84 protein-coding genes, 1 other RNA gene and 1 riboswitch (1 of these 86 running past the window's edge) are annotated in these 115,343 nt (G+C 48.3%); of the genes, 54 read left to right on the top strand and 31 right to left on the bottom strand.

Going from position 1 to position 115,343, the window contains the following annotated elements; translation table 11 throughout:
* The 4 genes in view from FW767_RS04080 to FW767_RS04065 are tightly spaced (at most 25 nt apart) and all read left to right on the top strand, a layout consistent with a single transcriptional unit that may run on beyond the window.
* A protein-coding gene (locus tag FW767_RS04080) for a 1-acyl-sn-glycerol-3-phosphate acyltransferase (protein ID WP_121698855.1) crosses the window boundary here: on the top strand, positions 1 to 1,109 show its 3' portion. 79 nt of this gene lie to the left of the window's left edge; only the last 1,109 of its 1,188 coding nucleotides appear in the window; its start codon lies beyond the left edge, outside the window; the stop codon is at positions 1,107 to 1,109.
* A 25-nt stretch (positions 1,110 to 1,134) separates the two neighbouring features.
* Positions 1,135 to 2,337 (top strand): metallophosphoesterase, encoded by a 1,203-nt coding sequence (locus FW767_RS04075; RefSeq protein ID WP_121698856.1) that lies wholly within the window; start codon positions 1,135 to 1,137, stop codon positions 2,335 to 2,337.
* A gap of 6 nt (positions 2,338 to 2,343) precedes the next feature.
* Positions 2,344 to 4,485, top strand: a complete 2,142-nt coding sequence (locus FW767_RS04070; protein ID WP_121698857.1) for a Tex family protein — start codon at positions 2,344 to 2,346, stop codon at positions 4,483 to 4,485.
* Positions 4,482 to 4,862: a 2-amino-4-hydroxy-6-hydroxymethyldihydropteridine diphosphokinase gene (locus FW767_RS04065; protein WP_121698858.1), complete on the top strand. Its 381-nt coding sequence runs from the start codon at positions 4,482 to 4,484 to the stop codon at positions 4,860 to 4,862. Before FW767_RS04070 ends, FW767_RS04065 begins: the two co-directional genes overlap by 4 nt.
* Here the strand turns inward: FW767_RS04065 and bioB are convergent.
* Complete coding sequence (gene bioB / locus FW767_RS04060) at positions 4,838 to 5,806, bottom strand: biotin synthase BioB (protein WP_121698859.1); 969 nt, start codon at positions 5,804 to 5,806, stop codon at positions 4,838 to 4,840. The genes FW767_RS04065 and bioB overlap by 25 nt on opposite strands.
* Before the next feature lie 92 nt (positions 5,807 to 5,898).
* Here bioB and FW767_RS04055 point away from each other — a divergent pair, with 92 nt between their 5' ends.
* Positions 5,899 to 6,312 (top strand): hypothetical protein, encoded by a 414-nt coding sequence (locus FW767_RS04055; RefSeq protein ID WP_121698860.1) that lies wholly within the window; start codon positions 5,899 to 5,901, stop codon positions 6,310 to 6,312.
* A gap of 4 nt (positions 6,313 to 6,316) precedes the next feature.
* On the opposite strand, the gene FW767_RS04050 is transcribed toward FW767_RS04055, so the two are convergent.
* From FW767_RS04050 to FW767_RS04040, 3 genes are read right to left on the bottom strand one after another with little or no spacing between them, the layout of a single operon-like run.
* Positions 6,317 to 8,623 carry an ABC transporter permease gene (locus FW767_RS04050; protein WP_148463889.1) on the bottom strand — a complete coding sequence of 769 codons (2,307 nt, stop codon included), beginning with the start codon at positions 8,621 to 8,623 and terminating at the stop codon, positions 6,317 to 6,319.
* A 12-nt stretch (positions 8,624 to 8,635) separates the two neighbouring features.
* Positions 8,636 to 9,310: an ABC transporter ATP-binding protein gene (locus FW767_RS04045; protein ID WP_121698863.1), complete on the bottom strand. Its 675-nt coding sequence runs from the start codon at positions 9,308 to 9,310 to the stop codon at positions 8,636 to 8,638.
* 36 nt (positions 9,311 to 9,346) lie between these two features.
* Complete coding sequence (locus FW767_RS04040) at positions 9,347 to 11,674, bottom strand: ABC transporter permease (RefSeq protein ID WP_148463890.1); 2,328 nt, start codon at positions 11,672 to 11,674, stop codon at positions 9,347 to 9,349.
* Between the two features lie 201 nt (positions 11,675 to 11,875).
* Here FW767_RS04040 and FW767_RS04035 point away from each other — a divergent pair, with 201 nt between their 5' ends.
* Both FW767_RS04035 and FW767_RS04030 read left to right on the top strand, forming a co-directional pair.
* The gene (locus FW767_RS04035) at positions 11,876 to 13,198 is read left to right on the top strand and encodes a sigma-54-dependent transcriptional regulator (protein WP_121698865.1); all 1,323 of its coding nucleotides are present in this window, start codon (positions 11,876 to 11,878) and stop codon (positions 13,196 to 13,198) included.
* Entirely contained in the window at positions 13,195 to 14,424 is a 1,230-nt protein-coding gene (locus FW767_RS04030; RefSeq protein ID WP_121698866.1) for a sensor histidine kinase, read from the top strand. Before FW767_RS04035 ends, FW767_RS04030 begins: the two co-directional genes overlap by 4 nt.
* A 43-nt stretch (positions 14,425 to 14,467) precedes the next feature.
* Here the strand turns inward: FW767_RS04030 and FW767_RS04025 are convergent, their stop codons facing one another.
* Entirely contained in the window at positions 14,468 to 15,751 is a 1,284-nt protein-coding gene (locus FW767_RS04025; protein ID WP_121698867.1) for an NAD(P)/FAD-dependent oxidoreductase, read from the bottom strand.
* A gap of 84 nt (positions 15,752 to 15,835) precedes the next feature.
* Between FW767_RS04025 and FW767_RS04020 the strand changes: the two genes are divergently transcribed.
* The 4 genes from FW767_RS04020 (at position 15,836) to FW767_RS04005 (ending at position 20,998) form a co-directional block, all read left to right on the top strand.
* Positions 15,836 to 17,863, top strand: coding sequence for a tetratricopeptide repeat protein (locus tag FW767_RS04020; RefSeq protein WP_121698868.1), 2,028 nt, complete (start codon positions 15,836 to 15,838; stop codon positions 17,861 to 17,863).
* Positions 17,864 to 17,936: 73 nt separating this feature from the next.
* A complete protein-coding gene (locus FW767_RS04015; RefSeq protein WP_121698869.1) occupies positions 17,937 to 19,457 on the top strand; it encodes a DUF4301 family protein in 1,521 nt (506 codons plus the stop codon).
* 36 nt (positions 19,458 to 19,493) lie between these two features.
* Entirely contained in the window at positions 19,494 to 20,555 is a 1,062-nt protein-coding gene (locus FW767_RS04010; RefSeq protein ID WP_121698870.1) for a GNAT family N-acetyltransferase, read from the top strand.
* 11 nt (positions 20,556 to 20,566) lie between these two features.
* Positions 20,567 to 20,998 carry a thioredoxin family protein gene (locus FW767_RS04005; RefSeq protein WP_205523803.1) on the top strand — a complete coding sequence of 144 codons (432 nt, stop codon included), beginning with the start codon at positions 20,567 to 20,569 and terminating at the stop codon, positions 20,996 to 20,998.
* Positions 20,999 to 21,016: 18 nt separating this feature from the next.
* Here FW767_RS04005 and FW767_RS04000 read toward each other — a convergent pair whose 3' ends face one another.
* A complete protein-coding gene (locus FW767_RS04000) occupies positions 21,017 to 21,607 on the bottom strand; it encodes a sigma-70 family RNA polymerase sigma factor (RefSeq protein ID WP_121698871.1) in 591 nt (196 codons plus the stop codon).
* A 296-nt stretch (positions 21,608 to 21,903) separates the two neighbouring features.
* Between FW767_RS04000 and FW767_RS13110 the strand changes: the two genes are divergently transcribed.
* Positions 21,904 to 22,077 (top strand): hypothetical protein, encoded by a 174-nt coding sequence (locus FW767_RS13110; protein ID WP_205523802.1) that lies wholly within the window; start codon positions 21,904 to 21,906, stop codon positions 22,075 to 22,077.
* Positions 22,078 to 22,138: 61 nt separating this feature from the next.
* Here FW767_RS13110 and FW767_RS03995 read toward each other — a convergent pair whose 3' ends face one another.
* On the bottom strand, positions 22,139 to 23,131 hold the full coding sequence (locus FW767_RS03995) for a gliding motility protein GldB-related protein (protein ID WP_121698872.1): 993 nt from the start codon (positions 23,129 to 23,131) through the stop codon (positions 22,139 to 22,141).
* 145 nt (positions 23,132 to 23,276) lie between these two features.
* Between FW767_RS03995 and FW767_RS03990 the strand changes: the two genes are divergently transcribed.
* From FW767_RS03990 to FW767_RS03970, 5 genes are all read left to right on the top strand, one after another.
* Positions 23,277 to 24,392: an N-acetylmuramoyl-L-alanine amidase gene (locus FW767_RS03990; RefSeq protein ID WP_121698873.1), complete on the top strand. Its 1,116-nt coding sequence runs from the start codon at positions 23,277 to 23,279 to the stop codon at positions 24,390 to 24,392.
* Between the two features lie 30 nt (positions 24,393 to 24,422).
* Positions 24,423 to 25,322, top strand: coding sequence for an MlaD family protein (locus tag FW767_RS03985; RefSeq protein ID WP_121698874.1), 900 nt, complete (start codon positions 24,423 to 24,425; stop codon positions 25,320 to 25,322).
* 341 nt (positions 25,323 to 25,663) lie between these two features.
* Entirely contained in the window at positions 25,664 to 27,046 is a 1,383-nt protein-coding gene (dnaA, locus tag FW767_RS03980; RefSeq protein ID WP_121698875.1) for a chromosomal replication initiator protein DnaA, read from the top strand.
* Between the two features lie 189 nt (positions 27,047 to 27,235).
* Positions 27,236 to 27,484: a hypothetical protein gene (locus FW767_RS03975; protein WP_121698876.1), complete on the top strand. Its 249-nt coding sequence runs from the start codon at positions 27,236 to 27,238 to the stop codon at positions 27,482 to 27,484.
* Between the two features lie 122 nt (positions 27,485 to 27,606).
* Positions 27,607 to 30,429 (top strand): M16 family metallopeptidase, encoded by a 2,823-nt coding sequence (locus tag FW767_RS03970; protein ID WP_150980358.1) that lies wholly within the window; start codon positions 27,607 to 27,609, stop codon positions 30,427 to 30,429.
* A gap of 70 nt (positions 30,430 to 30,499) precedes the next feature.
* Here the strand turns inward: FW767_RS03970 and FW767_RS03965 are convergent, their stop codons facing one another.
* Positions 30,500 to 31,246, bottom strand: coding sequence for a nitroreductase family protein (locus FW767_RS03965; protein ID WP_121698878.1), 747 nt, complete (start codon positions 31,244 to 31,246; stop codon positions 30,500 to 30,502).
* A 302-nt stretch (positions 31,247 to 31,548) separates the two neighbouring features.
* Here FW767_RS03965 and FW767_RS03960 point away from each other — a divergent pair, with 302 nt between their 5' ends.
* On the top strand, positions 31,549 to 34,086 hold the full coding sequence (locus tag FW767_RS03960; protein WP_121698879.1) for an adenosylcobalamin-dependent ribonucleoside-diphosphate reductase: 2,538 nt from the start codon (positions 31,549 to 31,551) through the stop codon (positions 34,084 to 34,086).
* Positions 34,087 to 34,227: 141 nt separating this feature from the next.
* Positions 34,228 to 36,906: a 4-alpha-glucanotransferase gene (locus FW767_RS03955; RefSeq protein ID WP_121698880.1), complete on the top strand. Its 2,679-nt coding sequence runs from the start codon at positions 34,228 to 34,230 to the stop codon at positions 36,904 to 36,906.
* A 196-nt stretch (positions 36,907 to 37,102) separates the two neighbouring features.
* Positions 37,103 to 37,303: riboswitch (cobalamin riboswitch) on the bottom strand.
* A gap of 76 nt (positions 37,304 to 37,379) precedes the next feature.
* Here FW767_RS03955 and FW767_RS03950 read toward each other — a convergent pair.
* The 11 genes from FW767_RS03950 to FW767_RS03900 all read right to left on the bottom strand — a co-directional run bounded on the left by FW767_RS03950 (position 37,380) and on the right by FW767_RS03900 (position 53,729).
* On the bottom strand, positions 37,380 to 39,473 hold the full coding sequence (locus tag FW767_RS03950; RefSeq protein ID WP_121698881.1) for a porin family protein: 2,094 nt from the start codon (positions 39,471 to 39,473) through the stop codon (positions 37,380 to 37,382).
* A 158-nt stretch (positions 39,474 to 39,631) separates the two neighbouring features.
* A complete protein-coding gene (locus tag FW767_RS03945; protein ID WP_205523801.1) occupies positions 39,632 to 41,206 on the bottom strand; it encodes a LuxR C-terminal-related transcriptional regulator in 1,575 nt (524 codons plus the stop codon).
* 178 nt (positions 41,207 to 41,384) lie between these two features.
* On the bottom strand, positions 41,385 to 42,107 hold the full coding sequence (locus tag FW767_RS03940) for a GIN domain-containing protein (protein WP_121698883.1): 723 nt from the start codon (positions 42,105 to 42,107) through the stop codon (positions 41,385 to 41,387).
* A gap of 29 nt (positions 42,108 to 42,136) precedes the next feature.
* Positions 42,137 to 43,066, bottom strand: a complete 930-nt coding sequence (locus FW767_RS03935) for a GIN domain-containing protein (RefSeq protein WP_121698884.1) — start codon at positions 43,064 to 43,066, stop codon at positions 42,137 to 42,139.
* On the bottom strand, positions 43,066 to 44,088 hold the full coding sequence (gene dusB / locus FW767_RS03930; protein ID WP_121698885.1) for a tRNA dihydrouridine synthase DusB: 1,023 nt from the start codon (positions 44,086 to 44,088) through the stop codon (positions 43,066 to 43,068). Before dusB ends, FW767_RS03935 begins: the two co-directional genes overlap by 1 nt.
* Positions 44,089 to 44,203: 115 nt before the next feature.
* The gene (locus FW767_RS03925; RefSeq protein ID WP_205523800.1) at positions 44,204 to 45,439 is read right to left on the bottom strand and encodes a M16 family metallopeptidase; all 1,236 of its coding nucleotides are present in this window, start codon (positions 45,437 to 45,439) and stop codon (positions 44,204 to 44,206) included.
* Between the two features lie 246 nt (positions 45,440 to 45,685).
* The gene (locus tag FW767_RS03920; RefSeq protein ID WP_121698887.1) at positions 45,686 to 46,447 is read right to left on the bottom strand and encodes an SGNH/GDSL hydrolase family protein; all 762 of its coding nucleotides are present in this window, start codon (positions 46,445 to 46,447) and stop codon (positions 45,686 to 45,688) included.
* Positions 46,444 to 52,116 (bottom strand): alpha-2-macroglobulin family protein, encoded by a 5,673-nt coding sequence (locus tag FW767_RS03915; protein WP_150980355.1) that lies wholly within the window; start codon positions 52,114 to 52,116, stop codon positions 46,444 to 46,446. The genes FW767_RS03920 and FW767_RS03915 overlap by 4 nt, the downstream gene beginning before the upstream one ends.
* A 120-nt stretch (positions 52,117 to 52,236) precedes the next feature.
* Entirely contained in the window at positions 52,237 to 52,683 is a 447-nt protein-coding gene (locus FW767_RS03910) for a Spy/CpxP family protein refolding chaperone (RefSeq protein WP_121698889.1), read from the bottom strand.
* 38 nt (positions 52,684 to 52,721) lie between these two features.
* Positions 52,722 to 53,120 carry a hypothetical protein gene (locus FW767_RS03905; RefSeq protein WP_121698890.1) on the bottom strand — a complete coding sequence of 133 codons (399 nt, stop codon included), beginning with the start codon at positions 53,118 to 53,120 and terminating at the stop codon, positions 52,722 to 52,724.
* 48 nt (positions 53,121 to 53,168) lie between these two features.
* The gene (locus tag FW767_RS03900) at positions 53,169 to 53,729 is read right to left on the bottom strand and encodes an RNA polymerase sigma factor (RefSeq protein WP_121698891.1); all 561 of its coding nucleotides are present in this window, start codon (positions 53,727 to 53,729) and stop codon (positions 53,169 to 53,171) included.
* Positions 53,730 to 53,824: 95 nt separating this feature from the next.
* Between FW767_RS03900 and zupT the strand changes: the two genes are divergently transcribed.
* On the top strand, positions 53,825 to 54,622 hold the full coding sequence (gene zupT, locus FW767_RS03895) for a zinc transporter ZupT (protein WP_121698892.1): 798 nt from the start codon (positions 53,825 to 53,827) through the stop codon (positions 54,620 to 54,622).
* Here zupT and FW767_RS03890 read toward each other — a convergent pair.
* The 4 genes from FW767_RS03890 to FW767_RS03875 all read right to left on the bottom strand — a co-directional run bounded on the left by FW767_RS03890 (position 54,614) and on the right by FW767_RS03875 (position 61,599).
* Positions 54,614 to 57,232, bottom strand: coding sequence for a glycosyl hydrolase 115 family protein (locus FW767_RS03890; RefSeq protein WP_205523799.1), 2,619 nt, complete (start codon positions 57,230 to 57,232; stop codon positions 54,614 to 54,616). The two genes, zupT and FW767_RS03890, sit on opposite strands and share 9 nt — an antisense overlap.
* A gap of 123 nt (positions 57,233 to 57,355) precedes the next feature.
* Entirely contained in the window at positions 57,356 to 58,282 is a 927-nt protein-coding gene (locus FW767_RS03885; RefSeq protein WP_147438740.1) for a hypothetical protein, read from the bottom strand.
* Positions 58,283 to 58,286: 4 nt separating this feature from the next.
* Positions 58,287 to 59,768 carry an MBOAT family O-acyltransferase gene (locus FW767_RS03880; RefSeq protein WP_262714003.1) on the bottom strand — a complete coding sequence of 494 codons (1,482 nt, stop codon included), beginning with the start codon at positions 59,766 to 59,768 and terminating at the stop codon, positions 58,287 to 58,289.
* Between the two features lie 349 nt (positions 59,769 to 60,117).
* Positions 60,118 to 61,599 carry a mechanosensitive ion channel family protein gene (locus tag FW767_RS03875; RefSeq protein WP_121698896.1) on the bottom strand — a complete coding sequence of 494 codons (1,482 nt, stop codon included), beginning with the start codon at positions 61,597 to 61,599 and terminating at the stop codon, positions 60,118 to 60,120.
* 127 nt (positions 61,600 to 61,726) lie between these two features.
* On the opposite strand from FW767_RS03875, the gene FW767_RS03870 reads away from it, so the two are divergent.
* The 26 genes from FW767_RS03870 to rnpB all read left to right on the top strand — a co-directional run bounded on the left by FW767_RS03870 (position 61,727) and on the right by rnpB (position 94,884).
* A complete protein-coding gene (locus tag FW767_RS03870) occupies positions 61,727 to 63,982 on the top strand; it encodes a TonB-dependent receptor (protein WP_235898024.1) in 2,256 nt (751 codons plus the stop codon).
* A gap of 35 nt (positions 63,983 to 64,017) precedes the next feature.
* Entirely contained in the window at positions 64,018 to 64,878 is an 861-nt protein-coding gene (locus FW767_RS03865) for a hypothetical protein (RefSeq protein WP_147438741.1), read from the top strand.
* Positions 64,879 to 65,085: 207 nt separating this feature from the next.
* A complete protein-coding gene (locus tag FW767_RS03860; protein WP_121698898.1) occupies positions 65,086 to 65,460 on the top strand; it encodes an NADH-quinone oxidoreductase subunit A in 375 nt (124 codons plus the stop codon).
* Positions 65,451 to 66,059 (top strand): NADH-quinone oxidoreductase subunit B, encoded by a 609-nt coding sequence (locus tag FW767_RS03855; protein WP_121698899.1) that lies wholly within the window; start codon positions 65,451 to 65,453, stop codon positions 66,057 to 66,059. Before FW767_RS03860 ends, FW767_RS03855 begins: the two co-directional genes overlap by 10 nt.
* Before the next feature lie 37 nt (positions 66,060 to 66,096).
* On the top strand, positions 66,097 to 67,725 hold the full coding sequence (locus FW767_RS03850; RefSeq protein WP_121698900.1) for an NADH-quinone oxidoreductase subunit D-related protein: 1,629 nt from the start codon (positions 66,097 to 66,099) through the stop codon (positions 67,723 to 67,725).
* A gap of 25 nt (positions 67,726 to 67,750) precedes the next feature.
* Positions 67,751 to 68,827 (top strand): NADH-quinone oxidoreductase subunit NuoH, encoded by a 1,077-nt coding sequence (gene nuoH / locus FW767_RS03845; RefSeq protein WP_121698901.1) that lies wholly within the window; start codon positions 67,751 to 67,753, stop codon positions 68,825 to 68,827.
* 50 nt (positions 68,828 to 68,877) lie between these two features.
* Entirely contained in the window at positions 68,878 to 70,380 is a 1,503-nt protein-coding gene (atpD, locus tag FW767_RS03840) for a F0F1 ATP synthase subunit beta (protein WP_121698902.1), read from the top strand.
* A 15-nt stretch (positions 70,381 to 70,395) separates the two neighbouring features.
* Positions 70,396 to 70,629, top strand: coding sequence for a F0F1 ATP synthase subunit epsilon (locus FW767_RS03835; protein WP_121698903.1), 234 nt, complete (start codon positions 70,396 to 70,398; stop codon positions 70,627 to 70,629).
* 1 nt (position 70,630) lies between these two features.
* Positions 70,631 to 71,758 (top strand): F0F1 ATP synthase subunit A, encoded by a 1,128-nt coding sequence (gene atpB, locus FW767_RS03830; RefSeq protein ID WP_121698904.1) that lies wholly within the window; start codon positions 70,631 to 70,633, stop codon positions 71,756 to 71,758.
* 37 nt (positions 71,759 to 71,795) lie between these two features.
* Positions 71,796 to 72,041 carry an ATP synthase F0 subunit C gene (gene atpE / locus FW767_RS03825; protein ID WP_121698905.1) on the top strand — a complete coding sequence of 82 codons (246 nt, stop codon included), beginning with the start codon at positions 71,796 to 71,798 and terminating at the stop codon, positions 72,039 to 72,041.
* A 12-nt stretch (positions 72,042 to 72,053) separates the two neighbouring features.
* The gene (gene atpF, locus FW767_RS03820; RefSeq protein ID WP_121698906.1) at positions 72,054 to 72,551 is read left to right on the top strand and encodes a F0F1 ATP synthase subunit B; all 498 of its coding nucleotides are present in this window, start codon (positions 72,054 to 72,056) and stop codon (positions 72,549 to 72,551) included.
* Positions 72,552 to 72,554: 3 nt separating this feature from the next.
* Positions 72,555 to 73,106 carry an ATP synthase F1 subunit delta gene (gene atpH / locus FW767_RS03815; RefSeq protein WP_121698907.1) on the top strand — a complete coding sequence of 184 codons (552 nt, stop codon included), beginning with the start codon at positions 72,555 to 72,557 and terminating at the stop codon, positions 73,104 to 73,106.
* 9 nt (positions 73,107 to 73,115) lie between these two features.
* Positions 73,116 to 74,690 carry a F0F1 ATP synthase subunit alpha gene (atpA, locus tag FW767_RS03810; protein ID WP_121698908.1) on the top strand — a complete coding sequence of 525 codons (1,575 nt, stop codon included), beginning with the start codon at positions 73,116 to 73,118 and terminating at the stop codon, positions 74,688 to 74,690.
* Positions 74,691 to 74,703: 13 nt separating this feature from the next.
* The gene (gene atpG / locus FW767_RS03805) at positions 74,704 to 75,585 is read left to right on the top strand and encodes an ATP synthase F1 subunit gamma (protein WP_121698909.1); all 882 of its coding nucleotides are present in this window, start codon (positions 74,704 to 74,706) and stop codon (positions 75,583 to 75,585) included.
* Positions 75,586 to 75,640: 55 nt separating this feature from the next.
* Positions 75,641 to 76,183: a 4Fe-4S binding protein gene (locus FW767_RS03800; protein WP_121698910.1), complete on the top strand. Its 543-nt coding sequence runs from the start codon at positions 75,641 to 75,643 to the stop codon at positions 76,181 to 76,183.
* Between the two features lie 11 nt (positions 76,184 to 76,194).
* Positions 76,195 to 76,713: an NADH-quinone oxidoreductase subunit J family protein gene (locus FW767_RS03795; RefSeq protein WP_121698911.1), complete on the top strand. Its 519-nt coding sequence runs from the start codon at positions 76,195 to 76,197 to the stop codon at positions 76,711 to 76,713.
* Positions 76,714 to 76,720: 7 nt separating this feature from the next.
* Entirely contained in the window at positions 76,721 to 77,035 is a 315-nt protein-coding gene (nuoK, locus tag FW767_RS03790) for an NADH-quinone oxidoreductase subunit NuoK (RefSeq protein ID WP_121698912.1), read from the top strand.
* A gap of 5 nt (positions 77,036 to 77,040) precedes the next feature.
* A complete protein-coding gene (gene nuoL, locus FW767_RS03785) occupies positions 77,041 to 79,083 on the top strand; it encodes an NADH-quinone oxidoreductase subunit L (RefSeq protein ID WP_121698913.1) in 2,043 nt (680 codons plus the stop codon).
* A 30-nt stretch (positions 79,084 to 79,113) separates the two neighbouring features.
* On the top strand, positions 79,114 to 80,619 hold the full coding sequence (locus tag FW767_RS03780; RefSeq protein ID WP_121698927.1) for a complex I subunit 4 family protein: 1,506 nt from the start codon (positions 79,114 to 79,116) through the stop codon (positions 80,617 to 80,619).
* A gap of 14 nt (positions 80,620 to 80,633) precedes the next feature.
* A complete protein-coding gene (locus tag FW767_RS03775) occupies positions 80,634 to 82,112 on the top strand; it encodes an NADH-quinone oxidoreductase subunit N (protein WP_121698914.1) in 1,479 nt (492 codons plus the stop codon).
* A gap of 352 nt (positions 82,113 to 82,464) precedes the next feature.
* Entirely contained in the window at positions 82,465 to 84,966 is a 2,502-nt protein-coding gene (locus FW767_RS03770; protein WP_235898022.1) for a glycosyl hydrolase 115 family protein, read from the top strand.
* A 46-nt stretch (positions 84,967 to 85,012) separates the two neighbouring features.
* Positions 85,013 to 86,998 carry a hypothetical protein gene (locus FW767_RS03765; protein WP_394349335.1) on the top strand — a complete coding sequence of 662 codons (1,986 nt, stop codon included), beginning with the start codon at positions 85,013 to 85,015 and terminating at the stop codon, positions 86,996 to 86,998.
* 554 nt (positions 86,999 to 87,552) lie between these two features.
* Positions 87,553 to 88,110 carry a hypothetical protein gene (locus FW767_RS03755; protein ID WP_147438742.1) on the top strand — a complete coding sequence of 186 codons (558 nt, stop codon included), beginning with the start codon at positions 87,553 to 87,555 and terminating at the stop codon, positions 88,108 to 88,110.
* A gap of 398 nt (positions 88,111 to 88,508) precedes the next feature.
* Entirely contained in the window at positions 88,509 to 89,828 is a 1,320-nt protein-coding gene (locus FW767_RS03750) for a DEAD/DEAH box helicase (protein WP_121698918.1), read from the top strand.
* Between the two features lie 40 nt (positions 89,829 to 89,868).
* Entirely contained in the window at positions 89,869 to 94,440 is a 4,572-nt protein-coding gene (locus FW767_RS03745; RefSeq protein WP_121698919.1) for a DUF4062 domain-containing protein, read from the top strand.
* 62 nt (positions 94,441 to 94,502) lie between these two features.
* An RNA gene (gene rnpB / locus FW767_RS03740) (RNase P RNA component class A) lies at positions 94,503 to 94,884 on the top strand.
* Between the two features lie 57 nt (positions 94,885 to 94,941).
* Here the strand turns inward: rnpB and FW767_RS03735 are convergent.
* The 3 genes from FW767_RS03735 to FW767_RS03725 form a co-directional block, all read right to left on the bottom strand.
* Positions 94,942 to 95,112, bottom strand: a complete 171-nt coding sequence (locus tag FW767_RS03735; protein WP_068961275.1) for a DUF362 domain-containing protein — start codon at positions 95,110 to 95,112, stop codon at positions 94,942 to 94,944.
* Positions 95,113 to 95,321: 209 nt separating this feature from the next.
* Positions 95,322 to 95,747: a PH domain-containing protein gene (locus FW767_RS03730; protein WP_121700265.1), complete on the bottom strand. Its 426-nt coding sequence runs from the start codon at positions 95,745 to 95,747 to the stop codon at positions 95,322 to 95,324.
* Between the two features lie 36 nt (positions 95,748 to 95,783).
* Entirely contained in the window at positions 95,784 to 96,926 is a 1,143-nt protein-coding gene (locus FW767_RS03725; RefSeq protein WP_121700266.1) for a hypothetical protein, read from the bottom strand.
* A 278-nt stretch (positions 96,927 to 97,204) separates the two neighbouring features.
* Between FW767_RS03725 and FW767_RS03720 the strand changes: the two genes are divergently transcribed.
* The 3 genes from FW767_RS03720 to radA are packed head-to-tail and all read left to right on the top strand — an operon-like array spanning position 97,205 to position 101,334.
* Positions 97,205 to 99,196 (top strand): protein-disulfide reductase DsbD family protein, encoded by a 1,992-nt coding sequence (locus FW767_RS03720; RefSeq protein ID WP_121700267.1) that lies wholly within the window; start codon positions 97,205 to 97,207, stop codon positions 99,194 to 99,196.
* Entirely contained in the window at positions 99,197 to 99,961 is a 765-nt protein-coding gene (locus tag FW767_RS03715) for an RNA methyltransferase (RefSeq protein ID WP_121700268.1), read from the top strand. It abuts the gene before it with no gap.
* 5 nt (positions 99,962 to 99,966) lie between these two features.
* The gene (radA, locus tag FW767_RS03710) at positions 99,967 to 101,334 is read left to right on the top strand and encodes a DNA repair protein RadA (RefSeq protein WP_121700279.1); all 1,368 of its coding nucleotides are present in this window, start codon (positions 99,967 to 99,969) and stop codon (positions 101,332 to 101,334) included.
* Positions 101,335 to 101,460: 126 nt separating this feature from the next.
* On the opposite strand, the gene FW767_RS03705 is transcribed toward radA, so the two are convergent.
* The 4 genes from FW767_RS03705 to FW767_RS03690 all read right to left on the bottom strand — a co-directional run bounded on the left by FW767_RS03705 (position 101,461) and on the right by FW767_RS03690 (position 104,966).
* A complete protein-coding gene (locus tag FW767_RS03705) occupies positions 101,461 to 101,685 on the bottom strand; it encodes a YtxH domain-containing protein (RefSeq protein ID WP_147438822.1) in 225 nt (74 codons plus the stop codon).
* A 116-nt stretch (positions 101,686 to 101,801) separates the two neighbouring features.
* The gene (gene glmM / locus FW767_RS03700) at positions 101,802 to 103,184 is read right to left on the bottom strand and encodes a phosphoglucosamine mutase (RefSeq protein ID WP_121700270.1); all 1,383 of its coding nucleotides are present in this window, start codon (positions 103,182 to 103,184) and stop codon (positions 101,802 to 101,804) included.
* Between the two features lie 30 nt (positions 103,185 to 103,214).
* Positions 103,215 to 103,898, bottom strand: a complete 684-nt coding sequence (locus FW767_RS03695) for a DUF4827 family protein (protein WP_121700271.1) — start codon at positions 103,896 to 103,898, stop codon at positions 103,215 to 103,217.
* Between the two features lie 30 nt (positions 103,899 to 103,928).
* The gene (locus FW767_RS03690; RefSeq protein ID WP_121700272.1) at positions 103,929 to 104,966 is read right to left on the bottom strand and encodes a DHH family phosphoesterase; all 1,038 of its coding nucleotides are present in this window, start codon (positions 104,964 to 104,966) and stop codon (positions 103,929 to 103,931) included.
* A 283-nt stretch (positions 104,967 to 105,249) separates the two neighbouring features.
* Here FW767_RS03690 and FW767_RS03685 point away from each other — a divergent pair, with 283 nt between their 5' ends.
* Both FW767_RS03685 and FW767_RS03680 read left to right on the top strand, forming a co-directional pair.
* Entirely contained in the window at positions 105,250 to 106,461 is a 1,212-nt protein-coding gene (locus FW767_RS03685; protein ID WP_121700273.1) for a dicarboxylate/amino acid:cation symporter, read from the top strand.
* 522 nt (positions 106,462 to 106,983) lie between these two features.
* Positions 106,984 to 108,633 (top strand): diphosphate--fructose-6-phosphate 1-phosphotransferase, encoded by a 1,650-nt coding sequence (locus tag FW767_RS03680; RefSeq protein WP_121700274.1) that lies wholly within the window; start codon positions 106,984 to 106,986, stop codon positions 108,631 to 108,633.
* A 155-nt stretch (positions 108,634 to 108,788) separates the two neighbouring features.
* Here FW767_RS03680 and FW767_RS03675 read toward each other — a convergent pair whose 3' ends face one another.
* The gene (locus FW767_RS03675; protein WP_121700275.1) at positions 108,789 to 110,825 is read right to left on the bottom strand and encodes an outer membrane beta-barrel family protein; all 2,037 of its coding nucleotides are present in this window, start codon (positions 110,823 to 110,825) and stop codon (positions 108,789 to 108,791) included.
* Positions 110,826 to 110,977: 152 nt separating this feature from the next.
* Here FW767_RS03675 and FW767_RS03670 point away from each other — a divergent pair, with 152 nt between their 5' ends.
* From FW767_RS03670 to FW767_RS03660, 3 genes are all read left to right on the top strand, one after another.
* Positions 110,978 to 112,402, top strand: a complete 1,425-nt coding sequence (locus FW767_RS03670) for a sensor histidine kinase (RefSeq protein ID WP_150980353.1) — start codon at positions 110,978 to 110,980, stop codon at positions 112,400 to 112,402.
* Positions 112,392 to 113,075 carry a response regulator transcription factor gene (locus FW767_RS03665; protein ID WP_121700277.1) on the top strand — a complete coding sequence of 228 codons (684 nt, stop codon included), beginning with the start codon at positions 112,392 to 112,394 and terminating at the stop codon, positions 113,073 to 113,075. The genes FW767_RS03670 and FW767_RS03665 overlap by 11 nt, the downstream gene beginning before the upstream one ends.
* Before the next feature lie 514 nt (positions 113,076 to 113,589).
* On the top strand, positions 113,590 to 114,837 hold the full coding sequence (locus tag FW767_RS03660; RefSeq protein ID WP_123612484.1) for a tyrosine-type recombinase/integrase: 1,248 nt from the start codon (positions 113,590 to 113,592) through the stop codon (positions 114,835 to 114,837).
* The last annotated feature ends 506 nt before the right edge of the window (positions 114,838 to 115,343 follow it).

The following is a 115,343-nucleotide window of genomic DNA, read 5'->3' as shown; positions in this document are numbered from 1 at the left end:
TAAAAGAGCCGGGATTTGAGCATGCGGTAAGATGGGTGTTGCCTAATGTTGATTATGACGAAATGTGCCATGACCTGCTTCAGGTGCATGACAAGGATACTTTCCAGCGTAAGATCATGTGGCCGTTTCTTGAAATGCTGGCATCAAAAACCACTTCAGGTATTACTGTCGACGGTCTTGAGCGTGTAGACAAGACAAAAGCATATACATTTATAACCAATCACCGCGACATCGTGCTCGACACGTCGTTTCTGAATCTGTGCTTCCTTCGGGCGGGCTATCCTACGACCGAAGTGGCCATAGGCAACAATCTGCTTGTCTATGAGTGGATCAACGACTTGGTAAGGCTTAACAAAAGCTTTATCGTGAAGCGTGACTTGCCGAGGGTGAAGGCCCTTGAAGCGGCGCAGGAACTGTCGGCTTACATACATGATACGGTATCGCGCCGCAACCAGTCGGTATGGATTGCGGAGCGTCAGGGACGCAGCAAGGATTCTGACGATAAGGCGCAGGATTCTTTGGTCAAAATGCTCGGACTTGCCGGAGGCAAGGAATTTACAGATAACCTGATGGATATCAACCTGCTGCCGGTGTCGATATCATATGAGTATGACCCTAACGACTATCTGAAAGCACGTGAGTTTTTGCTACGCCGCAATGACCCGGAGTTCAAGAAGACTCAGCGCGACGACTTGTTTGCCATGGAGACCGGCCTTTTGCAGCCTAAAGGACGCGTGCACTTTGCCGTAGGCCATCCGATCAATCCTGAACTTGCCGCTCTTGACGAGTCGCATGACAAGGCCGCAGTGGCCCGTGACGTATGCCGCATGATAGACTGTCAGATACACTCCGGCTACAAGATATACCCTATAAACTACATAGCGTATGACCTGCTTTATGCCACGAAGGAGTTTGCCGACCGCTACAATGCGGAGGAGGTAGCTGATTTTGAGACATATATCAGGGAGCAGCTTAAGAAAGTGGATGTACCCGAACTTACATCTGATGATAAGGATTATCTGTATGCTATGATGCTTACCATGTATGCCAACCCGTTGAAAAACAATATACATGCCGATGAATCCTGTCACGACGAGTGTCACGGCTGATAAACTTTAAAGCTGTTATTGTACGATGAGGCTTGGGATAATACTTATTATCGTTATAGCCGCGCTCAACGTGGCGGTGGATATATATATATGGCGGCGTCTTACCGCTTTCTGTCACCGTCGTTGGCCCGGAGTCGTATATGCGTGGAGCTCCCTGCTCCTGCTTGTGTATATGATAACGGTGGTGTGTCTGCCGCGCAACAGCGGCTCCGACGGTATGCTGGTAGCCATAATGTGGATGTTGTACGCGTATGTCACGGTGTACCTGCCCAAGTATGTGTACTGCATATTCAGTTTCTTTGATTATCTGCCCCGGTTGTGGCGCCGCCGCAAGTGTTATGCCGGCTCCGTGGCAGGTATAGCGGCGGCCGTGTTTGTGTTTGCCGTCATGTGGTGGGCGGCTCTTGCCAACCGTACCGATTATCATGTAAACTACATGGAGCTTGAGTTTGACAATCTCCCTGCCGGCTTCGATGACTACGTCATAGTCCAGTTCTCCGACTTTCATGTGGGTACTTACGGCAATGACACTACTTTCGTGAGCCGCATTGTGGATGAAATAAACTCACGCAATGCCGATATAGTGCTCTTTACGGGCGATATAGTGAACCGCCGTTCTGACGAGTTGGTGCCGTTTGTGCCGGTACTGTCCCGGATTGACGCCCGCCACGGAGTATACTCCGTGCTCGGCAATCATGACTACGGCGATTACAGCTCGTGGAAAGACGAGGCGGCCAAGGCCGGAAATATGAAACTCATGCGCTCGCTCCAGCGACAGATGGGCTGGAAAGAACTTGACAATACTACGGCATGGCTTCGCAATGAAGCCGACTCCATAGCCTTGATCGGTGTGGAGAACTGGGGCGATCCTCCGTTTACCGTATACGGAGATCTGCAAAAGGCTTATCCGCAGTTGTCCGACAGCGTATTTAAAGTGCTGATGTCGCATAATCCCGCTCATTGGGACAGTAAAATAGCCGACAATGACACAGTAAACATAGATCTTACACTTTCAGGCCACACCCATGCCATGCAGATGCAGATAGGCGGCTGGTCGCCTGCCGCATGGCGTTATTCAAAATGGGGCGGTCTGTATAGCGACAAATCAGACAGGCATAAACTATATGTCAACATCGGAGTCGGAACCGTAGCCCTGCCGGCACGTATCGGGGCTACTCCTGAAATAACGGTTCTTAAACTGAAAAAGAAGGCACCAAACACAAAGTAAACCCTTATGAATCCTGAATTATCTACTATTATCGCGGATGAGCTGAGTATTTCTAAAAAATCGGTGGCGGCAACGCTGAAACTCCTTGACGAGGGTTGCACGATACCGTTTATAAGCCGTTACCGCAAGGAAGCCACAGGTGCTCTTGACGAAGTGGCTGTCCATAATATACAGTTGCGCTATGATGCTCTGCTCGCTTTGGAAAAAAGGAAAGATACCATTCTTGAGACTATCAGGGAGCAGGATAAACTGACTCCGGAACTGAAGAAGAAGATCATCGATACTTATGACGCGACTCTGCTCGAAGACCTGTATATGCCTTACAAACCGCGTAGGCGTACAAGAGCGCAGATGGCTGTCGAGAAAGGACTTGAACCTCTTGCCCGTATGCTCATGGCGCAGACTTCGGCCGATGTAGAGTCGCCGGCATGTCGCTTTACGGGTGGTGAAGTAGCCGATGTGTCCGATGCTGTGGCCGGAGCCGCTGACATAATGGCCGAGTGGATGAGCGAGAGCGAGAAGGCACGCTCTATAGTACGTGCCCGTTACAACCGCAATGCCGTCATATCGGCCAAAGTGGTGAAAGGTAAGGAGAAGGAGGGTGCCAATTACGAAAATTACTTTGAATTCAGCAGTCCGTTGCGTACGGTCACATCTCATCGTCTGCTCGCCATACTTCGGGGTGAGGCCGAAGGCTTTCTGAAGGTATCGGTGTCAATTGATGACAACGAGATGATAGAGCGGTTGTCGCGTATGTTTGTAAGAACTACCGCTTCCGAGCCTGTGGCCGCTTTGATCAGGTCGACGGTAAAGGACAGTTATCGTCGTCTTATAAAACCCTCGATAGAGACCGAAGTGCTTGCTGTGGCAAAAAGCAAGGCTGATGATGCCGCCATAAGCATGTTTGCCGAAAATGTCAGGCAGCTGCTTCTCGCTCCTCCCTTGGGACGGAAAAGAGTGCTGGCTATTGACCCGGGATTTCGTACCGGGTGCAAGGTCGTGTGTCTTGACGAGCAGGGCAATCTCATGCACACCGAGGTCATCTATCCCAATCCGCCGCAGAACGACTTTCATGGTGCCGCCTTTAAGGTAAGCCGGCTTGTGGAGTCGTACCGTATAGACGCTATTGCTGTGGGCAACGGTACCGCCAGCCGCGAGACGGAGAAGTTTCTCGGATCGTTGCGCTATCCGCGTCCGGTGCAGGTATTTGTGGTAAATGAGAACGGGGCTTCCATTTACTCCGCGTCCAAGATAGCGCGTGAGGAGTTTCCCGATTATGACGTGACAGTGCGCGGGGCCGTGTCTATAGGCCGTCGTCTGATAGACCCTCTTGCTGAACTTGTGAAGATAGAACCCAAGTCGATAGGAGTAGGGCAATATCAGCATGACGTCGATCAGACCAAACTGAAGGAGGCGCTTGCCTATACAGTGGAGAGTTGTGTCAACTCTGTCGGGATAAATGTCAACACAGCCTCAAAGGAGTTGTTGGCTTACGTGTCGGGCATAGGGCCGGCACTTGCGTCCAACATAGTAGGCTACCGTGCCGAGCACGGTGACTTCAAGAGCCGTCAGGCGTTGCTTGATGTGCCTCGCATGGGTGAGAAAGCGTTTCAGCAGTGTGCAGGATTTCTTCGCATTCCCGGCGCCGACAATATGCTCGACAATACGGCTGTGCATCCGGAGCGATATGAACTTATCGACAGGATAGCCGCTGACAACGGCTGCACGGTCGATAGTCTTGTCAAGAACCCTAAACTGCTTGAAAAACTTGACCTTTCTCCATATGTGACCAAGCAGGTAGGACTGCCTACGCTGACCGACATAGTGCTTGAACTTGAAAAACCCGGACGCGACCCGCGTTCGACAGTCGAGGTGATGGAGTTTGATGACCGCATCCGCGACATTCATGACCTTCAGCCCGGTATGCAGCTCAACGGCATAGTCAGCAATATCACTGCTTTCGGCTGTTTTGTCGACATAGGTCTTCATGAAAACGGGCTTGTTCACATATCGCAGCTCTGCGACCGTTTTATATCGTCGCCTGCCGAGGTGGTCAACGTGCATCAGCATGTCACTGTGCGGGTGCTTGACGTGGACTATGCGCGTGGCCGCATAGCACTGACCATGAAAGATGTGCCGCAGCAATGAACAGAGTGGTCGTCGGCATAGGCAGCAACACTGCTGACCGCGACAAACGCATGGCGGCTGCGGTGGATTACTTCTCCGCATCATTCAGTGATGTCGTCGTGTCGTCGATTTACGAGACTTTGGAATGGAGCGGGCGTTACGCACCCTATCTTAACTGTGTGGCCGAGGGCCTTACCTACAGGCCTATCGAAGAAATAACCGACGAGTTGAAGCAATACGAAATCGACAACGGGCGTACTCCGGAGATGAAGCTCACGGGAGCCGTGACGATAGACATGGATATCGTTCTCTGGAACGACGAAGTCATACGCCCCGTTGACATGGAGCGCGAATATTTCAGGAGGGGTTATGATCAACTCAACGGCTCTTCACGGTAGCCGGTGTCGTGGAAAAGTTCCTTATCTTCAGCCACTCCGTTGCCTACGGTTGTGAGCATGTCGCCCATGAGCGCTCCGTTCATCCCGCCGCGCAGTATCCGGGACATGGTCTTTTTTGACAGCCTCATGCGGCCGCCGGCAAAGCGCAGTGTCAGTTTTGGGGCTATCAGTCTGAACAGAGCCACTGTGCGCACAATCTCTTCCTCTCCGATGAGTGGCACGTTTTCAAGCATCGTGCCCTTGATGGGGTTAAGTATATTTATCGGTATGGATACAGCTCCCGCTTCGCGGGCTTCTTCGGCCAGTTCGAGTCTTTGGCGCATCGACTCGCCCATGCCTATTATGCCTCCGCAGCATATCTCCATGCCGACTTCGCGCGCGGCTTTTATGGTGCGCAGTTTGTCTTCATGTGTGTGTGTTGAGCACAGCGAGGGGAAGAAACTTGCCGATGTCTCGAGATTGCAGTGATAGCGACGTACACCGGCTTGGCGCAGTTGCTGCAGTTCGTCGCGGTTAAGCAGCCCCATGGAAGCGCACATGTATATACCTGTTTCGGCATCGACCTTACGATATAGGTCGCAGAATCGTTTTATATCGCCCGGAGCTACTTTGCGCCCGCTTGTCACGAGCGAGTAGCGGCGTACTCCTGCCTCCTTGTTCAGCCGGGCGGCATGCATGGCTTCGGCCTCCGGCACAAACTCGTACTCATCTATGCCTGTGGAGTGGTAGCGTGACTGGGCACACCATTTGCAGTCTTCTGTGCAGCGCCCCGAACGTGCGTTGACAATGGAGCAGGTGTCGATGACGTCGCCACAGAATTTTAGTCTGACTTCGTCGGCGGCGTCGGCGAGTTCATCGGCGGTATATCGCAGGTTAAGCTCGAGTGCTTCATCCACGGTGGAGGGGATGCCTTCAAGAGCTTTTTGTTTTATCGTTTCAAGCATTTACGGATGTATTTAGTACGGCAAATTTACGAAATAATACCGTTAAGTTGATTAACTTTGCAGAAGTTTAATAAACATAACCATATTATACCATGTCACGGAAAAATTGGCGCATATTTGTCATAAGCGTCGTTATGGTAATTGTACTTTTTATTTTAGGCCTTGTACTGCGGATGAATTATGAAGAGCGCGAGCTCGAAAAAGGATCGTGCGACATAAGCGGTGTCGTGGAGAAAGTGACGCGGCATCATACCGAGGAGTCCACATACAGGGTCAATCACCGCCTTGTTCGGCGTCCGGCTTCTACGAGCTATAAGGTATACTATTATTATATAGTGGATGGCGATACGTTGCGCGGCAATGTGTCTACCACGCGTCCTATGCTGCGCAGGGTGGGAGCCGGGGCACGCATACCGGTGACTTACGCGCTGAGCAATCCCGAAATACATCGTGCCCACACCGACCGCATGACGGTCAAGGGCGGGCACTACGTGTTCGGACGTTAGGCGGTTACTCGCTTTTCAGGCTAATGGCCGGATTTTCCCGTGCTGTCCTGACGGTCATGGCCGTCACGCACAGCAGTATCGCTGCCAGTACCGCTACAGCGGTCAATATGTAATATATCCACAGGCTATCGATCTTTGACGCAAACTGCTGCATCCACAGGTCGCCGGTCCATGCCGCCGCAGCCGCTCCTACGGCTACTGCGGGTATGGCCACAAGCATTATGTTGCGCGATATCAGTGCAAGTATGTCGGCGGTTTCCGCTCCGTTTACCTTCCTTATGGCTATCTCCTTGCGCCGTCGCTGAATCTCGTCGGCCACGAAGCCTATGAGTCCCATTAGTGTGGTAAGCAGTATTATGACAGATGTGGTCAACACCGAGTTGCGGAATATGCGTATGTCTGAATATTGCATTTTTACCACGTCGGTCATCAGCATGAACTCGGCGTGGGCATCGGGATATGCCTCGGCCACGGCCTCGTTCAGTTTGTTGAGATTCTCTTTGTACGGAGGCTTAAGTTTTACGGTGATGATATTATGGTTCCATCCCCATTCATTGTATACTATTTCTGGCGGACAGGCTATCATGGAATTAGGTGCTTCGTTATAAGCTCCGTAGAGGTCGATGTCACCTATTATGCCCACTATGGTATAAGGCCCTCCATATCCCGGATTTATGACTTTGTCCTCGTTCAACGCTTTTTCCGGTGTAAGATGCAGTGAGTTCATCAGTTTTTGATTGATAAGTATCTCGCCCTGAGCTTTCAGCGTTCGTCCATGAAGTATCTTCAGCTCCATTACGTCTGCCATGTTGCTTTCGACAGCTGAAAAGGCGCTCATTATGCCGTTGTTGAATCGAGTGCCTTCAAATGAATCGGCTATGAGCCATGACGACCCGGCACAATCTTCGACATACGGCAGGCTTCGCAGAAAACCGGCCACCAGCTCGTATCCGGATTTGTTTTGTGTCCAGTTGGACTCAAGCGCCATAGGAGCGGGATTGTAATTGCGGATGTTATCTACTATATATCGGTACTGAAAAGTCATTACACACAGTAGACCGCAGGTAAATGACACTCCGGCAAACTCTACAAAAAGCAGTGCTCGCTTCCATGAACCTTTGCGTTCGGTGACCCGACGGAACACCTGCGACACCGGTACGGACGCAAACGTGCGGGCCGGGATGACGCCGCCTATAAGTAGTACAACGGCTAAAATACCCAATATAATCGATGTGCGTCCTTCCTTGAACAGCGATGACACCGGTGTGGCGAGCATCTCTTCGATGGGCTCGCGGAAGTTCAGGGTCAATATGGCCGCGAGCAGAAGCGCGAGCGCGAGTATCAGAGCCGTTTCCCATATGAACATGCCGAATATGCATCCGTTGCCGGCACCGCTGCATTTCTGTACGCCTATGGCCTTGGCCCGCTTGCTCAATGAGGATATGGAGAGCAGCACGTAGTTCAGCGATGCGATAAGCAGGAGCGATATGCCGAGTATGGCCATGATGGTGCACATGCGTTTTATATAGTCGTCGTTTTTGTACACCTCATGCAGGGGGCCTAATTTTACTCCGAAGAGGTCCCATTGGCCGTTAGGCGGATAGGCCGGTCGTATGGCCTTTTCTATCATTGCGTCGAGGCGCTCCTGCGGTATGTCCTTTTTGAGGCGGAAGTAACCTTTCCAGCAGTTGGCTTGGAAGTTCCACTGTCGTCGGGCATCGGCGAGCGAGAATACAGCGTCGGGCCTTACGGTGGAGTTGTCGGCAATGGTTCTGTATATCCCTTGAACCCTGTAAAGTCCTCCGTCGGTTCTTACGGTTGTGCCTACGGGGTTTTCGCCGTTGCCTATCTTTTTAGCCGTCTCTTCACTTACAAATATGTTGTCAGGCTGCAAAAGTGTCTCCGGATTGCCCTCTATTATGTCGATGCCGAGCGTCTTGAAAAAGTCCGGCTCTCCGGCCCAGCCGATTATTTTTATTTCACGGTCGTCTACCATTATGCGCGAGCAGTATCGGCCGCTGAATGTGGCGGTATATGACTCTATGTCGTCGGGATACGCTTCGGCTATGAGTTTCGGCAGCGGCCCGAGGCAGCGGTGTTCCCATACGGCCTTGTCGGCTATGCCGTATTTCATCGATATGCCGTACAGCTTCTTGTAGTCGTTGAAGCCGGTGTCGAAACTCTGCAGGTAGGCTATGCGTGCAAATAGAAGCGCGCACATGGTTATGGCCAGTCCGAGCGACACTACCTTTATCAGAGTAGTGCCGCGGTTGTGCCACATCGTGCGCAGTACGTAGTGCAACTGTTTCATCGGGTCAGTCGTTTAGTTGGGTATATTGGCCACTATCGAGCCGTCAAACAGATGAACTACGCGGTGGGCATATCCGGCATCGTGCTTGGAGTGCGTGACCATGACTATCGTGGTACCCTGACGGTTAAGTTCGGTAAGCAGTTCCATGACCTCGGCTCCGTTTTTCGAGTCGAGGTTACCTGTGGGCTCGTCGGCAAGAATGAGTCCCGGCTCGGTGATGACGGCGCGTGCTATGGCCACACGCTGCTGCTGACCTCCGGAGAGCTGTTGCGGGAAGTGCTTGGCCCTGTGGCCTATGTTCATGCGTTTCAGCATGTCGTTTACACGGCGTTTGCGCTCCGATGCGGGCACTCCGAGATAGGTCAGCGGCAGTTCCACGTTTTCATACACGTTGAGTTCGTCGATGAGGTTGAAACTCTGAAACACGAACCCGATCTTGCCCTTGCGCAGGCGGGTGCGCTCCTTTTCTTTAAGCGAGGCCACCTCGGTGTCGTTGAGCCGGTAGCTGCCGCTGGAGGGGTTGTCGAGAAGTCCGAGTATATTGAGTAGTGTCGACTTTCCGCAACCCGAGGGACCCATGACAGCCACAAACTCACCTTTGTCGACATTGAAGTTTACGTTGTTGAGTGCTACTGTCTCGACTTCGTCGGTACGGAATACTTTGTCCAATTTTTCAATCTGTATCATAATATGTAAGTTTATATTGTTATCGTAAGTGTTAAATTATTCGCTTTTGAGGCTTTTTGACGGATTTTCTCGGGCGGTTTGCCATGAGAGCAGAGCCACGCTTGCCAGAATTATGATTAATATGGTCATGGCGGTCAGTGTATAATATATCCATAGGTTGTCGACTCTCACGGTAAATATATTGAGCCATATGTCGCCGGCCCATGCTGCGATGGCGGTGCCGATCGCTACGGCGGGAAGTGCCACCTTCAGGATGTCGCCCGACATGAGCCGCAGTATGTCGGCGGTTTCGGCTCCGTTGACTTTTCTGATGGCTATCTCTTTGGAGCGGCGGTTGATCTCGTCCTTCACGAACCCGACAAGTCCCATGACTGTGATCATTATTACCGCTATAGCGGCGAGCAGGGTCATGTCGCGAAATACTTTGACGTCTTTGTAAAGCTCTTCGTTCATCCGCTCCATGCTTTTGAATTCTATATGTCCTGCCGGGAAAGCTTCGGCCATGTCCTCGTTAAGACGGTTGAGGTTTTCTTCAAACGGCTCTTTCAGTTTCATTACCATCTGTCCTTTGAGCGGATAGGGGTGATAGTACATTATAAATGGCTGCTGCTCCGAGAAGAAGCCGTTGATGGTGAAGTCTTTGAGTATGCCGGTTATTCTTACTCTCTGGTCATACGCTATAATCGTCGGGTTCTCGGTAAGTACCGTTTTCTCGTCCCAGCCCATGTATCGGATAAAAGTCTGGTTGGCTATGACTTCATCCGTCTTTTCGGGAGCGCGGCCCTGAAGTATTGTCATACCCATTATGTCAAGATACTCTTTGTTGCCGTAGTCGTAGCGGGTCGAGAAGTTGGTGCCATGGTCCTCTTTATAGACAATTTCTCCGGAGTAGCCGGTAAGAGGCGTGTAAATTGACGAAGAGAACTTTTCCACATAAGGCAGACCTCTGTACACGGCTAACACCGCATCGCTGCTGTCGTACACTGACGGCAGCGGTCCTGTGGCGAGCCGGGTGAGGTCATAGCCTTTGTCTTTGCTGACCACATACCTGTACTGCGCAAACATGACGCACAGCAACGAGCATATGAACGCCACTCCCGAAAACTCTATGAAGAGCAGTGCACGTTTCCATGAGCGTTTGCGTTCGGTGACCCGGCGGAATACCTGCGACACGGGTACAGAGGCGAATATGTGGCCCGGCAGTATGCCTCCCAATATGAGCACTCCGGATATTACGGCCACAGGTATCCATAATCGGCCGGCGGCAAAGAGAGAGGATATGGGAGTGGAAAGGGAGTATTCTATAAAATCGCTGAAATTCAGGATAAGCAGCGCCATGACCGCGGCCGCGCCGATAAGTATGAAGAGGGTTTCGAGCAGAAACATTGTGAATATAGACCCCGAGCCGGCACCGCTGCACTTATGTACGCCTATGGCCTTTGCCCGGCGGTTGAGTGACGATATGGATATCAGCGAGTAGTTGAGCGAGGCTATGAACAGCAGGGTTATGGCCAGCACCCACATTATTGTGTTTATGCGACGCACATCCTCGTTCATCTCTGCGTGAGCATCGGTGATTGGACGCACAAACGCATACAGACCTACGTCATCGGTGTCGGGTGCATGCTGCTGTATGATTTTGTTGATGTTTTTGTTGAGCAGGTCGATGTCGACATCCTTGTCTTTAAGCCTGATGTATTCATACCAGCTGTCGCCGCCGTCCCAAGAGTGGTTGCCTATGCCGCGCAAAAGTACTGTGGGCAGTGATATGACAGCCTGAGGACGTATCGATGCATTGTCGGGGATGTCGCGGTATATGCCTCTTACATGTAGAAACCATGTGCCGTTATAGGTTATCTGCTGGCCGAGCGGGTCATTTTCGCCAAATATCTTCTTTGCGAGGCTTTCGCTTAAAAATACTGTGCCGGGCTGTGCGAGGTCCTCAACAGGTTTACCTGACAGGACTTCTATGCCGAGAGTGCTGAAAAATAGTGAATCTGCAAGAATTTTGGGCTCATCATAATATGACTCGCCATACTTCAGCGGCTTGCCGATCATGCCGCCCGGCTGTAAGGTCACCGCCGACTCCACAATATCGGGAAGCCCTTCCATCACAGCTCCGGCGAGAGAGCCTACACACATCATCTGCGGGTCATTAAGTTCTCCGCCAAGCTTCCACTGCATCCACAGCTGGTAGATGTTTTGATGTTCCTTGAAGCATGTGTCGTAACTGTTTTCAAAATCGATACGGGCAAACAGCAATATGCACATGGTAAGGCCGAGACCGAGTGATATGATTTTGGTCAGGGCCATACCTTTGTTGTGCATCAGCGTTTTCCATGCATAATGTAATTGTTTCATCATTTTGTAGTATTTATCGCTATAAGAAATTACATAAAGCGTGCCAAACAAGCAACTCGCTGCTGTTTAGTTGATTGCCTTTGCATGCGCTGCGATGTTTGTCAAAAAATCATACACCGGCGTAAAAAATATAGACATTATGGAGTATATAAAAATTATGGCAGTAATTGATATCCACATTAAAATTAGTAGATTTGCAACGATATGAAAAAACATGGTGCCATACTGGTAGTTGACGATCACCGTGGCGTATTGTCGGCGGTGAGTCTGTTGTTGCGTCCTTACTTCGAGCAGGTCATCACACTGCCGTCGCCGGTGCGCATAGACGAGACTTTGCGCAATCACCGGCCTGACTGCGTGTTGCTTGACATGAACTTCAGCGCCGGTATAAACAATGGTAACGAGGGCCTTTACTGGCTTGCACATATAAAACGTATGAACCCCGATATGCCTGTGGTTTTGTTTACGGCCTATGCCGATATCGATCTGGCAGTCAGAGGTATCCAGCAGGGAGCGAGCGACTTCATAGTCAAGCCGTGGGAAAATGCCCGGCTTGTGGATACTGTGCTGAAGGCAAGCAGCCGTACCAAGAGGGCTTCGTCGGCTGACAACGGTATGTTCTGGGGAGAATCGGATGCGATGAAGCGGCTGCGCGACATGGTGGAGCGTGTGGCTCCCACTGATGCCAATGTGCTTATAACCGGTGAAAACGGAACCGGCAAGGAGGTGCTGGCCCGTGAAATTCACGGTCTATCGGGGCGCCGTGACAAACCGATGCATACTGTCGATATGGGTTCTGTGACCGAAACTCTTTTTGAGAGTGAACTGTTCGGACATGTGAAAGGTGCGTTCACCCATGCTGTGACCGATCGTCAGGGTAAGTTTGAAGCGGCCGAGGGGAGCACACTGTTCATGGACGAGATAGGTAACCTGCCGCCGCATCTTCAGTCAAAATTGCTTGTGACGCTGCAGAACCGCGAAGTGGTGAGAGTGGGCAGCAATAAACCGGTCAAGGTAGACATACGTCTTATCTGCGCTACCAACCGCAATCTTGACGCAATGACGGGCGACGGGCGTTTCAGAGAGGACCTGCTTTATCGCATAAACACCATACACCTGCAGTTGCCTCCGTTGCGAGAGCGCAGAGAGGATATAGTGCCGCTCGCGCGTATATTCATGGCGCGCTTCGCCCGTCAATATGACCGGCCGGTCACGGAAACAGGCGGTGACGTTGAGCGTCTGTTGCTTTCGCATTCTTGGCCCGGAAACATAAGGGAACTGCAGCACGTAGTGGAGAAAGCCGTGATACTTAGCGACGGTGAGCGCCTTGACCCAAGGCATTTCTCTCTTTCCGGACCTCGTCCTTCAGACCTGACAGGTGACCGTATGGAGACTCTTGAGGATATGGAACGCCATATGATAGCTAAGGCTGTCGGCGACTGTGGCGGAAATCTTAGCGCTGTGGCCTCGAAGCTCGGCATAACACGCCAGACTCTGTATAACAAACTGAAAAAATACGGGCTATGACATGGGCTTGGCTCAACATAGGCATCTTTATCGGTATCATTGCGGTAATATGGGTTATACATGCCGTAGTGAAGCGTGCAAGGGCTGACCGCCGCAAGATAGCTCTGCTTCTCGACGCGCTTGAAAACGGCGATACTTCCATAACGTTTCCTGTAAGCAGCGACAGTGATGTAAATGTCATGCTAAACCGTATAAGCGGGGTGCTGAAACGTATACGGGTTGAGACCGGGGAAAAAGAGCGTTATTATGAATCGATACTTGACCGCGTGGGGGCCGGAGTGTTGTCGGTATACGACAACGGAGTGGTGTTTCAGGTAAACAGGGCCGCGCTGTCGCTTCTCGGATTGGATGTGCTTACCCACATGAGGCAGATGGAGCGCGTAAGTGCCGATCTTATGTGCCATATCGAGGCGGCCGGAAATAACGACCGCTTGTCGGTGGAGGTTGCCACTGAAGGGCGCAGGCGCACACTGTCGGTAAATGTCTCGACAATAACGCTTCAGCAACACCGGATTAAGATAATAGTCCTTGATGACATAAGCGACAGTCTTGACCGAAAGGAGGTGGACTCGTGGATAAAACTGACACGTGTCATGACTCATGAGATAATGAACTCGCTCGGCCCGATAACTTCGCTTAGCGAGACTCTTGCCGAGAGGGCCGGCGACGGACCGGGAGAGTTGCGTGAGGGACTGTCGACCATCGCCGTTACGGGAAAGTCGCTTGTGAGCTTCGTGTCCTCATACCGCAGACTCGTATATATGCCAAAGGTCGAGCCGCGACTATTTTCAGTAAAGCCTTTTCTTGAGCGCATGATGTGCTTGGCCATGCAGTATGGGGCTTCGTCCGATGTCAGCATAATAATACGGAAGTGCGATGATGAGCTGATTGCCTATGCCGACGAGAATATGATGGGGCAGGTATTGGCCAATCTGTTGAAAAATGCGGTAGAGGCAGTATGCGATATGCCCGACGGCCGTGTAGAATTGTCGGCTTACTGCAATGAGTCCGATACAGTGGTCATGACAGTTAGCGATAATGGCCCTCATATACCTGATGAGGTGGCTAACGAGATATTTGTACCTTTTTTCACTACGAAAAGCACCGGTACGGGTGTAGGATTAAGCATAAGCCGGCGCATGGTGCAGCTTAACGGCGGCTCACTGACGCTATCGCCTTACACCGGTCCTGACGCCCTGACCACCTTTACCATAAATCTGCCTTAGGAACAAAATACAATAATCAGCCATGACAGGTAGCGGGCGCGGTCTATCTTTCTCCCCATCGTGAGCGCAATGGGTAGCGGCCCGGGTGTATGAGCAGCCGCAACGAGGTGGGGTAGGAGAAATAGGCCCATACCCAATTGGTGAGTACCACAAGCTTGTTGCGCATGCCGAGTATGGATATAAGATGTATGAACATCCATGTGAACCATGCCGGAAAGCCCGTAAGGTGCATGTGGCGCAGATCGGCTACGGCACGGTTGCAGCCTATGGTGGCCATAGAGCCCTTGTCGTTGTAAACAAACGGATGCTCCATGCAGTCACTGTTCAGATTGCGTGCGAGATTGCGTGCCTGCTGTATGGCTACTTGGGCCAGTTGCGGGCACCCGCGGGGATATAGGTCGTCAGTGTGCAGAGCGAGGTCTCCTATTACAAAAACATCGTCGTGACCTTGCACTCTGTTGTATTCGTCGACAAGAAATCGATGTCCCGGTCCTGTAGGCAATTCTCCTCCTCTGACTTCAAACGTTTCTCCCGTTACTCCTGCAGTCCACACCATCATCTCGGAGTACATGGTCGACCCGTCGGTAAAGGTGATGATGTTGTCGCGGTATGACTGCATCGTTTTCTGAAGATGTACGTCGACATAAAGCGATTTGAGATACTTCAGGGCGTAGCGCGAAGCGGTACCGCTCATGGTATGCAGCAGGCGGTCGCTGCCCTCGATGAGAGTTATGGAAAGTTCATCGGATTTTATTGTCGGATATTCACGATGCAGTATGTAACGCTTCATCTCGCCTATGGCTCCGGCGACTTCTACTCCCGACGGACCTCCTCCTATGACCGTGAAGCTTAACAGTTTGCGCCGGGTGTCGGGGTTGGTGCTGTTGCTGGCCCGTTCGAGGCGGTCAAGTATCTCGTTGCGGCATCTTATGGCCTGTCCGGTGCTTTTTATCGTAAATACATACTTGTAAAGATCTTCTATGCCGAAAAAGTTGTTGGTGGTGCCGGCGGCAATGACGAGCTTATCGTAGTGTATAGTTTCAAACTGGGTCACGATCTTTTTGCCGGCAATGTCCAGAAGTTTCACTTCGCCCATGTGAAAACGCGGCTTTATTTTCATTTTGCGTATTTCGCGTCGGAACGGAAACGATATGCTTGCCGGCTCAAGGCCCGATGATGCTATCTGGTAGAACAGTGGCGGGAAGCTGTGGAAGTTGTTACGGTCAACCAATATCACGTCATAGCGGTCGCGGTCTATGCGCTTGATAAAATTCATTCCTGCAAATCCTCCGCCCACGACAACGATAGTCTCTTTATTGCCTGTCATAGATGTTATTTTTTATAAAATTACTCGATTATACGATTTAAACATGTAACTTTACAACAAAATACAGCAAATTATAGTATCGGTATGCCTGAATTAGTCACACGTATCAAATATATAATACTAACTGCCGTAATAAGTTCATTTTTTTGCGGGCAAATCAAGGCTCAGATCAATACCGAGCAGGTATTGCGTGTGGGGCAGAACTCTCTTTATCTTGAAGATTATGTGCTCTCCATACAATATTTCAATCAGGTCATAGCGGCCAAACCGTATCTTGCGCAACCTTATTTTTACAGGGCTATAGCCAAACTCAGTCTTGACGATTATCTTGGCGCGGAGGCTGATGCATCGCTTGCGATAGAGAAGAATCCGTTTATAACCAATGCATACGAGGTAAGAGGTGTGGCGCGACAGAATCTCGGACGTCACCGCGAGGCTATAGAGGACTACACCACCGCCCTCGAGCAGCTGCCCGAGAGTAAAGGCATATTGTTTAACAAAGCTCTTGCCGAGGAGGAAATCAAGGACTACGAGGCATCGGAAAAAAGTTATGCGGAGTTGCTCAGGATATATCCGCGTTATGACAACGGTTATGTGGGGCGTGCCCGTCTGCGTCTTGCCACCGGCGATACGATAGCTGCTGTCGATGATATAAACAAGGCGCTTGAATTAAATAAAAATGCGGTCAACGCCTATATAATGCGCGCCGACATAGCCATAAAGTCATCAGGTGACTACAAGAGTGCGCTTGCCGATATGGACGAGGCCATAAAACTACAGCCGCAGTATGCCGGCTTTTTCATAAACAGAGCGTTTCTCAGATATAATCTTGATGATTATTTCGGAGCAATGGCCGATTATGACTATGCCATACAGCTTGAGCCGCTCAATGCTACGGCTCTGTTTAACCGCGGACTGCTTCGTGCGGAAGTGCACGACAACAACAAGGCCATCGATGACTTCTCCAAAGTGCTTCAGTTGGATACCGATAACTATCATGCTCTCTATAACCGCGCTCTGCTGTATAAAGACATAGCCGACTACCGAAGCTCGATAACCGACCTTGACCGGGTGATCGAGGCATATCCGGGTTTTGCCGGGGCATACTTCGTGCGGTCGGAGGCCAAGAGGCTTATGGGCGATACCGGATCGGCAGAGAAGGATTACCGCAAGTCGATGGCGCTATCCAAGTTGCCGGTGGCTGATGATGCAAGTGATGAGTCTGTGGCAAAAGGAACCGAGACTCCCGAGACACAGCAGGATGTCGCAAACCGTTTTACCTCGCTGTTGACAATCGATAACAACGCCACAGTCAAGGAGGAATACAGCACCGCCGGCATTAAGGGGCGTGTTCAGGACCGCAACATGGCTGTCGAGATAGAACCCATGTTTACTTTGAGCTATTATGTGACCTCTACCGAACTTAAGGAGGCTCCCTATTATATAAAGGAGATAGACGAGATCAACGGCACACGCATGCTCCGGTTTATTGTCATGGTGACTAACCGTGAGCCGCAACTTACCGACGAAGACGCCATAGCCAAGCACTTCGCTTCGATAGAGTACTATACATCATATATATCCACCCACTCTCCGCGCGCCATTGACTACTTCGGCCGCGCTATGGACTACTGCACACTTCACAATTATCAGGCAGCTATAAATGACCTTGACAAGGCCATAGAACTGACTCCCGACTTTGTTCTGGCTTATTTATTGCGGGCTAATGCCCGACTTAAACTTGCCGAGGTCGAGTCCATGAGCCATAACAAGACCAATGCAGGAGTACCGGGGCTTGTAAAACGAACCGAACAGATGGTGCGTACCGAAGTCCTCGACGATATAAACAGGGTGATAGAACTGTCGCCGCGAATGGCTTTCGCGTACTACAACAAAGGCAATCTGCTGGTGGGTGCAGGCGACTATACGTCGGCCATCAGCGCTTATACAAAGGCTATAGAGCTCAAGCCCGATTTGGGTGAGGCTTTCTATAACAGGGGATATCTCTATCTGAAACTTGGAAACCGTGATGCCGGAGTGACGGACCTTAGCAAGGCCGGAGAACTTGGTATAGTGCCGAGTTACAATCTGCTCAAGCGAATGACTCGATAATATAATAAGCGGCAGCCGGTTTTTACGCGAATATTTCTTATTTTTGTGCAAAGTATTAACCAAAATCAACAATATGACCAATCAAGACGAAAAAACACTGGAGCAAAGAGGCATAGCCCCCGAACTTTTTGAAGCGCAATTACGTCGTTTCGAGACAGGTTTCCCTTATCTGCGTATTCTCGACACCGCCCGTGTGGGCGACGGTATAATAAGCCTTGACGATGCCGGCCGTGAAAAGGCGGTAGCCCGTTGGGACCGTTTCCTTGCCGATGGAGGTCAGGTGTATAAATTTGTGCCCGCGTCGGGTGCTGCATCGCGTATGTTCAAGGCGCTGTTTGAATTTCTTGACGGCAGCGAGGATGTGCCTGCCGAAGGTTCGGCTGTCGACTCCTTTATAAAAGAGCTTCCACGCTTCGCGTTTTATGACGAGCTGAACGAGGCCGCCAAGCGCTTGTACGAAGCAGATCTTGATTCACTGAAAGGTGCCGGCCGATACAAAGACATAGTGGCAGCTCTTCTGAAAAAGGAGGGTTTGAATTACGGAGGTCTGCCCAAGGGTCTGTTGAAATTTCACAATTATGCCGAGGGACCGCGTACTCCGCTTGAAGAGCATCTCGTGGAGGGAGCGCAGACTGCTGCTAACTCACACGGCGTTGTCAACCTGCACTTCACGGTGTCGCCCGAGCATCGCGAACTCTTCGACAAGAAAATAGCCGAGGCGCTGCCGGACCTTGAAAAACGTCTTGGGGTAAAGTATAACATAAGTCTGTCGGAACAGAAGAAGTCTACCGACACCGTAGCTGTAAACACAGATAACACTCCTTTCCGTGAAAACGGTGAGCTGCTTTTCCGCCCCGGCGGTCACGGTGCCCTTATCGAGAACCTTAATGACATAGACTCGGCCGTGGTGTTTATAAAGAACATCGACAACGTAGTGCCCGACAGCCAGCGTCAGACTACTGTCGACTACAAGAAAGTGATAGCCGGATATCTCGTGGAGGTTGTGGATACTATCGACAATTATCTTGACATGATCAATACGGGCCGTTATACAATGGACGATGTCAGAGCCATGATAGCATTCATGCACGATATCCTGAATATACGCGATGAGAAGATGAAGTCACTTGAAGACGTGGATCTGGTGCTCTATATAAAGAATAAACTGAACCGTCCGGTAAGAGTGTGCGGCATGGTACGTAACGAGGGCGAGCCGGGTGGAGGCCCGTTCATCGCCTACAATCCCGACGGGTCCACTTCGCCGCAAATCCTTGAGAGCACGCAGATTGATCCGGCCAATTCCGCTTATAAGGAGATGATGGGCCGCGCCACTCACTTCAATCCTGTGGATCTTGTGTGCTATGTGAAGGATGCCGAAGGCCGGAAGTTTAATCTGCCCGATTATGTGGACCCCGACACCGGTTTTATATCATCCAAGTCCAAGAACGGCAAGGAGCTCCGTGCTCTTGAGCTTCCGGGTCTGTGGAACGGAGCCATGAGCGACTGGAACACGGTTTTTGTGGAGGTGCCTATCGCTACATTCAATCCCGTAAAGACTGTAAACGACCTTTTGCGTCAGGCTCATCAGAGCTGACAGAACTTTCACTCCGGGGACACTGTTATTCAGTGTATGGACAAGAAGGACTCTGTATTAAAACTGTGGCGTGAATGTTTCGACGATACCGATCAGTACGTCGACATGTTTTTCAGCGAGGTTTATCGTGATGAAGACGCTCTCGTACTTGAGGAGGAAGGGCGCATAGTCAGTTCGATGATGCTACAGCGTTACACCATGAATTTTCATGGTGTAACGTCATCTGTGAGCTATGTGTGCGGCGCGGCTACAGCCAAGAGTTTGCGCGGTCACGGCTACATGAGGCGACTTATGGGACATGCCTTGCGCGAATCCTACCGTCGCGGCGATATTCTGTGTACGCTTATTCCGGCAGGCGAGTGGTTGTATCACTACTACGGACATATGGGATTTTCGCCGGTGTTTTATATGGATAAGGAGCGGTATACTTCAGCCCACAAATTTCGCAGTACCGGGGTGTACAGCCGTTATTATGATCTTTCAGGCGTTGAGGCATACGGCTTTTTCAATAGAATCATGGAGTCGAGGCCATGTGCCGTTCAGCATACCCGCAGGCAGTATGACGAGATACTTATGGATAATTCGGCCGATGCCGGTGCGGTCATAGCACTTGCCGACAGTCATGGCTCGCCTGTGGCTATGGCGTTTGCAGTTCCCGACGCAGACGAGGTTGTGGTCAAGGATGTGCTTGCCGTTGACGGTGATTCGCGTGCGGCAGTACTTGCCGAAGTCCTTAGAGAGTTTGCCGGGTGTCCGATGACCGTATATGGATATTACGATGCCGTACGTGACAACGACAATTATGTCGTTAGGGGTATGGCGAGAGTGGTAAACGTGGAAAAGTGTCTTTCAGTGATAGCGGGGCGTTATACCGGCATGAAGCTGTCGATAAGAGTTAACGACGCCGAGATAGATGAAAACAACGGTGTATATACTTTAGCTGACGGAAAATGTATGCGCAATGACGAATACAGTGGTGAGCTTGACTACGATATAGATGTGGAGGTATTTACATCTATAATTTTTGGCAATGACGTTACGCGGCGGTTGCTGGACTTTCCGGCCGAGCGCCCGTTTATAAGTCTTATGCTTGATTAAAACATGATAAAATGATAAAGAGATTTTTTACAGCTTTGTCGCTGACATGCATACTCGCAATGTCGGCCGAAGCACAGGAACCTGTAAAGGCTATAGGTCAGGAAGAGTTTATGAAAGAGATATTTAATTATCGAAGTGACACGGTGCAGCCCGTACGTCCTACGTTGGTCGACTTCTGGGCGCCTTGGTGCGCTCCATGTCTGCGCCTGTCGCCGATAATCGACTCTTTGGCGGTCAAGTATAAAGGACAGGTTGACTTCCGTAAACTTAATATTGACGAGAATAAGGATCTGGCGCGTGATTTGGGCATAAATTCCATCCCGCTTGTCGTCCTGTTTCCTAACGACGGCCGTCCTATGCGTGGCATGATGGGTGTACAGCCGGCCGAGTTTATCGATCAGTCTATAAAGGAATATCTGTTGCCCAAGAGCACAAGCGAGTAGACGCCTGCGCTCTTGGAGTCATGCCGACAGTACAATATTGTTTTCGGCTGCTATGCGGCGCATGTTTAGGATGGCATACCGCATGCGGCCGAGAGCAGTGTTTATGCTTACGCCGGTGGTCTCTGCTATTTCCTTGAAGCTCATGTCGTTATAGTAACGCATGACGAGCACTTCTTTCTGCGGGTCGGGCAGGGCGTCTATTATGCGTCGCACGTCGGCTTTTATCTGGTCGTTAACCATTATGTCTTCGATGTTTTCCTCACATAGGTCACGGCGGTTGAGCAAATTGGTGTCCTCGTCATCGGATGACATGTTGTTTTCAGCCTTTTCCTGACGGAAGTGGTCTATGATCAGATTGTGCGCTATGCGCGAGAGCCAAGCGCTGAATTTGCCTGATTCTATATAGCGTCCCTGACGCAGGGTCATTATGATCTTGACAAATGTTTCCTGAAATATGTCCTCTGCAAGATCTTTGTTTTTGACAATGCGTATTATGTAGGAATACAATCTGGACTTATGGCGATGCAATAAAGTGTCAAACGCTTTGTTGTTACCGTCAATGTATTTTCTCACAAGCTGTTCGTCAGTGAGAGTGGTCAATATGTGCATTACTTAAAGTTGTTATAGTTAGAGTAATGTCAAGCTATAGGCGTTAAGGTTTTAATCGGTTTGTACTGGTTTGTTGATATTTGCAAAGATAGTGCCGAGTCATGACAAATACAAATCAATTTAATATTTTTTGCGGTTAGCACACAATAAAGCCGTTTGAATCGTGTTGTGGCGTTAAACATAATAAGTATTATATAAAATTCATTTATGTTTACATGTTTGTGTCATGTCAGCTATAATAAAACAGACATAATTGCCGTTTACAATATAAGTTTAATGATTAACCGCCTATAGCCATGGATAAAAAGAAAACCGGACACAATTCGGTGTCGGCTGACAATGGCAAGAGCGGCGGAGTCGGCAGTGAGTTGCCCCGAGCGGCAACAATCGAGTTCATACGGCAGTTTGCCCGGAGCTACAAAGCCGATTCCGGATTGCCTTTGCCGTTAAGCGGCTTTATCGTAAATTGACCCGACATAGGCAGCCGGCTCCGGCACGACTGCCTATGTCGGCTTTTTATTGTCGCCCCCTTCATCGTGGGCTGTACTCTGATTTGACGAGGGTATTGCGTGAGTTGTAAAAGTCTGATGACAGTATGTCCTGCGGCCCGGTGACGTCGTTGTGTCGCAGATAGCTGTCGACTATGCGGTAGCCTATGTACCGGCCTGCGCGTCCCGGTACTTCCGGACCTATGATCGACGTGTAAGGAGCTGGGTTTACAAGACGGTCGGCGACAGTAGCTACGGTTGAAAAAAGCAGCCGTTTAGCTATAAGCGTGTTCCATATGTCTGCTTCATGCGATTTTATCAGGTCAAGTTGTGCGGAGTCATATCCGAGGGCGTCGGCAAGATTGAAACCGGGCATAAGCATCTCGATTGATTTCAGCAAGGCCCCTTCGTAGAGCATGCGGCTCAATGCCGTCTGTTTTTCATCAGGTATGAAAGGATGACTGCCGGCCAGCACAGCTTCGACTATGTGGTAAGGCATGTGCCGGGCGGTCTTTATATGCCGCAGATAACTGTCGAAATATCCGTAGCCCTCATAGTCGGCTCCGAGATAGTGGTTTAGCCCTATGAGCATAATGCTGTCGGTCATGATTATCGATTGGTTGTAAGGCGATACGATGCCATACATGCGGGGCCATTGCAGCTCAGGCATCAGGCGATGTTTAGCCGCCATTATCGCCCCGAGCACTTTCTCCACCGAGTCATGACTGTCATAGCGCGACATGATGTCAGGGGTGAACACCTTTACCGCTCTGCTGTTTGCATAAGCGTTGACTGCGGAGTCTGACACAGCGGTATTCATGAGCAGTACAGGCAGTACCCGGGCATATGAGTCGCGGAATGCATTGCGGGCGGCGCTGTCCATGTCGGGATATCTGAATACATCAAGGTCAAAGCGGGTTACGGTCGCTTTACTGTCATCAGGTGAAACCGGTCTTCTGCCTCCGCATGAGCATAATGCCATGAGCAAAATGGTTATGAGCAGCTTGCGGTGCAGTATGTCGATATTGTCTGTCATGATGCAAATGTAGTCTATATTTGTCTGTGATACTTGAAAAAGTTGTTTAAAACATCTGATTTTTTATTCCATATGGGCAAAAAGTGAAGTTTTATCCACAAAATTACCTGCCAATTTAGTAATTTTGCACTATATTAAATAAAATATGGGCCGATTGTTCCAAATCTTATTCATTTTTGCGGCTTTAACATGTCAGTATACCGGTGCGGAGGCAAAGGATTTTGTCTTGGTTATTGATGCCGGTCATGGAGGACATGATTACGGAGCCGTCGGCGACAAGACCAATGAGAAATCGATAAATCTCAGCGTTGCCCTTAAATTTGGCCGTCTTGTCAAGCAGCACCATAAAGATGTAAAGGTGGTATATACCCGCGACGGTGATTATTTCAAGACGCTTCAGCAACGGGCCGAGATTGCCAATAAAGCCTCGGGAGATCTGTTTGTGTCGATACATACCAATTCGGTAGACAAGAGAAACAAAAACCGCCGTAAAATAAAAGGTACCGCCACATACACGCTGGGCCTTCATCGAAGTGCCGAGAATCTTGATGTGGCCAAGCGTGAAAATGCCGTGATGATGCTTGAGGATGATTTTACGGCCACATATCAGGGCTTTGACCCTAATTCGACGGAATCCTATATAATATTTGAACTTAGCCAGAACAAGCACATGGACCAGAGCATTGACTTCGCAAGCAAGGTCCAGTCCGAGATGGTGTCGACGGCCGGCCGTCATGACAACGGAGTCAGACAAGCGGGTTTCTGGGTGCTTGCCAAAACTGGAATGCCTGCCGTGCTAGTAGAACTGGATTTTATATGCAATCCGGTGTCGGAGCGGTTTTTAGGGTCTGAAAAGGGGCAGACTAAATTTGCCAAAGCCATATATAATGCTTTTACATCATATAAGACGGCTTATGACCATAGTTCGGGCGGAAGACCGGTCAGTGGGGGTGATGCTCCGCTATTTACCGATGACGACTCCGATGATGAGGATGACGACATGACGGATGATATTGCCTGCAATGACGGAGAATTGCGGTACAGAATACAGATACTGGCTTCGGATGTGAAGCTGAAGTCAGGGTCGTCGCAATTCAAGGGATTGAACAATGTCGACAACTATTATGACGGTGGATTGTATAAATATACGGTAGGTGACTATACTTCGATGGATGAGGCTCTTCGTGAGCTCAAAAAAGTACGGTCCAAGCACCGTGAAGCGTTTGTGATAACCATGCGCGACGGGAAGCGTGTAAAATGACATAAAATACTTTAACTACAGAATATAATTATGAAACGATATTCCAAAGAAATGATAATAGGACTTTCGGTACTGATAGCGGCTTTGGTGCTTTTTTTCGGTATCGATTATCTTAAAGGAATCAATGTATTCAAGGCCTCGAATTATTATTATGTATCGTATACTGATGTAAACGGGCTTTCCGTTTCCGCCCCCGTCACTCTGAACGGCTTCAAGGTAGGGCAAGTAAGAGACATCACGTACGAGTACGACAATCCCGGACATGTCATGGTGGAGCTTGCCCTTGACCATAAACTAAGAGTGCCGGCCGGAAGTGAGGCTGTGATCAGCAATGACATCCTCGGCACATCGACCGTGGTTCTGAAATTTTCATCGGCTACCGATCATCATGACGTCGGCGATAAACTTATAGGAGTTACCGAGCCGTCGATGATTGACGGACTTACCGATGCACTCAAGCCGGCTGCCACGTCCATACTGCCTAAAGTAGATTCGTTGCTGACATCGGTCAATGCCCTTGTAAGCGACTCGGCCCTTATCAGGTCGGTTAAGCGTCTTGATGCCATAACCGCGAGTCTTCAGGCCTCTACGGCATATCTTAACCGCACACTCGCCACCATGCCCGGCACGATGTCGACAGTCGGCGGAGTGGCGTCTAATCTTGATTCTATAACGCGTGATCTTGCCGTGGTATCGGAAGACCTTAAGCGGTTGCCGCTGAAGGAGACGATGGACAATGTCAATTCCATAACTTCAAACGTCAATGAGGTCACCGGTCAGCTTACAAGGACTGACAATACTCTCGGCATGCTGCTTAACGACCGTGTACTCTACGACCGCATAGACAGTATCACACTCGGTATCGACTCTATATTAGGCGACTTCCAGAAGAATCCCAAGCGCTACGTTCCGCCGATAAAGATATTTTGATGCCTATTTTACGCTATTTAGATTAATTCTAAATAGTTGATAACTTCCTCCGCTATTTGTTCCACACCTTACGTATGCCGCATATCTGACTGATACAAGGGTTTCACAGAAAATGCAGGAATAATGAGGCAATGTCGATGGTTTGCTCTAATTTGCTGATATACAGGGTGGTGGCAAAATTTAGCCTGACTTTTAGGGCCTGAAAGTTAGCGTGTCCATAATCGGCTGAAAGACAGATGGGTTGTAGAATGATTATAAAATCCAAATATTTTTCGCATTGTTTTTCAGAAAAAAGTTGGGGAAATTTGCATCTACAAAGCAATGCCTAATTTACAGACTTCATGAACGAACCTCAACAAGAGCTATGGGAGAGGTGTCTGAAAAAGATACAGGACAATCTCCCGGCCGCTCAATTCGATGCATGGTTTAAGCCGATTACATCTTTGAGTTTCGATGGTACGAAACTCCGGCTTAAAGTGCCTACATTCTTCTTTGTCGAGCAGCTCGAGGAGCGCTATGCCCGATTGTTTTTCTTTGCGTTGCGCCATGTTTACGGCAAAGACGTAAAGCTTGAATATTTATATAATCAGGTAGGTGCCGACCCGCAGTCGTCGGTAACCATCAACAGTGCCAAACCCAGTGTGGCGGTAAAACCCCATGTTGGCAATCCTTTCGTGACCGATGTAGTTGAGGAGTTTGATTCTCGTCTTAACCCTAAAAATACTTTTGAGAACTATTGTGCGAGTCCCTCTAATAAGATAGCTCGTTCGATAGGCATGGCCATTGCTTCCGATCCAAAGTGCAAGACGTTTAATCCCATGTTTGTATTCGGGCCCACAGGGGTGGGAAAGACCCATCTGATACAGGCTATAGGCATCGGCATAAAGGAGCGCGACGAATCGGCGCGTGTGCTTTATTTGTCGGCACGTCTTTTTGAAAATCAATACACGGCGGCTTCTACAGCCACCCCGAGCAGGGTTAACGAATTCATCAATTTCTATCAGTCGATCGATGTACTGATTATTGATGATATTCAGGATCTGATGCACAAACCCAAGACCCAGAATGCATTCTTCCATATATTCAACCATCTGCATCACAATCAGCGACAGATAATAATGTCAAGCGATTGCGCTCCGGCCGATATGAAAGATATGCACGAACGTCTGCTGTCAAGATTTAAGTCGGGTATGACTGTCGAACTTGAAAAACCCGATATAGACCTGCGGCGTGAGGTGCTCGCACGCAAGGCCGCACAGGACGGTCTTGACATTGCTGACGATGTGCTTGAGTATATAGCTGCCAATGTCACTGACAGCATTCGTGAACTTGAGGGTATAATGGTGTCGCTTCTGGCCCATGCAACTATACTGAACTGCAAGGTCACCATAGATCTGGCCCGTACCGTACTCGGCAATGCCGTGAAGGTCCACAAGAAGCCTGTAAACTTCGAAATTATAACGCAGTGTGTGAGTGATTACTATCATATCGATCAGGATGCTATATTTGCTAAATGCCGTAAACGCGAGATTTCTGATGCTCGTCAGATGGTGATGTTTCTTGCGCGGCGCGATGCAAAGATGCCGGTGACGGCTATAGGTACGCGTCTGTCGCGCAGCCACGCCACTGTGCTGCATGCATGCCGTAATATCGAGGAGCGGCTCTCTATGGAGACTGCTTTGCGTGATGACCTCTCCAAGCTCGAAGCCATGATAAAAGGATGATATAAAGGCTTGTTCCAGCCTGTTTATAGTCCAAGCGGATGCCCCTGACGGCGTCCGCTTTTTATATTTATTGTATAGACGTCAAATCATTGATCCTATGTCTCTGTTTAGGATTGTTTAACGTGGGTGTGCCTGATTGTGGCCCATGTGCGGTGCTACATTTGCCATGTAAATTTTAGGCAAACAGAGATGGGTACAATCAATACAACCGACGTTATTTATGCTACGCTCATGCAGCGCGGACGTCAGATAGCGACATTCAAGTTCAGCGGCCTTGCTTCGTTCAGCGATATAATCAGCCATGTGCGCCGTGCCACATCGGGCTGCATAGGCCTTGTGACTCTGCACATGCGCAACCGTAGTCAGGGGTGGAGCCAGAACCGTTCGTTTATCATGTCGCCCACGCCGTCTGTGCCCGTGCAGCTCTCGCTTTTCTGATAAAATATCTTTTTAAGAGAAAGAGCATTACTTTTATGCAATGTGGCTATTTTTGAAAAGTTTTATTAAATTTGTGCCCGTATAGTCAAAAACTATACGTAAGAATCATAGTCATATTAACAATGAGAAAGTATTTTAATCGAATGCTGCTGCTTTTCGTTCTGATGGCAGCGGCGTCTGCGCCCGCTAAGGCGCAGCAGATGCCCCCGATTCCGGTCGATCCCAATGTGAGGATAGGGCGTCTTGACAACGGCCTGACGTATTACATCCGTCACAATGAGTATCCAAAGGATCAGGCCGACTATTACATCGCACAGAAAGTAGGGTCAATTCTTGAAGAAGACAATCAGCGCGGACTCGCTCACTTCCTTGAACACATGTGCTTCAACGGCACCAATAACTTCCCGGGCAACGACATTGTGTCGTGGCTTGAGACCGTGGGCGTGAAATTCGGCCGCAACCTCAACGCCTATACCTCTGTCGACGAGACAGTATATAATATATGTGAGGTACCTACCGCCCGCGAGTCAGTTCAGGATTCGTGTCTGCTTATACTTCATGACTGGGCCGACGGACTGCTGCTTGACCCGGAGGAGATCGACAAAGAGCGTGCAGTCATTCATGAAGAGTGGCGTAGCAGCAATGTGGGCCAGCAGCGCATACTTGAGACCCTTCTGCCTGTTATGTATCCCGGCAGTAAGTATGCGTATCGTATGCCGATAGGCACGTTGGAGGTGATTGATAATTTCCCATATCAGGCGCTTCGTGATTATTATGAGACATGGTATCGTCCCGATCAGCAGGGTATAATCGTGGTCGGTGATATAGATGTTGACCGCATTGAGGCTAAGATAAAGGAGATATTCTCTGACATCAAGATGCCTGAAAATCCTAAAGAACGCAAGTATTATCCCGTCGGCGACAACAAGGAGCCTATCTTTGCTGTCGGCAAGGATAAGGAGCAGGACCGTGCTATAGTGCAGATAATGTTCCGCAGCGATGTGCGTCCCGACTCTCTGAAGGGTAATCTTGACTATCTTGTCGAGCTTTATGCCATGGACATGATCGAGAGCATGCTCCGTGCGCGCTTCAATGACATGATGTCAAAGCCTGACGCTCCGTTTGCTATCGCGTCGGCCAATGACGGTGATCTGCTCGCCAAGACCAAGGATTCGTTTAATCTGTTCGGTATACCTAAGGGCAATGACCTTATGCCTACTTTTGAGGCCATATACCGCGAGGGTCTCCGCGCCCAAAGAGGCGGTTTTACAGCCTCGGAATACGGACGTGCACGCAGCGAATACCTGTCACAACTTGAAAACAGATACAAGAACCGCAATTCGGCTACATCCACTTCGCTGGTGATGGGCTATGTGCGCAATTTTATTGACAACGAGCCTATACCCGGCATAGAAAACGAGTATCAGATAATGAGCATGCTTGCCAATCAGGTACCGGTTGAGGCTCTTAACATGGCTATGACACAACTTATGCCTGACAGCAATGTCGTGGTACTTGCCATGTTGCCTGACAACGGCGAGTTTGTCATACCTACAGAGGCGCAGCTTGCCGATGCCATGAAAAGGGTGGCTGCCGAGAATATCGAGGCTTATGTGGATGAAGTAAAGAGCGAGCCGCTCATCGCCGAGCTGCCCAAGCCCGGCAAAATCGTGAGCACCGCTGATGACAAAGAGTTCGGTGCTATAGTGTGGACTCTCTCCAACGGCGCCAGAGTCGTTGTAAAACATACTGACTTCAAGGATGACGAGGTGATATTCGGAGCTGTAGCGAAGGGTGGTACATCCTGCTATGGCAGCGACTATGATCTTGATCTCCGTTACTTGCCGGTGGCATTGACCTCGACAGGGCTCGGTACTTATACTTCGGCCGACCTTCAGAAGTACATGGCCGGAAAGCAGGCATCGGTAAACGTGGATCTGTCAGACTATGACCGTTCGCTCTCGGGAAGAGCCGTTCCCAAGGATATACCTACTCTGATGGAGCTTATTTACATGACGTTCACAGGCTTCAATCTTGACCCTGCGGAATTTGAGGCAACGCAGAATCTGTATGTGGGATATTTCCAGAATCAGGAGGCTAGTCCGCAGTTCCAGTTCTCCAAGCGTCTGCAGGAGGCGCTTCAGAATTCACCGCGCCATTATGCCGTGGATGTGAATACGATCAAGAATGCCAACCGCGACAATATACTTGAGATTGTAAAATCGCAGCTTGCCAATGCCGGTGAATACACCTTCTACTTTGTGGGCAACGTCGATGTCGAGACTCTCAAGCCGCTGGTAGAGCAGTACATCGCCTCGATACCCGGAAAGGCTGTTCCCGCTGCCAAGATAACGACTGCCGGTCTCGGTCTGAAAACCGGTTCGGCCACCGAACAGGTGACTCAGAAAATGGATACTCCGCAGACTTATGCTGCTGTTCTTGCGCTTGCCGAGATGCCTTATTCGTCAAAGAACCAGAAGCTGACGTCTATAGCAGGTCAGATACTTTCGGCCCGTCTTATTAAGATTGTACGAGAGGATGAAGGTGCGGTATACTCGATAAGCGCCAGCGGAGTGATGTCGCGTATCGGTGATAACGGTTACAATGCCATAATACAATCGGCATTCCCGATGAAACCGGAGATGAAGGATAAGGTGCTTGAGATTATTGCCGGTCAGTTTGAGGACATGACCTCCAATATTTCTGCCGAGGAGCTTGCCAAGGTCAAGGAGTTCATGATAAAGGACGCTACCGCCAACCTGAAGAAAAATACCGCATGGGAAGGTGCCATGGAAGGATACTGCATCCTGCCGGTAAATACATTTACCAATGCCGTGGATGAAATCAACGCTATCACTGAGGATGACGTGAAAACCTACATGAAAGAGTTTATGAAGCAGAACAATTACTGTGTATTTATAATGGATCCGGAAACAGCCGAATAATCGTCTTACAGCTAAAAAATAACGGTCTGCTGAATTTCAGCGGACCGTTATTTTTTTATCCGGTGCGGTTTTATTTGAAAAATGTTTTGTCGAGGTACTCGTTGAGCGTATCGGAAAACAGTACGTTGGTCGCACGCGGATACCTTACTTCGGCATATACTTGAGCGAGTGTCTCTTTTGAATTTTCGGCTATGAAACGCGAGCTCTCTTCAAGAGCTTCCTTGTGGGCGTAAAGCCGGTTTATGTCGGCATCGGTGTAGTCATGATACAGTTCGTTGTGTATTATGCCCTCTGCCGGCAGTCTGTCCGATAAGGGAGCTTCTCCGTCGGGGTATCCTACGGTAAGGGCGGTTAGGGGCACTACTCCGTCAGGAAGATGCAGAACTTCGGCTATCTTTGGGGCATTGTAGGCTGTTGTGCCGAGGTAGCAGCAGCCGAGTCCGTGCATTTCGGCCAAGGTATTGAACTGCTGAGCGAACAGTGTTGTGTCGATGGTGGCGGCCATCAGCATCTGCATGTTGTTGAAGCCGCAGTCGGCCCGGTTTATTTCGCACCAGCGGTTGAAGCGGTTTATGTCTATGCAGAATGTGAGCAGCACACTGCATCCGGTCACGGACGGCTGGTTGAAGTGTAGCGGAGCCAGCGCGCGTTTTCCCTCGTCAGAGCGGGTCACAATAACGGAGTACAATTGCATGTTTCCGGTATTGGGAGCGTGGGTGGCTTCGTCAATAAGTCGGGTCAGCAGATCGTTGTCAACTTCCTGCGCAGTATATCGGCGTACTGTGCGCCTTGTTGAGAAATATCGGTCTATGTCCATAGAATATATATTGTTTATCGAATACGAAAATACGACAATATTGCGTAAATTCCAAAATGCGGTTAAAAAACATTGTTGCATGACTTGATCTGATGTCGTTCTGTGACAACATTGTATGTGGCCTATTGGCGTGAAGTTTACCGGTATGTATTGGTAATGCTCTGTTGGTCAATTGTTATTGTTGTTGTGCTGGACCGGAAAGTTTCCCAAAACAAAAATTGTTGATAACTTAAAACTGCATGATGTTGTTTATTTGGACAACAGTATGTAGATTTGCATAAGTAATTAAATCATTGTTTTTCGTGGAAACTAAAACTTACACTTACGACGAGGCGCAGGAGGCTTCGTTGCACTATTTTGACGGTGACGAGTTGGCTGCGAGGGTATGGGTGACCAAGTACGCCCTTAAAGATTCATTCGGAAATCTTTTTGAAAAGACTCCCGATGACATGCATCACCGCATAGCCCGTGAAATAGCACGTATTGAGAGCCGTTATCCTTCGCCGATGAGTGAGGAGGAAGTGTTCGAACTCATGAGAGGGTTCAGGTATATTGTGCCGCAGGGCAGCCCTATGTCAGGTATTGGAAATGATTATCAGGTGGGTTCGTTGAGCAATTGTTTTGTCATCGGACTTGACGGTAATCCTGATTCTTACGGAGGCATAATGAAAATAGACGAAGAACAGGTGCAGCTCATGAAGCGTCGTGGCGGAGTGGGGCATGACCTCAGCCATATCAGACCCAAGGGTACGCCGGTGAAAAACTCGGCATTGACCTCGACTGGTCTTGTGCCTTTTATGGAACGCTACTCCAACTCCACTCGTGAAGTGGCTCAGGATGGTCGCCGCGGAGCGCTCATGATGACCGTAAGCATAAAGCATCCCGACAGCGAGTCGTTTATCGACGCAAAGATGACCGAGGGTAAAGTGACCGGCGCCAATGTGTCGGTACGCATTGACGACGAATTCATGAAAGCCGCCACCGAAGGCCGTCCGTATATGCAGACTTATCCGGTGACCGGTGATAGCGAGCCCATTGTGAAAAAGGAGATAGATGCCTCCGCTTTATGGGGCAAGATTGTACATAATGCGTGGAAGTCGGCCGAGCCCGGCGTCCTGTTCTGGGACACCGTGACACGCGAGTCGGTACCCGACTGCTATGCCGATCTCGGCTTCCGTACTATTTCCACCAATCCTTGCGGAGAGATACCTCTGTGTCCTTACGACAGTTGCCGGTTGCTGGCTATCAATCTGTATAGCTACGTAAAGAAGCCGTTCACTCCCGAGGCATATTTTGATTTTGAACTTTTCCGCGAGCATGTCATGAAGGCTCAGCGCATGATGGACGACATAATAGATCTTGAAATGGAGAAGATCGACACCATCATAGCTAAAGTGGATGAAGACCCCGAGCTGCCTGAAGTGAAACGCACTGAGTGTCATCTGTGGGAAAAGATAAAAGCCAAGACACTCAAAGGACGCCGTACCGGAGTAGGCACTACAGCGGAGGGCGACATGCTTGCCGCTCTCGGGCTGCGTTATGGTACGCCTGAAGCTACCGATTTTTCAGAAAAGGTACACAGGACACTTGCATTGGCTGCTTACCGCTCGTCGGTAGAGATGGCGCGTGAGCGCGGTGCCTTTGACATATTTGATGCCAAGCGTGAGGTTGCCAATCCATATATAAACCGTATAAAGGAGGCCGATCCGCAGTTGTATGACGACATGGTCAAATACGGTCGTCGCAATATCGCGTGTCTTACCATAGCTCCTACCGGTACCACGAGCCTTATGACCCGTACTACTTCAGGCATAGAACCGGTGTTTCTTCCGGTCTACAAACGCCGCCGCAAGGTTAATCCCAATGACCCCGATGTGAGAGTTGACTATGTAGATGATACGGGCGACGCCTTTGAGGAGTATGTCGTGTATCATCCTAAGTTTGTGACTTGGATGGATATATGCGGTATAGAGAGAAAAGAACGTTACACACAGGAGGAACTTGATGAACTGATAGCCCGGTCACCTTATTTCAAGGCTACGTCCAACGACATTGACTGGTTGGAAAAGGTCAAGATGCAGGGCCGTGTGCAGAAGTGGGTGGATCACTCGATATCAGTCACGATCAATCTGCCGTCCGATGTGTCCGAAGAGCTTGTCAACCGGTTATATGTGGAGGCATGGAAGTCAGGATGCAAGGGCTGTACCGTGTACCGCGACGGCTCACGCTCGGGTGTTCTTGTATCGCTGGAGAAAAAGGCTCCTGCCGACGAGGTGAAGATTTCTGAAGCCCATGTGCTCAAGCGTCCTATAGAACTTGAAGCCGACGTGGTGCGTTTTCAGAACAATAAGGAGAAATGGATTGCGTTTGTCGGTCTTGTCGACGGACAGCCTTATGAGATATTTACCGGACTTGCCGATGATGAAGACGGCATATTCTGTCCGAAGAGTGTAACTCACGGAAAGATTATAAAGGCTATAGACGAGCATGGCTACAAGCGCTATGACTTCCAGTTTATAAACAAACGCGGCTACAAGACTACTATCGAGGGACTATCCGACAAGTTCAATCCTGAATATTGGAATTATGCCAAACTGATTTCGGGGGTATTGCGCTACGGAATGCCGATCGATCAGGTGCTGAAACTTGTCAGCGGACTTGAACTTGACAGCCAGTCGATCAATACATGGAAGATGGGTGTCGAGCGTGCGTTGAAGAAGTATCTGCCTAACGGTACAAAAGCCAACGGACAGAAATGTCCCAACTGCGGCAACGAGACTCTTATCTATCAGGAAGGATGTCTGATATGTACTTCATGCGGCACTTCAAAATGCGGATAATAGACGTTAAATAGTGAAAAACGGCCGTTTCGATAAAAAAAATACGAAAACGGCCGTTTTTTTTGTAAAAATAAGTAACTTTACAGCACTGTGATACGATTATTATATATAGCGATTTTTAAAAATTAATACCAAATAAACATGAAGCTGAACTTCAATATTGACTATCGTACCAATTGGGGCGAGTCGGTATATATCGTGGCCTCTATCCCGCAGCTGGGTGGCGGTGACGAGGGTAGTGCCGTCAAAATGGAACTCGACGGAGTGGGTTTGTGGACTTTGTCGGTCGATGTGCCCGAAGGTACTCCCGCCTTTGACTACCGTTACTTGGTACGTCATGATAACGGGTATGTGCGCCATGAATGGGGCTGCGCTCATCGTTTTGTTCCGGGATATGATGTAAATACATTTGAAATCTATGACCGGTGGCAGGAACAGCCTTATGACAAGCCTTACTATTCGTCGGTGTTTGTTGATTGTATTAACCGCCGCGATCATCGTGACGCGCCATTGTCGATACATGGCGGTACATTGACCATAAATGTAGATGCTCCGATGGTAGGATCTGACGAGGTGCTTGCCATATGCGGTGACAATATGGCACTTGGCGAGTGGGATCCTTCACATGCGGTGGTGATGAATGACTGTAACTTCCCGCAGTGGAGTGTCAATATTGATTTTAGGGAGCTTGATCTGCCTTTCAGATATAAATTTGTAATTCTGAAAAAGGATACTCTGCAGCTTCTGTCATGGGAGAACGGCGACAATCGACTCATGAACATAATACCGGAGCATAAGAGCTCGGCTTTAGTGATAAGCGGATTAAGACTTAATAATTCGCGTCCCTCATGGCGTGGAGCCGGTGTTGCTATCCCTGTATTCTCGGTTAGGTCCAATGACGACTTCGGTGTCGGCGACTTCTATGACCTGAAGCTGATGGTGGACTGGGCTGTAGCTACCGGACAGAAGTTTCTTCAGATACTTCCCATCAACGACACCACGATGACTCATACATGGACAGATTCGTATCCGTACAAGGCCAATTCTACGTTTGCGCTTCATCCTATGTTTCTTCGTCTTAGCGAACTCGGACGTCTTGACGATGAAGGGCGCCAGCGCTATTTCGACGACCTTGCAAAGGAACTTAATGCTCTGCCGGCAGTCGATTACGAGCGTGTAAACAATGCCAAAAACGAGTTTACCCGCGAAATTTTCAAGCAGGAGGGTGCCAAGACACTCGGTACTCTTGAGTTTAAGGAGTTTGTCAACAACAACGAGTCGTGGCTGAAGCCTTATGCGGCTTTCTGTCTGTTGCGTGACAAAAACGGTACGGCGCAGTTTGACCGGTGGGGTGAATATGCTGTCTATGACGCTGATAAGATCGAACGGTTTGTAGAGGACAACCGTACCGACATAGACTATGTGTACTATATACAATACCATCTTGACAAGCAGATGCGTGAAGTACATCGCTATGCCGGTGAGCATGGTGTGGCTTTCAAGGGCGATATACCTATCGGCATATCGCGTGACTCGGCTGATGCGTGGATAAATCCGCGTTTATTTAATCTTGACTGTCAGGCAGGTGCTCCGCCCGATGACTTCTCTGTACTGGGCCAAAACTGGGGATTGCCGACCTACAATTGGGAGGAGATGAGCAAGGACGGATTTGCGTGGTGGAAAGCCCGCTTCCGCAAGATGTCGGAATACTTTGATGCTTACCGTATAGACCATGTGCTCGGTTTCTTCCGTATATGGCAGATACCTATGGATGCTGTGCACGGGCTGCTCGGCATATTTAATCCGGCTTTGCCATATACTCCCGACGAACTGCGTAATAATTATGATTTCTGGCTTGATATCGATCTGCAGACTACGCCTTTTATTATGGACTATTTCCTTTACGACTTCTTCGGTGAGTTTACTGATGAGGCTAAACGGCGGTTCCTTATAAGCGTTGGCTACGGTCGGTTTAAGTTGCGTCCTGAGTTTGACACCCAGCGCAAGATAGTCGACTACTTTGCCGGTGAGGAGAAGTGTGATAAAAATGACAGGCTCTGTAAAGCGCTTATGGGGCTCGTTGATGAGGTGCTCTTTATCGAGGACCCGTATGAAAAGGGTAAATATCATCCGCGTATCTCGGCTCAGTTCACTTACATATACCGTTCGTTGACTGACTACGAGCGCTGGTGTTTCAACCGTCTGTACAACGATTTTTACTATCACCGTCATAATGATTTCTGGTATGGCAAGGCTATGTGGAAGTTGCCTCCGCTTATTGACTCGACAACTATGCTCACATGTGCCGAGGACCTCGGTATGATACCCGATTGTGTGCCTGCCGTCATGAGCGAGCTGCAGATGCTGTCGCTTGAGATACAGCGTATGCCCAAGGACCCGGCCGCAGAATTCGGCAATACGTGGACCTATCCTTATCTGTCGGTATGTACGACTTCGACCCATGACATGGGAGGCATACGTCAGTGGTGGGAGGAGAATCGCGACGTTACCCAGCATTATTACAACAATATGCTTCATGAAAGCGGCGCGGCGCCCCGTTATGCCGAACCGTGGGTGTGCGACAAGATAATCACGCTCAATCTTCAGTCACCCTCTATGTTGGCCATATTCCCGCTTCAGGACTGGTTGTCGATAAACGGCATCCTGCGTCGTGAGAATCCTCATGACGAGCTGATCAACATACCGGCCAATCCGCGTCATTACTGGCGTTATCGTATGCACCTTACCGTCGAGGAGCTTTTGAGTGCTTCGGAGTTCAATGGCTATCTGCGCGATAAGATACGCTCTACCGGCCGCTGATAACTGGCTATTATATACTGTATATAAAGTGCGTTCCGGCCTAATCACTTAGCCCGGAACGCTTCATTTTTCTTAAACCATAGGCTTGTTCAGTGCTACAAGCCTTTAATCAGACTATGGCACGCTTTCACAAGCGTGAAAAAAGAAGTGGGAAATGAAAAGGAGGCAGTGACTGCGTTATCCCACGAACACAATGGTGTCACCCTGCGGAAAGGCAGGTCTTCTGACTTACTCCAATTACCGACGCCTTCCCGGATATAAATATCCAGTGGCGGAGATTGCCGGCAATTATATTGCAGGAGCTTACAGCAGCGGGACTGTCGGGGATTCTCACCCCGTTCCCTTTTAATGACCGTCGGATGAAAACCGACCGCCAACCTATCCGCACTGCAAAGATAATAAATATATCAGGAGCTGACGTAAAATTCAGCTACTTTTAGCGAGAGTACGTATACGGTCAGGCCAACTGCAAGTTATCTGCCGCCTGCCGTAGATGTATTCACATTGGCATCCGCGTTTATGAGTTTTTGCGCTCCGCGTTTTTGTCGCCCCCACTGGATATTGTAGCTGATGCTTACGTAAGGCATTCTCATGTCAAGACGCGTGTGCTGTTCGTTTGTATTCCATTTGCTAAGCATTTTTGACCCTTGGTCATATTTGCCGAATGGCATGATCACACCGGCACCGAACTGCCAATTCTTCCAATTGTAGGATAACTGTACGATTGATAGATTTTCGCCCCAACTGATCTTTTCGCCCCAAAGTTCGTGTTGGGCACGTACGTATTGCCCTACAAGTTCAAATCCCCAATGCGCGAGCATGATGTTGACATTGCCGCTCCAATTGCGGTTATGAAGTCTGTAGTCGCTTCCTCTCATGCGCTCAATACGGTACTGTATATGTCCGCTTGCCATCAACCAATCGGGAATAATCTCTATTTGCGGTGATAAGAAAAATGTAAGATTCTGCAAGCCTCGGCTGTTTTCATATGAAGTGATCAGCTTGTTTTCATTCCAGTAAAGATAAGGCGTGATGGCATCCGGACTTGTAAAGGCGCGAACTCCGAATGTTCCGGCAACATGCGGTATATTGAAATTATACCGTAATGTCAGCATATACGAACTTGCGGTTTTCAAATTCGTATTTCCTATACGCCATTGGAAGCCGTCTATCTGTTGGGGAGTAACATTTGACTCGGCAAGCGAAGGTGTTGACTGCCATGATTGAAAACTTAACCGAAACTGATGGGCTTGATTAAGGCGGTATGATATTGTAGCTTGTGGTCGAAGATTCCATGAATGATTGCCTTGATTGGTCTCTTTGAACAGATAGTCGGTGTATTGGGCTCCGATGCCGGCAGTCAGTGTCACTTTATTGACCCGTTGGAAATACTCGGTAAAAAAGTATGCTTTATCTTGTCGTTGATGAAAAATCTGGCCTCCAAGATTTTCATATACCGAACGGTTTCGGTTGGCTGTATAGGATGCTCCTGCCGTCAAGCGCGAATTACGCCATTGCTTTATATAATTTGCCTCTATGGCATAAGCCTGATTGCGGTCTTTGATTTCGGTGTCGATTGACGTGAGATGTTCTCTCTGTTGATCGCCGGCAGCTTTTTGCTCGAGATAAGTTGAATATGAACGTCCGAAGTAAAAAGAGCTGTTGAAGTCAACAACTATTGTCTGCTTGTTGGATAAATGATGCTCGAGATACGCCGATAACTTTGGAGTTGTGCCCTTGCTGCCGACTGATTCAGTAAGTATTATGTCTTCAGTCCCGTCACTGAGCGATAAGAGGCCTTTTGACATTAGATTGTCGGAAAATTTCGGGTCGACACTCGCTTCAATATAGCATATTGTGGTGTCGGGCTTTATATAACTATATGAACTCCATAAGCGACCGAAGGTGTTATCTACATGGCCTCCGATAGGTGATTCTGTTCTTGTCAGAGAATTGCCGTCGGGATATCTGAATGTCTCGTTATAATCTCTGTGTGATTTAACCTTGTCGGTTAACTTGAACAGGGCGCCGACTTCAAATTGCGAACGCCCGTTGTTGAATTTGCCGTCAACGAAGTAGTCACCCCAAGCAGTATTCATGGCTTGACGTCCTTCTGCTTGCAGAGAGCCTCCGAGTGTAGGATTAGCTACGATGAAGTTCAGTACATAGCTTGCCCCGTTATAACGCACCCCGGGATTGTCAATCCACTCGACGCGTTTAACTGTTGAAGGGAGCAGAGACTTCACTTGCTCGACAGATGCCTCACGCCCGTTTATACGTACTTGCACCGACTGCCCTGCGGCTTTTATGGTTCCGAGTGCGTCTGTTACCGTCAGGGAGGGAATCATAAGGTTGGTCAGAAGTTGCATGCCGTTGTGTGAATTTTCTACTGCGCTTTGCGAAGGATAATACACATCCATGTCCGCCTTGCGTATAACTTTAGGAGCCTTAACAACGACTTCATTGAGTTCATGTACAGCGATGGTGTCGGTCACCTCTTGTGCGGTGGTGGTGGCGGGAAGAATAATTGTGAGTACCGCCGGCACGATTGATTTAAAGATTGTCATTTTGCGATAATATTTAATGATTTTGTACCGCAAAATTATATCCAAATCTGTCTTAACGCCAAAGGCAAAAGTCTTAACAGTTGCTGCGTAATGTGTTGAATTTCAGCATTTGCTCCTCTCAAAAGTTTAAATGCGGACTGTATTTATCTAAACGCGCCTTAATCTGAAATCTCCTTACGGAGAAATGCCACTATGTCTTCCTTTTCGGGAACTCCGAGCTTCTTCCTTATCGATGATTTACGTACATATATTGTAGCGGTCGTCTGCGCTGTAATGACGCTTATCTCTTTTGTAGAGAAGCCGGCCATCATAAGGACTATAATCTGCTCTTCCTTATCAGTGAGTATCTCTCCGTGGCGTTTATGAAGCCGCGTATAGAAGCCTGAATACAGGTTGTCAATTATTTCATATATGCTTTCCCGGTTTATGAGAGCCCCGTTTGTATCGCTGTCAATAGACGATATTTTCCGTAACATCTCTCGGTTCTGTTCTGTCGGTGTCTCGGCTACCATCTTGATGATGCCGAGTTGCTTGAGCATGGCACGGCGTAATGCCTCTTGTCCGTTCAATGGCGTCGCGGTGACGTTCATCTCGTCAACCATTTTTTGTAGGGCTTCAACTCTTTCTTCGGCTTCGATAGTCTTGCGTTTACGTTTCTGTATATTCCATATGGCGGTCAGACCTATTATTATAGAACAAAGCGCCACAATAATTAAGATTGCCGTTTTGCGTTCATTCTCCGCTTTCAAGGTTAATGCACGATTCTCCTGTCGCAGCGCATTCTGTTTGGTTTCCCATTTTGTCGACTCCATGCGTAGGAAGCGGTCGCGCTGACTGTTGTTTAATGTCGCCAGCTGACTTATTCTGATCGTGCCGTTTTTCCGATAACGCAAGAACTCGCGCAAAGGTCCTGCAAAACTTTCATAATAGCTGTTGTCGAAATGTTTTGTATCTGCCGCGCAGCTGTCGGCTATAGACAACTCGCGGAAGGACCGGGCGAAATCACCCATATTGAAATGGTTCAGCGCTTTCCAGAAATGCAGATATGGAATGGCTGAATTATGCGGGGCATGTTCTAATATATAATCTGTCTGAACATTGCTTTCTTCATATCGTCCAAGCTCTTCAAGTATACCGATTCTCTCATAGGCATATGTGAAGTAATCTTTTCCGTCGGGTTGGTTTTTGCGGGCGTAATCAATCAGTTTGTCAATTATAATCAGCGCTGAATCACTTCTGCCGACAAACTGATAGTTTTCACACAACTGATATGTGTATTCAGTCTGATTGGTTGAATCTTTGTCTAATTCTTGCAGCCGTTTTATATATTCTATATTTCGCTCGCAGTCAAATTCGGCTCCGCCCACTCCGATTCTTGAACGAAGCAGCGGTATCATCAGACTATCCGGCATTTCTGGCAGCGAAATCATTGAATCAAGCAACGCCAATGCCCCTTTTCCGTCACCTGTCCAAAAACGATACAATGCATATAGGTCGGCGCTACGTATAAATCTGGTGTTGTCGCGGGTCTTATAGTAATCAAACGAAAAACGGATAAGGGAATCCGATGCCATTGAACTCTCCTTGGTTTTGTGCGCGGAAGCTGTGACAAGATAATATAACGCCCTCATAGAATCCGAATTGAGATCGGAGGGCTCAATGTCGTTCATCAAGGCTAATGCGCTGTCAGGCTTTGCATAGACAATTCTTTCAGAGTCTGAAAGTGTTTGCATATGTTGTCCTGAACGTGAGCAAGAAATCATGCCCACAATCATTGTCAAGATTATCCACGCTATATACTTCATATCAGGTGCAAAATTACAAAATTGTGTAATGATGTAAAAAAATACGGTCTCCAAAGGTTTGCATTCTGCTTTGGAGACCGTGGTTCCGCTCTGTGCTTGTCGTTTATCAGTCGTTTGTGTCGTTGTCGATGGAGATGACCTTTACGCCGAGTGACCGGGTTTTTATCTGCGGGTTGCCTTTGTAGTAGACTTTACCGGAACTGGCCCCCACGATGTTGAGCATATTTACCGGTGCGCATTCAATGAAGCCTGTGCCGATCAACGAGCATTTGATTTCGTCGGCTACAAGTTCGTCGGCCTGTATCGAACCCGTGCCGATGAGATTGTACTTGGCTTTGGCTGCTTTGCCATAGAGTGTTATCGAACCGTTGCCTGTGTCAAGAGATGCGTCAAGGTTATTGGTGTCGATATCGTATACCGACAGACGTCCGTTGCCTATCACACGTGCTTTGAATGCCGGTACGGGTTGCATTGACATTACTCTTACAAGTGAATCACCGCTGTTCTCAACCATGCTGAGAAAGCGGGAGTATACTGTTATGCGCGGCAGGTTCTGGTAGTCGATGCCGTCGGTAGATATCTGTATGTCAAGCCGGTTTTTGTTGTTAGTGAACATCAGTACCGATGCAAGGTCGGGTGAGGATGTAAACGTCACGTACCCCGCCGAGTCGGCGCTGTATTTGTAATCTACGGAAAGGCCCTCTATGACTCTTAGCTCGCTGAAGTCTTTCACATCGAGCTCATAGCGGCGTTCGTTATTGGCAGATTTAATCGCAATTGTGCCGCATAAAATCGCGACGCCGAAAAGAAATAACTTTTGTATTGACATAATTGCGTTATTTATTTGATAGTTTGTATTTAATGTACCGATATATGTCGTGTTTTACCTGAACGGCTTACATTGGCCGGTGAGCCGAGGCAGTCGATGTTGCCTGATTTTAACACATTGCCGGAGAAATCACGTGAGGCATAGCAATCAATGCTTCCGCTGCCATTTACTGTTGCCGTAACACTTGTGGCTTTTACTTTGTCGCAGTCGATGTCACCGCTCCCGCTTACAGTATAGACCGCATTTACGGCTTTTCCTGCTATCTCTATATCACCCGAGCCATATACATCTGCCGATAGTTTGTCGGCGTTTAATGCTTTTATATCAATATCACCCGAGCCTCTTACCGCAGACTCAAGTATGGTGGCGGTAGTGTTGCCTGTAAGTTCTATGTCACCCGATCCGTTGACAGATGCTGACAGATGGCTTACGCTTGTATCCTTAAGCTTTATATCGCCCGAGCCGTTGACACACAGATTGATTTTGTCTCCGAGCCTGATTTTAGAACCGGCTTTTATTGTGCCTGAACCGTTGATTGTGATGTCGTCAAGCTTGTGAGGCACGTATACAATTATCGTGGACATGTATATGACATCCTTTGTCTTTTTTCGGAAAGTGTCTTTGTATACGCTGGTGCCTGATTTGCTTTGATGAATCGTGTAAGTCGACGGCCCTTGTTTTATAGTGAACGAGCCCTCTTTTTTAACAGCGCAATTTAGAACACCGTTGTTTACCGAAAATGAAAAGAGGTCTTTGTGTATGGGCGATATGTTGAATGCTATCATTCCGGCAGAGTCGGGATTATTCGCAAGTATTATTTTGCAAGGGATGTTTGATGCTATACCTGAAAAGTTGCCTGCTTTCAAAGTTACAGGCCGCATGTCGGTCTCCGTCTTTGCCGCAAAAATGCTTAGGGCCGTTATTGTCGGTAAAATAACAGAAAAGATAAAACGTTTCATTATAATAGTTGATTATGTGTTGGTACATTATTCTGTATGGAGGGTATTATCTCGTGCTGTATACGGTTGAGCGTTGAGTCGAGAGCTTCCCATGTATCAGCGCGGAGCATTTCGATGCGTGTGTCGCGGAAGTGGGGTATGCCCTTGAACAGAGGCGATGCGGCGAGATGCCGGCGTATATGCAGTATGCCCCGGCGTTCGTCGATGTTGGCAATGCTTTCTGTGATCTGACGGCGAAGAAGGGCAAACTTCTCATCTAAAGATAGTTGTGCCGGGTGGTCCATGTCATGCATGTAGCTCTTGATATCGTGGAATATCCACGGTGCGCCTATAGACGCGCGTCCTACCATCACACCGTCCACGCCATAGCGGTCAAACGCCTCGACAGCTTTCTGCGGTGTGGTTATGTCGCCGTTGCCTATGACCGGTATGTTCAGACGCGGATTCTCCTTGACGCGGGCAATCATGGACCAGTCGGCTTCGCCATTGTACATCTGGGAGCGTGTACGTCCATGTACTGTAAGAGCCTTTATTCCGCAGTCCTGAAGCTGTTCGGCCAGCTCTACTATGATTTTAGAATCATGATCCCAGCCCAAACGTGTCTTTACCGTAACCGGCAGATTCACGGCATTGACAACGGCGCGTGTTATGTCAAGCATTTTCGGGATGTCGCGCAGCATTCCCGCGCCGGCTCCTTTTCCGGCCACTTTCTTTACCGGACAGCCGAAGTTTATGTCGAGTATGTCGGGACAGGCGGCCTCGACTATCTGCGCGGCCTCGACCATGGGGCCTGTCTCGCGTCCGTATATCTGTATGGCTGTGGGGCGTTCTGCCGTGTTTATATGCAGTTTGCGTGTAGTGGCGTCGATATTTCTTATCAGCGCATCGGCCGATACAAATTCTGTGTATACCATGTCAGCCCCCTGTTCTTTGCAGATCAGGCGGAAAGAATGGTCGGTGACATCCTCCATCGGAGCAAGCATCACCGGACGTTCACCTAAATCAATATCTCCTATTTTCATGCGGTAGAAGGTAAATTTTACAGGTTTTCCTGATAACGGGCATGCCGTCACTTATGCGAAGTTAGTCAAAATATATCATAAATAAAATTTCAGCGGCATTTTATACCAGCAACAGCTACCCAAAGGTGAGTACGGAGCAGTGACTGCGGGTGATTTTTTCTGCGGCCATGCGCAGATCCTCTCCGGTTATGCTCATTATGCGTTCAACTATTTCCGATGCCGGAGCCGCATAGCCGTTAAACAGCATGGCCCGGCCTAATGACAGTACAAGCTGTTCCCGGTTGTCGGATGCCACGGCCGATTGTCCGAGATACTGCTTTTTGGCCGCGTAGAGGGCTTTTGGGGTTACAGCCGATGATGCCAGACGGTCAAACGCGTTGAATATCAGCCGGCGACACGGTTTTACATGCTCTTCGTCGCATCCGAAATATACCGAGAACAGGCCGCAGTCGGTAAACAGTGACGAGTAGGCATCGACAGAGTATACATAGCCGTGACGTTCACGTAGCGCCACATTGAGTAACGAGTTCATGCATGGACCGCCGATGATGTTGGTTAGCAGGGCATAGACGCGGTTCTTGTCGCCGAACATGCCGGGTATGCGTGCTCCGATCACCGTGTGCGACTGGTGGGTGTTGAGTTTTCTTATGCGGTCAAACGGTTCGTTTACTTTAGGCTCGATGTGATTTATGGTTTCGGTTGTATGGTCAAGCGGGCCCAGAAATTTCTCCGTCACTTTAACAACCCTATCGACCGGTGTCGGTCCCATATAGAAAAATACCATATTGCCGGGAGTATAATATCGTGACAGGAAGTCGCGGCAGGTCTGTGAGGTGAAGGAGTTTATCGTGTCAGCATTGCCGAGTATGTTATGGCCGAGCGAGGAGCCGGCAAACATAAGGTCGTTGAAATCGTCAAATATAGCTTCTGCCGGAGAATCAAGATATGAGTCAATCTCGTCAAGCACAACCTCGCGTTCACGGTCTATTTCGTTCTGGGGAAAGCAGGAATGAGCCACAAGGTCGGCTATAAGATCTACGGCTCTTGTAAGGTTGCCTTTGGGGAAGGCCGAGTAAATCATGGTCACCTCCTCAGAGGTGTATGCGTTGATTTCGCCGCCGACTGACTCCATACGGTTTATTATGTGCCATGATCTGCGCTTTTCGGTACCTTTAAATATGGTGTGTTCGACAAAGTGGGCCAGCCCGTATTGATGCGGCGCTTCGTTGCGGCTTCCGACTTTAACGGCCAATCCGCAATATTCGACGGATGATGACGACTCACGGTGTATGATGCGTAAACCGTTGGATAGCACCCGATAAGAAAATATGTTTTTGTCTTCTGCCATCATATGAAAGTTTTGATAATTGTACAAGGGCAAAAAAAAATTACTCGTCATCACGACGAATAATCTTTTTACCTTAAATCTAATACCATGAAAAACTGATACAAAGTTAGATATTGTTGTCTTATCAGCAAAATAAAATGCTGAAAAATATCGAGTTGTTAACTATTTTTAAACAAAAATGCTTGCCCGCAAAGTTGGCTTATACGATTAACTTGTTTGTTAACAGTCTGTTCGCTTGATGAGATGATGTTAATTGTCAAAAATCATTCTTGTTTGTTCAAGCCACATGTCAGCCATTTTGCGGTGACCGGCCGGAGTCGGGTGGATGCCGTCCCATATCCAATAAGTGTCGTGAAGTGATGGATAGTCAGTGGCAAGCTGTTTAAACAGCTCGTGATACGGTACAAATACGGCTTCATAATCAATCGCTATTTTCTCCACTATAGAATCGAGCTGCTCTATGACCGACTTACGCAGGCTGAAGTCATCCGGTGAATTATAATTGCGCATATTGCCGGTATAGGCTGTAAACGGACAGCCGAGAACGAAGTTGACGTCAGGCAGTGAGTCGCGTGTTATGTCGAGCAGAGCGCGATAGCGCTTTTCCCAACCATCGAAATCGAAAGGTCGGTTTCTGTCGCCCTCCATATAACGGTGTACGTCGTTGGTGCCTATTAGTACCGATACGACGTCGGGGGAGTGGGCTATGACATCGTCATGCCATCGTGTCTCCAAGTCATCGAGAGTATTGCCGCTGATGCCACGGTTGTAAAAACGGTAGCCTTTTTCAGGAGTCTCGCCCTGAAACTGTGAGGCTATCAGAAACATGTAGCCGTGACCGTAGATGTGGTTCATATCAGTAGTGCTTCTCGCTTGGGTAGGGCAGGGGTAGCCTACCGGATTTCCCCAATTGCCGTCGGTGATTGAGTCACCGATAAACAGTACGGTCATTGAATAAACGGTAGCGGCAAACACCGTTGCCGCTACCGTGAAAGTGATAAGACGTTTCATTCGGATATAACTTTTATAAGTCTGCCTGACGAGTGGGCCGACATAGCAGGTGCGTATTGGCTCTGCAATGTGGCGATACCCGAGGAGAATGTCCCGGCGTTGTTTGCATACAGTTCGTAGCTTAGGCGGTATACCCCTTTGGGCAGTCGGGTGACGAATATGTTGGTCGAGGAGTCGCGATTTTCACGATAGAAATATATACCCTCCGATACTACGGGCTGTGGCAGCTGTTCTACGGGCTGGAAGCAGGCTCCGCGTTGGTCTGTGATTGCCACATAGTCCATATCGCGCTTCACCGTTATCGTTAGGTTGACCTGTACTATGTCGCCTGTTTTTATTGAGTCAGCTACAATCCATTCTACACCCGAGGAGCTGTTTGTACGCTTGTAAAGCTGCTTGTCAATCGACACTTCAGGACATGATGCGGCTTCTATTTCGGTCATATCGCTTTTGAACTGACAGTACACGGCTCCCCATGAGGGCGTTGTTCCGCTCTTTTTTACCGAGAGTGTGGCTTCTGACGGATGTAACGCCGACACGTCGCGGCGGAAGTAACCGAGCATGCGGTCGGTACTTTCAGATTCAATGACGGTATCGCCGATTTTTATAATTGCAGGTGATGCGGGCACGGTCCATTTTGATCCGCTCGTGAGCAGCGAGGCTATGACGTCTGATGTAGTAACCGATGTGCCCCAGTTCTTGGTCTCTTTCTGAAGTATGAGCCATTGCCTGATGAGGTCGATGTCGCGGCATCCGGGTTCAACGGTGTTGAATGCGTCGAGTATGAGTGATGTCGCCCCTGTTTTACCCATAGACCAAGCTGTCATGTCATCGAGCGACGGCCACCACATGCCTTTTTCGGGAGTACTTACGGCAAACTCCCGCAGAGAGGCGATTATGTTTCGCGATACGGTCTTGTAGTTGTGCCTATACAGTATCAGCGCAGCGATAGCCTTGCCGGCTACGTCCATTGTCTGCCAGTTGCGGGAAAGGTAGGTGACTGTATTGCCTGTGAGCCGTTTTGCACCGGCGCTCATGGGTATGTTGTCGTAATAGTCGCGTACGAGGACATATGATATGTCGGTTGCGGAGGCATCGGACTCTATAGCCATATCGGCTTGTCGGTCAAGATAATTTATGCCTCGTGCAGTCATTTCGTCAAGACGCTTGTTGTCGGGCATGAAGCCGAGCTGCTTCAGCCGGCCTGTCATGGCAAGAACATTGCGGGTTATCCATGATGACGGTTCTTTATATTGCGATATCCAAGCCCATCCGCCGTTGGCCGCTTCAAGAAGTGCCAGTTGTTTTACGGCTTTTGTATAGGACGAGTTGATGACATTTTTGTCAAACAGCAGAGCCAACCGAGTCATACGCTCCGTATCTGATTTGGCATCCATGACCCACGGTGTGGAGTTGAGAAGTACCGTTTTGAGGTCTTGGTTGCGTTCTAGCATCGATACGAGTGTGGAGTCGCTTCGGTCTGAGGTGCTCCACTGTTCGAGGGCCGAAGCTATGGCCGGATCAGTGTTTATTATGCCTTCGGCTATTGCGGTCGAGAAGAGCAGTGCCGAGGCCGACAGTGCGTCATCAGCATCATCTTTGCGAAGTCCGGGCAGTGCGGTGACCACGTACCATACCGGGTTGTCGCAGTACTGAAGCGTGACACGTGCGTCATCGGGCATCTTCGGCAGTCGGGTTGAGAAGCCGGTGCTGTCGGGAGCGATGTAGAAAGGCACGGTTTCGATGACGGGTTGTACGGAGGGCAATACGGGTATCACACTCTGTTCGCCGTCGGCAAATGCATCGGTTGATGATTTTATTCTGTATCCTGTCATAGCTGTGTCGTTGCCGGCATTGACAGGTGTCGTTACTATTGCCGATGCTCGTGGAGCCACAGTGTCGGTAAACTTATAAATGTCAGTCACTACGTCGGTAACCGGGTCAAAAATTTCCACGACGGTGTTTATGACTGCTGTCGTGTCGGTATTGTTCATTACCGATGCGCTGATATACGCTTTGTCGCCGTTACGCAGAAACCGGGGCATATTGGGCTGTACCATTACCGGTTTGTTGGATACGATCTCCTTGGCCATGTTACTGACAAGCATGTCGGGAGTAAAAGCTATGGCACAGAGCTGCCAAGTGGTATTGGCGTTGGGCGCGGTGAAGGAGAATTCAAGGTTGCCGTCTTTATCGGTAGTGAGGTCGGGACGGAAAAATGCAATTGGATTTTCCGCCGCGCGATATTCGAAATTATCGTTTGTCGTTTTACCTGTAGTCGTGGCAACCGAACCGGTCATTTGCACGGAGGAGTCTTCTGCGAAATCAGCGGATTCTTCTTCCGCCGCAATCTCCTTTTTGTGTTTTCTTACAATGTTGCCCGCATCATCAACTGCAGCGTATGATGCCATCTTTCCGGTACCTCGCACGCGCACTCCCGAGGTACGGGCCGCCATCATATTCATGACGTTGTTGTAACTGTATAACGGATTGCCCCATGTAAGAAATTGCGGTATTGTGATATCAGTGCATTTTACAGGAGAATAAGTGCTGCCTGTATAGGAGTCGGCGGTGCGCAGACCTGCCGGTGACGACATATTATAATACGATGTGCCGCCAAATGTAGGAATTAAATTGAAGTCAAGAGCCGCCAGTTTGTCGAGTGCCTTGCTGTACATGTCGAGCATGACGGCCGATTTCACGCCGTTGCCGTTGCGGTCTATGACTTTAAAAGTCCAAGTTTCTTCGGCTCCGGGGGTTATATGGTCGCGGAAACTTTCGATATTTATGGATATACCCTTTGCCGATGACTCCGTAATCACGGTCACATCGCCTTCTGCATGACGGTACTCGCTTGTGCTCGATAGATTTATCTGTACTTTTCCTATGCTGTCGGGTATGACGTATTCAAAACGGTGAAGCCCGCGGGTAGTCTCGATCCAGCCCTGTTCAAGCATGTCTTCGCCATTAAATACCGCATAGTGCACGTAGCTCTTCACTGCATTTACTCCGTAAAGAACGGAGGCTTTGCGTGAGTCTTTGAGAGTGTAATGACGCACGGGTATCCATAGCGGAGTATCGGTGACAGGCGGTAGACTGTCGGACGGCTTGTACAGAATTGTATTTTCGGAAATCACCGGCATGGCCAATGCGCTGTCGGCGGTATTGAATTCGATGTCGTATGAACCTGACGTCACGTTGCTCCAGTCGACTGTCGGAGCCGATGACATGAACGAGCCTTCATAAACTGTTTTTTTCGCTTTGTCAAGTATGCGGTAGTTGATAAGAGCGTCGGTCGATTGTCCTGACAGATCTTGAAGGCTTATGTTGAGCGACACCGGATTGGCGATGTCTATGTCGCTGTCGAGCGATGCGGTCAATATATACGGACGGCCGGTGGTGAATGCCTTTGATGTATTTTGATTTTCGCCGGTCGATGATGTGGCGGTCAAGGAGGCGTTGAATATGCCGTCGGGTATCGGAGATGAATCAAGAAGCTCTTTAGCGAACTCTATGTCAAATTCTCCTTTGGCGTCGGTAGTGACTTCGGCGGAATAGAACGATACGTCACTCGCACCACGCCACCACCATATGCGCGGGGCCACACTCAGGTCGACATTCACGTCGCATCCGCTCATCGGGAAACCCGAGTAGGTCTCGACCTTGCCCTTGAGTGTAACGGCGCCTGACTCGGGCCGGTCGCGCATTATGTCGGTAATCTCTATCTTATATGTCGGAAGTCTGTAGTCTGACACGGTGAAGTTGACGGTGCCGTAATTGCTTTGTCGCTTGTCGGAGCGCGGATGACTGAACTGGAGTGAGTATATGCCGGTGAGTCCATCGTCGGGTATGGTAAACGAGCCTTTTATACGTCCGAAGTTGTCGGAGACCGCTTTCGCGGAGTCCTGAAGTTGGTAGTTGGCGTCACGCAGTGATACGTTTACGGAGAAGCCCGGTTCGATTTTTGCATCGCGTCCCAAATAGCTCTGCACTACTCCCGACCACTGTACGGTATCGCCGGGGCGGTATAATGAAAGGTCGGTGAAGCCGTGAATAATGTATTTACGAGTTGTGTCGGGCTTGTTTGAGTAGGGGATGTAGCATGGTGAGGCATAACGGTCGGTTCCGGACTTGGCATAGACCCGGTTACAGGCAACCGGGAGCTGTGCCGTGGCGTCCTTGCCGGTGTTGACATTAGATATGACTGTGCCATTATAGTTTGACACAGTCAGACTTACCGGTACGCTTACCGGTTTTCCGGTTGCCGGGTTGAACACATACGCCCAGCGGTTGCCGGCATATGCGGCAGTCTGCAGCCCGAACTGTGTGCAGTGCACCATCTCATAATAATTGTCAAGTTCGTTCTTGTGGCCCGGGATAACCGGTACGATTATATAGCATCCCGGTCGGTCGAGCACTATCTTTTCCGATGTTTCGGTTCTAAACGGCACGTTACTGCCGTTGGTGCATTTTACCGTTTTGACAAGTCGCGGCATGTTTTTCTTCTGCAACCTATATGATGTTTTGCCATTCCATGCATAAGGCACGTTGTACACCCGTATTTCATAAACCGGGGTGTTGCAGTTGGTGGCTTTTACCGTAAGAGTATCGCCGGGCACAACGGTCGTGTTGTAGCTTAGGTTGATCGTTTTAAGTGTGATGCGTTTAAGCATGTTTTCAAGACATCCGTTGCGGAAATATCCGGGATGCTCCTTCAGCTGCTTTTTTATGAGCGGATACAGCTCTGCTCCTTCATCGGAGTCTGTGTCATAATCAAGTTCCGTAAGAATTTCGGCTGCATAAGGACTGTTGTCATACTTATGGTACAACTCTAATAGCAGTCCGTTTTTGCGGTCGCGAGTCGAGAGTGATGCTTCATTGTAGTATATATGTTGTGCTATGAAGTCGATGCGCCTTATGTCGCAGTTTATGAACGGAGCCACGTCATCGCGGTGAAAGTCAAGTAACTCGCGGTATATGTCAAGAATTTCATTGACTACAGGCGACCGATAATTGAATTTCATTTTTGAATACACGTCATAACGGCACAGACTATTTATGGAAAACATATGTGCGGCCTCTGAAAAGTCATCGAGTGTCGACAGCGCCTGTGAGGTTATAAAGTCGTATAGCGTAGGGTAAAACTCCGTAGTATGCTCTCCTATGTCGACTATGCCTTCGTAATCTTTTAACGGCGCTTTCCTGAGCGCTTCGGGCGTTTTTAAAGCGTCGCGGGTCAATGTAAGTATCTTCTCTCGGAAGTTGCGTCCGTTCCACAGAGTATAGTTGTCGCTGTCGGCGGTTGCCGGCAGATCGCGGCGGTCATATACCCAGCGGTTGGCCTGATATATGTCAAGATATACATGTGCGAGCAGCGTGTTTAACAATGATTTGATACATGGGTCCTTTTCGTTGTCTGTTATGCTTTGGATGCGTGCAAGTACATGTGTGAGGCTGTCCGGGTCTATGGCGCTTTGTGCGAGTTCATAATTAATAAGAGATCGCACGGCCAGTTTTCCGTCTCCGTCAGAAAGCGCCCTGTCAAGTTCGGCGAGCGATGTTTTTATGACCTGTTTCGGATATGCAAAATCGGGTTTTTCATACCGGTTGGCTGAATGGAGTGACATAACGGTGAAGATAACGGTTAGGATGAGTAATATTTTTTTCATTGTGTCGATACGTGAAGTTATGTTACGGGTTGACTCTATTATAACAAAACAGACGCGTCTTTGTATCGGAGCGCGTCTGTTTTTTATTTATGCGGTGCCATTAAGGGTAGGTGACGTGACCTATCTTTTCTTGCCTGCCCTCATGCGTGAGTGCTGCATCATAAGTTCTTGTGTGAATTTTCGCTCCGCTTTTTTCAGTTCATACATCTGTCTGGGAGTAAGTATGGTCTTGAATTTGTTGAAATAGGCCATCTCTGTCTCTGCTTCTTTACCTTTAAGTTCGTACAGGGCTTCGGCCGCTTTCTCATATTCGAGGTCGCTTATCGGCTCTTTTGAACGGTCTATTTTCTTCTCCAGAGCACGTGTCTGCCGGTTTAACTGATGGATAGATTTGTCCATCTCTTCATATAGCGGGAAAAACTGTTCCTGCTGCTCCTTGGACAGATTAAGTTCCTTTATAATGAACTCGTGCTTGTACTGCCTAAATTCTCTGAACCACTCTTTTCTACCTTTTTCAGACTGTGGATCGGCAGCGGCCGTGTTGAGGCTTACGGCTGCTAAAACCATAATAAACAAGAGTGTAAACCTTCGCATTATCATGTGAGTTATAATTTGAAATCAGCTAAAGTGACGCCATCGTCATACATATCTTCAATGAGCTCGTATTCATCGATGTCATTCATCGGGTAGTAGTCGTAGAAACGGTCACTGCCGAGTACGCCGGCCATAACCGGATTGCTGCTCATGTCGCTGTTGGTGTTGCGGTCGCTGATGTCGTTGAAAATCCACATCATGAGCCATATGCCTGAAAACATTGCCGCCATGTATATGTAAGGGCGGCACCGTTGCCATACGCTTTTGTGCAGGACTTTGCCCGACGGTGTCGCTTTGTGCTCGGGAAGCTTGGCTTCCATGCGGGCGGCGAAATCGGCAAAATAGTTCTCAGGAACTGTCATTCCCGAGCGTCGGCCGATTTTATCAAGTATGTCGCTGTCCTTTACCATATGAATAAAGTTTGATTTAATATGTTGACTAAAGGCGATTCAAATGGTTTAATCGTTATTGGTAAAAAATTGCTCTATTTTTTTTACAGCAAGGTGATATGAGGCTTTCAGAGCGCCCACAGATGTACCCAATACTTCCGACATGGCTTCGTATTTCATGTCATCATAGTAGCGCATGTTGAATACCAGCCTTTGTTTTTCGGGTAGTGAGGCGATGGCTTTTCGGAGTTTCAACGCCAGTTCGTCGCCGTCGACATATGTGTCGGCTTCTATGAGGTCTATAAGCCTTGAATCCTCGTCGTCAATCGAAAGATTCATGCGCTTCCTTTCGCGGGCGAGAAATGTTATACTCTCGTTGATCGCTATCTTGTAGAGCCATGTCGACAACTTGGCGTCACCCCGGAAGTTGTCTATTGAACTCCATGCTTTCATAAACGTATTCTGCAACAGGTCATCGGCGTCTTCATGGCTCTCTACCATGCGGCGTATCTGCCAGTACAGAGGCTCGCCATATAGCTTTATCACCTCACCGAAGGCCTCTCGGACAGTGGCCGGGTCGCGCAAACGACTTATAAGCATCGGGTCGTCTTTTGTTATGTCTTTTGCCATCGGGGTATGATAATGTTGATAATTTTGTCCAAATTTAATGAAACTTTTCGGGATGTCAACCTACAAATTACTTAAATTGTTATAAATGGTGGATTATGGAAACGATTCTTACCACAGAGAACATACTCATTGCCTTGGGCATGACTCTTGTAGCCGGACTCTGTACCGGCATAGGCAGTCTTATGGCTTTTTTTACCAAGCATACCGATACGAAGTTTCTTTCGATGGCATTGGGCTTGTCGGCCGGCGTGATGATATACATATCTTTTATGGAGCTTATGCCGGAGGCTATGGATGACATGATGGGGCTTTATCCAGAAAAGACAGCTGCCATGTATGCGTTACTTGCTTTTTTTGCAGGAATGGGCCTTATAGCCCTTATCGACTTTCTTGTGCCTGAGGATGAGAACCCGCATGAATATCATGTGTCGGGAGGCAATCACAGGCATCTTAAACGCACCGGCATCATGCTTGCGCTTACCATCGGCATACATAATTTTCCCGAGGGTATAGCCACATTTGTGTCGGGGCTTGAGAGCATCGACATAGCATTGCCCATATTGATAGCAGTAGCCATACACAATATACCGGAGGGTATAGCAGTGTCGGTGCCGATATATCATGCTACCGGCAGCCGCCGCAAGGCTCTGTGGTTTTCTGTGGCTTCGGGATTTGCCGAACCGGTGGGCGCGCTGTTTGCTCTGCTGTTTTTAATACCTATATGGACGCCGGTAGTCAATGCCGTGTGCATGGCCGGCGTAGCCGGTGTTATGGTCTATATAGCCTTTGACGAACTGCTGCCTAACTCGGAGGCATACGGTCATCATCATTATGCCATAGGCGGTGTGGTGACCGGTATGGCTGTAATGGGCTTCGGACTTCTGCTATTCTGACATGACCCCGGTTTTGACGGGAGCTGCCGGACCTATGTATGATTTTTTAAGACCGCCCCAGTCGACAATGATTTTCTGAACCATCATGCCCGGGTCGCCGCATATAAGCGATAGCTTGTGTGACGTTTTGCTTTTGTCAATGGCAAAGCGGAAGTGTTTCACCACACCGTTGCGCAGTACCTGATCTTTCCACTCGCGTGAATATTCTTTGAATATGTTTTCGAAAACTTTTACCGAATCGTCTACAGCGACACCTATGCGCGTGCTTCTGCCATCATGAAGAGGCCATAGAGGTACGGCGTCGACATATACGTCTATGCTGTCAGCTACGAAAGCAGGCAGAGTGTAGACTGCTTTGGCCCCGCTAAGGTCGGTGGCGTCAGCAACAGGCTCGGTGGCCTCGCCTAATTTTATTACATGCCCGTCGTAACCGATGCCTTCTACTATATTAATATTGTGTTCTGACGCACCGGCGACAAATTCGTAGTCGGTGAGGTCAATCACCATGCATCGGTCAGTGAAGCCGGCGTTGTCGGAAAGTGTGATGTCTAGCTCCTTTTCGCCCGCTCCTGCCGTGACTGTTGTGGCGGGCTTGTTCTGATACAGGGCGCACCAGCCGGTAGGAATACTCATCATGCCTCTCCACTTGCCGTCAAGCAGTGAATTGTATTCATTCATCAGTGTCTGTATGCTGTCGTAGGCTATGTCGGTTTCACGTGCAGCCCGGTTGGCTCCGGCGGCGTCGCCCGAGGCAAGCAGTTCGTGATTCAGTTGCGCCATAAGAAATTTGCGGTTCATCTGGTAAGCGCTTTTTACCGGGAACGCCAACATCTCGAAAAACGCTTCTCTGTAACCCGGTTCAAGTGAGTGCATGACACTGTCGGTCATATCCGATATCATACGGTAATCGGCAAGTCGCCGCTGAGCCTCGTTGTAGTTGTCAAACGAAAATTCGGTGTCACGCAATCCGGTGTGGGCGGCATCGTCCCATTCACACTCGAATCCCATGAATTCCGGCTTGCGGCTCCACGCGAGGCGGTAATAGTGGTCAAGAATCACCTTGAAGTCACGTTCGTATCGTTGGCCGAAAACCGATGACAGGTATTTTGCCTGATGTTCGTTTGCGGTCTTGGCATCGAAGCGGTTGAAATCACGTGCCATTTCGAAAAATGTCTGTATGCCGAGTTCCATAGGTTTTATGTCGCCCACGTTGAGCAGCCAGTAGCGGTCGGCTCCCGTGTCATAGGCTTTTTTCAGCTCTTCGTACATGAGTACCGGCGGAGTGGTGCATATCCAAAGATAGTCGTGCGGGGCACCGAGGTACGACAGATGATAGTACACTCCTGCGCCGCCGCTGCGTTTGCGCTCGTTTTCATTGCTTACCTTTTTGAAGTATCCGTAATTGTCGTCGACCCATACGATGGTTATGTCGTCGGGTACTTTAAGCCCGTATTCATATATGTCCATCGTCTCTTTGTAAGGTACGAATATTTGTGGTATTTCGGTAATCGGTTTTCCTGTATGCCGGGCAAGCATATCACGCTGGTCGCTTATGACCTGTTGAAGAAGTGTTGCCTTTTTGTCAGCCGGGATTTCGTTCACAAGACCTGCGTCATGTACGCCGCGCATGGCCATTGTGTATATATTTTCAAATGACGCGGCTTCGTTAAGGCGGTTCTCCCACTTGCCGCGTATGGTCTTGCTGTTGGTAAGATAATCCCAATTGCCGTCATGCCGCGAGTCCCATTCTGACAGGGCGGCATTGTTGAGCAACAGCGGCTCGCAGTGTGATGTCGTTATTATTATGCCGAACGTATCGGCTACGAGCTTGCTTTCTGGATGCGAGTAGAAGGCTCCGGTGCAGGTGTGCATGGCCGGCGCCAGCATGTTGGCTTGTAGTCTTAGCAAGAGCTCACACACGCGGGCATAGGTCTTTGGCCCTATATCGCCGAGTTCGCGCTCATAGTTATGTGATGACCACGGTTTCAGACCCCAGTCTTCGTCATTGATGAAAAAGCCACGGTATTTTATCGACGGCATCTGTGATACGTAGTTGCCGCCTACCCATACTTCCTTCTGCTCTTTTACAGGGATATCGGCCCACCAGTACCACGGCGATACTCCAATGCTTTCGCTTATCGAAAGCAGTCCGTAGGCAGTGCCGCGTCGGTCGCTTCCTGCAATCACCAATGCTTTTTCTACTCCGTCTACCGGATTTTCTATTACCGATAACATATATTGTTCATATCCGCCTGCAACCGCATTAGTATCGAGCTTGCCGCGGCGTGCCATGTCGTCAATTAGCCTGCTGTGTCCGATAGTGCCGGCAATGACGGCATGTCGGCTTTCGGGTGAGTCGGTGATTACGGCTTCGGCGTTTTCAGCTCCGGTAGCGGTCATGTCGCCTGCAAGCAGTTGTGCCGCTTTTTTAACCGTTATGAAGTCCTCGGGCGACACCACGACAGCGGCGCTTTCGCCGTTGCCGAAAAGTTTTATCATACGGTTGTTTTTGCTGTGCGATACCTCAACCTGCGCATTTACAGTCATGGCGCAGCAGATAAGTATTATCCACGCGATTATTCGCTTCGGTGATGAAATGCGATGTAGCATAATGATTGGTGATAATAGCTGAAACAATAATGATATTCCAAAGTTATAAAAAATTGGATATAAAGCAAAATATTGACGTGATGTCATCTAAAATGTCCTGCTAAGATTGTCAATGCCATTCAATTATAAGCCGAGGTCAGTGCGTAGCGCCGATGACAATGCAGCGGCTCCGCTGTCATTTGTCAGATGTACGGCATCCCAGAAAAAGTTGTCATTGTCAAATCTGCTGTCACCGGCATAATTGATTGCTTTCACACAGTCGTGGCGTTCATCCATATTGTGGATAAGCTTATCCATTAATGCAAACTGTAAGGAGTCAATGCCGGTCAACAATGACCTATGCACCGGAGGAAGTACGAGATAGAGCTTGATATCCTCACTACAGCACAGTGACGCGAGGCTGTCAAGCATATCGGCATGGCGGCTGAACTCACGACGGCTCTCCTCGCTTGCCGGATGCTGCCTTGACTGAGCGTCGACGCGATGACGTAATTCCTTGCCGCGTATATCAAGTGAATGCCGGTGTATAAAACCAAGTGAGTCGGTGTAAACGGTGGGACGGCTTGACAGATAGCCTTTTATGCACTTTGAAATGGCCGTCTGCGCGTCGGAAAGAACCTCACTGCCTGTACGTAGGCCTCCTCCGACATCAAGACCCATGTAAAGACGGTGGTTCATGGTCTGCACGCGGATGTAGGGCCGGTCGTTATCGACTGCTTCCCAGTACATTTCAGGATATATGACATAAATGACATTGCGTAGCGACGTCATTTTTTTATAATGTGTAGTAAATTGAAGTATATTGAATATGGGGCGTTGGCCGTCAATAGCGAGATTGTATACGCTGTCGCCTAACAATGCCGGATTGACGCCTTCCTGTGCTACCGACGGGCCGATTATTATTGTTTTCATACCGGCACCGTGCTCCTCGATAAGCATTCGCTTTGCAAGGACAGGATTTGGAACATGTCTTGCCGAAATTTCGAGTATGATGCCCATTGCCAATAATATCGAGAAAAATACACAGCAATATTTAAGAAAATGTCTCATGATGTCAAAATTGGAAATAGATGAAGTCGGCTTGATTGCCGGAATAGCCGATTATAATAATTATCATGATATAATATATACACCAACGTACCGTACGGTTTCTGAATATGACCATATCGGGAAATTCATAAGGTTGTCGCCGCTTTCGCTGGACACATTCGACTATGACAAGTACTGCCGACCATGCAATAGCCCGTCCCCACGGCACATGGTCGAGAGTAGGAAAACGTGAGAAGATGCCATAAATATAGTTCAATGCGTCGTGGATGGTATTGGACCGGAAAAGTATCCATCCTATTGTGACCAAAATAAAAGTCGACAGTATCATCGAAAGTTTATACAGCACCGGCCGGCGTGCATGTGATACGGGGTCATGCCGTTGTCCTGCAATAATATAAGGCATAGACAGGGCGGCATGATATATCCCCCATGCCGCAAAAGTCCAGTTGGCCCCGTGCCATATGCCGGAAGCAAGAAAGACAACAAGTGAGTTTCTTGCAATTTTGCTTTTATTGCAGCGGCTGCCACCGAGCGGTACATACAGGTAGTCGACAAACCATCTGTTTAACGATATGTGCCATCTTTTCCAGAATTCTCTGATATTGTGAGAGAAATAGGGAAGGTTGAAATTGCGGGTGAGTTTTATGTCAAATAATTTTGCCACACCTATGGCAATATCTGAATATCCTGAAAAGTCGCCGTATATCTGAAATGAAAACAGGATGGCTCCTATGAGTAGCGTAAGGCCTCCAAGCGATTCATACTGGCTGAAAATTATATTGACGGCGGTAGCACAGTTGTCGGCGACAGCCATTTTCTTAAAAAGTCCCCATAGTATTTGCCGGCAACCATCGACAGCCGTGGCATAGTCGAAATGTCGTCGATGCAGAAACTGCGGCAACAAGCTTGTAGCCCGCTCAATAGGTCCGGCAACAAGTTGCGGAAAAAATGCGATAAATGCGAAAAACGCGGCAATGTCGCGTGTCGGCTCGATGTTGCCGCGATATACGTCTATAGTATAGCTTAATGCCTGAAATGTATAAAAACTTATGCCTACCGGAAGTATCAGGTCGAGGGTCACGGCATCAAGAGTTATGCCAAACGCGGCCAGCAATTCCGAAAGAGAGCGTGTGAAAAAGCCGTAGTATTTAAACAGGACAAGTATGCCTAAATTAAACAATACATTGCTCCACATTGTGGCCTTGGCGCCCCAACGCCCGCGATATCGCTCTATAAGCATGCCGCTGATATAGCTGCATATGGTGGTGAGTGCTATCAGCAGCAGAAAGCGCACATCCCACCAGCCGTAAAAAACATAGCTTGCGATCACTATGAATACATTTCGGGCGGTATTGCCTTTTAACAGTAGCCAGTACAAAATAAACACAACCGGCAGGAATACCGTAAACTCAATTGAATTAAATAACATAACTATAGCATTTTTAACGAATGCCATAGTCCGTAAACAATAAACCGAGAAATGCACATGGGCGTTACTTACCCAGAATGCACCCCTCGGAAAGGTGTTACGAATGGCAAGTCACGCCCATGCAAAGCAAGGACGTTCACTGACTTGTTCCCATTCGTGAAAATAATGAAATTTCCGAGGTTTCATTCTGTATGGAACAAATAGCAAACGCTATTAATATTATTTTGGCCGCGACTTTTCCCAGCCTATGTCTATTAAAAGTAGAGTCGCAAATATAGTCATTTATTTTAATAATACAAAACCGGTTTTGTACAGTCATTGTTTATAATCCGGTGAAGTATAATGCAGTCTTCGGAGCTATTGAGGACAATGCTTATATATTATATGCTTACTGTTATGGCGCGTTTTATTGCGGCCTGTCGTTGCCGGCGGGTGCGGGAGCGCTTTCCGGACCTGCGGGCGACTTGCTGTCGCGGTTGTAGAAAGGATAGGGTATGCCGAATACGTTTTCGGGTTTTCCGCCCGGACTCAGATAGCCGTCGATGATGGTGTCGCGACCTGAAGGCTGCTCGAATGTATATAGGCGGAAGCGTGACAGCATGGTTGCGAGATGTTCGAATACGGTATCCTGTATAGCCTCATATGGAAGCCATGCCGACGTGTCGGTAAAGCAATAGACTTGGAACGGTATGCCACCTCCGGTCTGCTGGAGCGTCGATACGAAGCATGTATTGTCGTTGCCGCGTGCTATAAGTTCGTTGTTGTCGAGCCACATCCTCATATAGGCCCGGAACAGACCGAGATTCGTGTCGATAGTGCCGTCGGCAAGTCCTTCGGAATTGTTGACATCCTCGACTTTTCCGGCTGCTTTCTGTGCTAGCTTGCGGGTTATGTAATTGTCCATGAACTGTATGCTGCGGAACTCCTCGAGCATGTCGGGAGTAAGAGGTACGACACTGTCGGCATCAATCATATAAGTGCGCTGTATGCGCCGTGTGTTGCTTAGCTGCATGCTCCGGTAATTGGTAAAGCTTCCGCTTACAAGGCTGTAAGGTGGCAGCATAGTGGTGGTCTTATCCCAGTTCAGGACTTTTACGGCGGTTAGCGATACTTCGATCACGGTGCCGTTGGCATCGGTGCCGTTGACTTTTATCCAGTCGCCTACATGCAGGCTGTCGTTTTCCGACAATTGTACTCCGGCTACAAGTCCGAGTATGCTGTCCTTGAACACCAGCATGAGAACAGCCGCGAAAGCTCCGAGACCGGCCAAAAGTGAAGCCGGCGATTTGTTGACAAGCAGAGCCACCGCTATTATTATGGCTATAATCCATATTATGCCTCTTATAAGTTGTACGAGACCTCGCAGTGGCAGATGCTTTTTGTTGCGTTTTGCGTCGATGTTGGCCCATACGGCTCCGATGAAAGCCGACAGGGCCATGACTGTAACGTATATGACATAAAGCAGGGTGATCCGGGTTAGTATGTCGGCAAGACGGTTGTGCATCGACATGAGCGTAAACTGTATGAAGATAAGGAATACGATGGCCGGAATGATGCGGCACAGTTTGGTGAAAAACATTTCCTGACGCAGGAAGCGGTACAGGTCGTTATCCCAATGGCGGCTCAGCCGGCGCACACCTCCGAGTATGATCCATTTGGCTACGTATCCAATGGCAAACGACACAATAAATACCACTACCGTATAAGTCCATGTCACAATAGTGGGGTTATGCTCAAGTCCTACTATGCCGAGTAACCAATTGACGATATTCATCATCAGCGAGGCAAGGAAGTAAGTTTCGACAGGAGCTGCATTTATGGCATTTAGAGTAGCTTCCGATATATTGTCGGAGTGCTCGGATATAAAGCCGGCTGAAAGACACAACATGAGGAACAGTTATATTAAAATTAGTTTACAATAGTTACTAAATAGACAACAATATCCAATAAATTGTTCTGGCGGGTCACTATAAATAGTGGTTGCACGAGCCGAAATTACCTCGTAATTTTGCATCGTGATTAAAAGAGCGGATACATATGCAAAAAGAGCCTTGAGCATGCTCTCTGTGGCAGCCGGAACGATTGTGACAGCCGGTGCTATGGATGTAGCCGTACCTGCTGATACGACTCTGTTGCTTGACGAAGTGTCGGTGACTGCTATAAAACAAGTCAGAAATGTCGATGCTCTTCCGATAGCGTCGACAGTGGTGGGCGCCGATGAGATAGAGCGTCTGAATATAGTGACCATGAAGGGTGTGAGCGAGATAGCTCCCAACTTTTATATACCCGATTACGGTTCACGTATGACTTCGTCTATTTACGTGCGCGGCATAGGCGCGCGTATAGATCAGCCTGTCATAGGTCTTAATGTTGACAATGTGCCTTATCTAAACAAGGACAATTATGACTTTGACCTTGTGGATATAGAGCGCATAGAGATGCTGCGCGGTCCACAGAGTACTCTTTACGGACGCAATACCATGGGGGGACTCATTAATATATATACGCTCTCGCCGATGAGGTATCAGGGATTCCGTGCCATGGCGGAGTATGGCCGCGGCAATTCGGTGAAAGGGGCTTTGTCATATTATCATAAACCGGCACGTAACCTCGGCATGTCGTATACGGGATATTTCACTCATACCGACGGTTTTTTCACAAACAAATACGATGGCCGGAAAATAGACAAGGAGAATCAGGGAAGTCTGCGGTGGAAGACCGTATGGTATCCGGTCGCTGACGTGTCGGTTGAAAATGTGGCTTCGTTGCAGGTGTCGCGACAGGGAGGATATCCTTACGAGTCATATGAGACTGGTGTCATAAACTACAACGACCCGTGTTATTATCATCGTACGGGAGTTACCGACGGCCTTACTGTGAAGTGGATGCTTGACGGCGTGACTTTGTCAAGCATAACAAGTTTCCAATACATAAATGACAACATGACTCTTGATCAGGACTTTCTGCCGGAGTCATACTTTACTCTCACGCAGGACCGTCGTGAGTGGGCTTTGACGCAGGATTTCATAGGACGCGGCAGGATAGGGGACTATGACTGGCTTGGCGGTCTGTTCGGATTTTTCAAGCGTACACATATGGATGCTCCGGTAACATTCAAGGAGACCGGCATCGAAAAACTGATATTGGAGCATGTGAATGAATTCAGCCCGTCTCATCCTTTTCGCTGGAATGAAAACAGTTTTGTTCTCGACAGCGAGTTTCGCAATCCCGTCTGGGGACTGGCTCTGTACCATCAGAGCGGCTATGAGTTCGGCAACTGGGACTTCTCGCTCGGTCTGCGTCTTGATCTGGAACATACAAGCCTTGACTATAACAGCAGGTGCAATACGGCGTTTACCATAATGAGTATGGCAGAAGGTGTGGAGACCCCTTACCAACACGTGCCTATTGACCTTGACAATGACGGCTCGCTGTCAAAGACATTCATTGAATTTCTGCCTAAATTTACCGCGACATACAATATGCCGGGTGTGACGGACGGCAATGTGTATGTGTCGGTAGCTCGAGGTTACAAGGCCGGAGGCTTCAACACCCAGATGTTCAGCGATGTGCTCCAGCAGGAGCTTATGGAATACATGGGGCTCGCCAACCGCTATGACGTAGACAAAATAGTGTCGTACAAGCCTGAATACAGCTGGAACTATGAGGTCGGTGCCCACTTGTCGACTGCTGATAAGAAACTATCGGGGCAACTGGCTGTTTTTTACATAGACTGCCGTGATCAGCAGCTTACCATGTTTCCCGACGGACTTACAACCGGCCGTATTATGACAAATGCGGGAAAGACCCGTAGCTACGGAGCGGAGGTGACGTTAAACTACAAGCCGGCGGAACGACTGGAACTTAACGCTTCATATGGCTATACCAACGCCAAATTCAGGGAGTTTAACGACGGCATACATGATTTTTCAGGTAAGTATATACCTTATGCGCCCCACAATACTTTTTTTGCGGGGGCCACATATCGTCAGCCGATAAAAGCTTCATGGCTTGACCATGTGGCGGTAGATGTGAACTGTCGTGGAGTCGGCGATATCATGTGGGATGAGGCAAACAGTGTTAAGCAGCCGTTTTATGCCCTTGTCGGGGCGTCGGTCAGACTGGAGCACGAACGCTATTCAGTGACATTCTGGGGAGAAAATCTTACCGATACAAAATATAATACGTTTTATTTCGTTAGTATAGGGAACACATTCCTCCAACGAGGTAAACCGTTGCGCATCGGTGCTACTGTGAGAATGCAATTTTAATACACACTAAATATCAATAAACAAAACAAATGACAATGAAATTTTTCGGAACAATTTTGGCAGGCGCCGCGCTTGCTATGTCTGTAACTTCTTGTAATACTGATGGTGACAGTACTCAGACGCAGAATGTAGAGGTACTTAATATTACTACTACCGGTAATACGCAGGAATTAGAAGTGGGTATAGCGCAGTTTGTTGTGTCTACCGCCACTGATGCGGACCAGTTCGCTTTGGGAATGGGAGACGAGACATGGCGTTTTTCCAATCTTAAGCGTACAATGGGTCAGGACGGTTATACTTGGAAAGAGACTGCGACTACTCAATTGACTGGATGTCCTACCATGCCAAGCCCCTTTACTGTAAGAATGACAGGTATAGCAGGAAATACCTACTATAAGCTTGGCTTTACCGATAAGTCTATAACAGGTATCGCTCTCGCTACCGGTTATGTAAGTCGGACTACGGTAATCAACGTCGAGACAGGAGAGCAGGTTCTTTACACATCTGAAATTAAGAAGAACCAGTTTATTGTTGAAATAATAGGTGAGGATATCAAAAAAGATAAAAAATGTAATCTGAACCTGCTTATCGGCGGGGCTTCTTTCATTGATGGCATGCCTGCTATGAACATGCGTTTCAAGTCTATACCGTTTAAGATTGAGGGTGATATGCTTTCATTTGAAACCGCTTCTCTGATTCCTGAACTTGTACAAGGAGGCAACTCTTTTGCACCGCAAGAACGTTTCCCGATCTCTGACTTACATGCTTCAGGCACTCTCGGCGGCCCGATCACTCTTGAATTTGACTGCACTTACAAGGACAAGAACGATGTAGAGACCAAGTATCGTGTCCGTTCTCAATTGCTTGGCGTACTTCCCTCAAGCAGCTCTAACTGATAAACAGCTACATAACAGAAAAACGCCGACCGGTTTTCCGGCCGGCGTTTTTCTGTTATAAAAGTCGATAAAGCTGTCATGCTTGTAAAATTACGTTGCAATTTGTAAGCTGACTTGAAAAATAATTACTATATTTGCACTGAATTTTATCATGCAGTGCGTCATGCCATGAAGCATTTCTTGGATGAAAGTATATAGATTAAACATATGGTATCATTAGTTTTTGGTATTCAGAATTCTACCCTCGCGGTAGTGGCAGCCCTCACGGGTGTGGCCCTCGTAGCGTTGGCGTTGATTGTTGCAGGGCTTATCTCACCGAAGTCCTACAACGCCCAGAAGGGAGAAGCCTACGAGTGCGGTATTCCCACACGCGGCTCGAGTATGGCCCAGTTCAAGGTAGGCTACTATCTGTACGCGATTTTGTTTTTAATGTTTGATGTGGAGACGGTGTTCCTCTATCCATGGGCCGTGAACGTACGTTCGCTCGGGACTGACGGATTGCTGTGCATCGCCGTATTTTTCGGAATATTAGTGCTGGGCTTGGCATATGCTTGGCGGAAAGGAGCGCTTGAATGGAAGTAACAGCACAAGGCATGCCTTATGCCGACTGGAAAGACAATGAATATATAGAGCATCTCGTCAAGGAGCTCAAGGACAACGGCACAAACGTTGTGGTAGGCACACTTGACAGTGTCATCAACTGGGGGCGCAGTAACTCTTTATGGCCGCTCACATTCGCAACCAGTTGCTGCGGTATTGAATTTATCGCACTCGGAGCGGCGCGCTACGACATGGCGCGCTTTGGCTGGGAAGTGGCGCGAGCCTCACCACGTCAGGCCGACTTCATGATGGTGGCCGGTACGATAGTGCATCGTATGGCCCCGGTTGTACGCCGTCTTTATGATCAGCTCGCCGAGCCCAAGTATGTTATTGCTTGCGGCGGTTGTGCCATATCGGGCGGTCCGTTTAAGAACTCTTACCATGTGGTGAAGGGAGTAGAAGAAATCATCCCCGTCGATGTATATGTGCCCGGATGTCCGCCACGTCCCGAAGCCATGATATACGGTATCATGCAGCTTTCGCGTAAGGTTAAGGTAGAGAAGTTCTTCGGCGGAGTCAACCGTCAGGAGAAGCAGAAGGAGTTTTTCGAAACCCATCCTTTGGAAGAGGCCGAGAATTAATTAATAATAGAATATAACACCCATCAATATCACGATTATGGCAAATGTTCAGGAAAAGATAGCCAAGTTGTTTCCCGAAGCGACTTTCGAAGAGGGCGAATGGCTGTTGGTTAATATTCCCGATGCCAAGTGGCACAGTCTTGCAAAGACACTTAAAGAAGATCCCGAGCTGGGATTTGATTACTTGGTGGCTTTAGTGGGTATGGACTGGACCGATGCTCTCGGTTGCATGTACTATCTCACATCGACCACCCATAATACGCATGTATCGGTTAAGGTGACCACCGACAACCGCGAAAATCCTATGCTTCACAGCATATCTGACCTTTGGGCTGTGGCCAATCTTTACGAACGTGAAGTCTACGACTATTACGGCATAATATTTATCAACCATCCCGACATGCGCCGTCTGTTTCTGCGCAACGACTGGGTGGGCTATCCGCTTAGAAAGGACTACAATGACGATCCGGCGGTCAATCCGGTGCGCCTCGACCATGAGGAGGTTGAGGATACTACCGTGACTTATGTAGAGACAGCCGACGGCACGGTGGAAAAACGTGATGTGACCATATTCGCTCCCGAGGAATTTGTACTCAACATAGGCCCGCAGCACCCCGCCACACACGGTGTATTGCGTTTCCGTACTTCCGTTGACGGCGAGACTATCAAGAAGATTGACCTCTATCTCGGCTACATACACCGAGGCATCGAGAAGCTGTGCGAGGGGCTCGGTTATTCGCAGACATTGCATTTCACCGACCGTCTTGATTATCTGTCGGCCCAGCAGAACCGTCACTGCCTGTGTATGTGTATAGAAAAGGCTCTCGGCCTTGAAGTGCCACGCAGAGCTCAGGTGATAAGGGTTATGATGGACGAGTTGATGCGTATATCGTCGCACCTGCTCTTTATCGGTACCTTCTGTATGGACCTCGGTGCTACAACTATGCTCTTCTACGCTCTTCGCGAGCGCGAGACCATACTCAACATACTTGAAAAGACCTGCGGCGCCCGCATGACATTCAACTATAACTGCATAGGTGGTGTGATGGCTGATCTTGACGCCGATTTCGTTAAGGATGTTAAGCATCTTATCGAGATAATGCCTGCCGCCATAAAAGAATACAACACCGTATTCACCGGCAATGTCATAGCCCACAACCGTATGATAGGAGTGGGTAAGCTGACCAAGGAGGACGCCATATCGTACGGTGTCACCGGTCCTGCCGGCCGAGCTTCAGGCTGGGCGTGCGATGTGCGCAAGACCACACCTTACGGCATCTATAATGAAATCGACTTTGACGAGGTCATCCTTAAAGAGGGCGATTGCATGGACCGTTTCGTAGCCCGTGTGGAGGAAATCAAGCAGTCGGTAAGGATACTTGAGCAACTTGTCGACAAGATACCCGAAGGCGAGATTTGTGCGAAGGTGCCTAAAATCATCAAACTTCCGGAGGGACATTGGTTCCAGCAGGTTGAGGCCAGCCGCGGTGCGTTTGGCGTATATATCGAGAGCCGTGGCGCCAATACTCCGTGGCGTGTGAAATTCAACTCTCCGTGTATGAATCTGGCCGGAGTAGTCAATCATCTGACATGCGGAGGCAAGATTGCCGACCTCATAACAATAGGCGGTACCCTCGACTACGTGGTTCCCGACATAGACCGATAAGTAAGAAAAGAAACGACAGAACGATATGTACGATTTATCAAAAGGAGCCGATTGGCTCAATCAATGGTTAAACGGTTGGTGTGCTCCATGGGTGACCACCGTAATTGAATGTGTACTCATAGGCGTGGTTTTGCTCTTGGCTTACGCATTGCTGGCGCTGTTCTACATCTACTTCGAGCGTAAGGTGTGTGCCGCGTTTCAGTGCCGCCTCGGTCCTAACCGTGTAGGTCCCGCTGGTATCTTCCAGAGCGTGGCTGATATGTTCAAGATACTTATCAAAGAGCTTATATCGCTGAAATATACCGATAAATTTTTGTTCGCACTCGCTCCTTATCTGGTGATTATAGCTTCGATGCTCTGCTTTGCAGTGCTTCCTTGGGGCAACGGACTCCAGATTATCGACTTTAATATAGGTATATTTTTCCTTGTGGCCGTGTCATCGATAGGTGTGCTCGGCATATTGCTTGCCGGATGGTCGAGCAACAATAAGTTTACACTTATTGGTGCTTTGCGTTCGGGTGCTCAGATGGTGAGCTATGAACTATCCATCGGCCTTTCTGTTATAACAATGGTCGCTTTTGCCGGTTCGATGTCTATCACCGATATCTGCATGGCGCAGAAAGATGTGTGGTTTATAGTTTCAGGACACATTCCCGCGATAATAGCGTTTATCATCTACATTATAGCGGGTACGGCCGAAACCAACCGAGGCCCGTTTGACCTTCCCGAGGCCGAGAGTGAGCTTACCGCCGGCTATCATACGGAATATTCCGGTATCCATTTCGGATTTTTCTATCTTGCCGAGTACCTTAATCTCTTCATTGTATCGGGAGTGGCCACGCTCCTCTTCTTCGGCGGTTGGATGCCTCTTCACATCCCCGGATGGGAAGGCTTTAACCAAGTCATGGATTATATACCGTCGCTTATATGGTTTATTGGCAAGGCGATACTGCTCTCGTTTGTCATCATTTGGTTTAAATGGACATTCCCCCGTCTGCGTATCGACCAGCTTCTGCACCTTGAGTGGAAGTATCTGTTGCCAATCAACTTGGCCAATCTTGTGCTGATGGTGATCGTGATATGCTACGGATTGCATTTTTAATGCGGTGATTTAAAATAGAATACAATATAAAACTCTGATTTCTCGAAAAGATGAGCGATAAATTCGGAATAGTAAGTCAGGTGATCGGCCCGGTAGTCGATGTGACTTTTGAAGGAAAGGATAATGTCATCCCTCCCATTTATACGGCTCTTAAAGTAGTCCGTAACGATGGCTCGGAACTTATTCTTGAGGTGGAACAGCACATAGGAGAGGACACCGTGCGCTGTGTGGCGATGGAGAGTACCGACGGTCTGCAGCGCGGTATACGCGTCGAGAATCTCGGACGGCCTATCGCAGTGCCTACCGGCGATCAGGTGAAAGGCCGTCTGCTCAATGTGATCGGTGAGGCCATCGACCACTTGCCCGAGCTAAAACGCGATGACTTGCGTCCGATACACCAGCCGGCGCCGGCATTTGATGATCTTACCATCGGTACCGAGATCCTTTATACGGGTATCAAGGTTATCGACCTGCTCGAACCTTACAGCAAGGGTGGTAAAATCGGTCTGTTCGGTGGTGCCGGAGTCGGGAAGACTGTGCTCATCATGGAGTTGATCAACAACATCGCCAAAGGCCATAACGGATTCTCCGTATTTACCGGTGTCGGCGAACGTACACGCGAGGGCAATGACCTGCTGCGCGAGATGATAGAGAGCGGCGTCATGAAGTATGGCGAAAAATTCCGTGAAGGCATGGAGAAAGGCGAGTGGAACCTTGCCGATGTGAACATGGACGATGTAGCCGACTCTCAGGCCACTCTTGTGTTCGGTCAGATGAACGAACCCCCGGGCGCACGTCTGCGTGTGGCTCTTTCGGGACTTACGGTGGCCGAGCAGTTCCGCGATCAGGATGGCGGTGGCAAGGAAATATTGCTTTTTATCGACAATATATTCCGCTTCACGCAGGCCGGTTCGGAAGTGTCGGCGCTTCTTGGCCGTATGCCTTCGGCTGTGGGCTATCAGCCTACTCTGGCTTCGGAAATGGGTGCTCTTCAGGAGCGTATCACCTCTACCAAGCAGGGTTCGATTACTTCGGTTCAGGCCATATATGTGCCGGCCGATGACTTGACCGACCCGGCTCCGGCCACGACATTCAGCTTCCTCGATGCCACTACGGTGTTGAGCCGTAAAATAGCCGAGCTCGGTATCTATCCTGCTGTCGATCCTCTTGAATCCACATCACGTATTCTTGACCCTCACATCATAGGCGAGGAGCATTATCAGACAGCTCAGGCTGTCAAGCAGTTGCTCCAGAAGTACAACGAACTTCAGGACATCATCGCCATCCTCGGTGTCGACGAACTTTCAGATGAGGACAAACTTGTGGTTGCCCGTGCCCGTCGTGCCCAGCGTTTCCTTTCGCAGCCGTTCTTCGTTGCCGAGCAGTTCACCGGACTTCCCGGTGTCATGGTGCCGCTTAGCGAAACCATCAGAGGCTTCAAGATGATACTCAGCGGAGAAATGGATGAGTACCCCGAGCAGGCGTTCCTTAATGTCGGCACTATCGACGAGGCTATCGAGAAAGGAAAGAAACTGCTCGCAGAGGTAAAATAATAAAATTGTAGGATTATGATACTCAAAGTTATATCGGCCTATGACATCTTATTTCAGGGAGAGGTTGATAAAGTCACTCTTCCCGGAGCCGAAGGCACTTTTATGGTGCTCCCTCATCACGCATCGCTCATATCCACCCTCGTAAAAGGTGAGGTGGCGTATGAAGCGGATGGGCGTCAGGGGGCTATAGAAGTTGCTGGCGGCATAGTCGATGTCGATAACGATGTGGTATCAGTGTGTATATATTGATATGAAACGACTTTTACTCTTGCTGGCTGTCGTGTGTGCCGCGGTATTATACCCGGTTCACGTCCCTGCGTCGCAACCTGCCGGAGATGCCGAGGGTGAGAAAATCAACCCTAAACAGATAATCTTCGAGCATCTTGGCGACGGTTACGGCTGGGAAGTGCCGTTCAATCATCATGTGCGTATACCGCTGCCGGTTATCGTACGTGATTATGAGGGTAAGTGGCATTGTTTCAGTTCGTCGCGTATTCAGCATGGCGAGACCTATGACGGTTTCATGCTTGGCGGCAAAGAGAGCAAGTGGCATAACAAGATTGTCGGCATGCGCCCGGTGACGGTCGACGGCAAGACGGTTATGGAGGAGTATCGTCCTTTTGACCTCTCCATAACAAAAAATGTCCTTGCGATTTTCATATCGGTGATAATTGTCATATGGCTGGTGCTCTCTGTGGCACGTTGGTATGCCAAGGCCGGTTATAAGGCGCCGCGGCGCTTCAAGGGTGCAATAGAGGCTATTATCGTTTTCGTATATGACGGCGTTATCAAGCCTGCTCTCGGAGTTAAAGCGCCAAAGTTCGCACCCTACCTTCTTACGGTGTTCTTCTTTATACTGGTAATGAACCTGCTCGGGCTTATTGTCATATTCCCCGGCGGTGCCAATCTTACCGGTAACATTGCCGTGACATTGGTCTTGTCATTGATAACCTTTCTGGTGGTCAATATATTCGGTACAAAGCACTATTGGAAAGAAGTATTTTGGCCCGATGTGCCTTGGTGGCTGAAGTTCCCTCTACCTATCATGCCGCTTATTGAGGTGTTCGGTATGTTTACGAAGCCGGCGGCGCTTACAGTGCGTCTGTTTGCCAACATGATGGGCGGCCACATAATAGTTATCGTGCTTACTCTGCTCATCTTTATCCTCGGCGCGTTTGGAGCGGCTGCTGCCGGAGCCACTACCGTGGTGTCGGTCCTGTTCTCGATATTTATGCTGCTGATTGATGTGCTTGTGAGTTTCATACAGGCTTACGTGTTCACCATGCTGTCGACATTGTTTATATCGTTGTCGCAAGAATCGGGTCATAAAGAACATGAACCGGCTCACGAAGCCCAGACTGTAAAACATGAACAATAAAATAAATTATAATACAAACTCTTAAATTAAAGTAATTATGTTAGCAATGATTTTAGCGGCTATCGACGGCCTTTTAGGTATTGGTGCATGTTTTGGCGCAGCTATCGCAGCTATTGGCGCGGGTATTGGTATCGGTAAAATCGGTGCGGCTGCCATGGAAGCTATTGCACGTCAGCCTGAGGCTACCGGCGATATTCGTAGTAATATGATTGTTATTGCGGCTCTTATCGAAGGTGTGGCTCTATTTGCCGTTATCGTCTGCGTCCTTTCGTTCTTTCTCTAAAAGTAAGCGCTCATGGAACTTTTCACGCCTGAATTTGGCTTGATCTTTTGGATGTTCGTGTCGTTTGCTGTCTTATTCTTGGTGCTTGCCAAGTGGGGATGGCCTGCGATTATGAAGATGATAGAAGGCCGTGCCGACCTCATCGATAAGGGTGTGGAGTACGCTCAAAATGCCAAAGAGCAGCTTGATCATGCCCGTGAAGAGGCCGAAAAATATATTGAAGAAGCTCGCAAACAGCAAGCCGATATGCTTCGCGATGCCGACCGTATGAAGACTCAGATCATCGAGGAAGCACGCGGTGAGGCTCAGAAAGAGGCCAAGAAGCAGATGGAGGCCGCGCAAGTGGCTATAGAGCAGGCGCGCAAGGAAGCCGAATTGCGTTTCCGCGATGAAGTAAGCGCGTTTGCTTTGGACATCGCTACCAAGGTGGTGCGCAAGCAGATGGCCGACGAGAAGGCTCAGTCCCAATTGGTGAATTCACTGTTGGACGAAATCGAAAACAAAAATTAATGCATGATGGATCAAGGTCTTATCCCGAATCGGTATGCCAAGGCTCTGTATAAGTTTGCCCTTGAAAAGGGCGACGCTGAAAGGATGTACGGGCTTATGAAAAGTGTCACGGCGGCTTTTGCCGCCCAACCGAGGTTGCAGGAGGTTATGGTTAATCCCTATATAGCCACTGACGACAAAACCCGTCTGTTGACTACGGCAGCCGGAACCGATGCGGCTACAGACCGTTGTTATGCCGATTTTTTACGGTTGCTTCACGATAACTGCCGCATAGACTTCATGCGTGATATAGCCTTGGCTTATCTCAGCCTGTATCGCAAAGCCAACAATATCTATCTCGTTAATGTCGTGACCGCTGCAGAGCTGCCCGATGAAGAAGTGGACCGTTTGCGCAGGTTGGTCGAAAAGCATCTTGGCGGTGCATCGATGGAGTTCTCTCAGTCGATCGATCCGGAACTTATAGGCGGATTCGTCATCAACATCAATTCGGAGCGTCTGGACGCCTCGGTAAGTAACGAATTAAAACAATTGCGTCTTAAACTTTTAAGCAACTAACACAAAGTAATGATTAACCCAAGCGAAATATCGGAAGTATTAAAGCAACAACTCGAAAACGTCAATAACAAAGTGTCGTTTCAAGAGGTGGGTACGGTCCTTGAAGTGGGTGACGGTGTTGCCCATGTATATGGCCTTGAGAATGTACGCGCCAACGAGCTTGTTGAGTTTGAAAATGGCGTCAAGGGCGTTGCCATGAACCTTGAGGAGAGCAACGTCGGCGTGATCTTGCTTAACAACATTGACCGCGTGACTGAAAATATGACCGTGCGACGTACGGGGGAGATTGCCTCGATCCCAGCCGGTGAAGGTCTCTTGGGGCGTGTAATCAATGTGTTGGGTGAACCTATCGACGGAGCCGGCCCAATATCGGGTGAACTTTATCGTATGCCGCTCGAGCGCAAGGCGCCCGGCGTCATATTCCGTCAGCCTGTTAACCAGCCTCTGCAGACCGGTATCAAGGCCATTGATGCAATGGTGCCTATAGGACGCGGTCAGCGTGAGCTTATAATCGGTGACCGTCAGATCGGTAAGACCGCGATTGCCATCGATACCATAATCAATCAACGTAAAAACTACGAAGACGGCAAGCCTGTATATTGTATATATGTGGCTATCGGACAGAAAGCGTCGTCGGTCGCTGCCATCGTGCAGACCCTGCGTGAGAACGGGGCCTTGCCTTACACGGTAGTGGTCGCTGCCAATGCTTCCGACTCGGCCGCCATGCGTTATTATTCTCCGTTTGCCGGTGTGGCTATAGGTGAATATTTCCGCGATACCGGCCGTGACGCCCTCATCGTTTACGATGACCTGTCAAAGCAGGCTGTGTCCTATCGTGAGATTTCGCTTATTCTGAAGCGTCCTTCGGGCCGTGAGGCTTACCCCGGCGACATATTCTATCTGCATTCGCGTCTTCTCGAGCGTGCCGCCAAGATTATCGACAATCAGGAAGTGGCATCTTCGATGAACGACCTGCCCGCTGTACTCAAAGACAAGGTCAAAGGTGGAGGTTCGCTTACGGCGCTGCCTATCATCGAGACTCAGGCCGGCGACGTATCGGCTTATATCCCCACTAACGTTATTTCAATCACTGACGGTCAGATATTCCTTGAGACTGCGTTGTTTAACCGCGGTATACGTCCCGCCATCAATGTGGGTATATCGGTGTCGCGTGTAGGAGGTAACGCGCAGATCAAGTCTATGAAGAAAGTGGCCGGTACATTGAAAATAGATCAGGCCCAGTTCCGCGAGCTTGAGTCGTTTACCAAGTTTGGCGGTGACATTGACCCCGTGACGGCCCGTGTGATTGACAAAGGACGCAAAAACGAGCAGTTGCTTATTCAGCCCCAGTACACACCGATGGCCGTGGAGGAGGAGGTAGCTGTGATATTTTGCGGTACCAAAGGATTGCTTGAAAAAGTGCCGCTCGACAAGGTCGCTGAATTTGAGAAACTCTTCTTGCAGTTGCTGCATGCCAAATATCAGGCCGAGGTGCTCGACGTCATAAAGAGCGGTCAGCTTACCGACGATGTTGTGGATAAGCTAACCGAGAGCGCGGCAGAGATTGTAAGCCGATATAAATAAAACCGAATTTTAAATGGCAACATTACGCGAATTAAAAGGCCGCATCGGTTCGGTAAGATCTTCCGAGAAGATTACCGGCGCCATGAAGATGATATCTTCGGCCAAGATGCACAAAGCCGAGCAGACTCTGAAGCGTCTTCTCCCGTTCCGTGGACAGATACAGACTGTCATGGGCAACTTGCTTTCAGCCGACGCCGAGTTTTCGTCGCCGCTGATTGAAAGCCGTGAGGTGAAGCGTATCGGTATCGTCGTGTTCGGCTCTGACGACGGCCTTTGCGGTGCCTACAATATAAACATATTCAAGGGGCTTTTGCAGACTCTACATTGTTATCGCGAGAAGTACGGAGCCGGTATTGATTTTGTCATCTACACTATAGGCGTGAAGATGCACAAGGCTGTGTCGAAGATTGCCGATGCACATATCAAGGTCGTTAGGCCGGAAGGTGTCGACTCAAAGAGTCAGGCCGATGCCGTGCGCGATTTTACATTTGCCATGCAGAAGAGATTTCTTGACGGTGACATAGACCGGCTTGACATTCTGTATATGAGCTATAAGAGCGTGAGTCGTCAAGTATTGCACTCCGAGCAGGTGCTGCCGGTAGTGCAGGAGACTCTGACTGACAATGCGGTCGAGGTGCAGTGTCGCCCTTATATATTTGAACCCGACCCAAATACGATATTCAACTCTGTCCTTCCTCTGTTTGTGCTCGCTGTCATGCAGGAGACATTTACAGAGAATCAGGCGTCGGAACAGGCCGCCCGTGTTATGGCCATGCAAAGCGCCAATGACAACGCCAAGAAGCTCCTTGACCAGTTGCAGCTTGAATACAATAAGCTGCGACAGCAGGCCATCACATCGGAGTTGCTTGACATACTGGGCGGTCAGGTGAAGTGAAAGTAATTGAATGGAAAAAGTAAATAACAAAAAATTATAAAGACCAATCATATCTATGGGCAGTGTAAAAGATTATTTTTCATCACTGGGTACGGGGGTTGTTAGCCTTCTGAAAGGTATGGGTGTCACCGGAAAGGAATTCTTTACTCCGAAAGTTACCGAGGAGTATCCCGATCATCGTGACACTATTCAGTATGCGGCCCCCCGCTTTCGTGCCAAACTTCAGTTTATTTATGATGAAGAGGGGCGTAACCGTTGTATAGCTTGCGGCATCTGCCAGCGCAATTGTCCTAACGGTACCATAAGCATCACCACGAAGATGGTGGAGCTTCCCGACGGAAAGAAAAAACGTAAGTTGGACAAATATATGTATGACCTCGGAAGTTGTACATTCTGCGAATTGTGTGTTACTACCTGTCCGCAGGACGCTATAGAGTTTTCCAACGATTTCGAGCAGGCGGTGTTTACCCGGTCCATGCTTGTTGAGCAACTCAATTATCTCCCCGAGAGGGACGATGACCCTGCGCCTAAACCTGCGGCTCCGAAACCCGCCGCCGAGATTAAGCCGGTCGATAACCAATCAGAAAAAGAAAAATAAATTAACATAATATGGAATCAGTCGGAAGTATTGTTATGTACGGAATAATCGTAGCTGCGATTATTGTCTTCTCGATACTCACTGTCACCACACGACGCATTCTGCGTGCCGCAACTTATTTGTTGTTTGTGCTATTCGCAACGGCGGGACTGTACTTCAAACTCGATTATGAGTTTCTCGGTGCGGTCCAGATCGCTGTCTATGCGGGCGGTATTGTCGTGTTGTTCGTATTCTCGATCTTGCTTACAAGCAAGCCGGGTGACAGCAGTGCGAGACTTGCTTCAAAAAAACGCGTAGTCGGACTCATCGCAGCCCTGATGTCGCTTGTTGTACTGGGTTATGCGCTTGTGAGCCGTCCTGAGTTCTGGACTACTTTCAGCGCTCCGTTCACTCTCGATATGACGATGAACCGTCTTGGCGAGATTTTGCTCGGAACCGAAAAGTATCAGTATCTGCTGCCTTTTGAAGCTGTGAGTGTGTTATTGTTGGCATGTATCATCGGAGGCGTTGTTGTCGCCCGTAAACGTTAATAGTGTTATGGATAAACTACCTGTGATGCTATACATAATACCCAGCATGATAATGTTCTGCTGCGGTGTATACGGTTTTATTACCCGTAAAAACATGATAGCGATACTTATATCGCTTGAGCTTATGCTGAACGCGGTCGATATCAATTTTGTGGTGTTTAACCGTTTTTTGTTCCCCGGACAGCTTGAAGGCATGATGTTTACTCTGTTTGCTATCGCCATTGCGGCCGCTGAGACCGCTCTTGCCATTGCCATTATAGTAAACATTTTCAGAGTGGCCAAGAATATAGATGTCCGTGACCTTACTAAAATGAAATTTTAACCGCTATGGAAATGATGTCAATCTTCATACTTTGCATACCATTGTGCATGTTCCTCATCCTCGGGCTGTTCGGTAAGTACATGCCCCATAAGGTGGCCGGAATTCTCGGTACATTGGGTATGGGAGTCACAATGGTGTTGGCTTATACTGTAGCCCTCACTTATTTCTTCTCGGGAAGCCCTGAGTTTATAAACGAGGCCGGCGAACGTCTTCAGGTCGTATTGTTCAATTACGACTGGTTGCAGTTTACCGACAAACTTGTCATTCGTCTCGGTTTCCTTCTTGATCCTATTTCGGCGCTCCTTCTTGTCGTCATTACGACAGTGTCGTTTATGGTGCATCTTTACAGCAACGGATACATGCGCGACCATCATGGCGTGTGGGAGACCGGATTCCAGCGCTTCTATGCTTTCCTGTCGCTCTTCAGCTTCTCGATGCTCGGTCTTGTAGTGGCTACTAACATTTTCCAGATGTATATATTCTGGGAGCTTGTGGGTGCCTCTTCATTCCTGCTCATCGGCTTTTACTATGTTAAGCCCTCGGCTGTCGCCGCTTGTAAGAAAGCGTTTATCGTCACCCGTTTTGCCGACCTCGGCTTCTTGCTCGGTATTCTGGCTCTTTCTTTCTATGGTGCCAAATACGGCAACTTTAACTTCGATTTCACCTCGCTTACCTCTTCTGCAGTAGCAGGTGCTGCCAACGTCTTCCAGATAGACCTTTCTACCGCCGAGGCGGTTAAGAATACCTTCCTCAACTCTCCTGCTCCCACATTCCTTGGAGCATCGGTGCTCACATGGGCGCTTGTGCTCATCTTCATGGGAGGTATGGGTAAGTCGGCTATGCTGCCGTTGCACATATGGTTGCCCGACGCTATGGAAGGTCCTACACCGGTGTCTGCGCTCATCCACGCCGCTACTATGGTCGTAGCCGGTGTTTACCTCGTGGCACGTCTGTTCCCGTTGTATCTTATGGAGACTGCAGCTCTGGAGATAATCGTTATCGTGGGCGCTCTTACGGCTCTGTATGCAGCCATGGTTGCATGTGTACAGATCGATATCAAGCGCGTGCTCGCTTTCTCCACCATATCGCAGATTGCATTCATGATGGTTTCGCTGGGTGTTGCCCGTCCTGAATTTCATCATGGGGTAGGTTATATGGCCGGCATGTTCCACCTGTTCACTCACGCTATGTTCAAGGCGCTTCTCTTCCTCTGTGCAGGTGCTCTCATCCACGCGATCGGGTCCAATGACTATACTGCCATGCACGGCTTGCGCAAGTATATGCCTGTGACCCACATCACGTTCCTTATCGGATGTCTTGCCATTGCCGGTATCATACCGTTTGCAGGTTTCTTCTCTAAAGATGAGATTTTGACCGCATGTTTCGGTAATTCGATGTTATGGTATATATGGATGTCGTTTGTAGCCGGTCTTACCGCGTTCTACATGTTCCGTCTGTATTATCTCATATTCTGGTGGAAAGAGCATAAGATACCTGAAGGTCATCATGCTCCCCATGATCAGGCTTGGACTATGACCGTACCTTTGGTTTTCCTCGCCGCTGTGTCGTGTGTGGCCGGTTTCGTTCCGTTCGGCAACCTTGTTACTTGGAATGGTCACCCCATGTTTGACAGCATGTCGTTCTTTACCAATCTTGAGCACCTCAACTGGTCGGTTGCGGCTGTAAGCCTTGCAGTAGCTGTTGTCGCTATACTGATAGCTACCGTCATGTATAAAAAAGAAAATCCCGCTCCCGCCCGTATGAAAGCCGCTTTGCCCGCATTGTGGCGCTGGTGCTACCATCGTTTCTATTGGGACGAACTTTATCTGTTCATCACCAGAAACATCATCTTCGACCGTATATGCAAGCCTATAGCATGGTTTGACCGTCACATCATTGACGGCACGATGGACATGTTTGCAGCCGTTACACAGCGTGCTTCGCTCGCTATCAAGGGCCTGCAGTCGGGCAATGTACAGTTCTATGTATGGCTATATCTTGTCGGTGCCCTTCTCATGGCCACTGTTGTCTGGATATGTCTTTTGTAATGTTTAATGGTGCAACTCAATATAGTAATTATGATATTCTCTAATATTCTTATATATTTTGTAGTCATCCCGCTGGTGATGCTCGGGTGTCTGTTCCTCTGCAGGAATATGAACCAGATACGCACCGTTGCAGTTGTCGGATCTACGGCACTTGTGGCCTTGTCCGTATACTTGGTGTTTGACTTTTTGCATTTGCGTGCTGCCGGTGCTGATGCCATAATGCTTTATACCGGTTCTTGGATGTGGTTTGAACCGCTTAATATCCATCTGGCGGTAGGTGTTGACGGTATTTCGGTAGCCATGTTGCTTCTCTCTGCCATAATCGTTTTTGCAGGTACGTTCGCTTCGTGGAAAATCGAGCCCCTGCCCAAGGATTTCTTCCTGTGGCTTATCCTGCTTTCAACCGGTGTGTTCGGCTTCTTCATCTCCATTGACCTGTTCACCATGTTCATGTTCTATGAAGTGGCGCTTATACCTATGTATCTGCTTATCGGACTCTGGGGTACCGGCCGCAAGGAGTATTCGGCGATGAAGCTGACACTTATGCTTATGGGTGGATCGGCATTCCTGTTGCTCGGCATACTCGGCATCTATTATCACTCGGCTCCCGAAGGCGGTCAGTTGACCATGAACCTGCTTGAGATATCGGCTAACGACGCCATTGACCATAATTGGCAGTACTTCCTGTTCCCGATGACATTTGTCGGTTTCGGAGTACTTGGCGCTATGTTCCCGTTCCATACTTGGAGTCCTGACGGTCATGCCTCGGCGCCTACCGCAGTGTCCATGCTGCATGCCGGAGTGCTTATGAAGTTAGGAGGTTACGGATGTTTCCGCGTGGCTATCTATCTGATGCCTTTCGCTGCCAATGAACTCGCTTGGATATTCCTTATCCTTACAGGTATATCGGTCGTATACGGAGCTTTCAGCGCATGTGTGCAGAACGACCTCAAGTACATCAACGCTTACTCTTCGGTCAGCCACTGCGGACTTGTGCTCTTCGCCATATTGATGCTCAACACCACTGCCATGACCGGTGCGGTTATGCAGATGCTCTCCCACGGCCTCATGACGGCACTGTTCTTTGCCCTTATCGGTATGATTTACGGCCGCACCCACACCCGCGACATTCGTATGATGGGCGGTCTTATGAAGATTATGCCTTTCTTGGCTGTATGTTATGTGATTGCAGGTATGGCTTCGCTCGGTCTGCCCGGTCTTAGCGGTTTTGTTGCGGAAATGACCATATTTGTCGGTTCATTCCAGCACACTGATCTCTTCCACCGTGCATTCACTATCGCTGCATGCTGCTCGATTGTCATCACGGCTGTATACATTCTCCGTGTTGTGGGCAAACTGCTCTACGGTCCCGTATATGATGAGCATCATCTTACACTTACCGATGCCAAGTGGTGGGAGCGTCTTGCCACTGTTACGCTCATTGTATGTGTTGCCGGTATCGGATGTTTCCCCGGCTGGATCAACGACATGTTGCACGATTCCTTCCTCCCCATTATTGAAGTATTGACTAAATAAAAGATTTATAAGATATGGATTATTCACAGTTTTTGGTAATGCATCATGAGATAGGATTATTGGTCCTTATCCTATTGATCTTTTTATTCGATACATTCAGCACCAAGGAAAGCCCCCGCGGTTTCTCCATGTTCTCCGTGTGTCTTTTCGCTCTGTTTGTTGTCGCCGGATTCGTCTATCCGTGGCGTCAGGAGAGTGCTGCGGCCTTTGGCGGCATGTATGCGGCTTCTCCTGTCATGACAGCGATTAAGAACGTACTGAATATAGGTGTGCTCATCGTACTCATTCAGTCCATGAAGTGGGCCGACAGCGAGTTTATGCGTGTGCGTCGCGGCGAATTTTATGAGTTATTGCTTATAACCCTGTTCGGTATGTATCTGATGATTTCGGCTCGTCACTTCCTGCTGTTCATCATCGGTCTGGAGACTGCCTCACTGCCTCTTGCAGCGTTGGTGGCTTTCGACAAGAACCGCTACGAAAGCCACGAGGCAGCTGTCAAATACATACTTACCGCAGTGTTTTCGTCGGCTATATTCATGATGGGTCTCAGCTTTGTATACGCTTTGGCCGGTACACTCTATTTTGCTGACATAGCCGCTTCGCTTACCGACGGGGGCGCCATGCTCATCGTGGCTATCGCGTTTGTCATAGCCGGTATGGGTTTCAAGCTTTCGCTTGTGCCTTTCCACCTGTGGACTGCCGATGTCTATCAGGGTGCGCCTACTTCGGTCACATCTTATCTTTCGGTTATATCGAAAGGTTCGGCTGCGTTTGCCTTCTTCGTAATACTTGTTCAGGTGTTCGGGCCGTTCTATCACGGTATTTGGGAGTGGATGCTTTATGCACTCATCATCCTTACGATCACTGTCGGTAACCTCTTCGCGCTGCGTCAGAAGAATTTGAAGCGTTTCCTTGCGTTCTCTTCTATATCGCAGGCCGGTTATATAATGCTCGGCGTGATTGCCGGAAGCGCTCAGGGTCTCGGTTCACTAATATTCTATGTACTTGTCTACATTTTCTCCAATCTTGCCGCTTTCGGTGTTATCTCGGCGATAGAGAACAAGACCGGACGTGTCGATATGGACTCTTACAACAACTTGTATTCGACTAACCCCAAGCTGGCGTTCACGATGATGCTTGCCATGTTCTCGCTTGCCGGTATTCCTCCGTTTGCGGGTTTCTTCAGCAAGTTTTTCATCTTCTCGGCCGGTGTCGCTTCCGGTTCGATGGCCCTTTACATACTTGTGCTCATAGCGTTGATCAACACCATTGTGTCGCTCTACTACTATCTGCTCGTTGTTAAGGCCATGTTCATCAACAATCAGGAGCCCTGTGCCATCGCTACTTTCCGCTCTGCCTGCTCCGAGCGTCTCGGCATGTGGATTTGCGTTGCCGGCATCATTCTTGTGGGTCTTGTAAGCTGCATCTACAATAGACTTATAGACACCGCGGTCGTGAACACCGAATATATATTCACTATATTCGCCAACTGATCGTATAGTTCCTTGACATAAACCAAACGGGCGACTCATCGCGAGCCGCCCGTTTCGCTTTTTGTAGTATGAAATTCTGTTTCTCTTTAGACGTTTATATATACGTGAAAGTTTCACTGTTTTATGTTTTTTACGACAAATAAACACTTATATGCTAATCTGTACGTAAACAAAGGTTTTTGGACTGTTTTTGCCGGTGATGTTACGATAATAAAGATATTTGAAATAGTATAATTACATATTAGTGTGCAGTTTTTGAGATATTTGCATTACAATAAAGTATTTTGTTATGTATAGATATTTATCGTATATTCTGATGCCGTTATCGATTATTCTCTGCCATGTATGCTGTATGGCTCAGAATTTCTGTATAGCCGATACCGCCGGTGCGTCAACGATTTTTGTCGATGCCGACGATTATGCCGGTGTCATAAGGGCGGCACGCGATTTAGGCGATGATGTACGTAAAGTTACCGGCACTTCGGCTCCGGTACTTCTGTCCCGAAAATATAATACAGGCGGCATTGTTGTCGGCACAATAGGTAAGAGCCGGTTGATTGATCGTATGGTAACACGTCATAAACTTGATGTCAGCGAGGTTAAAGGACAATGGGAGTCATATGTTATAGATGTTGTTGACGGAAATCTCGTAATTGCCGGAAGCGACAAACGCGGTACTATCTACGGCATATATGATCTTAGCCGCCGCATGGGAGTCTCTCCGTGGTATTGGTGGGCCGACGTGCCTGTGGCTCATCGCGATTCTGTCATATATGATGCCGGCCGATATGTGCAGCCTTCGCCGAAAGTCAAGTATCGCGGTATATTTATTAATGATGAGTGGCCCTCGTTTGGCGGTTGGGCTACCAAACGTTTCGGGGGTATAAATTCCGGGATGTACGCTCATATGTTCGAGTTGCTTCTGCGTCTTAAGGCCAACTATCTGTGGCCTGCCATGTGGGCCTCGAGCTTTAATGAGGATGATCCGTTGAGTCCGAGTTTGGCCGACGAGTACGGTATTGTCATGGGCACAAGCCATCATGAACCCATGATGCGTGCTCACAAAGAGTATACCAAGCGTCGCGATGAGGTAGGGGCTTGGAATTATAATACCAATAAATCAGGATTGGACAAATTCTTCCGTGCTGGCATGGAGCGTAATAAGAATTTTGATAATATAGTCACGATAGGAATGCGCGGTGACGGCGATGTGGCCATGAGCGACGGCGGTGATGAAGCTAACATGAGGACTCTCACCGAAGTGGTGAACGGACAGCGAAAAATCCTTTCCGACATTTATGGCAGCCCCGACAAGGTGCCGCAGCTATGGGCGGTCTTTACTGAAGTGCAGCGCTATTATGATGCCGGATTTAATGTTCCCGATGATGTTACGTTGCTTTTGTGCGATAACAATTGGGGCTATATCCGTCGGACAGCCCCGGAGAAAGAGCGCTCGCGCAAGGGTGGGGTAGGTCTGTATTATCATATAGACATGAATGGCGGTCCGTGGAATGACCGTTGGGTCAATACTTCTCCGCTGCCGAAGTTGCGCGAGCAGTTGAATCTGGCCTATCGTTCCGGCATAGACCGCATATGGATTATAAATGTGGGCGATCTTAAACCTAAGGAAGTACCTATCGATTTCATTATGACCTATGCGTGGGAGCCCGACAGCATACGGCCCGGAGATGAAAAAGCATATCTTGAGCATTTTGCCGCCGAGGCTTTCGGGCCTGATGTCGCTGCCGACGTGGCCGATATAATGGCTAAATACCCCAAGTATAATCTGTGGCGTAAACCGGAGGTGCAAAGACCCGATATATTAAGCGTGGAAAATTACGATGAGGCCAATCGTGTCACTATGATGTGGCGTCAGCTTGCCGAAAAGGCTGAAGCTGTGCGCTTGCGTATTCCCGTGGAAGCCCGCGACGCTTATTACCAATTGGTCTATTATCCTGCCGTAGCATCGGCTACTGTAGCCGAGATATATACGGCTGCGGCGCAGAACTGGTATTATGCCGATCGCGGTGACCTGCGGGCCAATGATTTTGCCGACAGAGCAAAGGAACTGTTCCTAAAAGACTCGCTCCTTACCGTACACTACAATAAGGTGATGGCCGGAGGGAAGTGGGACAACATGATGTCAGACAAGCATATCGGTTATAGCCGATGGTCCATGCCTGATAACAATATACTTCCCGAACTGCGTTATGTGGTGGAGTCGGAAGCCCGTCAGTCGCTGCCGGTTGTTGAAACACCTTCTTCTGAGTATTCCGTTGCCGCTATCGACTATTCTCGGTCTAAAGAGGTAGAAGGCATATCTTGGATTGTATTGCCTGATCTTGGACGTGGCGACGGATGTATGGGCGGCAGTGATGTGACAGCATCCGTGCCGTCGACCGGCGGAGCTGTGTTGGAATATGACTTAGACGTTGAAAATGCCGATTCGCTTAGGATAGCCATAGCTATCTTGCCTACGCAGGATATAAATCCGGGTCGCGGCCTGCGTCTCGGTGTCCGGCTTGATGACGGCCCGTTACAGATACTCGACGCCCGCAGAGGATTCCATGATGTATTTGAAGAATATACCCCTGACAATCTGAAACGGGCTAAAAACTTGAATCCTCTGCCGGCTCCCTCCACTCTTACTCTTTCGGGGTATCGTCGCCCAATGCGCAATGAGGTATTTGACAATCGTCGTTGGCTTGATGTCAATTTCGGTATAACCGATGTCGGCACTCATACATTGCATGTCGTGATGATTGATCCGGAAGTGGTTGTCGAGCGACTTGTCGTTAACCCTGACGATAGCAAATACAGCTATTTCGGACCTCCCGAGCGGACTGCCGAATAACTTGGTATGACTATAATAAATTGATAAACAGTGAAAATATAGTAATATGATGAAAAAGTTTTTTGTAACCTCTTTTCTGGCTCTTGCGGCATGCGCCGTGAGCGCGCAGAATCCCTATCTCCCGCTGTGGGAACACCTTCCCGACGGAGAGCCCCGTGTGTTTGAGGACCCCGATAATCCCGGTAAATACCGTGCTTATATAATCGGGTCGCATGACATAGCTTATTCGCGTTATTGCGGCAACGACATACGCATGTGGTCGGCTCCCGTGGAAGATCTCAGCCAATGGCGTGACGAGGGCCCGATATTCTCTTGGTTTGTCAACGGAGAGTGGGATACTATGTACGCCCCCGACCTTGTCGAGGTAAAGGATCGCAAGACCGGTAAGAAAACCTATTGGTTGTATCCCCACTCCCGAGGATGGAGGCGTGTGGCTATGGTATGCCGCGGCGACCGTCCCGACGGTCCTTTTACTCCGGTCAACCTCACCGACGACGGCACTCAATGTGTTCCCGGATCGTTGATTGATTTCGATCCTTCGGTATTTGTCGAGAATATTACCGACAAGCGAGACAAGGACTACGACCGCGGTTTCCGCGCATACGTATACTATGGTTTCCGTCACAGTACCGCATACGAGTTGGATCAGGACAACATGTATGCCGTGCGTCCCGGTACGGAAATTCATGACTACTTTATACCTGCAAGCGAGCGTTACGGCGAGATACGCGACCCGGAGGGCACCGAATATCCGGCCTTGTACAAAGACCAGAACCCCGGTGACTTCAATTTCTTCGAAGCATCGTCGATACGTCAGGTCGGCAATAAGTACGTTATGGTATTCTCCGGCTACAGTGGTCCCGACTACGGACTCGGGTCAACCAACTCGGCTCTGCGTTACGCCTATGGCGACACTCCGCTTGGTCCTTGGCGTTCGGGAGGCGTGCTTGTCGACTCACGTGGCGTAGTGCCCAATCATGACGGCTCGGCTCTGACCACGAGCAATGCCGCCCATAATACCCACGGATCTATTCAGGAGATCAACGGCCAGTGGTATGTATTTTACCATCGTCCGCCCCGCTGCTTCGGCAACGCACGTCAGCCTATGGTGGCTCCTGTCAAGATTACTTGGGATAAAAAGAAAGTGGCCGACGGCGGACAGCTCCACATCACTGCATATGACCCTTACTCCAAGGACAACGAGTGGAAAGCGGCCGCATCTGACGGTAACGTATATACCGGAGCCGAAGTGACAAGTGAAGGTTTTCATATATTCGGTCTGCCTCCCTATAATTACTATTCGGCCGGTATAGCATGCTACATGACCGGCAATGACTGGCTTCAGGACAATTATGATGTCTGGAACGACGGTATGGACCTCAAGGACATCACTTCCGGAGGTATAGTCGGTTTCAAGTATTTCGGTTTCGGCGGACTTGACAGCGACACAAAAGGAGTCAAGGCTTTCCGCGGCACTAAAACCGGCGACGGCACCAGCCTTGTCTTGAACCTGACTCCCGATTGTAAAAAGGCATTCCGTGTAAGAGTCATGCTTGACGGACCGTATGCCAACAACGTGTGGAACGGCCGCGAAATAGGTGTTGTTGAAGTACCTGCCGGCGCTCCGGCGGAGGCTCGTGACTATGAAGTGGCTCTCCCTGCTGTGGAGGGTTTGAAAGGCAAGCATGCCATATATCTTGTAGCCGAAGGCGATGATTGTAAATTTACATTGCACGGTCTCGGATTCGCAAAAACGGGCATGCCTTGTAAGCGTCCCGAGGTACCTTCGGTAACTATATTTGCCGACGGTAAAAAGCTCAATATGCCTGCCGAGCCTATACGTTGTACAAATGCCAACGGTCTGGTCGACGCTATACGTTACCAGCTCTATGCTCCGCTCAATCCCGATACAAGGCTTGAGGTTAAGAGCTCTGACAACGGCGTAAAAGCCGAGATAGGCAAAATAACCGACGGCAGGGCAACAATCAAATGTTCTTACAAAGGCAAAGATAAACTGTATCTGATCAATTGATACTGGGGGATTCTTTTATTTGGGTGTTTACGGGCTGCCGGTCACGATGCATTACATCGTAGCCGGCGGCTCTTTTTGTGTCGCAATTTAGTCTGTGAATGTGCCTTATCGAATGCTGTTGTATTCTTTACCAACGGCAAGTAGAATTATGCATATAAGAAATGGTGTAGCTAAAAAACTTAGCAAAAGCCATATGGCAGGATTTCGGTTTCTGCGTTGTGCCATTACAGCTACCAACACATACATACCGACATAAATGCCTAATAATACTATGGCGAGAATTATTATAAGAAGCATCGTCTTGAATGTATCGTCCGAGTCGTGATCTTCATGAGTTACTCCTCCTATACAGGTCGGGCTTCTGACAGCTTCTTTATTATCGTTATAGCTTTTTAATTCATATTTTATTTTGAATGCGGGAAAGCCGAAATCTTGTTGTTTACCCTTTGAAATAGCTGCGAAATATGTTGTAAAACATGTACTTAGATGGCTATGAACGCGTGAAAAATATTATATTTATAAATATTAATCAATGCTTAAATATAGAGGTAATCATGATGAAAAAACGGAGTATATCGGGTCATAGTCAGATTTACATGTTACTTGTGTCGATAATGTTTACAGTCTTCTATTCATGTACTAATTCGACTTCTGCAGGGGCTGTTACCGATAGTGATTGTGGGGCGCAGAACAACGATACCGCTGTGGCTGCTACGGAGGATGTGGTGTCGGCTTTTGTAGTATACGGTGTAGACATGAATTCTTCGGCGATTAAAGAGGGCGATTTTATCTGGATGGGGGATCTTCCGAATAGCGACAGGCCCGATTCTTCCTATGACGGATTTACTTTGCCTATTACCGGGTCCGTAGTTACTTTCAAAAAATCGACAGTCAGAAAACTGGCGCCGTCTGCTGACACATATATTATTGACGGAAATAAAGCTGACGAGAGCCTGTTTGAGGCATTGGATGAGGTTAAAATACAGCGTGTTACGATAAATGGCGACACACTTGTCATTGAGACTCGTTTCAGTATCGATGAGCCTAATCCTGATTTAAAGATTGCTGTGGATGAAGAGAGCCGTCTTTTCCGAAGGGCCGGTAATAATTGATTGATGTAAAAACGCTTTTTAATTATGGGAATGTATGTGGTGCAGGTGCCCATGCATATTTGCGGAACGTGCTTTGCACCAGCCATATTTTATTCAGGATAGTACAAAAAAAGAAGCGATGTCTCACGACATCGCTTCCCGTTTAAACCTTTATCTTAATCTAATACTATGAAAAACACACATACAAATGTACTCATTTTTATTAATACAAACCAAATATTTAAAGCATGTTTTAACAAAAATTTTGTAAACAATCGTGCTTGACTGCAACATGGCCGCTATAATTAACATTTAGTAAGAGTTTATTGTACGATATACAATAACTAATCTCCTCAACCGGCATTTTTTGCTCGTATTTACGTATCTTTGTAAAATATAAATTTATAATACACAATTCAATGAAGCAGTCAGTTATTATCGACAATATAAAATCGCGTCTCGGTATAGAGACTCTTAATCCCATGCAGCACGAGGTCATGAACTCCGGAGCACGCGACATGCTGTTGCTATCTCCTACAGGTTCGGGTAAGACCGTCGCTTTTGCCATAGCCTTACTGCAGACTCTCGGCAAGCCTTCGGCCGATGTCAAGGCTGTTATTATCGCACCGTCGCGCGAACTCGTAATGCAGATATATAATGTAGTGCGCGACATAGCCACCGGATATAAAACTGTTGCTTTATATGGCGGACATTCGATGACCGACGAGAAGAATTCACTCTCGCCGGCTCCTGACATTATTGTAGCCACTCCGGGGCGTCTCCTTGACCATATCAACCGCAAGCATGTCGACCTGTATACAGCCCGCGTACTCGTACTTGATGAATATGACAAGTCGCTTGAACTCGGATTTCATGACGAGATGCGTCGTATAGTGCGCACTATGCCCAATCTGAGCCGTACTATACTGACTTCGGCCACCCGCCTTCAGGATATGCCCGAATTCCTGAAACTGCGGTCGCCGGAGACTTTCGACTTTCTTTCGTCGGCCGACAAACCGCGCCGGCGAATGGACATTGTTCAGGTAGAGTCGCCAGCGCGTGACAAGATTGACACACTGGTCGATCTGCTACACTCGCTCGACAACGGTCGTGTCATCATATTTGTCAATCATCGTGAAAGCGCCGACCGTGTATACCGACACCTCAAGGAAGCTGGGCTGCCGGTAGGATTGTATCACGGCGCTCTCGACCAGCCCGACAGGGAGAAGGCGGTCGACCTGCTTAATAATGGCACCACCCCGATACTCGTATCCACTGATCTTGGTGCGCGCGGTCTTGACATAGACTCCGTACAGTCGATAATTCACTACCATATGCCGTTGACCAAGGAGACTTGGACCCATCGCAACGGGCGTACAGCGCGTGTCGATGCCCGGGGCACGGTATATGTTCTCACGTCGGAGGCTGACAATATTCCTGAATATGTGACTTTTGACCGTGCCTATGTACCTACGGGCCACTCCTCCGATCCTATAAACGCGTCGGCGGCCACTTTGTACTTCAATGCCGGGAAAAAAGAGAAGATATCGCGAGGCGACATCGCCGGTTTCCTTATCAAGCAAGGTGGCCTTGTGTCCGATGAGGTAGGGCTCATAATAGTGAAAGACCACTCCGCTATTGCCGCCGTGCCCGTCGACAAAGCCGCCGCTCTGCTCCGCACCATCGCCTCCGAGCGTCTCAAAGGCAAGCGCGTCCGCATCTCCCTCCTGCGCCCGTGACATAGACTTTGCAGTTGTTTAACCTTAAATATATGCCGATATGAGAGCAAAATATATCCGTTTTTTCATCAGTTCCACCTTTGCCGATATGGAGCTTGAGCGTAATCTTTTGAGGGATATATTGACTCGTCTTTCCGCAGAGTACGCCAAACTCGGATGGCAACTGGAGTATGTGGATTTACGTTGGGGTATAAGTCGCGAGGCTTCGTTGGATAACCGCACAATGAGCATCTGTCTTGAAGAGTTGAGACGATGTCAGGAGCTATCGCCGAAACCCAATTTTATTCTGCTTCTGGGTAATCGTTACGGATGGATACCATTACCCGAGATAGTAAGCCTGTCGAATTATGAGGCATTGGAGATGACTGCTAATGAGGATGTTTTATTTCACCGGTGGTACAGACTTGATGAAAATGCGCTTGCCGAACCGGTTTATGTTTTAATGCCTCGTACATCGCCTTATGATGATGACGCTGTATGGCATAGTGGGGTTGAGAAACCTCTTATGGAGATGTTTGAGCGTAATGTCGCCTATGGTAATGACTATGCGCTTTCTGCTACCGAGTATGAAATTAATGCGGGTGTATTGAAGGCCGATGCTCACAATCATGTATTTGCATTCTTTCGTGACTTATATGACGTGCCACATAATGAGCGGTCCAAGTATGAAGAGCTTACGCCGACGGGTGTCGCGAAAATAAGACGTCTACGCCATAAATTAAAGAGTGAGCTGTATGCGAAAAATACATTGGAAATTGAATGTTCTTATCATGAGTATTGCGGAGAGTGGTATAAAGATGAGTTTGTCGAGGGAGCTGAGGCAAGGTTGAGAAGCATCATTGAAAATGCTATTGCTGAGGCAGAGACTGATGACGAACTATCGTACAATTTGCGACATATGGCCAAAGCAACTGAACTTGCCGACGGTTTTGTAGGACGAGAAACGGAACTCCAATATATTGACAGCTATGTCAATAATCCAGAAGATAATGTCGTACTATGGATAAAAGGCAAAAGTGGCTCCGGTAAGAGTGCTCTGTTGGCAAAGGTGGTCAATAGGTATTCAGGTAGTCATGACATAGTATGCCGTTTTTGTGGCAGTAATCCCGACCCTTCCGATGCGAAGTTTTTGTTACGGTCGCTGTGGAATGACATTGTCGCGGCCGACAAATATAAAAATGAGCGAGATAAGAAACTTCGATTTAAATCTGCACGGTCGGTAATATTTGATGTAGACCATTTCGGTAGCTTGTTCCGAAAGCTTCATTTGACTCGTCCGTTGTTGGTCGTGATTGATGCCATTGATCAGGTTGACGATAGTACATACTGTAATTTTCATAGCCTGATGTGGTTGAATCATAAGCTACGGCCCGACTTGAAAATAATCATATCGTCGACCGATGATGTTAAATATAATTTCGAGCGTACCGATATCCGGTCATGGAATTTGCCGGCTATCGGCTCTAATGCTTGGTTGGTCATCGATAGTGTACTGATGCGTGCGGGGCGGAAACTGTGTCCGACGCAATGGAGTCAATTGTCCGGTATATTGACCAATACTGATGAGAGTGCATTGTATGCTAAAATCTTGGGGAATTATCTTTCAGATATGCCCTCATGGGCAGATTTGTCTTTGATACCTCCTACACTTGACTCGCTGATAGAATTTATATTTAACAGCCTGTCTCGTCCCGAGCGTCACGGAGCCTCTTTGGTCGAAGCTGTGGTCAGATTGTTTTGTGCGGAAGATTTAGGCCTGACTGATAGTGAGGTGTTGCGGTTACTGGCCCTTGATGAAGACTATGTGGATTCCCTTATTGGGAAATCATTTCATCAATTGGATAAAGCTGATATTAATATACCTCCTATATTATGGTACAGATTGAAATATGACATTGCCACATTATTGCGCCCTGTCAATACGGAGTGTGGCGTACTGATTGCATTCTTTCACAATGAGTTGCGACGGGCGGTCAAGAGGCTATATTTCAGTGATGCTAAGGTGCGTACTCGATACTATCATTCACTATATGAATACTATCTTGGCGGAATAAGAAATGATGACGGTCATGCGTTTTTACAATTAGTCAGAACATTGTATAACGCTATGATGTCATGTGCATGTTATGACATGGAACAGTATCAGGCTTTAGGTTTACAAGCATGGCGATTACTGACGCATACTCTTGATTATATATTAGGAAAACAATCAAGATACCCTAAACAGCTTCGAGCGGATTATGAATTGATAACACCCGTTCTCTCTCCCGAACGTGCACTAGAGTTTCTGTCGGTAAAGGCTGAGGTCGCACAATTACCCGAAATTGCCGATGTCGGATTGTTGGAACTTCAATTGTGTAATCTTCCCGACACTTCGCGGTTAAAGAAAACATATCTGTCACAATTTTCTATAATAGGGAAAATCGCTGATGATTACAGCAATATCTATATCGGAAACTGCGGTATAATTAAAAATACGTTGTGCAATGCATTCGACGCCGGGTATATAAGGCATATTGTCGATGTGCGCGGACGCGTAATGGCGATAAGCGGAGATGGAGACTCGATAGTATCTTTATATGACAACGGCCATAGGGTGCATACACAAAACTTGGTTAATTCAAGCAAATCGCGTGGCTACTCTTTGACTTCGGAGATTGTAGATTTTATTTGCGATGATACTCTTCGATATCATCTTATAGTGTGCGAAGATACTGCCTTTTTATATGACCAAGTTGAAAACAGGACCTTAAAACGATTGCCGGTCGACAAAAAGCGAAAGTCTTTGTCGGCCGACGGTAATGTCATGGTGTATGGAAATGGCAGTGACATAGAGGTCTATTTCAGAGAAACCGGCAATACTATAAGATTCAACGGTATAGTCGATGCAATGGTTTCTTATAGCGGAAAGTATGTATGGCTGATTACTGAAGAGCGCATACTTTTCCGATGGGATGTAGCGACCGGTGATATGCCCGGATTCGGTCATGTTGACGGTGACGAAGCTCGCATTGTTGCGGTACATGATGAATGTTGTCTTACGCGGAGGACATTATATCGCCATTGTATGGAAAATGGAAAAAATCGTTATTTTCATTGGTCTTATAATGTCGATTTATTGGTTTATGTTGCATGGTTTGACAGTACCGGCTCACGACTATATATGAAAGAAAAGCCTCATTGTCTCACGGTATTGGAATTCATTTCTGATGCCGATTTGGATGTGCATGTTTATCCATGTCCCGATATACGTTGTTATAATCGTAACTTTGTCTTGACCATGGGTGACCGTGAGGAGATTTTTAATGTAGAAGAGCGTATAAAATTCCCTTATATTCCGGCAGTATATAACTGCGGAATAAATGCATTGGCATGTGATTCTTCGGGCAAACGTATTGCTGTATCGGCCGGTATAAATCTACTGCAGGAAATTCAGCCATTTGTTTATGAGATAAATGGTACGGTTCTGAATAGTCGTGAATTGCCTTTTGAAAATAAAACATTCTCTTATATTGCTTGCTGCGCGGTGTCACCTGACGGGAACTTCATGGGAGCATCTTCGTTTGCACGAGAACGTAGTGAGCTGATACTTTGTGATATGGCCGGGCAAAGGCTTATTGATAAGCAAACGGAATGTGCGTGTATATCTATCTGTTTTTCCCGAGACAGCCGATACATGATTGGCGTGACCGGAGACTATATCTCTGACCCGTTTGATGTAAATGTTTATGTATATGACGTTTTAAACAAATCTTTTATCAAGCAAATTAATTTGCCGGAGTTCTATATGTATAATAAGGGAGGAGCTTTTTTTACGCAAAATAATAACTATATAATATTCCGTACGGGCTCATATTACGGAGTTTGGGATTTGTGGCAAAATAAACTTATTTATGATGACATAAAATGCTCTGACAGATTTATTGACAGGTGTGGCTCAAAGGACTTCCTCAGCTTGATGTGTTTTAACGCTAATGCATACGGACTCGTTTTTGAACATCCATGGATGAATGAGCTTATTTCTACAGATGAAGAGAAAAAGGAGTTGATACATGTTGACTTGGAATCGTTATATACGTATAGTGAACCGTGTGACTATTCTCTTGTCGGCATGTCTCCGTCAGGCACCATTCTATATTTCCTTAAAGATGGTCGGCTATACCGTCGTCATATACTGGAGGAGGAGAATTATATCTATTTGGCCGATAATGTACAGTCGGTATTTACCGTTTTTAATGATGTCCATATATTTGTATATCTGAATAGCGGTGAACTGATTTTTATGGATGTTGAAGCACGACAGGTGCTGTTAAGAGCCAATGCCGGTTTTTTGTGGGATGCCCGGGCATGTGCTGTGGGGCTTGTTACTGTAGATTATTTGGGAAAGATAAGCCGATTCGAAGTCCCTGCTAAGTACCAATTGAATAATCCGGCCATAGCCACTTTTACCGGTCGATGGGATTTGGGCGAAAAAGTGATGCGGGAGCCAAGTGCGGTTTGTCCTATGTGCGGAGCGGAAATGTTTTTAGACGATGATGCCGGATTCAAACCCGGAGGCGATGCTTTATGTCCGCGATGCTCTGCCAACTTGCACTTTAATCCTATGTTATAATAGCATTGGCCGGGTAATTTGCGTGGTGTTATGATGAAATTTTGTAAATTTGCGCTACGTTTCGAGCGGGACGGTCGGTCGCTTGTCGACTTCGCGTGCGGCAAGAGGAAAGTCCGGGCAACGCAGAGCACCATGGTCCCTAACGGAGACCTGTCAGCGATGGCAGAGTAATGTGACAGAAAATAACCGCCGCCCTTGTGGCGGTAAGGGTGAAAAGGCGAGGTAAGAGCTCACCGGGGCCCACAGCGATATGGGCCGCCGCACATCTGATGGGTTGCAAGGTCAAGTATACCGGCATTCAAGGGCTGCTCGTCCATTGCCGGGGGGTAGACTGCTGACTGCGGCAAAGCCGCGACTCAGCCCGGTGGTAACAGCGGGCGTAGATAAATGACCGACGGCGGAGTATCTCCGCTACATAACCCGGCTTACAGGCCCGCTCGATTTTATAAATAACAAAGGCTCCCATATGGGAGCCTTTGTTATTTATGTACCGGTATTGGATTATTCACCGGGGATAATTGCTTCGCTGGGGCAAACTTCAGCGCAGCTACCGCACTCGATGCAGGTGTCGGGATCGATGTGGTAGATGTCACCTTCGGAGATTGCTTCTACGGGGCACACCGGAAGGCAAGTGCCGCAAGCTACACACTTATCTGTAATTACGTAAGCCATGATAATTTAATTTAGATATTATACGAATACTTGTTATTGCTTTACCATGCAAAGTTATATTTTTTATTTTAAATCCATCAATATTTGCCCGAAAAATATTCGCAAAGAATCGAAAGGCTCGATCAAAGATGCATATCGGTAGCTCTTTGTCAGATGAATATAACGGGGTGGTGATAAAATTATGTAAGTTACGATATTGCTTGCACTGATTATAAATTTATCTTGATATCCGGATTGATTTCAAGGAGTTGGCCGACGAATCTCTCCTTGTCTTTGGGAGATATGTACATGGGACCGGAAAGTTTTAATACAGAACGGTCAGTAAATGTTATGGCCAGTTTATCAGAGGATAAGGCCGGTCCCCAAAGAAAACTTTTGCACGATTTTATAGCCTTGATTTTATTGATAGGGAAGCGATGCGGGCGGCAAAACTGATATACTGAAAGCTCATTTCCTTCAACGGCATACCATACTCCGAAAAAAGTTATGGCAAATATGCTTCCGAAACCTATCAGAAAGATTAAAAAAGAGATCAATCCTATGCCGCCTATGGCTGCGACTATAAGCACGACGAAAAAGAAGCATGCGGTAGCCCATATCCACCAGTCAATCCTTGAACGGTATACAGTTTTCATAAGTTGTAAAATAAAGTTTATACATGTTGGTTATTGTCATATTTCTGTTTGCGGTATTGCAGTCTCAAGCCTACTCATGGCTTTGTCATACGCAGTCTTGACGTAACCGGTCTTTATTGTTCCGTTGTCAAATAGGCGGAGAATGAAGTCATTGAGCGATTCTGCTTCCTGCTTATCATGGAGGTGTATGTAAATTATAGGGGCAAGTACAAGACTGCCATCGACATACTCCTTAAATTCATTATATACGCTACGGTTGTCCCTACGGCCGATTTTGTGAGATATAAAGACTTCGGCTGCGACGACAAAAGCCTCATTGCGGCCTTCGTTATGGCTTCTTGCCACATTTTCATTCTCATGGTAGAAATCGTCGGCCATAAGTTCATCGAGTCTATTCATAAGCTCGCCGGATATCGACAGACGATGAAGATTCTCGTGAATATAGACTTTCAGAAAGTCGAGCCTGAATTTTTTTTCAAACTCTGTATTGAGCAAAATCGGTGTGCAGCAGAATGATTCGTCTGATAGGTTGAAGGCATTGTCGATGTTTAGAATGTAGATGTTGGAATGTGTCGGTGGCAGTATCTCCGGTCCGGAGAATTCTGTCATGGCATCATGTATGGCGTTGAGAGCTTTCTCCGAAACCGGATAGGAATTTATATACCCGTCAATAACAGGTTTTATGTCAGATACCCAATACTCCGAATAACCGGCATTATTTATGGCTGACAGACAGCTGCTTATCTGTGGACTCAGATTCACGATGTTATTCACCCAACTTTCATCATATTTGATGACATCATTGTTTTCCGCCAACAAAGTGAAGAAAACCACACATGAGTCGGTATCATGTCTGTTTCCTCCGAAAGATGCATAGAGATTACACAGTTTGGATGCTGAAACATTATCATTTATAGTGTTAAGTTCACTCATGAAAGCGGAGTCGGCGGCGAGATGGCTGAACTGCGGTCTTTCCTTTATTTTGTTAAAATATTGCAGTGACGCAATCATATCGAAGCTCTTGGAAGTCGTAAAAAGCCTATGTGCGCAATTTGTTGCGGTCACATTCTGATTGTTAAGTTCCGGTGTTTTTAAAGAGTCGGTAAACTCGGTATTCGCCACCGTTGCGGCTGTCGCAACGGTGGCGAATAATATTGATGTGATGATGCGGTTTGGCATAAACGTTTCAGTTGTTCTAACAGCAAAGTTACGACATATAAAAAGAATAGCTCTAAAACAAAGCTAATTGCCCGATAAAATTTGTTATATTTATTTGTGGGCTGATGATAAATATACGTCATAATCAGGCTTGCAGATTGGCCGAATCTGTAAGTAGCTTCGCGTGTTATGCAGGTCGGGTAAATGGGCGGTTGTGAAAAATATTGAAATATAGCGGGTATTTATGGCAAAAGCCCTAACTTTGTACATTAAATTAATAACATAGTATTTTTTCTGTGATGGGAAAACGCGTTTTTAATATTCTGATTATAATGCTGGTCGCCTCTTTTTCGGGGCTTAACGCACAGTTTGTGAATCCGGTCAAGTGGACTGTAGCGCTTGACATGACTGACGGAAACAAGGGCGAAATCGTCATGACTGCCGACATTTTGTCCGGATGGCACATGTACAGTAATGAAGTGGACCCTGACATAGGACCTACGCCGCTGTCTGTGGACTGGAGCAAGCTTGAAGGCGTGACGCTTGAAGGCAAGTTGACGGCCGACAAAGTGTCGCACAAGGAGTTTGACGAAATGTTCGGTGCCAATCTCAGCTGGTGGACCGAACGAGTGGTCATCAAGCAGGCGTTCGTAGCCGGTTCTGACCATTATGCCGTGGCAGGTACCATACGGTTTTCGGCGTGCAATGACCAGAACTGTATTCCGCCACAGAAAGAGACATTTGAATTTACCGGCTTTGCAAAGGGTGGCGCTGACGATGTAGCCGAGACGACAGCCGATACTGATGCCGCCGCACTTGTCGAAAAACCGTTTGCCAATGTGGCTGATGAGAAGTCCGATACCGATGCCGGCATTTGGGAGCCTGTGGACTTTTCAGGCACTGAGAAGGCTGAAAATACTGATACCACTTCTATGTGGTACATATTCATAACATGTTTTATAGGCGGTTTCGTGGCATTGCTCACTCCCTGTGTGTGGCCTATGATACCGCTTACTGTAAGTTTTTTCCTCAAGAAAGGCAAGTCGAGGGCCCGGTCAGTAGCCGATGCATTTATCTATGGCATATCAATCATTGCCATATATCTGCTGTTAGGACTGCTTATAACCGCTCTGTTCGGTGCGAGTTCGCTTAATGCCTTGTCCACAAGTGCGGTATGCAATATAATTTTCTTCCTGTTGCTTGTGGTTTTTGCCATATCGTTCTTCGGGGCGTTTGACATCAAGCTACCCTCATCATGGGCCAACAAGATGGACAGCACAGCCGAGCGTACAACCGGTCTTCTCAGCATATTCTTTATGGCATTTACCCTTACGCTGGTATCTTTCTCCTGCACCGGTCCTATCATAGGCACACTGCTGGTCGAGGCGGCAAGTACCGGCGATAAGTTCGGCCCGGCTGTGGGTATGTTCGGCTTCTCACTTGCTCTTGCCATACCGTTCTGCCTGTTTGCCATGTTCCCGTCATGGTTGCAGAGCGCTCCCAAGTCCGGCGGATGGATGAACACCGTCAAGGTTGTGCTCGGTTTTGTAGAATTGGCTCTTTCGCTGAAGTTCCTTTCGGTAGCGGATCTTGCTTACGGATGGCATATACTTGACCGCGAGGTGTTCCTTGCTCTGTGGATTGTTATTTTCACTCTGCTCGGACTCTATCTTCTGGGCAAGTTTAATTTCTCGCATTACGGTCCGGCCAATGGAAGCATAGGCACTTTCCGATTCTTCCTGTCGATGATATCACTGTCGTTTGCCATATACCTTGTGCCCGGGTTGTGGGGTGCTCCTCTGAAGGGGGTAAGTGCATTTGTGCCGCCGCTTTACACACAGGATTTCAATCTTTACGGAGGTGTATTCAAGGAGTATGACGACTATGAAGAGGGCATGAAGGCTGCCGCAGCCGAGGGCAAACCCGTGTTTATCGATTTCTCGGGCTACGGATGTGTCAACTGTCGCAAGATGGAGGGTGCCGTTCTTGACAACCCTGATGTCAGGACTATGATTGAAGACAATTTTGTCGTTATAAAGCTGATGGTCGACGAGAAGAAAAAACTTCCAGTACCGGAGACCGTCACCGAAAATGGCAAGAATGTGGTGCTGGAGACCTACGGCGACCGCTGGAGCTATCTTCAGCGCTACAAATTCCAAGCCAATGCGCAGCCCTATTATGTCGTGCTTGACCCGTCGGGACGGCTTTTGTCAGGGCCATTCTCTTATGACGAAAATATTCCTCGTTTTACAGAGTTTCTTGAAGCGGGAATGAAGAATTTTTCCAAGTAGATGGAGGAGCTCACCAACCGGATACGCAAACTTGTGGCTTCGCTCGATGACCCTCGGGTGAGAGATGCCGAGGGGCTGTTTGCAGCCGAAGGCACCAAATGTGTGCTTGACACAGCCGGAGCCTTTGACTGCCGGTGGATATTTGCAACCGCCGCTTGGTTGGAGGCCCACGGCCATGCAATCGACGGCTCTGCCGATGTCACGGCTGTCAAGCGTGCCGATTTGGAGCGAATGAGCCACCTGTCGACTCCTCCGCAGGTCATAGCCGTCTATGAGCGTCCTGTCTATGACATAACTCCGGCTGATATTGCCGGACACCTTGTCATAGCTCTTGACCGGGTTCAGGACCCGGGAAATCTCGGTACGGTGATGCGTGTCGCCGACTGGTTCGGCATAGACACCATATTGTGCTCGCATGACACTGTCGACTGCTTTAACCCCAAAGTGGTTCAGGCTACTATGGGGGCTATATCGCGGGTAAAGGCGGTTTACGTCGACCTTCCGGAGTTCTTGGCGCAATGCGGTCAGCCGGTTTACGGTACGTTTCTTGACGGTGATGACATATACGGTTCGCCGCTCGGCGACTCCGGCATCATAGTCATGGGCAATGAGGGCCGCGGCATATCCGATGCCGTAGCCCGATATGTTGACCGACGGCTGTACATACCGTCGTTTCCAGTATCCCGGCCCACGAGTGAGTCGCTAAATGTCGGCATGGCTACTGCCATAACAGTGGCGGAGTTTCGTCGCCGTCAATTATCTTGAAAAATATGGCAAAACAAGTGAAATCGACTTGGTTCTGCAGCAATTGCGGCAATGAATCGTCAAAGTGGGTGGGACGGTGTACCGGCTGCGGAGAGTGGAATACTATGGTCGAGGAGCGCGCCGTAACGGGCAAGAGCAAGTCCTCGACATTTGACTTGGGACATGATAATGTGCCCATGCCCATATCGGGTATCGTCACTGCTACGGAGACACGCATACATATGCCAAGCGAGGAGCTCAACAGGGTGCTCGGCGGAGGGCTTGTGGCCGGCTCTATAGTGCTCATCGGTGGCGAGCCGGGCATAGGCAAGTCGACTTTGGTCCTGCAGAATATTCTGTCGATACGCGGTAAACGCATACTTTATGTGTCGGGCGAAGAGAGCGCGGCCCAGCTGAAGATGAGAGCCGACCGCATAGGGCGTCTAAGCGACAACTGCTTTATAGTGTGCGACACTTCGCTTGAATCGATAATGAGGCATGTCGATAAACTAAAGCCTGAAATACTTGTGGTAGACTCGATTCAGACTATCGCCTCCGACGCTATCGAGTCATCGTCGGGCAGCGTAAGTCAGGTAAGGGAGTGTGCCGCGCAATTGTTGCGCTATGCGAAGTCTTCAGGTTCTCCTGTTATACTTATCGGACATATAAACAAGGAGGGTTCCATAGCCGGCCCCAAGGTTCTCGAACATATTGTAGACGCGGTGCTGCAGTTTGATGGCGACCGCCACTACATGTACCGTATATTGCGGTCGATAAAGAACCGTTTCGGTTCTACTTCCGAACTGGGCATATATGAAATGGTGCAACGCGGACTCCGCGAAGTGTCCAATCCGTCAGAGTTGCTTCTGTCGCAGAGCGATGATGCGGAGTTGTCGGGTGTATCTATCGGGGTGACGCTTGAAGGTATACGTCCTTTCCTTATCGAGACACAGGCGCTTGTGTCTACTGCGGCTTACGGCACTCCACAGCGGTCTGTGACGGGCTTTGACGCCAAACGCATGAACATGCTGCTTGCCGTGCTTGAGAAGCGTGTCGGCTTCAAGCTCGCTCAGAAAGATGTATTTCTTAATATAGCAGGGGGGCTTAAAGTCAATGATCCGGCTCTTGACCTCAGTGTCATATGTTCAATATTGTCATCAAATGTGGACATGGCGGTACCACGCGATGTATGCATGTCGGGCGAGGTAGGGCTGTCGGGTGAGATAAGGCCCGTGACTCGAGTGGAACAGCGCATACTTGAAGCCGAAAAACTCGGGTTCTCCACCATACTGATTCCGCGTAACAACATAAAAGGCTTCGACACATCGCGCCTCAAGATCAAAATAGCCGAAGTCGCCAAAGTCGAGGAAGCTTTCAGAACATTATTCGCCTAAAAGGTTATACCTCATAGTTGCGGTTAGGCTCCGGATGGCTGCGCCATTCAGCGCATGAAAAGAAAACCCGGTTGACAATCTGTTGGTTGTCAACCGGGTTCTATGTCTGTTAAGCGACTTGGCTGCCTACTTTTCGATAAGATCCTTTGCCTCTTCTACCGTATGATGGGCCTTCTCGCGAAGTCGGCCTATCTGCTGTTCTACATTTCCATATAGGTCGCGTATCGTGCGGTCTACGTCTCTTCTTATCTTACGTCCGCGCATAGTGGTGCGTGAATATCTCTCGGCATACATTCCGGTGAGGGCTCCTAATACAAGCCCTACGAAAAAGGTTTGGGTACTGCATTTCATAATTAAAACGTATTATTAAGTTGATAAAATCACCTTAATAACCTGTCGGCAGTGCAAAATGTTCCCCGTGTAACCGAATATTAACATCCCTTTGTCGGGCTGTTAAAAAATGCTTACTACAACGAGGCTATGACCTTTTTTATGTCTTCAGCGAGGGAGTTGGCCCGCTCTATCGTGGAGGCTTCGGAGTATATGCGTATTATAGGCTCCGTATTGGATTTGCGCAGGTGTACCCAACAGTCGGGAAAGTCTATCTTCACGCCGTCGATGTCGGTGATATTCTCTGACGAATAGCGCTTTTTGACGGCTTCGAGTATGGCGTCCACATCTATGTCGGGGGTAAGCTCAATCTTGTTTTTGGCTATGGCATAGGCCGGATAGCCGGCTTTCAGTTCACTCACTTTCTTGCCGCTTTTGGCAAGCAGAGTAAGGAACAGCGCTACACCTACAAGAGCGTCGCGTCCGTAATGCGATGCCGGATATATGACACCTCCATTGCCTTCGCCGCCTATCACGGCTCCGGTCTCTTTCATTTTGGTGACTACGTTGACTTCACCTACGGCGGCGGCCGTGTAGGTGCATCCGTGCGATGCGGTCACGTCGCGTAGCGCGCGTGAGGAACTCAGGTTTGACACTGTGGATCCGGGGGTATGGCTGAGCACATAGTCGGCTACGGCTACAAGCGTGTATTCCTCGACAAACATATCTCCGTTTTCCATGACTATAGCCAAGCGGTCTACGTCGGGGTCCACGACGAATCCTACGTCAGCCTTTCCGTCGCGCATCAGATCGGAAATCTGAGTGAGATTTTCCGGGATAGGCTCCGGAGTATGGGCGAATTTTCCTGTAGCCTCACAGTTGAGCTCAATTATATTTTTTACACCGAGGGCCTTGAGCAACTGGGGTATTATGATGCCGCCTACGGAGTTTACCGCGTCGACAGCCACCGTGAAGTCGGCTTTGGCTATGGCTTCGGTATCGACAAGGTCAAGGGCAAGCACGGAGTCGATATGCTTGCGGTTGTATGTGTCGTTTATATACACGTGGCCAAGCGAGTCTACGTCGGCAAAGGTGTATTCATCGTTTTCGGCTATGCGAAGCACCTCCTTGCCTTGTGCGTCGTTAAGAAATTCACCGTCGCTGTTCAGCAGTTTCAGAGCGTTCCACTGTTTGGGATTGTGCGATGCGGTTATGATGATGCCTCCGCATGCCTTTTCCATAACTACGGCTATCTCTGTGGTGGGAGTTGTGGCCAATCCTATGTTTATCACGTCGAATCCCATGCCGGTAAGCGTGGCTTCCACAAGTTTGCTGACCATCGGGCCCGATATGCGGGCATCACGGCCTACTACTATCGTGCGCGATTCTGTGTCGGTGTTCTTGCCTATAAAGTGGGCATATGCGGCAGTGAACTTCACTACGTCCACCGGGCTAAGACCTTCTCCGGCAGCACCTCCTATGGTGCCGCGTATACCTGATATGGATTTTATGAGTGACATGATAATGCTATTATATTGGTTCTGTAATCGTTAAATCTGGCTCTTGTAGTAGCGTATGGTGTACATGTACGGGATTACCACGGCTATTTCGTCGGAGCGTCCTACCTGTGACCTTATTACAATCTGTACCTCACAGTTGTAGCCCAAGTATCCGAGCGGCACCTGTATGCCTTCGCCCCATGCCGATGTGTTGGTTGACGAGAAGTTCTGATAGCGTATGGACTCGCTTATTGACACATCTTCGGCGTTGCCGTCGCCCGACGGTAGAGTCTTGTCTTTATAGTAACTTAGATTGAAGCGTGTAAAGCGCAGAAACACGAGATCATTGACCTTTGGGCGTTTGTCCATGTTGCCGTTGTTGATAACTCTCATGTACACGTTGCCGTCGCCGTCCATGCGGTAGTATGGAGCATCTTCGCCCGGATGCTCTTTAAGATATTGAAGAGCATCGCCGAGTTTTGTATCATAGTCAGGTGAATTAGGACTTACCGATTGCTGTTGAAGCATCTTCTCGGCAATCTCCTGACGTGTTATGAATACGGAGTCGGCCGGTACTTCGTTGATGACTTTCTGGTCGGCGAGATAGTTGTTTATAGATTTGGTCTCTTCATTTAGCAGGTCTGCATAGCTTTTGGAATCGTTGCAGCCTGTAGCGAGAATCGATACAGCGGTAATCGTGCAAAGTGAAATGAATAGGTTGCGTAATGATTTCATCTTTTATTCTGGAAATAAATTCGTTAAGTTTTATCTTTGGTTTTTCTCTTTTAAATATTCATCCATAAAGGTCAGCGTGGACTTGAATATATCTATCGCTTCATCAAGAGAGCAGGGGAGTTCTCCGCCTGCTGCGTTAACATGACCGCCTCCGTTGAAGTAGCGTTCGCATATCCGGTTGACGGGGAAGTCGCCTTTGCTGCGGGTCGACACTTTTATGTGGCGGTCGTCCTCTCGCAGGAATACGGAATATATGACATCCTCGATAGCGAGAGGTTCGTTGACGAGACCCTCGGTGTCGCCTCGCTCATAATTGAAGTTTTTCAAATCATCGGCCGAGAGCACGAGCAGCGCGGCCTTGTGCTCTTCAAAGATTTCCATTCGCGACACCGCATAACCGTTAAGTTTCAGTACATTGGCTTTCTTGGTGTTCATGACGCGCTTGTATATGTCATCTTTGTTAATGCCTTTGCGTACAAGTTCGGCGATGATTGTATACAGGTCGGGATCGTTGGAGTTGTACGAGAAGTTGCCAGTGTCGGTCATCATGCCGGTGTAGATGCAGGCGGCTGCTTTGCGGTCAATCATGTTGAACAGTTCAAGACGGCACAATAGCCTGAATATCAGTGCTGAAGTCGACGACTGGTCGGGATGTGATATGACGACGTCGGTGAAGTCCTGCGGGCTTTCGTGATGATCGACAAGTATCTTCTTGGCCGATGCACATGACAGTGCGTCGGACATACGGTCGACACGGTAGAGTGCGTTGAAGTCGAGACAGAATATGAGGTCGGCGTCTTCAAGCAGCTTTGTGGCGAAATCGGTGTACTTCGAATAGGGCACTATGTCTTTGGCACCCGGCAGAAAACGGAGTGTCTCCGGTATGCGGTCGGGAGTTACGATACGTGCCTCTTTGCCTATGTTGGCGAGTGTATGTGACAGACCGAGCGATGACCCTACGGCATCGCCGTCGGGAGCCATGTGGCAGGTTATGACTATGCGCTCGCTTTCCTCAAGCAGGTCGCGCACAGCCTTTATATCAGACTCGGCTATGATAGGTCTTAGCATATAGTTTTATATATCAAGATGCAAAGATACGAATAAGTCGAGCGCAAAACCAAATTTATTTGTCTTTTGCCGAGCGAAAGTATCTAAGACGCAGTCAAAGATACGAATAAGTCGAGGGCAAAACTAAATTTATTTGTCTTTTGCCGAGCGAAAGTATTCAAGATTAAGCCAAATTCAGATAAAAATCCGTATATTTTATACTGCCGTGGTGTATATCTCGCGATTTTAATTTAAATTTGTGTTTACAATCGATGACGTGCTGCGGCACTTACTAAACAATACTATGGATAAAAAAAGACTTGGCATAGGGCTGCTTCCGTGTATACTTATAAGTATAGCGCTCGGCATAGGTGTCGGATATGTTATGCCTGTGTGGGGAGCGAGGCTGTTTGAAACATTTAGCTGCCTGTTTGGCAGCTTCTTGGGGTTTCTTGTGCCGTTTATTATTGTGGGCTTTGTTACGCCCGCTATTGCCGACATTGGCCATCGGGCAGGTAAAGTGCTGCTGCTGACTGCTGCGATAGCTTATACTGCAACCGTATCGTCAGGATTGCTGGCATATTTTGTCGGCGAACTGACTTTTCCGTCGCTTATCACGCCGCGTACTCTTGAGGGGCCTGTGGCTGAGGCGGTAGGAGTGACACCATATTTTAGAGTAGAGATACCCGCCATGTTCGGGGTTATGACCGCACTTGTTTTCGCTTTTATGACCGGACTGGGTATAGCCTGTAGCAAAGGCACTGTGCTGCGCCGTGGGGCCGAAGAGTTCCGTGATATTGTCAGCGCCACCATACGTACGGTCATAATACCGCTGCTGCCGGTGTATATATTCTGTATATTTCTCAATATGACCGTTTCGGGACAGGTAGGCAGTGTGCTTATGGCTTTCATCAAGATTATCGGAATAATCTTTTTTATGGCGGCAGTAATACTGATACTGCAGTACTGCGTGGCTGCATTGTTTGTGCGGCGCAATCCGTTCAAGCTGCTTTATACCATGCTCCCGGCCTATTTTACCGCGCTGGGCACCCAGTCGTCGGCCGCTACTATACCTGTCACTCTGCGTCAGGCGATAAAGATGGGCGTAAGCGAAGAGATAGCCGGCTTCGTGGTGCCGCTGTGCGCCACAATCCATATGTCGGGCAGTACGCTGAAGATAGTCATGTGTGCTCTTGCGCTTATGATCATGCACGGACTCCCGTTCAGCCTGCCTATGTTTGCTGGCTTTATAGCCATGCTTGCCGTCACTATAATCGCCGCTCCGGGCATACCGGGCGGAGCTATCATGGCGTCGCTCGGACTACTTGCCTCGATGCTCGGCTTTTCCGAACAGGATCAGGCTCTTATGATAGCTCTTTACATAGCTATGGACAGCTTCGGCACAGCCTGCAACGTCACCGGCGACGGCTTTATAGCGCTGATTGTTGATAAGTTTTTCGGTAAAAAGCTTCCTGACGAGAAACGGGTTGACGACAATCTGATTGGCAACGACTGATATAGTTCGAGGCTTATCAGGTGACGCTCCCCCAACTACACCGTTATATCGCGAGCCTGCAAAGGCTCACGCCAAACGTTAGCCGTGTACAAGGCATCCGCAGGATGACGCAGTCTCCGGTAAGTAGTACAACGCTATTTTTGAGTCGGCAAAGACTCATGCTCACATCATGCAGCCGAAGTAAGCACGAGTCCTTTCAGGCTCGAACAGGTTTTTATGCCGACTTCCCTGTCCGGCTTACAAATGGCGTGAGCCTTTACAAGCTCGTAGACCGAATGGGCCAATGCCAAAACCGATTGTCAAACTGCGACTATTCTTGTGCCCTTACGTTCTTAACAGGTTTTGCCGCTGACCTGTAGGCCGCTTTTGGCAGCCATTTGGTACTATGGTGCGATTAAATTGTCAATATGTGCTTCGTTAAGCATTTTTGATGATAATATGTTGATTTTTTGATAAATTTTTACGAAATTTGCAGCCAATTTGTATAAGAATATATTGTACTAATCTGTAATAATTTAACTCATGAAAAAGAGTGCTCTTCAGCAAGCGCGTGCCGCTTATCAGCCCAAATTGCCCATCGTACTTACCGGTGCGGTAAAGGCGGTTGAGGGTCACGCCACTCAGTCAGTGGCCGATCAGGATGATATCAAGAACCTGTTTCCCAACACCTACGGCCTTCCCGAAATACACTTTGAAAAGGAGGCAAATCCCGCTAAAGGCACACCCGTTAATGTCGGTGTGATACTTTCCGGAGGTCAGGCTCCCGGTGGACATAATGTCATAAGCGGACTTTTCGACGGTATAAAGAAAGTACATCGCGACAGCCGTCTGTACGGTTTCCTTATGGGCCCCGGCGGTTTTGTTGATCATCAGTACATGGAGCTTACAGCCGACATTATCGACGAGTTCCGTAATACCGGCGGTTTTGACATAATAGGCTCGGGCCGTACCAAACTTGAGACCAAGGCTCAGTTTGACAAAGGTCTTGAGATTCTGAAGCAACTCGACATAAAGGCGCTCGTCATCATCGGTGGCGATGACTCCAATACTAACGCAGCCATCCTTGCCGAGTACTACAAGTCAATCAATGCGGGAGTTCAGGTTATCGGATGCCCCAAAACCATAGACGGCGACCTCAAGAATGAAGTTATCGAAACCTCTTTCGGTTTTGACACCGCCACCAAGGTTTACAGCGAGGTTATCGGCAACATACAGCGCGACTGCAATTCATCCAAGAAGTACTGGCACTTTATCAAGCTTATGGGACGCTCGGCAAGCCACATCGCTCTTGAGTGCGCTCTCCAGTGCCAGCCCAATGTCTGCATCATCTCCGAGGAAGTAGAGGCAAAGAAACAGACCCTCAACGACATCGTCAATTCTATAGCCGACACTGTGGCAGCCCGTGCCGCTAACGGCAATAACTTCGGTACTGTCCTCATACCCGAAGGCCTTATCGAGTTTATCCCCGCCATGAAGGTCCTTATCGCCGAGCTTAATGAACTGCTTGCTGTTAACGCCGAGGAATTCGCTTCAATCGACCGTGCCAACCAGCTGAGTTGGATTGTTGACCGTCTAAGTGCCGAGAATGCCGCTATATTCAACAGCCTTCCCGAAGGTGTTGCACGTCAGCTCTGCCTTGACCGCGACCCCCACGGCAACGTTCAGGTATCGCTCATCGAGACCGAGAAGCTGCTCGGCGAGATGGTGGCACGCCGTCTTAACGATATGAAGGCCGAAGGCCGCTATGTAGGCAAATTTGCTTCGCTTTACCATTTCTTCGGTTATGAAGGCCGTTGCGCCGATCCCTCCAACTTCGACGCAGACTACTGCTACGCACTCGGCTTCAACGCCGCATGCCTCATCAATGCAGGTGTCACCGGCTATATGTCGAGTGTGCGCGGACTTACCAATCCTTCGGTACAGTGGACCACCGGCGGTATACCCATCACTATGATGATGAATATGGAACGCCGTCACGGAGCCATGAAGCCTGTAATACAAAAAGCTCTTGTAAGCCTTGACGGAGCTCCGTTCAAGAAGTTTGCCGCTTGTCGCGACGCTTGGGCTGTTAATACCGACTTCGTTTATCCCGGTCCTATCCAGTACTTCGGCCCGGCTTCGGTATGCGACCAGCCTTCACTCACTCTGAAATACGAGCACGAGAAGCGCTAAAGATATAGACCCGAATCATCAGCTTGCAGAGACCGCCTCGGGGGAGCAATGTCGCTCTCAGGCGGTCTCTTTATTTTTTATCGTTTTTCCGAAGTATGTAGATGCGTCCGAGTTTCTTCATAGCAGTAATCTCGTATTATGTCAGTCATTAAAAATTATCTGCCTGTGCCGAAGCGAGAGGTGTCCATACTGTTGTTGTCTTTTGGTTTGAAGCCGTTGAATCGCCATATGAATGTGAGTTTGAGATTGCTGGTCATGTCGCGCACTTTCATGCGATAATCCTGACCGGCATGGCTGATGGTCATGGTGGGCGACCATCTGTTGAATATATCATCGGCTTTCAAATCAAGTTCGAAGCAATGCTTCTTCCCAAACAGCCATTTGACTCCGGCATCAATTTTCCATATAGCTGATAAGTCTGCTATCCCTTGTAATGATGGCGATATGTAGCTGACATCGACAGACAATGACACAGGGTTGTTCCTGCTGAACTTGAAGGAATTGGTGAGTGAACCATAAAATATCCATTTTCTGTTGTCAAAGTTGATGTCATGGAAGTTGTCAGCCTTCTCTCGCTGATTGAACACATTGGCTGTGGCCGTAGCGTTCCAGATATAACCTGTACCGAAAGGCGCATATAGATTTAATCCGACAACGCGCTTGTAGTTCATATTGATTGTCTGATAGATGAGATTGAGCGCGTCAGGAGACTGGTACGGCAACTGTGCAGTAGCTTTGTCACCATACTGGAAATAAAGCGTTGCGACATATTTTTGCCTTAAAATGTAGTTGAACTGTGCGTCGTACTGAATGTAAGACTGTAGCTTAGGGTTGCCGATAACTGTGGAGTAATCATTGATATGACTTGTCCCTCCGTGCAGTTCCCAATATGAAGGATAGATGCGTCGGGTGCTTAGATTGAGCTGAAATATGCTTTGAGGGTGTTGTAGCGTGGCGCCGATCTGGGGTATGAAATTCCAGTCGTGCTGATATTGATTATGATAATATTCGACTTTTGCCGAAGCGTTTAGCGACACTCCCCGGTTGAAGGACTGTTGGGTGCCTGCGTAAAAACTGGCCACATCCTCACGGAGAATATCGTCAAAATCAGAGTTGCCGGATATGTCGTAGTGTTGAGAACTGTGGTCTTCCGAGTACTGATACTCTGCGCCATAGTTCAGCTGCCATTTGCCAAGCTGATGCTGTTGGTCTATATATACATGCCAGCGGTTTATATCCTGACGGCTTTCAGAGCCAAGTATATAATCGGCATCCTTAAACAATGACTGAGAGCGATTTTCGGAATACAGGGTATAATCGCCTCCTGCTGTCATGCCGAACGGTGTGATATAGCGCACGGCAATGTTATGGTAGCCGATTGGCGACAGCATGTTGTAGGTATTTGTGAAGTCGCCAAGTGTGCCCGATGAAAAGCTCCACTGTTTAGAGTCAGAAATTATCTGTCCGTTATATATGAGTTTCAAAGTCTTCCATGAGGCTGATGCAAAAATAGTATTGCTCCAATTCTGAACCATGCGGCGCCTGTTGTCTTCAATCATGGTGTGTTTGCCATTGAAAGGATGATTTGAAAACGATTCTTCCTGATTCCATGATTTTGTACGTGAAAGTCCATAGTTCAAATCAAAAGTCCAGTCTTTTAATGCGTATGTGGCGGCAAGTCCTTTACCGTATGAGGCATAATGAGCCTGATTGTATCCGGCTCTCACCTGTCCCTGCAGACCGTCCAGAGGTGTGGGTGTTTTCAACACCACATTGATGACAGCTCCGTCAGCATGATATTTTGCCGGAGCGGAATACATTATCTCAACCTTTTTCAGCCTGTCAACCGGAGTGGTGTAAAGCAACTGATAAAGATTCTGGAGCGGCATGTCTGTCAACTCTCCATTCAGAATAATGGTGACATTGGATGACCCTGTCAGACCTATCATGCCGTTATTGTTAGTTACTCCGGGCAGATAGCCGAGAGCTTCAAGAATGTTATTTACCGGTTTATCCTTGACAATTCCGGGTAGGTCAACGACCATCATACCATCCTCACCTCTGACCTGAGGCTTTTCGCCCCTGACAACAACTTCATTGAGTTGCCGCGTAGTGATAGTATCGGAGGCTTCCTTTTGGGCGACTGCCGATATTGATGTAATTAATGCAGCGATAATTATAAGTTTTCTCATTGACGTTTTGTTGGATTTTGATGCAAAATTACAAGCGCATGATCTGATATCGGCAACCACCGACCTTATTTAGTCTTAAAAGCACCCTTATTTAGTCTTAAATCGAAGTAAGCCTAAACGGTTGTATGACGGATTGTTAGTAAATTTGCGATATGAAACGCTTTAAGACCATATCAACTGCATTCATCTTTGTCATTGCAATTATTTTCGGTTGTAATGTCTATTATCTCATATCACTTTATAATTCGATAAGAAACAATGTGGAACGTGATGTGATGACCGCAATAGCTGATGCAGATATTGATGATATGTGGGAGCGCGCCGCCAGAGTCAACCGCGCAGCAAAAGCCGCGTGTCAGACATATACTGAAAACGGAGATTCGGTAATAGAAGGACCGCGTTCGATATCAGGGGTAATAGATGGAGATGGAAATTTAATCACAACGACGACAAACCAAGATGGCAAAACACAGGAAAACAGGACATCGCTGAATCGCGATAGGTCGTATACCAACCAGATGGTAAATGATATTAGTCGGCAGATGCATGAAACGATGGACCCGTATGTAGATTTTAATCTGACTATCATGGACAGTATTGTAATTAAACGTCTTGCGGACCGTCACATATATCCGGATTTTGTCGCTGTTGAGGTCGTAAATTCAAAGGAAGACATTTTGAGGGGTAATAGCCGTATTCCCCTGAAGCGTTCCGACTATGATGTGTTTTCGTTATGTATTAATCCGGAGTCGGATATGTATTACCGTGCATATATGACACCTTTAACCCACCACATTGTATCGGAGATGTCGGGAGTGATAGTGACAATTCTTCTGCTTATGGTTTCATTTTCTTTGGCGTTCGGGTATCTGTTCCACACGGTGTCACACTTACGGACTATTGAGGAGATGAAGGACGATTTTGTCAGCAATATGACTCATGAACTGAAAACCCCGATTGCAATCGCTTATTCCGCCAACGATGCCTTGCTCAATTATGACACAGCCAATGACCAGAAGAAAAAAGTGACATACCTTAATATCGCTAACAAACAGCTTAAACGCCTCGGGGAACTAGTCGAGAATATTCTTGCCATGAGCATGGAACGACGAAAAACTATTAAACTTAAACCGGAGACAATATTATTGCGGCCGTTTGTTGAGGAAATTGCATCGGCTCAGCGTATGAGAGGAGACAAAGACATAACCATCAGTGTCAATGTGGATGAAGATGTGGTTGTCGAATCAGACAAAACGCATCTTGCCAATGTGCTTAATAATCTGATTGATAATGCTGTCAAGTATTCTGCTGAAAGCGTAGTAATAACAATTGCGGGCGATAGCAATGGTATTTCAGTCATTGATAACGGTATCGGTATTCCGGCAAAAGCAATACCTTATCTTTTCAATAAGTTTTACCGTGTGCCTCATGGCAATCGTCAGGATGTGCGCGGTTACGGAATAGGACTCTATTATGTCAAGAGTATTCTTGATAAAATGGGATGGGATATTGAGGTCAAGAGCCATGAGGGTGAAGGCTCTGTGTTCACAATAAAAATTGGCAAACATGAAAAATAAAGTACTGGTTGTAGAAGACGAGACCGATCTCACGCTGATTGTAGCCGATACGCTGTGTGGCCTCGGCTACTATGTATTTACTGCGGCTGACGGTGTGGAAGGACTGGAAAAGTTCAAGTCTGATGGCGCCGATATTATAGTTGCCGATGTAATGATGCCTCGGATGGACGGTTTTACAATGGCTAAGGAGATTAGAAAATTATCGCCGTCAGTACCTCTGCTTTTCCTTACAGCGAAAAGCGCGGTTGAAGATGTCGAGGAGGGATTTGAAATCGGTGCCAACGATTATCTCAAAAAGCCTTTTGAACTACGAGAGTTGACAGTGAGAATAAAATCACTTCTACGCAGATACGGAGTGAACCTGAACGAGGACATAAGGTATGCGATCGGAGCCTATATGTTCAACGTTACGACTCAGACACTTTCGATTGGCGACAAATCGGCCGAGCTGTCACACTTCGAGGCCAAGATACTTGAACGGCTTGCTGCAAATATTGGCAAAACGGTTGACGCGTCTGAATTGATGATTGCCGTGTGGCAGCACGATGAACTAAGCAACCGCAATTCTCTACACGGCTACATCCACAAATTGCGCCGTTTACTCCGCCACGACTCCGCCATATCGATCATCAATCAGCGTGGTTTCGGCTATATGTTAACGATAAAAAACTGAAAAATGCGGATAACGCAGAATGCTATGAATTATTGACTGCTTTCAATTACCAACATTAGCCGGCTCGACAAAGTATGGCTTTTTCTGTTTATCATAGGTTGTGGCAGGGACATAAAAAAATTGATTGTCATCCCGACAACCAATCTTAGTTAACCTTAAATCTAATACCATGAAAAACACATTGCAAATGTAAGGCTTTATGGGATATCTGCAAAATATTTCGAGAAAAATTAGTGTCAGTTTAACAATTATTAAACCTATGCGCCTTTGAAATGGCGTTTTGCTTGCAAAGTGACATAAACTTGGGATAGAAAATTGGGAATTTCTACCTAATTTTCATAGTCTGATTTCAAGGGAATTAGGATTTTAGGATTTGTGATGACATTCCGAGATTTGCTTCTTTTTTCTCAATCAGTACACAATTTGTACAGTTAAGTTGTTAATATGTGTTGAGGGCGATTTTCAACGATGACCAAACCGCGCTATCTTTGCGCAAAACTCAGAATAGCAGCCTATGGCAAAAGTTGAAAACAAGAACAAACAAAATCCGAAACTCGTCCAGACGGTCCTGAAAGACGGACGCGCCAGCCTCGCGCTGGAATACTATCTCGGACGCACTGAGATCCCCGTACTCGATGACGAGGGCAACCACGTCATATATACCGATGGGGCAATGGCGGGGAAGCCGAAATACAAAATCAAGCATAACCGCAAACGGGAGAACCTGAACCTGTACCTCATTCTGCATCCTCGGACACAGGCAGAGCGGACTCAGAACAAGAACACTCTCGCCCTCGCTGAGAAGATACGTTTTGAGCGTGAGCAGGAATTTCTCGAAGACCGCGAAGGGTATCGCCTGAAGAAAGAGAAGGAGACGGACTTCCTCCGCTACTTCCGCAAACACCGTGATGACGAAATCTATGCCACACCGACAAGGGTCGGCCTCGGCACAGCCTACCGACGTTTCATAGACTTCCTTTCCGGTATTCAGAAATACCGACGCTACACCGAGTTTCTAAGGATGGACCTCCTTACCCCGGAAATGGTGTCGGGATATGCTGACCACCTGAAGAAAGTGTCGGTCGGTTATGGAGCGTCGCACTGCCTCGGACTGTTCAAAAAAGTGATAGCCTGCGCCATGGAGGAAGGTCTGATGAAGAAAAATCCTGCCAAGGGGATAGTCATGCGCATGGACCGCCTCGCGCTGAGGAAGTCCATACTTACTCTTGACGAGGTGAAAACTCTCGCCATAACCCCTTACGAGGGTGGAGAGCCGGACATAAGGCGGGCGTTCCTGTTCAGCCTTTATACAGGCATACGCTGGTGCGATGTGCGTAAACTGAAATACTCCAATGTGGATTTCGCCACAGGGGTGTTGAAATTTGAGCAGAGCAAGATTGCAGGACGCAGCAAGAACAGCGGTGTAGTGACCCCGCTGAGTCCGATGATACTGAAACTCATCGGCCAACCCCCGACCGGAGAAACCCTGTCACAGACGATATTCACCCTTCCGAGTTCGTGGTCCTGCAACTATCATATCGGCAAATGGGTCGCAAAGGCCGGCATCCCCAAACATATAACATGGCACTGTGCAAGACACAGTTTCGCTGTGAACGTGCTTAACGGCGGAGCCAATATAAAGACGGTCCAGGCACTTATGGGACACGCCAGCATCGAGATGACGGAAAAATACCTCCATGTCGTTGACGAGCTGAAACACAAGGCCATTAACAGCCTTCCGGAACTTGATATAGCACAGTGACTGATTCCGAATCAGTAAAGCCGACACAGCAATGTGTCGGCTTTTTTAGCACCCAAACCGAAGTTTCGGATCAGTATAGTATATGGCATGACACGCTTCCTGGGATAGTGTCGGATACTGGCTTTTCAGGCATCAATACGTTATGGTATAAATGTAATTTCTTGCACTTCATGAAAGACCCTGACACGTTGGTGACATTGTTATGACAATATACTGACAATCCGTTATTTGTGAAAATCAAAAGACGTTTAGATGTTGTTATACATCCGACTGCCGCAAAGCCTCCGCGGGTCGCGGATTAAATATTAACGGAGAAAAATTTGAACATTTAGCCGTGTTACGGCGATTTTACATATTGCATGGGTATGTAAACCCCATATGGAAAAGCCACTCTACTTTGACCCTTTTGGCCAAACAGAATTCACCCCTTTGGCCATAATATGATTGACCCTTTTGGCCCAAATAACATTAACCGCTTAACACAAGAGTTATTAGAGATTTTTTGT

This window comes from Heminiphilus faecis, assembly GCF_008728965.1.
GTDB lineage: Bacteria > Bacteroidota > Bacteroidia > Bacteroidales > Muribaculaceae > Muribaculum > Muribaculum faecis.
This window is presented reverse-complemented; position numbering and strand designations above follow the sequence as displayed.

Bases quoted from the DNA above. Each gene is read 5' to 3' on its own strand.
- FW767_RS03720 (WP_121700267.1), top strand. From the start codon at position 97,205: ATGGGAAAACGCGTTTTTAATATTCTGATTATAATGCTGGTCGCCTCT.
- atpG (WP_121698909.1), top strand. From the start codon at position 74,704: ATGGCAACATTACGCGAATTAAAAGGCCGCATCGGTTCGGTAAGATCT.
- FW767_RS04015 (WP_121698869.1), top strand. From the start codon at position 17,937: ATGACCAATCAAGACGAAAAAACACTGGAGCAAAGAGGCATAGCCCCC.
- FW767_RS03680 (WP_121700274.1), top strand. From the start codon at position 106,984: ATGAAAAAGAGTGCTCTTCAGCAAGCGCGTGCCGCTTATCAGCCCAAA.
- FW767_RS04040 (WP_148463890.1), bottom strand. From the start codon at position 11,674: ATGATGAAACAATTACATTATGCATGGAAAACGCTGATGCACAACAAA.
- FW767_RS03770 (WP_235898022.1), top strand. From the start codon at position 82,465: ATGGCTCAGAATTTCTGTATAGCCGATACCGCCGGTGCGTCAACGATT.
- FW767_RS03990 (WP_121698873.1), top strand. From the start codon at position 23,277: ATGGGCCGATTGTTCCAAATCTTATTCATTTTTGCGGCTTTAACATGT.
- FW767_RS04045 (WP_121698863.1), bottom strand. From the start codon at position 9,310: ATGATACAGATTGAAAAATTGGACAAAGTATTCCGTACCGACGAAGTC.
- FW767_RS03780 (WP_121698927.1), top strand. From the start codon at position 79,114: ATGATATTCTCTAATATTCTTATATATTTTGTAGTCATCCCGCTGGTG.
- FW767_RS04025 (WP_121698867.1), bottom strand. From the start codon at position 15,751: ATGACAGGCAATAAAGAGACTATCGTTGTCGTGGGCGGAGGATTTGCA.
- nuoH (WP_121698901.1), top strand. From the start codon at position 67,751: ATGTACGATTTATCAAAAGGAGCCGATTGGCTCAATCAATGGTTAAAC.
- FW767_RS03955 (WP_121698880.1), top strand. From the start codon at position 34,228: ATGAAGCTGAACTTCAATATTGACTATCGTACCAATTGGGGCGAGTCG.
- FW767_RS03695 (WP_121700271.1), bottom strand. From the start codon at position 103,898: ATGAAATCATTACGCAACCTATTCATTTCACTTTGCACGATTACCGCT.
- radA (WP_121700279.1), top strand. From the start codon at position 99,967: ATGGCAAAACAAGTGAAATCGACTTGGTTCTGCAGCAATTGCGGCAAT.
- atpB (WP_121698904.1), top strand. From the start codon at position 70,631: ATGAAACGACTTTTACTCTTGCTGGCTGTCGTGTGTGCCGCGGTATTA.
- FW767_RS03725 (WP_121700266.1), bottom strand. From the start codon at position 96,926: ATGCCAAACCGCATCATCACATCAATATTATTCGCCACCGTTGCGACA.
- FW767_RS03890 (WP_205523799.1), bottom strand. From the start codon at position 57,232: ATGCTACATCGCATTTCATCACCGAAGCGAATAATCGCGTGGATAATA.
- FW767_RS03905 (WP_121698890.1), bottom strand. From the start codon at position 53,120: ATGGTAAAGGACAGCGACATACTTGATAAAATCGGCCGACGCTCGGGA.
- FW767_RS03850 (WP_121698900.1), top strand. From the start codon at position 66,097: ATGGCAAATGTTCAGGAAAAGATAGCCAAGTTGTTTCCCGAAGCGACT.
- FW767_RS03735 (WP_068961275.1), bottom strand. From the start codon at position 95,112: ATGGCTTACGTAATTACAGATAAGTGTGTAGCTTGCGGCACTTGCCTT.
- FW767_RS03945 (WP_205523801.1), bottom strand. From the start codon at position 41,206: ATGCAAACACTTTCAGACTCTGAAAGAATTGTCTATGCAAAGCCTGAC.
- FW767_RS03765 (WP_394349335.1), top strand. From the start codon at position 85,013: ATGATGAAAAAGTTTTTTGTAACCTCTTTTCTGGCTCTTGCGGCATGC.
- FW767_RS03755 (WP_147438742.1), top strand. From the start codon at position 87,553: ATGATGAAAAAACGGAGTATATCGGGTCATAGTCAGATTTACATGTTA.
- dnaA (WP_121698875.1), top strand. From the start codon at position 25,664: ATGAACGAACCTCAACAAGAGCTATGGGAGAGGTGTCTGAAAAAGATA.
- FW767_RS04070 (WP_121698857.1), top strand. From the start codon at position 2,344: ATGAATCCTGAATTATCTACTATTATCGCGGATGAGCTGAGTATTTCT.
- FW767_RS03940 (WP_121698883.1), bottom strand. From the start codon at position 42,107: ATGTCAATACAAAAGTTATTTCTTTTCGGCGTCGCGATTTTATGCGGC.
- FW767_RS03925 (WP_205523800.1), bottom strand. From the start codon at position 45,439: ATGATGGCAGAAGACAAAAACATATTTTCTTATCGGGTGCTATCCAAC.
- FW767_RS03690 (WP_121700272.1), bottom strand. From the start codon at position 104,966: ATGCTAAGACCTATCATAGCCGAGTCTGATATAAAGGCTGTGCGCGAC.
- FW767_RS03800 (WP_121698910.1), top strand. From the start codon at position 75,641: ATGGGCAGTGTAAAAGATTATTTTTCATCACTGGGTACGGGGGTTGTT.
- FW767_RS03745 (WP_121698919.1), top strand. From the start codon at position 89,869: ATGAGAGCAAAATATATCCGTTTTTTCATCAGTTCCACCTTTGCCGAT.
- FW767_RS03875 (WP_121698896.1), bottom strand. From the start codon at position 61,599: ATGTTGTGTCTTTCAGCCGGCTTTATATCCGAGCACTCCGACAATATA.
- FW767_RS03985 (WP_121698874.1), top strand. From the start codon at position 24,423: ATGAAACGATATTCCAAAGAAATGATAATAGGACTTTCGGTACTGATA.
- FW767_RS03675 (WP_121700275.1), bottom strand. From the start codon at position 110,825: ATGAGAAAACTTATAATTATCGCTGCATTAATTACATCAATATCGGCA.
- nuoK (WP_121698912.1), top strand. From the start codon at position 76,721: ATGGATAAACTACCTGTGATGCTATACATAATACCCAGCATGATAATG.
- bioB (WP_121698859.1), bottom strand. From the start codon at position 5,806: ATGCTTGAAACGATAAAACAAAAAGCTCTTGAAGGCATCCCCTCCACC.
- FW767_RS03995 (WP_121698872.1), bottom strand. From the start codon at position 23,131: ATGACAGACAATATCGACATACTGCACCGCAAGCTGCTCATAACCATT.
- FW767_RS03950 (WP_121698881.1), bottom strand. From the start codon at position 39,473: ATGACAATCTTTAAATCAATCGTGCCGGCGGTACTCACAATTATTCTT.
- FW767_RS13110 (WP_205523802.1), top strand. From the start codon at position 21,904: ATGGATAAAAAGAAAACCGGACACAATTCGGTGTCGGCTGACAATGGC.
- FW767_RS03750 (WP_121698918.1), top strand. From the start codon at position 88,509: ATGAAGCAGTCAGTTATTATCGACAATATAAAATCGCGTCTCGGTATA.
- atpH (WP_121698907.1), top strand. From the start codon at position 72,555: ATGATGGATCAAGGTCTTATCCCGAATCGGTATGCCAAGGCTCTGTAT.
- atpF (WP_121698906.1), top strand. From the start codon at position 72,054: ATGGAACTTTTCACGCCTGAATTTGGCTTGATCTTTTGGATGTTCGTG.
- FW767_RS04075 (WP_121698856.1), top strand. From the start codon at position 1,135: ATGAGGCTTGGGATAATACTTATTATCGTTATAGCCGCGCTCAACGTG.
- FW767_RS03900 (WP_121698891.1), bottom strand. From the start codon at position 53,729: ATGGCAAAAGACATAACAAAAGACGACCCGATGCTTATAAGTCGTTTG.
- FW767_RS03705 (WP_147438822.1), bottom strand. From the start codon at position 101,685: ATGAAATGCAGTACCCAAACCTTTTTCGTAGGGCTTGTATTAGGAGCC.
- FW767_RS04030 (WP_121698866.1), top strand. From the start codon at position 13,195: ATGACATGGGCTTGGCTCAACATAGGCATCTTTATCGGTATCATTGCG.
- FW767_RS03935 (WP_121698884.1), bottom strand. From the start codon at position 43,066: ATGAAACGTTTTATCTTTTCTGTTATTTTACCGACAATAACGGCCCTA.
- FW767_RS03885 (WP_147438740.1), bottom strand. From the start codon at position 58,282: ATGAGACATTTTCTTAAATATTGCTGTGTATTTTTCTCGATATTATTG.
- FW767_RS03795 (WP_121698911.1), top strand. From the start codon at position 76,195: ATGGAATCAGTCGGAAGTATTGTTATGTACGGAATAATCGTAGCTGCG.
- atpE (WP_121698905.1), top strand. From the start codon at position 71,796: ATGTTAGCAATGATTTTAGCGGCTATCGACGGCCTTTTAGGTATTGGT.
- FW767_RS04005 (WP_205523803.1), top strand. From the start codon at position 20,567: ATGATAAAGAGATTTTTTACAGCTTTGTCGCTGACATGCATACTCGCA.
- FW767_RS03915 (WP_150980355.1), bottom strand. From the start codon at position 52,116: ATGAAAAAAATATTACTCATCCTAACCGTTATCTTCACCGTTATGTCA.
- FW767_RS03835 (WP_121698903.1), top strand. From the start codon at position 70,396: ATGATACTCAAAGTTATATCGGCCTATGACATCTTATTTCAGGGAGAG.
- FW767_RS04065 (WP_121698858.1), top strand. From the start codon at position 4,482: ATGAACAGAGTGGTCGTCGGCATAGGCAGCAACACTGCTGACCGCGAC.
- FW767_RS03970 (WP_150980358.1), top strand. From the start codon at position 27,607: ATGAGAAAGTATTTTAATCGAATGCTGCTGCTTTTCGTTCTGATGGCA.
- FW767_RS03775 (WP_121698914.1), top strand. From the start codon at position 80,634: ATGGATTATTCACAGTTTTTGGTAATGCATCATGAGATAGGATTATTG.
- FW767_RS03715 (WP_121700268.1), top strand. From the start codon at position 99,197: ATGGAGGAGCTCACCAACCGGATACGCAAACTTGTGGCTTCGCTCGAT.
- FW767_RS04035 (WP_121698865.1), top strand. From the start codon at position 11,876: ATGAAAAAACATGGTGCCATACTGGTAGTTGACGATCACCGTGGCGTA.
- atpD (WP_121698902.1), top strand. From the start codon at position 68,878: ATGAGCGATAAATTCGGAATAGTAAGTCAGGTGATCGGCCCGGTAGTC.
- FW767_RS04020 (WP_121698868.1), top strand. From the start codon at position 15,836: ATGCCTGAATTAGTCACACGTATCAAATATATAATACTAACTGCCGTA.
- FW767_RS03665 (WP_121700277.1), top strand. From the start codon at position 112,392: ATGAAAAATAAAGTACTGGTTGTAGAAGACGAGACCGATCTCACGCTG.
- FW767_RS03660 (WP_123612484.1), top strand. From the start codon at position 113,590: ATGGCAAAAGTTGAAAACAAGAACAAACAAAATCCGAAACTCGTCCAG.
- FW767_RS03685 (WP_121700273.1), top strand. From the start codon at position 105,250: ATGGATAAAAAAAGACTTGGCATAGGGCTGCTTCCGTGTATACTTATA.
- FW767_RS03920 (WP_121698887.1), bottom strand. From the start codon at position 46,447: ATGAAACGTCTTATCACTTTCACGGTAGCGGCAACGGTGTTTGCCGCT.
- FW767_RS03910 (WP_121698889.1), bottom strand. From the start codon at position 52,683: ATGGTTTTAGCAGCCGTAAGCCTCAACACGGCCGCTGCCGATCCACAG.
- FW767_RS04010 (WP_121698870.1), top strand. From the start codon at position 19,494: ATGGACAAGAAGGACTCTGTATTAAAACTGTGGCGTGAATGTTTCGAC.
- FW767_RS04050 (WP_148463889.1), bottom strand. From the start codon at position 8,623: ATGAAACAGTTGCACTACGTACTGCGCACGATGTGGCACAACCGCGGC.
- FW767_RS03860 (WP_121698898.1), top strand. From the start codon at position 65,086: ATGGTATCATTAGTTTTTGGTATTCAGAATTCTACCCTCGCGGTAGTG.
- nuoL (WP_121698913.1), top strand. From the start codon at position 77,041: ATGGAAATGATGTCAATCTTCATACTTTGCATACCATTGTGCATGTTC.
- glmM (WP_121700270.1), bottom strand. From the start codon at position 103,184: ATGTCACTCATAAAATCCATATCAGGTATACGCGGCACCATAGGAGGT.
- FW767_RS03670 (WP_150980353.1), top strand. From the start codon at position 110,978: ATGAAACGCTTTAAGACCATATCAACTGCATTCATCTTTGTCATTGCA.
- FW767_RS04055 (WP_121698860.1), top strand. From the start codon at position 5,899: ATGTCACGGAAAAATTGGCGCATATTTGTCATAAGCGTCGTTATGGTA.
- FW767_RS04000 (WP_121698871.1), bottom strand. From the start codon at position 21,607: ATGCACATATTGACCACTCTCACTGACGAACAGCTTGTGAGAAAATAC.
- FW767_RS03865 (WP_147438741.1), top strand. From the start codon at position 64,018: ATGAAATTTTTCGGAACAATTTTGGCAGGCGCCGCGCTTGCTATGTCT.
- FW767_RS03855 (WP_121698899.1), top strand. From the start codon at position 65,451: ATGGAAGTAACAGCACAAGGCATGCCTTATGCCGACTGGAAAGACAAT.
- FW767_RS03975 (WP_121698876.1), top strand. From the start codon at position 27,236: ATGGGTACAATCAATACAACCGACGTTATTTATGCTACGCTCATGCAG.
- FW767_RS03730 (WP_121700265.1), bottom strand. From the start codon at position 95,747: ATGAAAACTGTATACCGTTCAAGGATTGACTGGTGGATATGGGCTACC.
- dusB (WP_121698885.1), bottom strand. From the start codon at position 44,088: ATGAAAATAGGAGATATTGATTTAGGTGAACGTCCGGTGATGCTTGCT.
- FW767_RS03965 (WP_121698878.1), bottom strand. From the start codon at position 31,246: ATGGACATAGACCGATATTTCTCAACAAGGCGCACAGTACGCCGATAT.
- zupT (WP_121698892.1), top strand. From the start codon at position 53,825: ATGGAAACGATTCTTACCACAGAGAACATACTCATTGCCTTGGGCATG.
- atpA (WP_121698908.1), top strand. From the start codon at position 73,116: ATGATTAACCCAAGCGAAATATCGGAAGTATTAAAGCAACAACTCGAA.